Here is a 115,343-nt window from a genome sequence, read left to right on the forward strand (position 1 = left end):
AACGCATCCCTATTATTATGGATAAAATTTCCAAAATACTTAACGCATAGAGTTTTTTAGTCCATTTTGCTCCATACAATTACAAAATTTAGCTTTGCATAAATAGAAAGTCACCTATTCGGTGAGCACAAAAATGTGAAGCCCCGAAACCTCAATAAACTCGGCTACTTAAAATTTAGGTTCGAGAGTTTATACCTCATAAATGATTCTGCATTAAGAGGTTGAGTTTTGAATGTAGCTTAGGAGCTGCTAATTATAAAAGTTAATCAAAACTCCGCTGAAATTTAGGCACATCAATCAAAATCATCACAATATTTCCACCCGTTGGAGGTCTTTTTCATGGTCAAGTCAGTAATAAAGAACTCTTTGGGATCTTTTAAGGAAAAAATCGAAAATGGAGTAATGTCGGCTGCCTTGTATCTCACTTTAACCCTAGCAGAATTCTTTGAGGGTATTTCCTGAACTTCCAGAACCTCATCCACTTCATATTTAAATGCCTTGGCAATTGCAATATGTCCTGTTTCTGGTATCTGATCCATAAACTCCAATGCATCGTCGGCTAAACTCACCTTATATTCTTTTGTTCCTTTTCTCCATCCCTTTTCAATTTCCTTAAGTAACTCCATTTCAAGATATCCATCTTCTCTTAACTTCAGATATTTTTCCAACAACTCTTGGTCTTGTTCCTGTTGCCTAAAAGTGGCTTTTCCAATCCGAAAATTAGCGGTTCTTTGCTCAGGTTCTTTTTCCAAACAATGATTTAAAATCCTTTCTGCTTTGGAGTTACTTAAATTTTCGGAGCCACAGGATTGTAGAAATAATAAAACGGTTAGTAAAGAAAGGTACTTCATTTGGTTGATTTTTTAACGATTTGAACAAACCTAATCGTAACCTCAAAAATTCTTTTACGGCTTCCCGTAATTACTTGTATATCAATTTTAAATGATTGAAATTGCATTCACCACATAACACAAAAAGGTACCTTCTTAGGACTCTATAAGGACATGAAATTGAAAAAAAATCTAACCTTTATAATAATTGCTTTGGTATTACTTTTTGTCAAATACCTATTATTAAAGGAAGGTTTTTTCTCCCTTATATTATGGCTCCTGAGCGTACTTTTGGTTGGTTTTTTAAAGAAAAAGTACTTCAACAAAAAAGCAAAGACCAGTTTTGAAAACTTTCTTTTGTCAGACAACGAAAAGAAATTTTTATCTGATTCTCTTAGAAACCAGGCACTCGTAAGGAGCAATAGGAATTTACAAATTTCCAAAAACAACAACTTAGAGTACATTGAAACTCTCAATTGGCGTTCACACTCAGACCTCGGTTCTACCAAAACATTCAACCAGACATTATATAAACTGCTGTCTCGGTCACAGTTCAAACCCAAAAATAGTTTTATCATTTATGGTGAGTCTGGAGTAGGCAAAACCTATGCTGTTTTTGACTACATCAGAAAACGTATTGAGTCTGACCCAGACTTCATTCCTATTTTGATTTCCTTATCTGATTGGGCAGGTCAAAAATCATTGGAACAATGGACCATAAAGAAAGCCTCCAAAATTTACCATATAGATAGAAGAATTCTTGAAAAAGGATTACGGAGAGGACTTATATTTCCAATATATGATGGATTAGATCGAGTTAAAGAGGATAACATACTTCCCCTTTTTGATAAATTAATGAACGTTGTTACCAAAACTTCTTTAGCAGTTGTAATGAAGACTGAAACCTTTGAGAAGTTATCCTCGGAATACAGCAAAACAAATAAATCTTGGAAACTTCCATTTAATTTGTTGGAATTAAGGATTTTAAAACCAATGCAGGTTGAAACTGTATTAAAAAAAAGAGAATGCCATCAAAAACTTGAAATTTTTCAATCAAACCCTAAGTTTAAGTTTCTCTGTCGTTATCCTTTATTCTTAAACCTGCTCGTTGGAATGGATTCAAGTTTTATCAAAGATAATTTGGGTTCTGGGCATCTTTCCCACGAGCAATTTTTCAATCAAATATGGAAATGGTACGAATTGAAAATGTTGACCGATGTTAAGTTTATATCCAACCTTAAAAAGAAAAAAATAAAAATCTGGTTAAGAAAAATAGCCTTGAACTCCGGTCTCTTTTTTACTGAAGAACTACAACCTTCTTATCTTGATTTTAGATGGTCGGTCATCACATATTACTTATTATCAAGACTTTTGGGAACAACCTTAGTCTCAGCAGCTGCAGGGTTATTTCTTGCCGGTCCTTTTGACTTTTGGGATGCTGCTATAATTGGTGGTTCCATAACCGCCTCCATAGATCTTATTAAACTATACTTCAACGCCTCCTATTCTCTAGAAGAATCTCTTTTTAGAACAAAGGACCACAAACTTGTACCCCCAACTGCAAGTATTATAAAAAGAACTATTCCTTTGATATCCATACTTGGGCTTTATTATGGATTCACAACGCCAAGGTCATTCAAATATGGAGGGGAAATGCTAATGAATGGTATGTTTTCAACCACAGAGGCCCTAGTGGGCATATTGGTAGGAATTCTACTCTCCATTTTTTTTGGTATTCGAAGCACCTGGCAGCAGAACAGTTTTGACATACGTCCAGTTGAACGAATCATTGGAAGCCTAAAAAACTATTTTATTTCAGGGTTTGCAGGAGGTCTTTTACTAGCTATAATTGTAGTTCCCCTATTCTACATTTTTAATTTTCTTACAGATGATGTATCATCGGTCAATGCATGGCTCAATCAAGAACTTTATTTTCAGGATAAATACTTATTTGCGGGATTGGCCGGATTCTTTTTAGGGTATCTTTTCTTTGGGTTATTTGGTTTTTTACAGGGAAATAAAGTTATCCTAGATCGGAACGAAAAACTGGAACTCACCAGACGAAGCCCAGTAACAAAATCCTTTATGAATGCCTTAAAATCGGGGTTCATCTCGAGTTTGGTAACCGGAGCGCTTTTAGGAAGCTATATTGGGTTAACGGAAATGGAGGTTACATCGGTCTTCAAAGCCTTAAAAACCGCTTCTGGCTTTGGACTCCTTGCCTTTGCTTGGTTTGGAGGATTGGATGCCATTTGTCATTGGCTGCTAAGACTAATTTTAGCACTTGAAGAAGACTTCCCCTTGTTTATCCGATCGTTTTTACTCAAACTTTCAGGAATTGGTTTTGTTAGACCCGTAGGGTCTGGTTACGAGTTTATCCACCCATCATTACGTGACTATTACAAAAACAGTGAAGCTCCAAAAGTTAAGAAACCCTTATTTCTAATCCCAATTGGACTCGTTCTGATCTTGTCAACCCCCGTTTCCCTAAAACTGCTTAAAAGATTTCAAAATGAATCTCATTGGCAGAACGAATATGGGTTTAATGTAACCTTTGAAACTGGCCATATACAACACCACCAGGGAGCTAAAAACAAATTTGTGATCCAAGGACTGGGTTCTGAATCCAAAAAAAAGATTAGAATTAATGCCAATGGAAGGGTAAAACTGGGGTCTTTTGTTGGTTTTGTATCACCTGCCGGCACAAAATCTGGTTTTTTAGGAATGAGTTTGGGCAACACATGGAACAAACAAGAAATGGAAACGCTTAACCATGGATCTCTTTCATTTAAAAAAAACAAAGGAAATTGGATTAGTTTTCCGGAAAATGACCTTATTCAATACGGTAAAAACGAATCTTATCTGGATTTTACCGTGAAAAATGGAGATGTTTTAGAGGTTCAAGTAAATGACAAGGAATGGCAGAATAATTTGGGCGAGTTTAATATCACTTTTGAAACTATCGATAACATGAAAAAAACACCAAAAATTGTGGCACATCGCGCAGGAGCCAAATTAGCCCCAGAGAATTCGTTGGAAGCTGTAAAAAATGCTTTGCAATTGGGTGTCGATATGATTGAAATAGATGTTCGCATGACAAAAGATGGTCATTTGGTACTCATGCACGATAAGAGCATAAGCAGAACCACAAATGGGAAGGGAGCCATAAGCGATATGTATTTGGAAGAATTGCAAAAAATAAACTTGAACCATAGTCAAACCAAAGAAAGTATCCCAACCTTAAATGATGTGTTGACATTAATCGCTGACCGTAAAACCCAATTACTAATTGAAGTAAAGACAGGTAAAAACTATGGTAACCTCCTCGAAAAGCTTGCCCATACCATTAAAGAAAAAAATATGGAGAAGCAGGTATTGGTATTTTCGTTCAACAAACCCTTTTGTGAGGAATTAAAAGAGCGATTTCCTGAACTGACCGTAGGTGTGTTCACCCTTTGGCCTTCTTCCATTGCAACACTACCAAATGTGGATGCTATAGGAGTAGAATATCGCAGTCTCTTGTTATTTAGCTCCCAAATTAAAAAATTACGTGAGAAATATGGACAGGTCTACGCTTGGAACGTGAATTACAGAAGCTCAATGCAACGTTTAATAAACAAAGAAATAGATGCCATAATTACCGACGACCCAAAAAAGCTACGAACTTTGTTAAGTCAGTAAATTAGCTAGCCGCTAAATTCAGAAATGGTCTCCAATATAGATTCACCAACCTCCTCTCCATCTACCAAGGTCATTTGGTAATCTTGTACAGCGGCAAACAGATCTTCTTCAAAAAGGAATCCGTTGTCCTTGGGCAGAAGTAAAAGACTGAATGCCCCTAAGCGACCATACAGCTTTTTAGATGTAGTTAACTTGTCCTCCCAACTTTTCAATTGCTTTTGAATCAAATTCTCAAAAAATGGTTCCAATTCCTCACTTTTCCATTCTTCAAAAAGTAATTTCAATTGTTCTCTGGCTTTGGGGCCCAAAACTTTTTTAAAATCCTCCAAACTAAAATCCTCCAAGACGTCTGTGATAGCCTCTTTCTTATCTTCCATTTCTGCAATTCTCTTTGATACTGCACTTTGCTTCTTACCAAAAAGAAGATTGATCAATTGCTTGTCAAGTTTGTTATTTATGTAATGCTCCTCTATTTCTTTTTTGTAAGTAATCGCAAAATCCAAAAAGGACAAATCCGAACTATCTTCAACAAAAGCAGTCAATACATTCAATGTTTTCTTACTCGGACAACTAGGCCTCTTCCCTGACCATCCATTTTTTAATTGCTCCCTGAATTCGAAAGCCCTTTCTATGGATCTAGGCACAACCATTTCTTTGTTTTTTCCCTCAACATCCGATATAACTTTATAATTAAAATCATACCTCTCATCCTTGATGGTATCAATCAGATAAATAAAGCTAGGCAAGTGTTCCTCTGTAAGTTTAGTAAATACCATGCCCTAAATGTAAAAAAAATGCCCGGCCATTTTTCGTCGAACAGTAATTTTCGTGTCGAAACATGTCGCGACATGTCAATATAAGTCACTGAAACACAGCGTAATTAGCTCTTGTAATTCTAAAACAATTTATTATGAGAACTTTTATTTTAACACTAATTTTCGCCGTATCCCTTTGTTCAATTTCTTGCAGTAAAGAAGATATTGCAGAACAAGAGGAGCTTGTAACAGTAGCTTCTGGAACTGGAACGACGACCAGTCCCAAATCAGGTAGGGATTAAGTAAAAAGAAGGATACCTACTAATGGGTATCCTTTGTTTTATTCAGAAAAAAAGAGTTATTTAGAAACTTAAACTTGTAAATTATTATCATATGGTTTCTAAAATTATTACTGTTTTGGCGTTTTCCTTATGTTAGGCCTAGTCTCCTGTGAAGCGGATAGCGTTGCAGAACAAGAGAAGCTAGCCATCTACTCCCCGGGTGAGGGCTCTACGTCTAGTCCGAAGGATGGTAGAAACTAAGAGCAAGCGGATACATAATATTATGTATCCGCCTGCTTTGTTTATTAAAAATAGGTTATTTAGAAACCTGAAATCACAGTAATTTGCTTTCCTTCCCCAGACCATTCCCAAACTTCAACTTATGTTTTCTATGGTTTTTATAAAGTTAGGTGTTACGCGATTAGCAACAAACATTTAAAGTATAGTACACTTTTACCTAATAACCAATAATGCCGATTAAAAACCTCTTAGCCGCTTTTGTCCTTTTTACCTTGGCAAGCCAGTATACCTGCCAAACAAAAAAAACACAACTTAAAACCAATACCGGTTTCAAATTCCCGCACCATTCAATCGATACGGTTCAGAACCACGATGAATTATTAAAAATCATCGCTTCATACAGATACAAAAAGGTAGATACCACTTTGCTTAAAGCCATTTGGAAAAAAAGCGATTTGTTCAGTACCGGAAATAATTTGGATTCCCTCTTAAAATATGACCGCTTATTGTTAACCTCTGCAGTTAAAAGCAATCATCTTAATTATCAAGCTAAAGGAGAATCGAATCTGGCTTATGACTTTAGAGAACTCCAACAATTGGATAGTGCCTTTTATTACTACCAAAAGTCCAAGAACAGTTATTTAAAATTGGCAGATAGCAATCAAGTTGGCATAAAACTCTTTGAGATTGGAAAAATACAGTACCGTCAAAACGATTTTTACGGTTCCAAGGAATCCATTACGGAGGCATTAACTTTTTTTAATAACGAAAAGGATAAAACCTACCAAATCTGGTGCTGGAACGAACTAGGAAACAACTATGCCAGTTTAGATGATTTTGAAAATGCCAAAAACAACTATAAAAAAGCGATACGCTTTGAAGAAAAACTTGTTGACAAAATCAAATATGTTAACAATTTGGCGGTTCTATACTCAGACAATCAAAACTATCCAAAGGCCATTGAACTAATTGATAGTATAATTAAAAACCTTCCCAACGAATATAGTAACATAGAATATGCCAGATTAGTACACAATAAAGCAGAGGCACAATGGAGATTAGACAACAGCAACATTATAGAAGACTACGCAATAGCATTAAAAATTAGAAAAGCTGAAAATGACCAATGGGGGCTACTTTCAAGCTATAGAAGTTTGGCTGAATACTACGAAAATATTGCCCCAGAAAAGTCAATAAAATATTTAGATTCTTTACTATACATTGCTAAAAAAAACCATATATCCAAAGCGGAAATAGAGGCACTTCAAATTTTATTCCGGTTAAAACCAGATAATATTGTCTATAAAAACCGATATATCTTTTTACAGGATAGTCTACATCAACAGGAATTGAAGGTTAAAAACCAATTTGCCTATTTAAAATATCAAGATGAAGAAGAAAAATCCCGTTTATTGGCGCTAGAGACTGAAACGGCTAAACAAGAAGCGCAGTTGGCCCAAGAAGAAACTCAAAAAATACTTTTCCTCTCCACAAGTGCCTTATTATTAATGGGAGGTGTTTCGTTGTTTTTTCTATTGAAGCAACGCCACAGAAAAGAAAAATTAAAGGAGGTCTATAACACGGAGAAACGTATAAGCCAACGCCTGCATGATGGTTTGGCCAACGATATTTTCAGCTTAATGGCTAAAGTGGAAAACAAAGAGCAAGTTAAGGACACTGAATTTCTTGACCACCTTGAAACCATTTATTCCAAAACTCGTGACATCTCACACGAAAACAGTCCGGTAAAAACCCACGAACATTTTTTAGAAGAATTGGAAACGCTTATCCGGTCTTTTCATAGTAACGGCGTTAGTATCGTAACCAAAGGGCTGGGTGACATTGGCTGGGAGGACCTGAGTGAACCAAAGTGTGTAGCCTTGCACAGAACTATAAAGGAGCTTTTGGTCAATATGAAAAAACATAGTCAAGCTAGTTTGATCAGTTTGCGATTCTCATCTGACACAAAAAACATCCAAATCGATTACAAAGACAATGGTATTGGCTTTCCAACTAAAATCAATTATGGTATGGGATTGCACAATGTGGAAAACCGTATTCAAAGTTGTGGTGGTACTTTTACTTTTATCCCAAAACAGGGAAACGGAGCCGAAATTAGGGTTACCATTCCCCATAAATCCAGGGTATAAATGTTCAAGAGAGTTTTGGTCATTGAAGATTTGGACAGCATAGGTTATGGTATTGCTGTTATGCTAAAAAGTGAGTTGAATGTGGAGGAGGTAGTGCTGTCCCATTATTGCAGCGATGCCTACTTAAAATTCATGAAATCCGTGCATGAGCAAAATCCCTTTGACCTTCTTATCACCGATCTGTCATTCAATCAAGATTATAGGGAAGACAAAATTGCAAGTGGAAAGCAATTAATAAAAAAAATAAGAACCTTGGGCTTCAATACCCCAATAATAGTCTGCTCGGTAGAAGAAAAACCCACAGCAGTAAGAAAGCTTTTTGAAAATCAATCCATTTCCGGTTATGTGGTCAAAGGAAGAAGTGGGTTGAAGAATCTAATGAAAGCCGTTAAAAATGTGTACAACGGAAACACCTACCTTTCCCCCCAGATTGCCAATGTGTTACAACAAAAAGAAGTTTTTGAGGTTGAGGACTACGATATAAAACTACTGTCTCATTTGTCCAACGGGTTTACCCAAGATGAAATTGCTCGGTCCTTTAGCCAAAACCACATCTCTCCGTGTAGCTTAAGCTCAATTGAAAAAAGGTTGAACCGACTAAAGGACGAACTAAGGGCAAAGAACACCATTCAATTGGTAGCCAATGCCAAGGATTTGGGATTAATCTGACAAATCCCATACCGATGAACGGTTTTTTAAGCGCTTAGCCGATTATCCACATTATCTTTTTCGGATTACGGATTCCCGTAAGGGGAACTTAGCCATGGACACTAGGTTTGTTAGTGAGGTTATTTGATGAAATCAATGGTCAATTGTTTTTACCAAAAAATACCTCGTAAGAACCAAACCAACCACTAAAGTGAACACTATTAAAAAATACCTTAGGCTATTATCTCTTATTGTAATCAGTACACCTTGGCTGCATGGACAATCTGAACAACCTTATACAGAAGAGACCCGTTTAGAATTCAGTGAAAATGGTATGGATTGCGGACACCTGCTAGATGGCCCCTCCTACTATATTAAAAAGCTTGAGAACAAATCATTGGACAACATGTTCTCGCTCTCCAGAGCACAAAAAAAACAGATTGGAGAAGCCAATTACGAACAGATTCTCAAAAAAAATAAACTGCTTAAAGAGTATCCGAACAAAAGAAACATTCAGCACACCTTTTCCAATTTGATAAGACATGCCAACAGCTCCACAAAGTTCAAGCTTCATGTACTATCATCCTCAGACATCAATGCCTTTACCATGATCGGGGGGCATATATACCTTACAACAGGGCTATTGTCCTACATTGATTCCATGGATGAACTTGCTTTTATCCTAGGCCATGAAATCGGACACCATGAAAAACTTCACCTAGAAAGGAAAATAAAAAAAATCATGGCGACCTCAACATTTTTTGGAAAAACCGGGATAGATGAATTTACAAAGATTGCGATAGACCTTAACAACAAATTCTCCGCTCCTTTTGATCAGATAAATGAGTATGAAGCTGATAAGTATGGTTTTGAACTAGCCAAAAAAGCCGGTTACGACGTAAGCCATTTTGCTGATTTTTTTAAAAAACTGGAAAAGAACGAGCGACGTTCCATTCTTGTAAAACTGAATTCCACACACCCTTTTTCAAGTGATAGAAGAAGGTGTTTGGAGAGCTACATTTCCAACTGAACCACTATGAAAGCACAAGACCTATCCATTCAGGCCATTGGGATAACCAAAAAATATCCAAAAAATAAGATTGGTCTACAACCCATGTCCCTGGAAATAAAACCTAAAAGTTTTGTAGCCCTGATGGGGCCTTCAGGTTGTGGAAAATCTACTTTGCTCAAATGTTTGAACGGCGACAATCCAGCAACTTCTGGTGAAGTTTACATTAATGGCTTATCGCTAATTGATCACTATGATCAAGTCAAAAAAAGTATCGGATATGTTCCCCAAGATGATATTATCCATAGGGAACTGAGTGTCTATAAAACACTTTTTTATGCCGCTAAGCTTCGATTACCCGATGGAACTTCAAATGAAGAAATTGACCATCGTATCAATAAAGTCTTGAAAAGCCTGAAACTGGACCAACATGATCAAGGCAATCAAAAAGGCCAAAAAGACATCAAGTATAAAAAAGTAAAGGAATTATCAGGTGGTCAAAGAAAAAGAATCTCAATTGCCGTTGAGCTGTTAACGGAACCTTCCATACTGTTTTTGGATGAACCCACTTCTCCTTTGGATCCGGAAACCATTGATAGTTTTCTTAAAAGTTTAAGGGATTTGGCCAAAGAAGGTACCTCCATTATCATGGTAACACACAAGCCTGAGGACCTTAATTACGTAGATGAAGTAGTCTTTTTGGGTGTAAAAGGGCATTTGGTCTACAAAGGACTTCCCAATAAAATCACTGAACATTTTAATGTAGACAGTATTATTGAAGTGTACAGTAAAATGAGTGACCTTGAAGAGGTCAAAAAAAACTATCTCCCTCCCAAGGAAGGTTCTCATTTGTTGGACTTGAATCCAAAATGGAATAAAAGCAGACCGGATTCCAGTTTTCAACAATTGTACTGGTTAGCAAAAAGATACTTGAACATCAAGCTTAACGATTATAGCAATTTGTTGTTGTTGCTACTGCAACCCATAATCATAGGTGGTTTGGTCAGTCTTGTTTTTAGCGAGTTTCGAATAGGGGTTATTTTTTTAACCGCTATTTCGGCCATATGGTTTGGTGTAAGCAACTCAGCCAAGGAAATTGTAAGCGAACTTCCCATTTATAAAAGGGAACGAATGTACAATTTAAATATTAACACGTACATCATTTCAAAATTGCTCATACTGTCGCTGATTGCATTAATACAGATTTTAGTTTTTGTAGTCATTATTCACCTCAATTTTAAGGTGAATGCCATATCGGAATTTCCAGAAACCTATTTAAGGCCTTTTTGGGAAAGTGTTGGTTTCCTTTTCATGGTTTCCTGCTCGGCCACTTTAATTGGATTGTTTTTGTCTTCCTATTTCAGTACTACCGAAAAGGTCATGACCGTGGTACCCATAACGCTTATGCCCCAAATTATGCTAGCCGGGGTAATGACAAAATTGGATACTCGTCTTATTGAAATTTTAAGCTTCTTTACTTTGGGAAGATGGGGAACAGAAGGTTTTTCCAGATTACAGGACAACTATTTTGATTCTGAATCCATGGAGGTTAAAAGTGTTCTGATACCCGAATTCAATCCAGATGGATACCATAAAAATGACTGCAAGTGTGAAGCTGCAAGTGCCCTTGATCAACTAGGGCTTTATGACGACAGTCTTATTGATAAGGGCATCCTAATCGGAAAAGCTTTTAACAATTTGACCGCCAATGCGCTAGCCATACTGGTTCTAAGTGTTATTATGTATTTGCTGATTTTTATTTCACTGAATAAAAAAGATAGCATATGAAAAAGTCTATGCTCTTCATTTTCATATGCGCTCTTTTTGGCTACTCCTGTAGTGTTGCCGAACCTATTTTCATCTCTAACAGTAGCTTGGAATTTAAAGGGGTGGACAATTCCGATTTCCTTTTTACGGTTGACGCTAATGTCTATAATCCATCTGGCTATAAATACCAACTAAAAGAACTTTCCTTCTACATTACATATGACAAAGAGAAGGTTGGGAGCGGAAAACTTACCGCTCCCCAACAGGTAAATGCAAAAGATACCATTGCGCTTCCCTTTTTCTGCAATCTTGACCTTTCCCAATTGCAGAAAAAACACGAACAAATTTTATCTCAAGACACTTCTAATTTCATTTTCGTAGGCGAAGCATTTGCTGTGCATCCCCTAAAAAAAATAAGAAAGGGGTTTGAAATGAAAATTCCATACAACGCCAAAAGTTTCATTGCGGACAACATTTTAAGTCATGATTTGGTGTTAAGCCAAATGGAGGTGGAGAAAATCAATCCATTTACGTGGGGCAACCCCACAAAATCAAGCTTTCGGCTTAAGGTTCAAATCTATAATAAGCAACCTTTCGATTTTAAAATTAAGCATATTGAACTTTCATTGAAGTCCAAACAAACGGACAAAGCTGTTCTGCATGGTATTCTTGATACTATCATTGATGCTCCAAGTCATAAAACAGTCAAAATACCTCTTAATGTTGAATCAAACAATTTGAATCTGCTTCAAGATTTAGGAAATTTCTTTTGGGGTGAAAACAATACAAAATATATCGGTTCTGGATTCATAGTCATAAATATTAAAGGTTATGATTTCCAAATTCCATTTACCAAAGAATTTGATGCTCCTTTAAACTCTTTTGGCAGTACAGAAACGCTAATCAGAAGTAATAGCACTAATGGATTTTCCTATCTAGAGAATATGTCTAGGACTTTCCAGCTAAAATCAAACCACACTATTAAACCAACCAATAGCTACTAAAATGAAATCTAAAAGGAAAAGAAAAAAAAGGGTTCCTATTCTCATACTATTAAGTGTTATGCTGGTACTTATAGGGGGGTACTTCTATTTTTCCATCACTAACAGCGTAGAAGCACTTGCACTGGCACGAGAAGGCAAAAATTGGGGCTTTATTGACAAGGAAGGCCAAAAAATCATCCCTTTTAAATACGAAATGGCCTGGAAAATGTCTGAAGGCTTAGCTCTAGTAAAAAAAGATGGCAAGTGGGGGTTCATAGACAAAGCTGATGACATAAAAATCCCAATGGTATACGAAGATGCCCAACCTTTTTCTGATAGTCTGGCCGCTGTAAAGCTCAATGGTAAATGGGGATTTATAAACCATGATGCTGATATGATCATAGAAGCAACGTATGACGAGGCCATATCATTTACCGAGAAGCTAGCACCAGTGAAAAAGGGAAATAAATGGGGGTTCATCAACAAATCAGGAGAGGTCGTTATTCCATTTAAATATACCAGTGCCTACTTATTCTCCGAAAAACTTGCTCCGGTGGGTGTCAACGGGCGTGAAGGCTTTATCAATCAAGATAACATCATGGTGGTTCCTCCCCATTTTGATTTCGCCCTTCCTTTTGCCGAAGGTTTGGCTCCTGTAAATAAAGATGGAAAGTGGGGTTTTATTGCAAAAAACGGTAAAGTTATCGTTGAACCTCGATATGAACAAACCTGGGGTTTTTCTGAAGATCTGGCTCCCGTAAAAGTAGATGGCAAATGGGGTTATATAAATAGAAAAGGTGAAGAGGTTATAGCTCCAATATATGAAGATGCCTTCGTTTTTTTAAACGGATTGGCCCCTGTAAAAGTAGATGGTCAACAAGGATTTATAAATAAAGAACAAGAAATCATAATAAAGTTCAAATACGATTATGTAGATGCTTTTTATGATATCGATTAAAAAATAAACTTAGTTAAAAACCCTCCAAAAATGAAACACATGAAAATGAAAAAGTACTTGTTTGTCATCCTCTTGGCCTCATCATGGATTTATGGTCAAGAATCAACAATCGGACTTCAATCTATAACTTCTTACAATCCTACGAAAGACTATGTCGAAGCTGAATTGATTTTTCAGAAAATTAAAGAAATCCTGGTTAATTCAAGAAACTTTGAAGTCTTGGATAGAGAAAGTTTAGGTATTGTTTTAACAGAGCAAGAAATTCAAAAACAAATCACTTCCATAAATGCAAAAGTTGTAGATCAAGGTAAAATTGCCGGAGCTCAATATATTATTGGTGGTAAACTAATTGGACTGGAATATAAAAAGGCCATAAACCTTCTCCAAAAATCAAAAGTTGCGGGTCAAACACTTCAACGTGCAGTATTCAGCTTCTCAGTCGACATTCTTGATACGGAAAGTTCAAAAACCTTAGAAACCAAAACCTTCAAAGTAGGAACTCTAAACACCAAATCCATTGGTGGTTTAACAAAAATTGAAGCTTTTCAAGCGGCTTTAAAAGCTTTGACCAAAGATTTAGAAAAATTTTTGAACAAATTTATCGCAAAATCGGTCGCAATTGTTTCCATCGAAGAAGAAAAAGGTGGAGCCGCCAAGAAAATCTTACTCAATACCGGTGAAGCCAATGGCGCAAAAAAGAATGATAAACTAGGTATTTACGAATTGTCCACAGTAACCATTGGCAACAAACAAACCCAGCGTGAAAAATGGGTGGCGGATGTGAAAATTGAAGCTATAGAGGGAGAGGAATTATCCACCGCCATGGTTGTAAAGGGTGGTAAAGAACTTTTAGACAAGTTCAACTCCCAGAAAACATTAATCTGTAAATCTAAATAGGATGAAAAAACTGATTGTACTCCAATTTATGTTTTTGATGGCGTGCGGTAGTAACAAACATGCTGATTTTGACTCTGCACAAGTGAATTATGTTTCTAACGATAAGTTGGAATCTATTACTGTGAACAGCACAGATAGTGGCGAAAACCAAGAAGAAGCTATTTACAATGCAAAGAAGCTGGCTTTTCAAAATCTGTTCTTTAGGGGCATTTCCAATTCTCCATTCAACAAACCGCTAATAAGCATCAATGAACAAGCAGCTTTCAAAAAGCATAAGACTTATCTAAACGCTTTTTATTCCAAACGTATGGGAACTTTTATTACCAATTCCCATGAATCCATCTCAAAAGTCAGGGGAGGTAGAAGATTGGCCAAAGTGAACATGACCATTAACATGTTGGCATTACGAAAAGATTTAGAAGAACATCAAGTGATTAAAAAATTTGGATTATGAAACCCACCCGAATAACAATTAAAATCCTTTTATTCTGCATTGTATCATTCGCAACTACTTTGCAAATAAATGCTCAAAAAGATTGCCATGAGGTAAATACTGTGCAACCAAGCATAATGGTACTGCCTCGTACCGTAAAGGGAGAAGATTTAAGGACCATTATGGACGAACAACCTGAGATTCGCGTTGCCATTTCAAAGGTAAAACAGGCTTTTGACAATAGAGGCTACACCACTTTGGATTTTGAGACTACTTTAAAGGCTCTTATAAGAGATGAAACCGTAACAAAGGACTCCCAAACCGAATTTAAAAACAGGATTTTTAGAAACATTCCAGCAGATATTGTTGTGGAGATAGATGTGATTATCAGTAAAATTATGGTTAGGGGAAAGGAAAATCATAGAGCCACACTTATTCTGGAAGCCAACGTTACGGATAATGGAAACTCAATGGCCAGTGTTCCTATTGAAGGCAATCTATTCTATACTCCAGACAAAATTCTGTTGATAGGCTCGGCATTAAAAAAGGAAAACGACAATAATGAGCTTCTCCTAGATGAGTTCCTAAGAAAAATGAACGAAAAGTGGGCAGAAATGAGGGAAAAAGGGAAGACCGTCAAAATGGAATTCAGTCTATCTGAAGACGCAGGAATTACCATGGATGACGATGTTCCATCCAAAGGCGAAAAACTAAAATACGTTATAGAAGATTGGTTGGAAGAAACTGCTTATAAGAACTATTATGCAATCACTTTCGTTACCGCCGCCAAACTCATGGTAGAAGATTACAGGTACCCTGTTCGCGACCCTAAGAACTGTTCCAACATGACAGCCAGAAAAATCGAAAGAAAACTAGATCGTTTTTTTGACAAAATAGATATCCCGGTAAAATTTAATAACAGCCGGGGAACCATCTACATCACCATTTTATAAACAACTATTATGAAAACTAAAATATTCCTATCCGGGCTATTGATACTAACATTTTTTCATAAAATCAATGCCCACAAAAGCAGTGAAGCAGAAGATAATCTGAACATCTCAGTAGTTGTTCCGGCACAGATGGATGGACTCACCAATGGACAACTATCCAAGCTCAAAACCAAATTGCTCCGAATGGTCAGCAATTATGGTATTGCTGGCGAAGGCTTTACAGATAAATTCATTTTGTATCCAAAGTATGAAATTTATGACCATAAAGTGGTAGAGGGGCTACAAAACGTACACGTAATTGATGTAGAACTCAACCTTATTGTAAAAGAGGTCAGAACAGGAAACGTATACAGTGTTTATAGTAAAGAAATCACCGGAGATGGTTATTCCAAAAAGGAAGCAATAAACCAGAGTATTTCACAAATAAAAACCAGAGGTGAGGACATCAAAACATTTTTGCAAAATGCCAAAACCAAAATTCTGGAGTATTATCGTTCCAATTGCGATAGACTATATAACGAAGCCAGTACTATGGTCAAACAAAAGAGGTATAACGAAGCTATAGCACTTTTATATCCAGTACCCAAAGAAGTAGGAGGCGAATGCTACGAAAAAATCCAAAGAAAATTAGATGAAGCCTATGATGGCTACCTTAACAAAACTTGTGAAAAAAACTTGGTAAGAGCTAAAGCTGAAATTTCCAAAAACAATAATAAGACTGCACTTGAAATTTTAGGATCTATTGAAACTGAGTCTAATTGCCATTCTTCTGCCGTACAGTTAAAGGCAAAGATAGAGGCCAAAACAAAAAAATCACCGCAAACCAATAACACCCAGGCAGCTTCAACATCAGAAAACACTGAAAATGTGGATACTTCTGAAACAACCGGAGGCGTAACTGTAAAACACCAAGAATCTCCACCCCCAACAACTCAAAAACCAACAAAACCCGAACCGAAAAAAACCTCCAAGGCACAGCGAAGAAAGAAAATGGGAGCCATTGCGCAATCTGAATTTAAACGCACCAGGCACCAGGGCGAAATTGACAGAGCTATACAGGAGGGATGATTTCCTTCTAATCCTTAAACAAGAAAAATGTTAACATGATAAAACAAATTAAAATCATTGGCCTATTCATTTTAATGATGGCTCCCTCAATAGTTTCGAGTCAACTTAAATATATAGGGCTAGTCCCGTTCAAAGCAACAGAAATTGACAATTACGCAGAGGCCGAGGGCATTACTGACAAGGTAAAGCAATTGTTTGTTGAAAGTGATTTATTTACCATTCTAGACAGAAGTAAATACAGTCAAACAGCTATCTTTAAAGAGATAGACGTTCAAAAAAATATTGAATTCATTGAAGGATTTGTAGTAGAACAAGGAAAACAAAACGGAGCTCAGGCCATTGTGGTAGGAAATCTATCATCCCTATCCTATAGCAAAAGTAAATATGGGAGCTACGATTGCGGTTTTGTCTTTAACATTACCATCAATGATATTGAAACAGGCACTGTAATTGCCTCTAAATCTTTTAACAATCCCACAATCTGTGTTACATGCAGTGGTGACACCAAAACAAAAGCATTCAGTTCGGCACTAAACACATTAACCAAGAAAATGCGGAATTTCATTCTCGAAACTTTCCCCACTATTATCGAAATTGATAGTATCTATGAAGTCAAAGGAGGAGGTGAAGTATTGTTGGTCATTGGTGAAGAAAATGGGGTTCAAAAAAAAGATAAGTTCAAAATTTACGAAGTTATTAGTAAAAAAGGGCGGGTACGAAAGGTAGAGCTAGCCACTTTCAGTATAGATAGAATTGAGGGTGATTTTTCCGTTGGCAAGGTAAAGGGCAAACAGTTTGATGTGTTGCATGAAAAATATATGGATTCCAATACAAAGCTGGAATGCGTAACACTTCCAAAATAACAAAGCTCTTCTTTATATAAAGTCTCCATAATTTAATATCTAAAAACATTGGGGTCACTTGACCCCGATGATACTATTATCTAAAAAGTCAAGTCAAAGACATCTTACCCGTATAGTCGATAATCGGTTTTATCTGCATTTTATCCAAAATAAGGTTTCATAAAACTTGCAATATGGATACCCGTAAGGAAATCTGTTTTTGTGAAGCTAGGTTTGACCTATAAATAACAAACACAGAGAAAATGAAAAATACCATGAGAAAATTAATTGTTCTTTCAGCCTTATTATTCTTAGGAAATTTTGCAGCAAACGCACAAATGTCAGAATCTGGAAAACTTGGTGTGGGTATAGCTTGGACTTCCTTAAACTATGGTGCTTCGGCCAAATATAATTTTACAGAGAACCATACTGGGCAAGTTGTAGTTGGGTCTGCCAACTATGGTTTTAACTTCTCCGGTGCCAGCAGTTTTTCTTTAACAGGAAGGTATTCCTACAACTTTGAAGAAGGTGATATTGATTTTGCCACATGGAAGCCATATTTATATGGACAGGTAGGGTATTGGACCTATAAATATGACCTAGGAATTTTGGGAAGTTTTAACGCCAATGCAGTGGCTTTTGGAGCTGGTGGAGGAGTAGAATGGAGCTTTAACGATTTTGTAGATGGCCTTGCTTTCAGTGTTGAGCTAGGTTACACCAATATTTCCTTTGATGGGCTTGCCTCAATTGGTGGTTTCAATGGAGGGGCTGGAATTCACTACTATTTCGACCTCTAAATTTCAAATTATTATTAAAGCAGTGTTGAGTTAGTTTAGATAGTTGCGGCCGGGTGTGAATTATCCCATTTCCGGCCTTTTCCAACCCTCCACCCATGTCAAAAAATAGTATCCTTTTTATTGGACTTTTGCTCCTGGCCTTTGGCGTCAATGGTCAGAAAATAGATGATTTCCAAGAATTGTTGTCAACTGTTGAAGGGAGCAAAGCCCATTTTAGACAAAGCCTGAAAAAGCAGGATGGCAATATGTTTCAATATATCATTGTGGAGGTTGACCACAAGGGCAACGAGACTGAAGTTATCTACAAATTCAGCTTTTCTGACATAGATGAAAATACGGTAAGGTCCATCACAAAAAAAGACCTGATTATAGTACAGTTATTGGTTAGAGGTAAGCAAAAATTGATTCAGGTTATAACCAATGGAGGTGATAAGATTTCATACACGGACCAAATTCATTTTTTAGCAACAGATTCCAATAACGGAGACCAACTATCCAATACCGTAAAGGGAATCATTCCTAAAGCTGTAGCCTTTGATGAAAGTAGACTTTCACTCAATGGATACGGCGACCATATGAAGTGGCTTTTAGAGCATATATCTGATGTTGAACTACCTAAAAAACAAATCGTTCAAAAGTTAAGTTATGACCATAACGTCGCAGGAAAAATAACACTTGAACAGACCTTTAATGTCAAAAACAAATCCGAAAGTCAACTAAGAGAACTTAATCTGTTCACCTTAAACCCAAATTCCGTGGGGTATCGTATTTCTGGCGACGAATTTGTTATTTCTGCCGAAACCAGAAGGGATATTAATGGCATCAAATATGTTGAAGATGATGAACAAAAATACTATCAAAACCAGTTAAGAATTTATGCCAAGTCCGTTTCCAATGGAAAGGATATATACAATGTGCTTAAAGCCAGTATTCCATTGGCTCAGGCTAAATTCAATGAAAACCAGACCAATTTTTCTAAAGAGATAGATGCTTTGAATTTTCTGAATAAAGCAATTCAAGAAGTTTCAACCAGCAAAGAATCTCTTACACAAAACCTAAGAATCACCAAAAACAATGCTCAATTGATCTGCACGGAAACAGCTCCCGATAAGAGTACGGAGCTAGTCTATACATTCAATTTTGCAGATATCAATCCCAATACTATTGATTATGATGGGCAAAAGGATCGTCTTTTTGTAAAGTTAACCACCAAAAAATCTTTGGATTTTATTCAATTCAAAGAAAATGGAGAACTGCAAAACTACGTCCATGACACAAAGATTTTTTTCAGCACTATTGAGAATGCAATTACAGGAGTGGAAGCATTAAAGTTTTTAGCAACTTCCTACGAATCCAGAATGGACAAGAACTCTTATTTAGCCTCTACTGTTCCCAAAGCCATTGCTGATCTTAAACCATTACTATCTCAAGTTTCCATTGATGAAGACAATTTTAATCACTTTCTGGAACTTACTGATGATGACACTCGGACCATAAAAATTACAACCGTATTCTCCAACCTGAAAAAGAGCGTTGAAATAACCCAAGAATTCAGCTTAGCAGAAATCAACCCCAAAAACTGTGGCATAACTGTAAAAGGCAAACACGTCTTTGCCGAGTTGAACACCAAACATTTGGAAAAAGTTGTGAAGACCTATGTTGACGGACAGATTAAACCTTACCAATACAAAGTTTCCATTGAAGCCATAGGAATTGAAGAAGCAAGACAAATAGTTGGTATTGTACAAAGTATAACTGAAAAATTGAAGTAGCACACATAAACCTCACGAAAATGAAAAAAATTACACATTATTTATTCATCATTAGTATCGTATACTTTACTTCCTGTTCCAAGGAAGATAAAGATGTTTTTAATGGATCACAATCAAGCTTGGAAGACCTTTTTAGTGAAGAAGTAGTTCAAACTCTCAATGATCTTAACTTCACTATAAATGAAGGTGCCAATCCTCCCAATCTAGAAGGCACATTTTATGTATCGCAATTTATCCTTACAAACAGTAATGTTCCTCAAGACAACATTGGTTCCAGATTTGCCGATCAGCGCTACACCTTTTTAAATCAAAACAATAGTGACAACACCATTGATTTTAACGGAGTTCAAATTAATGTTTCCACTAAAGAGGAGTTCAGTCAATTAGACGGAAGTGGTTCCTTTATCTCAGGCGAAGGGAACAGGTTCAGCATTTTTTTAGTTGTTGAGCAAGAAAGAATCAATTCAGGAACCAAAACACTTACGGCTTTCGCGATTTCGGGTTCCATTTCTGAAGGAGGTATTGTAGAATTTGAGCAGTCTTTAGTAATGCTCGACAATTTTGGAGATCCAAAAAATGAATATATCGAAAATGGACAAGGAAGAAAGTTCATTGATCAAGATGAATTTTCTGAAATCGTAACAGAAAACAATAACGCAAACAAAAACTTCATTTCCTCTTCTATTTCAAGAGGCATCTTATCTGAATAATTAATCAAAACAAATGAACATGAAAAAAATTACTTCTTTAGTACTGATTGTATTGGGTGCCATTACCGCTGTTAAAGCTCAAAATATTATCACAGTAGATAATTCTGTTGGAAGCTCCGCCCAGTTCAGTGATTTGCAAACGGCTATATCCAATGCCAGTTCAGGAGACATCATTCAAGTCCATCCTTCGGAAACTAACTATGGTAATATTGAAGTGGACAAGCCTTTGATCTTGATCGGGTTTTCACATAATTCTCCAGACAAACAAACCTTGATCACGGATTTGACCCTAAGTGCCAATGCCTCCAACGTTACAGTAACCGGCTTTAGGGTCACAGATGATTTTTTCATCAATAATGGAACCCCTGTGACCAACATCATTTTGGAAAACAACTTTTTTAGCAGCTCCATGGTGATAAGCAATGGTGGGGTAGACAATCTAATGCTAAGGGGCAATGTCATCAACACCTTGGGAAATACAGCTTCCTCAGGTTCCAGCTTCACCAATGCTATAATTACGAACAACATCTTTTATGGAAATTTAAACGTGCGTTTGCACGAATCTGTAACCATAAAGAACAATATCTTCTTGAATTCAGAAGTTTTCAATAGCCGAGATGAAACTGGAAATGCGACCGTACAAAATTCAATATTTATTGCAAATTCAGCTGGTACAGCTGATGCCAATAATCCAGGTGTCAATTTTGAAAATAGCTTGATTTTTAATAGATCAACCGGAAATGCCAACGCCCTAGTTGGTACCAACAACATTGTAAACATAGATCCCCTGTTTGTAGAGGACAATGACAATACCATCTATGAACCCCAAATTGATGATTATCATCTTCAGGCAGGCTCACAGGCCATAAACGCAGGTGTAAATGGAGAAGATTTAGGCATTTTTGATGGAGGTAGCTTTACATTCAACAATTTTGGATTTACCAATGGTATCCCAACGGTAAATATTGATGCTATAAGCACAACCGTTGCCCCAGGCCAAAACCTAAATGTGATCATCAGTACCACAAACCATTAAGAAGATGCGGTACGTACTACTATCATGCATGTTGCTTTACATGGGTTTGGCACATGCACAGAACATAAGTTCTGCTGAGTTTTTCTTTGACAACGATCCGGGGATAGGCAATGGAACGGCTTTGAGTGTCAATGCCAATACAGGGCAACTGACCCAGACATTTTCCATTCCCACAACCGGCCTATCGGAAGGGTTCCATAGTTTTTATGTAAGAACCCAGAGCAGTAGCGGAAGTTGGGGTCTTTATGACCGAGTTTCCTTTTACATAGTTTCATTGGCCAGCTTGGACCAACCTATCAATGCCGCTGAGTACTTTTTTGATTCCGACCCAGGGGTTGGCAATGGGACCTCTTTGGCCCTTAACTCCAATTCAGGCACTTTAGAGCAATCCTTCGTTATTCCAACAACCAGTCTTTCCAATGGATTTCATGGGTTTTATATCAGGACCCGCAACACCGATGGAAATTGGAGTCTTTACGACCAAAAGGTCATCTTTGTGGATGACTTTGCCCTATTGGACGAACCCATCACCGCCGCCGAGTACTTTTATGATACAGATCCAGGCGTTGGCAATGGAACATCTTTTGACGTCCCGGACAATTCTGGAGTGCTTTCACAATCCTTTGCGTTATCAACAACAGATCTCACAGATGGGCAGCACACGGTCCACGTTAGGGTACAGCTTGAAAGTGGTAGCTGGAGCCTTTACGATAGTGCCCAGTTTACCGTTGATTCCGCAGCTTTGGACAATACGGTCACTGTAAACGAAAACACCTTGACAGCCAATTTTGATACATCTGGAGCCACCTACCAATGGTTGGACTGTGAAAACAACGCGATGCCCATAACAGGAGAAACCGAGAGATCCTTTACGGCCACACAAAGTGGTAGTTATTCCGTTCGAATTTCATTCAATGGACAGACCGTAATTTCCGATTGCGTTGTGGTTGAAGTGACCAATACCAACGACAACGATGGTGATGGAGTGGACAATGATGTGGACAATTGTCCCCAAACCGCTAACCCTAACCAAGAGGATGCCGATAATGATGGGATTGGTGATGTCTGTGATGACGATGCCGATAACGACGGGGTCACCGATGACCTAGACCAATGTCCCAATACTCCGGCCGGTGCAACTGTGGACTTTGATGGATGTCCTGTCTTTAGTTTTCCGGCAAACAATTTTACGGTACAGACCACTGGTGAGTCGTGCATTGACAATAACGATGGTTCCATCAGCATAACAGCCGTTCAAAATTTGGATTATACAGCCACCTTGGTTGGCAATGCCAACACTGTGGTGGAACAATTTACAAGTTCCGCCGACCTGACCAGCTTGGAAGCCGGTGAATATGAGCTTTGCATAAGCGTTGCCGGGCAATCCGATTATGAACTTTGCTTTGATTTGGTGATCAGTCAACCTGAAGCCTTGTCTGTTAGCTCCAAGGTTAATGTTGTGGATAAGACCTTAACTCTTGATCTTAAAGGGAGCGGCACCTATCATATTCGATTGAACAATGAAGTATTTAGAACCACTGAAAGCAAGTTAACACTCCCGCTCAACCAGATAGAAAACACCCTGTCCATTAACGGGGACTATGGCTGCCAGGGCAGTTTTGATGAGATTATTGTGGTAACGGACCAAATCAGTGCCTACCCTAACCCGTTGACCACGGAAGCCCTGGCCATTTACCTGGGATCGCCCGATGAGTTTGAAACGGTAAAAGCTTCCTTGCACAATCTGTCCGGGGCCAAAGTTATGGACTTGGAATTGGAGGTGAACAACGGATTTGCGCAAATAGATTTTGACCGATTGCCTGAAGGTGTCTACATCCTGACCCTTAAAAACAAAACGACTTTGTTCAATCATAAAATTATTAAGCGATGATAGCAAATAAACGAATCTGGGGAATCCTTCTTTTTGCCTTGCTCTTTATAGGCTGCAGTAGCGGTTCTGACGGTGGTGACGACACTCCGCCGCCCTCTGGTGGTGGCGATGACGACCCCGTGGTTGTACCCGCGCCAACAGCAGCCACGCTAGTTTTTCCAGAGGATGATACCGAATGTAATGAGGGTAACCCCATAGACGAAACCGAGAGCAATGTTACTTTTCAATGGGGAGCTTCACAAAATACGGACAGCTATTCGGTGACCCTCACCAATTTACATACAAATAGTTCTTTCAATACCATTGCCAATACCAATGAGGCCACTATTAGCATTTTAAGGGGAACTCCCTATGAATGGTACGTGACATCGAGAGCCAATGGAACCAATGAAACTGCAGAAAGTACCAAGTGGCAATTTTTCAATGAGGGCCCTGGCATAGAAAACCATGCTCCTTTTCCAGTGGAAGCTGTTTCCCCTTCTAGGGGAGAAACTTTGTCCCAAACATCAAGTGTGACCCTAACATGGTCTTCAAGTGATATTGATAACGACATTTCAAGTTATGATGTATTCTTTGGTACACAAACAGACCAAATCAATTTTTTGGGCAATACCACAGAAAACTTATTCGAGGCCACAGTGTCATCTGGAAACATTTATTACTGGCAAGTTAAAGTAATTGATAGCGAAGGTAACTCATCAACCTCGGTAATATTTGAGTTTAGAATAGACTAGACCAAAGGAGTATCATCCAAGGTTTATTTTAGGGGTCGCTTGGGGGAGCGGCCTCTTTTTTATATCTGTCCTTATACAAGAAAAATTTAGGAGGCCCACTGGTTCTCTAGGCTTCCTTAAGAGTGATTCCCAGATTAGGTTGGTGTGTAAACTAAGAATTCAATGTCAATAACAAATCAGCTTCTAGATTTTTATTTACATATATCGTAATGGTTATTATCGACTTTTCTTGAAATTGAACTTCCAGATTGGGACTACCAGATTTTCGTGTCAGTTCTTTCATTTCATTGATTGTTATTGTTTCATTATCATCATTTGCTCCATAATCAAATTTCCAGCTCATTGGGGCAATTTTAAATTCATGTGAACCTGGCTGAATTTTCATTGTCACTTGATAAACACCATCTCCCATATATTCAAATTGCGGTGTTCGTTTTTGGTCTTTACCCCATTCGTTCATGCTTCCCATTAAAAACAACACCTCTCCGGATAAAGGTTGATCATTTAGTTTATCAAGTTTTACCTTAATATCTTCCATTGCAATTTCTAGGCTTTTACCACTAGCCAAACTTTTGGCCAAATTTATAGCGACCACAGGATTAATCTCAATATCAGGTTTAACCCCAACACCTTCGATTCTTCCAGATTTAAAAGAATAATAGTCCGCAATTGGAATTCCTATTTGATAGCCAAAGGGTAAATCATACATTTTTTGGGATAGCATTTGTCCAGATGTAGTTTCCCCTATTAGCGTTATATTATCCAACTGACCCAATGCATCCGCTGTAAACTCTGCTGCGCTAGCGGTTTTAGCACTGATTAGCACAAAAACATCACCCTCAAAATAAGGCTGGAATGGTTCAAATTTTATTCTTGTGAGCGGTTGCTCTTGCACATCTTTCCAAAAGGACCGTATTGACCAACCAAACCAAGGATTTAAATTTTCTATGTTATTAATATTAGGTATTTCATCATTGTTTTTCCACCATTCTTTAGAAACAAATACTCCCGCATCCACAGAATCTTTAAGCAGATGACCGACCAATGGTACACCTGCAAAAGTTCCACCGGTATTGTTCCGCAAATCAACAATCAGAGCATTCGCTCCTTTATCGTCGATTGCCTTGTACGCTTCTGAAATTCGTTCTTTGGTGTCCACGCCTGTCATTGTATTCACAGTAAGGATGGCTGTATTATTATCCCATTCCAAAAAAGCTCCTCTTTCCCCAATGACTAACGAGTCAATAAAATGGGCAATTTCATTGGCTTTTCTTTCCATTTTATTAAGCCGAACGTGGGAAAACGGACCATTCTGCCAAAGGGTATTAAACTTATCCATAAAGTCGTCCTTGGAGCAAGCATCATTTACAAGTTGTCCCACTTTGTTGGTGATTTCCAAATATGCCGATTCTTCCAGCTCGTTTTGATTATAGTGATACTTGGAAATGAGTGTTGCTATACTATCAGCAAATACAGATAGTTCATTTATTAATTCTGGATTCCGACTTTTGCAGGGACTTGAATTGCAGGAAATTGTTAGAACAGTAATTAAGAATAGACTTAAAACTCGCATAGCTCATTCGATTTGAGCCGCAATATAAATCTGTGTTTTTCAATAAGGTTCAAGATTATAATTTCGAACTAAAATTTAATCTATTGACCTAATCTGCTTTTTGTTCCATCTCTCTAAATTGGGAAGGGGTAACCCCAGTACTTTCCCTAAAAATAGTGTTGAAACTTGACTTTGAAGAGAAGCCGGAGTCATACATTATTTCGGATATGGATTTCTGTGATTTTGAATACCTCTTCAACATTTCTTTTGCGTGGTCAACCCTAAACATGTTGATGTATGTTGAAAAGTTTACATTGAAATTGGAATTAATGGTACTTGAAAGCGCTTGGGGTGTAGTATTCAATCTATTGGCCAAATCTTCCAATGTCAAATTTGGAAGTAAGTACGATTTGCTCTCCATGAGATGGGTTCCCAGACTTTCCTTTAAATTCAAATTTGCCGAAAGGTCTTTCAAATGGTCTCTCCTATTTTCCCAACGATTTCCCTTAGTCTTCGCAAATACCGAGGAACTGGTTCTAAAAAGTTCTGGCTGATTAAATGCTCGATAAAACATCCAAGAAATCAATACAATCAAACCTACATGAACAATCGAAATCCCAAATGGGGAAAAGAAATAAAAAATCGTTTGGTCGATAAGATCAAAAAAAATCAGAGCGATAAAGAGGCCCATAAAGTACTTTAACCATTCTAATGTATCATTGGGTTTCTTCCACCTTCCGGATTTTAACATCCGGCCAAATCTTATAATAAGTTTTGCCTCAACAAAAGCGTATATTACCAAGGAGAGATACATAATTATTGCAAACACTCGAGTGCTGTCAGGAATAAAAGTCAAACCAAGGACAACCAGGATTGGAGGTAGGAAGTGAAGCATGTCCCTCACCCGTAACCTGTACCTTGAATCAACTAAGTAAATGATGTAGAAATAAATACTGGGGCCATATAAAAATCCGAATACTGTATTATACTTAATCCAATCATTGGGCAGTAATTCACTTTCAGTCAGAGCAATAAAAAAGAACTGAAACGCAATAGCCAATAAAAATACCGACAAGAAAATATTTGCAGTTAATCGGTTTCCGCCTTGAAACAAAAGTATAATTGCAAAAAGAAAGCTTAAAGCTATTATAACATTGTGCATTCTTATCGTATATATATTTTGGGAAAAATATAATTCTTTTTGCTTACCCTATCGCATTCTTTTCATCAAAAGAACTTAGTTAAAAAATTAGCCGAATCCAAATAGGGTACCTATTCGGTGAGCATAAATTTGCGAAAGGTCGAAAGACCCTTATTTATTGGGGTTTTCAGAGACAGGTTCTAGTCCCTCCGGTTCCATAATTTTTTAAAAAACAAATCTTATGTTCTTTTCAAATAGTTCTGAGGATTTATTTTGGCAATTTTATCAAACTCTTCTGTAGTAAGTTGACTTGAAGTATCGGAGACTAGACCCTTTTCTGAAGAGTGGTTTCTAACTACAAAAAAATCAGTACCAAACAGCACCTTATCACCAAGCTCAGGATTATTGATGGTCTGTCTTAACAGCGGAAATATTTCTTGGTTATGTAAAATGTAGCTAATGTCGGCATACACATTGTCATAACGAATCAGCATACTGCAGATAATGGAATACCAATCCACATATTTCCAACAGTCCTCTAATTTCTTCCAACTAAAGTTACCTGTTTTAGTATGGATGAAATCTATACCTTTCGTTGGGTTTTTGATCAATTCTTGTGCATAATCGTATCTGTCATACTCCAAATATTTTTCCCATTGATCTTCACCCCCAAAATGGGCCAAACATATTTTTAGCTGGGAAAGATCCCGTTTGAGTTTTGTTTTTCCATCGGTATAGCCAAAAAGATTTTTTGTGGTCTCTGTGCCTTGGCCAACCCAAACCCTCAACAATTCTTCTTCCAGTAGTACTAAATAATTTAGCGGATGGGTAAAATTGGTGCAAAAATCTTTATTCTTCCACTCAGGAAGTAACAAGAGGCCAGTTTCTTTGTTTTTTAGATTGATGTATTCCTTAAAAATTGGATGCTCATCCCATGCCTTTATCTTTTTGCCTCTATAAAAAATAGTCCCTACAATGCAATGCGTCATAATTGGTATCTGATGCTCAGCGGCATACAACCATAGCGGCAATAAAACCTCATCGAACGGATAGTATCCCAGTGCTGGATACATTTTGAAACCTGAGAACTTTTTATCCTCTATATATTCTTTAATGAAACAATCCTTAAGGTTTATTTTACCCGAAGCCTCTTCAAAATCATATTGAAAATGACCTTTGTCTTCAGTCATTCTTCTGGGTTCAACAAAAACGAAAGGCAAAAATGCATCTTTATTGGTACTTTCCTTTTTTATTCTAGCCAGTTCCGCCATTTGGTCTTTATACAGACTCCCTTTTTTTAAAGGCCCTGCCCCCATGTATTCCATATCCATTGGAAGTACCACAAACTTACTTCCTGGTTCATATTGTTGAATCAGCTTAGAGAATGTTGTACTCTGGTCTTCGTAAATGGCAAACCTTCCCAACAAAACATAACGACCTATTAAATCACGTGTCATTTTGCCTGGTAGCAGCGACAAAAATTTCAATGATTTTTTAGCAATAAACCAAAGTAGGTTTCTGCCAGATTTTACGAACAACACCACTATCGCCACTAAAAGTATTTGTAATGGCAGAGATTTGATATTCCATAGTAAATAGTGTTCATTAAGCCAAGTCCTAATTTGATGAATAATCTCATATTCCTCATCAACTCTAAGCCAAGCCAATACAATGAAGAGTGCATGAATGGTAATGGCAACTTTGATCGCCCCTTTAATAATCCTGAGCACAATATTCCTTTGAAAAGCAATTTTCCTTTTCACTTTGTTTCTGCGTTGCTCAACTTGTGGATCCTTAAATTCTGCCCTTTTTTTGTTGATAAACGTTTTGAAAATCCAGAGAATAAAGGGAACTGTCAAAATTCTATAGAGTGGCCACGGAATAAATGTTTTCGCTAAGTATGGAGGCACATGCTCCCCTTTAAATATATGGGTATGGCAATTGATAATTGGTCTTTCGTTGTCACTCATCTCAACTGTATTTATTTCTAACCTTCCTATTTAAAAGCCTTTATGGTGATTCGTTTTGGACTCAATCTTTTTAGAAAGCCACTAAACCGATTCTTCATTTAAATTAAAAAATGATCTGTGAAATATTGGTGATTGGATTTCTTCCTTGAACAGATGATTCATTATCTGATTGCACAAATGAGTCTGTTTCCCGTAAATCTTGAAATTGTAGATTGGTAACTGATTCCAATTCTTGCAATGAAATCTGGAAATTCCTAAAATCTCCAAATACGGTTTCTGTGATGGTATCTGAAACCTGAACAGACTGAGATGTTAAGTAGCTGCTTGAAGAAATTTTCCCATCTGGCCTCCTATAAATAACAACTTTCCAAAACTCGATTGGCACTTGTACCTGAAAACCCGTTGGGGTCATATAAATTGGATCGTCATTTTTAAAAACGGGTCCGCTCATTACAGAAATTTTCAATTTACCATTACCCGCATTATTGCCAATAAAATCTTCAATATCTCCCCAATCCCCTCCTCTATTGAATCTAAAATGTTGTAATGCCGCATTGGTATAATGAAAAGTATCATGATGTGCCTCTACCGCTTCTTCCCTTACATCTCCCCAACAAACATCTGTCCTTTTAACCAAATGCCCGCGGTCGTATGGATTATCAATCCCTTCATGCTTTCTATAAAATTCATTGTCAAGTTGTGCTTTTTCGTCAATTCTAGGATCCAGTACCCAATCATTATTAAATTCTTTATTGGTAATTGTAATCCTTTTGTTTTCGTCAATATTAACGCAGGTGAAAAAAGGCATCCTCCGTTCGGCATTCATTACAATGCTAAATTTGTCATAGGTCAGTACATGTCGTTGATCATGTGCCATTTTATTCCTTGCAACTTTTTGGTAATCTACATTGGTCAACCATGGAATGTTGACTTCTTCACCCAAAAAGTTTTTATCATAGCCTGTTCTATTTACATAATTTGAATTGGGCTTAACGCCCTCTTTATCAATGATAGTAGTATCTACACCAAAACTGTCCATCTCCGTAGGAAATATTCCTGAGGGAATTCCAACTGATAATTCCAATGGGATTGTAAGTTTTATTTGGTTGTTAACAATCCTTGAACCTAGCTGCGATATACTGGTCTGTTGTGTGGTTTTAGCTGGCGTAGCAGAGTTGATGCTTCTGGCCGAAACTTCTGCATCAACTGCTCTCCATCTGGGATGCCAAAAATTACGTTTCGAAATTTCCTTATCAAAATTAACTCCCGCATCAACCACAAAAGAGTCTGAGGCCAATTGTCTTGTAGGGACTGCAAAATTTGAATCCAAATACCTTCCGGCAAAATGCAACCCAACCGCATCACCTGTTGTTAGATCAACAAGAATTGACCCACTTGCACCGGGCATGGTAGTGGAATTATGTGCCAAAGATTGCACAACATTATCATAACTCCTGATTGTTCTTGTACCTGTAATTTTCCCTGGCAATAACCTTTTAATATTGAACACACCATTAAAAACCTTCTTAAGTTTTTCCGCAGGCACTCTGTTATCAATGCCAGGATAACCTATTACCGCTATATTTCGGTTTATAAGATTTGGGATTTCTTCGGTACTCAATCTAACTGGTTTTCTATCTCCTCTAATGCCTGCGACCTTTATTAAAGCCATGTCCCAATAAGGATGAATCATTTCAACACTTAAAAAATCTAAATAAAACTCGTTGTTGGGCTCGCTATTTTTTTCTTCCTTAAAATCAATGCCAGCAACCTGGCCTGGAATGAAGTTTAATCCTTTTATTCCCAATCCATATGAAAATAATTCAGCCACATGTCTATTGGTCATAATCAAATTTTCCCCTACGATAAATCCTGTACCCGCAAAAGCCATATTGGAAATATTGGGAACCTCAATTCTTCCAACTGATGGAATTATTGATTCAAGCATTTTTCTGTACTTTTCCTCACCCAAAAAACTCCACATACCGCTTTGAATTTCGTAGGAATCTCCTTGTATATCTATTACAGGACTGATATCGGAATTGATAATCGCTTCAATCTGAATTGTTTCCTGAGAAGTAAGCTCTGGCTGCGTTTTAGACAGTTTTCGCATGCCTGTCAATAGGTGTTTTTCTTTCCTCGAATTTAATTCTGGAAATAACTTCATTCTACAAGATTCATCATCGCAAATTTCCTCAATAGTATTCGGCAAAGCGTTTTCTATGTACGACTTAATCAATTGACTCCGTTCCGTACCTTCAATTTTTACTTTCATCGGTTTTACTTCAGTAACTTTTGATTTATTCTATCAGAGAAACTATGGTTTATAGTTAAAAAATCTAAGAAATGTTGCCAACGGCAATTCTTTAAAATTCACATCCCATATATCAAGGGATTTCTACCAAAACAAAGAGGGAATATTTTGTAAATGCTTCTGAGGCCATTAAAAATAATGAATCATGTTCTAAAGCAACTATAGATTACCCCCATAAAAACTAGGGTTTTCCTTCAAAACAGGTTAAGTTTTTGTAAAATTCCCCATTTGGTGGCCTTTTACTTTATCCCTAATTTCATGGTTCATTATTTGGAAGCGTGTATACCATTATCGACATAGAGACCACTGGGAATGGCATCAAGGGAAATAAAATTACCGAGATAGCCATTTTTAAGTGTGATGGAACACAGATTGTAGAGGAGTTTACATCTTTGGTAAATCCGCAATCCCCAATTCCGTATTTCATCACTGGTCTTACTGGTATTGATGACCAAATGGTACAAGATGCACCGCTCTTTTCTGAAATTTCGGAGCAAATATTGTCCATCACGGACAATTGTATTTTTGTGGCACATGCCGTAAATTTTGACTACGGTGTGATCAAAGAGGAGTTTCGCCAGATCGGGGTTGATTTCGTAAGGAAAAAGCTTTGCACTGTTCGGCTATCCCGAAAATTGATTCCAGGTTTACATTCCTATAGTTTGGGAAAACTATGTTCTTCGGTCAATATCCCTCTTACCGATCGCCATAGAGCCAGAGGAGATGCACACGCCACCACCCTTTTGTTTCAAAAACTGCTCAATACTCCCAATGCTGAGGAGATATTTCAAAAATTCTTGAATGCTCGTAGTCAGGAAGCTACCCTACCTCCCCATTTACCTAAAGCGGTTTTTGATGCCATTCCGCCAAAACCGGGAATCTATTACTTCAAAAACCAAAAGCGGGAAATTATTTATGTGGGCAAGGCCATCAACCTAAAAAAAAGAGTGTTGGGCCATTTTTATGACAAAAGTGTCAAGGAAATAAGGATGTGCAGTGAAACAGCGCATATCGATTTTAAACTTTCCGGTAGTGAACTGGTGGCACTGCTCATGGAATCTGCTGAAATAAAACAGCATTTTCCAATGTACAACAGTGCACAGAAAAGAACGGTGAAACAATATGCCATTTTTCAATATGAAGACAGAAACGGCATCATGCATTTAGCGTACAACACCCTAAAGGGTGCGCCCAATCCCATTAAAATCTTTTATAACCAAACGGATTGCAGAGCATACCTGGAAGAAATGTGCAAAAATTTTGCGCTATGCCCCAAATATTGTCATCTTCAACAAACCAATGGGGCTTGTTCACATCATGAAATAAAGTCCTGTGAAGGTATTTGCACAGCCACTGAATCCATAGAAAGCTATAACCAGAAAGTCGCGGAGGCCATTGCGAACATGAAACTGTTGGAATCTGAAATACGGGTTATCAAAGAAAAAGGACGAGATTTGAATGAAAGTGCTGTGGTTTTGATTGCCCAAGGCATTTACAAAGGTTATGGGTTTATTGACCATGAAACAGAAATTTCTACTTTGGAGGATATTGAAGCCCATATCATCCCTCAAAAAAACACTTTGGAAACCCAACGAATTGTGGAATCCCTATTGCCTAAACTTGAATCCTTTGTACTGCAATCTACACCGTCAGTTTCACCTTGAAAACGGCATCTGTATCGCTTAAATATTGAAATCCTTCATGAAGTTTATGTTGTTGAACAGCATAAGGATAAAACGTAATTGGCTCAATACAAACCATATTATGAACCTCTGTCCAGCACATGAATTGGCCAAAACCTTCGGTTTCTATACTAATATTCTTTTCATCTTTTAATGTTATTGCTGTACAATCGGGAACATGAAGAGCCCTACTGCCCACTTCCAAAACTTCATCCAGCGTTATTTCCTTATCATTTGCAACGATTTTAGGGGATGTAGCATGAAGTTTAAAGGCAGGATGATACCCAAGCATAAAAGGCATGTCCCTTTCGCCAGAAACCTGAAATTCAACAACCAAACTATTGCCTTGCAATTCAAATGTTTTTTGAAATCGAAACGAATAAGGCCACATTAACCATGGTTTGGTGGACTTATCAGGGAATTTTGAATTTTTTATGGGTGTACCCGCTTTATATTCCTTTTGAAATCGAGCCTTGGTTTCAGAGCTATCGATCAATGTGTACTCCAATTCACGTAACAGCCCGTGTTGGTCCTGTACGGCGGTCCCTTTAGGAACCTGCACGTTGAAACCTGCCTCATTTACAGGCCCGATAATGGGAAACATTTCCGTATCTGAACTTCTCCAGCCCGGACTACCTTTTTGATGAATGAATTCATGCCCGTCCACTTGAAAACTGACCAATTCTCCTTGATCAATTCCTACCTTTGAACTTTCATTTTTAAGCTCAACCATTATTTTGTATTGATAAGTCTATAGATTAGCAATGCATTTTGTCCCGAAATTATCAAATTTTAGTCGATAAACCCTTGCTCCCGCATCCAATCATCATTAAACATTTTACCTACATAGCGACTTCCATGATCATGAAACAACACTACAACCACATCATCCTTGGAAAAACGTTCTTTAAGCTGCAATAATCCTTTGATGGCAGCCCCAGCGGAATTCCCCAAAAACATTCCCTCCTCCTTGGCCAAACGCTGGGTGTAGACCGCTGCATCCTTATCGGTTACCTTGGTAAATCCATCTATGATATCAAAGTTGACATTTTTGGGAAGGATGTCTTCACCTATACCTTCTGTGATATAGGGATAAATTTCATTTTCGTCAAAAATTCCAGTTTCATGGTATTTTTTAAATACGGAACCATAGGTATCTATTCCCCATACTTTTATTTTGGGGTTTTGTTCTTTCAGATAGCTTCCAACCCCGGAAATGGTTCCCCCAGTGCCTACCCCAACCACAAAATGCGTGACCTTTCCATCTGTTTGTTTCCAGATTTCAGGTCCTGTGGTCAGATAATGCCCTTTGGTATTACTAGGATTGTCATATTGGTTTACATACCAGGAATTTGGAATTTCAGTAGCGAGTCTTTTTGCAGTAGAATAATAACTCCTTGGATCATCTGGAGCAACATCCGTAGGACATACATAAACCTCGCTCCCCATGGCCTTCAAAATATCTATTTTTTCCTTGGATTGTTTGTCACTTATCACGCAAATCATTCGATATCCTTTGACAACTGCTGCCAAGGCCAGTCCCATACCTGTATTGCCAGAAGTGCCTTCTATAATGGTTCCGCCTGGCTTCAAAATTCCTGAAGCTTCTGCATCTTCCACCATTTGAAGTGCCATTCTGTCTTTTACGGAGTTTCCGGGATTAAAGGTTTCATACTTTGCCAAAACCAAACAAGGTAGCTCCACGGTAAGTTTATTGAGCTTTACCAATGGCGTATTGCCGATGGTTTCCAGAATGTTTTTTGCATATTCCATAATAATGACAAAGATAATTTTTTGCTTTAGGTGATTATGTCAACAAAAAACAAAGTTCCTTTCAGTCGATACTGAAAGCCTATTCAAATTTTATCGCCTTGACAGGCGTGATTTTTGTGATGATGTAAGAGGGCAACAACAGCATCAAAAGGCAGAGCAACATCACCCCTAAATTGAGTAAAACCACAGCAGGCACATCAATATACACCGGAATGTAATCAATATAATATTCCTCAGGATTAGGAAACTTGAATACTCTATACTTGTTTTGAATAAATAGAAGTCCCAGACCAATCATATTGCCCCATAGCAAACCAATCCCAATCAAGTAAGCGGCGTTGTACAAAAAAACCTTACGAATACTCCAATTAGCAGACCCTAAGGCTTTTAATATTCCTATCATTTGGGTACGTTCCAGAATCAATACCAGCAATGCAGTGATCATATTGATGCCCCCAACAACTATCATAATCCCAATGATCAAGGCAATATTGAAATCGAAAAGACCTATCCATTCAAAAATTCGATAATATTTGGTCTTGATATTCTGGGTATCCAAACTAGAAATGGTCTTCCCGTAGATTTCATTGCTTTTCTGCTCCAACTGGTCAAAATCTTCCAAGAAAACTTCAAAATTTCCTATTTGATTCTCATCCCATTTATTCATGCGTTGTATGTGACGGATATCCACAAAAACATAAGTGGCATCAAATTCTTCAAAACCACTATCGTAAATGCCAACAATTTCAAATTTTCGGTTATTGGGCACCCTCGAAGCATCTCCCTCCTTTAAAAAAAAGGAAAAGAAGGTATCCCCTACTTTCAATTGTAGACGATTGGCCATCAATTTGGAAATCAAAACCTCGTTGTTCAGCTTTCCGCTGTAATCAGGAATCCTTCCATCAACAATATATTCTTTAAAAACAGACCAATCGTAATCTTTACCAACACCTTTGGCCAACATACCTTCAAAAGTATCCTCAGTTCTAATAATTCCACCTTTGGTGGCAACAGCTTGCACGTGTGCAATACCTTCCACATCATTGAACTTGGGATAAAAATCTTGATCACGGTCAATGGGTGAAATAGAAACCTCTGAATTGTTGTTATCGAAATTGGAAATCTGAATATGCCCATTAAAAGCAGCTACCTTTTCTCTGATTTTTTGTTTTAAGCCAACCCCAGTTGCTATGGCAATGAGCATCATGACCACTCCAATGGCAATTGCGGCAATGGCAATTTTTATAATAGGGGCGGAAATACTAATTTTATGTTCCTTCCCTGTTATCAGGCGTTTGGCAATAAACAATTCTAAATTCAACGAATGCCCATTTTTTCTATTTCCAAAAGTACAGTTTTCTTATTGTTTTTGATTTTTTCTTCTTGCAAGGGACAACAAAAGAAAGAGAAAATTCCAATTCACAGTGGTGCAAAGGATACTATCCCCAAAATACGTGTGGCTGCAAACAGAACGGAATTGCTTTTGCCTTTACTTCAAGATAAAAATGTGGCAATAGTTGCCAACCCCACCAGTGTTATTTTTCATAAAAAAGGATATACCCATTTGGTAGATTCCCTGATTTCGTTAAAGGTCAATATTGAAAAAGTATTTGCCCCAGAACACGGTTTTAGAGGTAAGGCCGATGCTGGTGAACACGTAAAGGATGGTATGGACACCAAAACAGGATTACCTATTGTCTCGTTGTATGGAAAAAATCGAAAACCTTCAGCTGCACATGTAAAAGGTCTTGATATAGTACTTTTTGATATTCAAGATGTGGGTGCTAGGTTTTACACCTACATTGCCACTTTACAATTGGTGATGGAAGCTTGTGCAGCAAATAATATTCAAGTACTTGTTTTAGATCGCCCCAATCCCAACGGTCATTATGTGGATGGCCCCACCATGAAGCAGCAACATACCGGTTTCTTGGGAATGACAACCATTCCTTTGGTGCATGGAATGACCATTGGCGAGTATGCGCAAATGTTGAACGGCGAAAAGTGGTTGGCAGATGGCATTCAGGCTAATTTAACGGTGATTCCCATGGAAAATTACACCCACGCCTCTGAATATCATTTACCCATAAGGCCTTCCCCCAACTTGCCCAATGATGTTTCGATAACTCTTTATCCAAGTTTGGGTCTTTTTGAGGGTACCAATGTGAATGCTGGTCGCGGAACCGAGTTTCAGTTTCAACGTTACGGTGCTTCCTTCATAGATAGCGCCCAATATAACTTTAGTTATATTCCCAAGCCCAATTTTGGTTCTAAACATCCTAAAGAAGAAGGTAAAATATGTTTCGGCAAGGACTTGTCTCAAACCCAACGCATGCAAGAGGTATCGTTACAATGGTTGCTAGATGCCTATCAAAACACCTTGGATAAGTCTAAATTCTTTATAACAAGTGGCTTCACCAAACATGCGGGGACCACAGTATTGCAACAACAAATTGAAGCTGGGCTTACCGAAGCTGAAATCAAAGCTACATGGCAGGAAGAACTCGAAGCCTTCAAAAAAATCAGGGAAAAATATCTAATGTATGATTAACCATCCGTAGTAGGTTTTCTGTATTTATGAAAAGGTTGTTTTAGCAACCCTTTAATACTACTGTTTTCCTTCTCATCGGGAAAAGTATCCACGCCATACACAATTTTATCGTTGTCCATCGTCATAAACGTACCGAAAATGCGATCCCATATGGCAAAAATATTTCCGTAATTGGAATCGGTGTAAGGTAATTTATAATGGTGGTGCACTTTGTGCATATCAGGACTTACAATTAACCAGCTGATAGCTGTATCTATCTTTTTGGGTAATTTAATGTTAGCATGATTGAACTGTGAAAGCACCACGGACAAACTTTGATACAGCATGATAATCCCTACCGGAGCGCCCACAACGAAAACACCTATTAAAGTGAAGGTATAACGAATAAGACTTTCCAACGGATGGTGTCTATTGGCCGTTGTAGTGTCCACATTATGATCGGAGTGGTGTACCAAGTGAACCATCCAAAGCGGTTTTACTTTGTGTTCCATCCAATGTGCTGTATATGCCCCTATTAAATCCAACAATAATACCCCAAGCAATACATATAACCAAAGTGGCATTTCTGGAAGCCAATTAATAACCCCAAACTGATTTTCAATGGTCCAATCGGATGTTTTCAACAACAAAAAAGCTAAAGGAAAATTCACCAAAATGGTAGTTAGGGTAAAGAAAAAATTGGGAACGGAATGTCTCCATTTTTTGTAGGGGACATTGAATAAGGGTACAATTCCTTCCAAAATCCAAAAAAAGGTAATCCCTCCGACCAAAATAAGACTACGATGCCACGAGGGGATGGTTTCGAAGTACGTAATTATCTGTTCCATAAGTCTAAAGATAAGAAAACCTTAAAGTTTGACCCTCTCCTTCATAGCTTCCACAATATTGAAAGCCGCAGGACATATAGTTACATTTTTTAATGTAAGATTGGCAATTTGCTGAAACTTCTTTCGGTCTGTATGAGGGAACTCCCTACATGCTTTTGGTCTAACATCATAAATAGAACAGTAATTATCCTCTCCCAAAAAAGCGCAGGGCACTTTTTGCAGTACATAATCATTGTCCTCGTCAATTCTTAAGAATTGATCTATAAATTGTGACGGTTTCAACCTAAAATGTTTGGCAATGCGCTCAACATCCATATTGGTAAAAAGCGGCCCAGTGGTCTTGCAACAATTGGCACATTTTAAGCAATCTGTGCGCTCAAATTCTGCTTCATGCAGTTCCTGCATCACGTAGTCCAAGTCCTTTGGAGGACGTTTTTTGAGTTTCCCGAAGAACTTTTTGTTCTCAGCGTGCTTTTCTTTGGCCTTTTTAGGCAATTGGCGCAATTCTTCTTCCATACGGACAAACATAAAAAAGAGATGGCAATTAAACCTTACTCTGCAATTAAAGTCACACCTTTGCACAACATTCACAAACGGCATGGCAGATGTTTTGGGCAAAGCCCTGATGGACTATCATCAAGGCAATTACACAGAAGATATCAAGACTTTTTCATCTTTGGATGAAGAAGATGTATTGCCTCTACCTTATTTGTTCCGAAATTTTGAGGAAATGCCCAAACTGGAACAAAAAGCATTGGAACTTGCTTATGGAAATGTTCTTGACGTAGGCTGCGGAGCTGGAAACCACGCCTTATATCTACAACAAAAAGGATTTGCCATCACAGCCTTGGATAATTCACAAGGGGCAATTGAAGTATGCAAAGCTAGAGGAGTACACTCAGTTTGTAGTATTCCCATTCTTGAATACAACAAAACCCAATTCGATACTATTCTCTTACTCATGAACGGCATTGGTTTGGCAGGGACTTTACCCAATCTAGATACTTTTTTAAAGCATTTGAGTACTTTGCTTCGACCAAATGGCCAAATATTATTGGATTCCAGTGACATCATCTACATGTTTGATCAGGATGAGGATGGTGGACATTGGATTCCGAATAACGGCAACTATTATGGGGAAGTAACGTTCACCATGAGCTATATGGGGCAAAACAGCATGCCATTCCCTTGGCTTTATTTAGATTATAATACTCTACAAAATGCCTGTTGGGCCAATAATTTGGAATGTGAATTGATATTAAAAGGAGAGCATTACGACTATTTGGCCAAACTTTCCTTAAAACAATAATAGAATTTGGTATAAAACGTTTTATTTAAAAATTGATCCCATTATGAGAAAGAAAAAACTATTTCCTTCATTGTTTTTAGTAATTTTTCTTTTGGGCTGTTCGTCGGATGATGGAGGATCTTTACCTCCAGGTGGTAACAATGTGGACAAATCCGCCAATCTTTTGGCCACCGGTGCTTCTGGCAACGACATTTTGTCCAACGCAAATTTTGATAAGTTACTCATTGAAATTGCCTATGTAAATGGTTTTCGGCCAACCGCAGAGACCGTGAGCAACTTTCAAGATTTTCTATTGGAGCGAACTTTTAAGCAGGATATAGAATTTAGTTATCAAGAACTTGTTTCTCCCGATGAAGAAACCCTTACCCTTGAGGAAATTGCCGACTTGGAAAGTGATAACAGAACTGCGTACAATGATGGGAGCACATTGGCTATTTATATCTATTTTGCAGATGCCCCTTCTGATACTGATGATGAAAGTGAAGGGCTTGTGACCTTGGGAGCTGTTTATCGAAATACTTCCATGATCATTTATGAACAGACTATTCGCGACTTACTTGGCAACAGTACATTCATCACATTGGCCGATGTGGAAACCGCAACCCTAAATCATGAATTTGGCCATTTATTTGGTTTGGTCGATTTAGGAACAGACATGGTCAATAATCATGAAGACCCGGAATCGGACAATCATTGTAATGTAGATGGTTGCCTAATGCGTGCCGAACTTGAATTTGGAGGTCCTATGATGAAACTGATGCAAAGTAATGCCTCAAAAGGAATTGCTGCTATTCCAGAACTTGGACCACAATGTATTTTGGACCTTCAAAATAACGGAGGCCGCTAAATTCAGGGGATATTTAAGTATTTATGGGTCTGCAAAGACACCTTCCATTTCGGATTTTGCATCACATAGTCCACAATTAAAGGAATGACCTTATCGCGAACACTCCATTCTGGCTGTAAATAGAGCACACAATTTGCATTGACCTTTGCTGCTTGTTCTTCTGCAAAAATCAAATCGTGTTTGTTGTAGACAATTACTTTGAGTTCATGTGCCTTGTCATAAACATTTCCGACAGGTAATTTATTTTTTTTGGGAGATAGACAAATCCAATCCCACGAACCTGTCAACGGGTAAGCCCCTGAAGTTTCGATATGGATTTTCAAGTTTTTGGCCTTTAAACCAGCAGTCAAAGGCCCCATATCCCAAGTTAAAGGCTCTCCTCCGGTAACCACAATGGTATCAGAATACTTGGCTGCATTATCGATTATATTGTCTATGTTCGTAGGTGGATGTTTTTCAGCATCCCAACTTTCCTTTACATCACACCAATGACATCCCACATCGCAACCGCCAACTCTAATAAAATAAGCCGCGGTGCCTTTATGGAAACCCTCCCCTTGAATGGTATAAAACTCTTCCATCAACGGAAGACTTAGCCCCTTATCCACCAAATCCATTACATTTTCTTCTACCATTCGGCAAAGATACTGTAATGGTGGAATGTTTTCTACTATTGTTTTAAGGTAAAATGCCCATTGCGGCGGTGTGCAGTTCCATCAACGTCTGTAAGTTCAAGCACAAACCAGTAATCTGAAGGCGGTAGAAGTCTCCCCCCATAAAACCCATTCCAGCCATCTTGCATGGGGTCGCGTTGGGCCAACAGTTTCCCATAACGATCATAAACGAAGAACACTCCATTTTGGTAAAATTCGCCGGATAATCCCAACACCTTGATTTCATCATTATATCCATCATTATTCGGTGTGAAAAACTTGGGAACACCAACCACACCCACCTTTATCTTATCGGAACCACATCCATTGATGTCGAAAGCGTAAATTACATGCAAACCAGGTTCTACATTGGTGAAAATCCCTTCACTTTGATAAGGGCCAAAGGGGTTGTCCAATGAAAACTCATAAGTTCCCAGTCCTAACGCTCCATTTTGATGAAGTACGGTAATGGTACCACTATCTCCACTATCTTCAACTTGGATGAACTCCACGGACAAACTTGGTGGACCAGATTCGCTTACTTCAAATGATATAGGTTGTGAAGCACAACCTTCTTCAGAAACCGCCACTGCACTGTACGAACCAGCAATCGAGATTTCAATACTGCCTTCGCTTCCAATGACCTCATTGCTTGCATTGTACCAAATATAGTCATGGTCTCCATCTGAATTGAAAGGTTCCACAGTGACTGATCCATCGGTGCAAAAAAGATAATTTTCTTGCAACTCAAATAATGGTACAGGAAATACCACAAGGGATAAATAAGAACCTACTGCATAGCAAGTTGCCGATGCTTCGTCATCAACACGTACGTAAAGTCTTTCTGAAAAAGCCTGGGTATTGGTATAGGAATCAACGTTTGTAATTTGATTTCGTCCCAAAAAAGCATCATCCTCGTTTCGATAAAAAGAAACCGATAGATTTTGCCCGTTTGGAAATTGTGCAATCATATTTGTTTCCGCATCTTCTAAATCGAAAACAGCAATACCGTCATCCGAACTATCATCACATGCCTGCAATTCATAATCATAATCTGGAGGGAACGAAGTAGTGGTCACACCTAAAAAAAGGCTGCCGACGGAGTGACAATAATCTCCACCCCCTTCTGCCCTAAAGAAGACTTCAGTGGCAATGCTATTGTTAAAAAGTGTGGCAGGCTGAACATTCATACCATTCTCCGCATCATTTTCAGTTAAATGAAAGGTAATGGTCAAATTAACAAAGTCCGACCTAATTAAATACAGATACTGTGTCAAATCAAAATTGGTAAAGCCATCTACCACGCCATCCACATCACAATTGGAAATGGTGAATCCATCATTTATAACAGGCTGCAGTTTTACAATAGCCTCTACAGGAACTCTCTCCCCAGTTAAACAGCCATTATAGGAAGCCATAGCATAAAAAATGGTGGGTTCTATATCCACTAGCCAAGGCGTATCAAATGTATTTCCAGTTCCCAATGGTGTTGTTGAAGTAGCAGAATCAAACCATAGCACATCGCCTACCGAAGCCTGTGCACTTAGGGTTACATTGCCCGGACCGCAAGTTGTCCCAGATACGGCACCCACTATTTTTGGGGTGGTTATTTTGGTACTGGCTGAAAGTGTCAATACTGGATCTCCGGGCATTCCCCCATATTCCACAATGTATCCTTTGGGTTGGTAGTCCCCAAAATCGTCACCGGCGATGGGCAAATCGTTCCATGAACCTGGGATACCAATATTGGGAGCAGTAATGTGTGCATAATCTTCATCACCTAAGTTATTTGGTTCTTGATTGTTCCAAAAGGCATAATTGGGACTACTTCCTGAAAAATTTCCATTCCAAAATATTTGTCCGGCCTCCGGTCCCGCAACCCAACGCCATACCCCTTCTGTTTCAGCATCGGAACCACCGATCCATCCAGTACCTGCTGCTTGTTCACCAGTAATTTGCGACTCGGCTTGCGAGGTCACTGTGGCCAAGTAACCCTGTAACCCAAAAAATGTACGATTCTCTGCTGCATCTCTGGCCTCGTCCCATCGAATACCTATATCTGGCACATATTCGTAATAATGTTGGGTCTCGGGCAGATAATTTGCGCTACCAATGGTCAACGAGAAGAATTTTTCAGCTGTTGGATTTGCAGAGCTGCTTTCAAAAACCACATCATTTACTGCAGCTATAAGGTCTGCATACGCTACTGGACCACCCAAAGGTCCCCGCAAAACCAATTTACCCTCGGTCACATTCCATGCAGTGGTTACTTGGGGATGATTGTTTTCCAATCGAAGTATATCCTGCCCTCGTTGATAGCCCGTTGCTATTTGAATGAAAAAGGCATCAATTTCAGAGTCATCAGGGTCAGTAATATTGAAATTGGTCGTTACCGGGATTGAAGAAAGCGGACAATATATTTGGTCACCATTGGCAGTAACGACAGGTGGCACATTGGTTTGTCCAAAAGATACTTCCATTGAAAGCAAAAAGAGAATGGACAATAGCTGTCCTATCTTACCCAAACCACGAATAATCCGACTTCCCATAAAAAATGCATCCTTTGTGCTCAATTGCAGAAGGTTACAAATTAAGGGAAAGTGTTCAATTTTACTAGTTAAGGACCTTATAATATCCGATGGAGCGCTTTACTTAACGTATTGCCGTGGCTTCAATCTCTACTTTTGCATTTCTGGCCAGACCGCTTGCGGCAAAAGTTGTACGCGCAGGTTTTTTGATAAAATGTTTGGAATAAATCTCATTAAAAGCGGCAAAATCTTTCATAGTGCTAAGGATAACGGTACACTTGACCACGTTATCCAAAGTCATTTCGTGCTGCGCTAAAACAGCTTCAATATTTTTAATGGCTTGCAATGTCTCTGCTTTGATGCCTCCTTCAACCATGGTCCGTGTGGAATGGTCCATCCCAATCTGTCCCGCCAAAAAGAAAAGGTTTCCTGCTTGCACAGCATCACTGAACGGGGCATTTTGTTTTTTCACTTCGTGGGATTTATGAAAAATGATTGGTGTCTCCTCTTGGGCATAACCCAAACAACTAGCTCCAATCAGTAAAATGAACAGCACGGCATATTGGAAAGGTTTCATAATTGCGTTTTTAGTTTTGCTTAAAATTACCCTATTTTTATCGGAAATTGAATGCCATGGACCGCAAAGAAAAATTCTTTGAACATATTGAAAAAGGCTATACCACCAAAGGTGATTACATTACAATGGGTGCTGGAATGTTGGACGGCGAGACCGTTACCAACGCTTTTGTAAAAATACCCTTGAAAACACTCAACCGGCATGGGTTGATTGCTGGCGCAACAGGTACGGGTAAAACCAAAACCCTTCAGGTGATAGCAGAAAATCTATCGGACAAAGGCATTCCCGTATTGTTGATGGACCTGAAGGGCGATTTGAGCGGAATTGCACAGCCAAGTCCAGGACATCCCAAAATTGATGAAAGACACGAAAAAATAGGGCTTCCGTTCGAAGCAAAAGGGTTTCCTGTGGAAATTTTATCCCTATCTGATCAAGATGGGGTTCGATTGCGAGCCACCGTATCTGAATTTGGTCCCGTATTGCTGTCCAGAATTTTGGACCTTACCGTAACCCAAGAAGGCATTGTTGCTGTCGTGTTCAAATATTGCGATGATAAAAAGCTCCCGCTACTGGATCTAAAGGATTTTAAAAAAGTACTGCAATACGCTACGGGAGAAGGGAAAAAAGAATTCCAAGAGGCTTACGGAAGAATCTCCACCAGTTCCACGGGTACTATTTTAAGGAAAATCATTGAATTGGAACAACAAGGCGCTGATATTTTCTTTGGTGAGAAATCTTTCGAGGTAGATGACTTGGTGCGTATTGATGAAAATGGCCGTGGCTACATCAATATTGTACGACTTACCGATATTCAAGATAGGCCAAAATTGTTTTCCACCTTTATGCTCAGTCTTTTGGCGGAAATTTATTCAACTTTTCCTGAACAAGGTGATAGCGATAGACCTGAATTGATATTCTTTATAGATGAGGCACATCTTATTTTTGATAATGCCTCCAAAGCTTTGTTGGATCAAATTGAAAGTATCGTCAAGCTGATACGTTCCAAGGGTATTGGGTTGTATTTTGTCACCCAAAACCCAACCGATGTACCAGATGATGTTTTGGCCCAACTGGGGCTTAAGGTACAGCATGCCCTAAGGGCCTTTACCGCCAAGGATAGAAAAGCCATTAAATTGACAGCTGAAAATTATCCTATTTCCGAGTTCTATGACACCAAAGAAATCTTAACCTCCCTGGGAATAGGTGAGGCATTGATTTCAGCCTTGGATGAAAAAGGAAGGCCCACACCTTTGGCCGCCACCTTGCTCAGAGCTCCCATGAGCCGTATGGATGTCTTGACGGATGCGGAACTCAAAGAAGCCATTGGCAGGTCTAAACTCATCAAAAAATATAATGATGAAGTGGATCGGGAAAGTGCTTATGAAATCTTGAACGAAAAGATTGAAAAGGCTGAAAAAGAAGCCGAAAAGACAACCAGTAGAAGAAGTACCTCAACCCGAAGAAGCACCCGTATGAATCCAGTGGTAAAAGTGCTTACCAGTGCCACTTTTATCAGGGGAGTATTGGGCGTATTGAAAAAAGTAATACGATAGACCGTTAATTCTAGTGTTTTGAAAAAGAACATTGGCAATAGTGAACATTATGTATGGGGAAACGATTGTGATGGTTGGCGGTTGGTCAATACCGACAGCTTGAGTGTGATTCAAGAAAAAATGCCTCCGAATACTTCAGAAAACATCCATTACCACAATAACAGTCAACAATTCTTCTACGTTTTGCAAGGTACAGCCTCCATGCAACTTAAAGATGAATCCATAGTATTGAACAAAGGGGATGGTTTTCATATAAAACCAGGAATTAAACATCAAATACGGAACGATTCTGATAAACCTTTGTTTTTTTTGGTAATCTCGGAACCCACAACACTATCAGATAGAATTGAAGAACCTTTTTAAAAAAACATACATGAAAAAAATAATTGCGCCCATTTCTTGCCTTTTTCTCATTTTGATGAGTTGCACCCAAACAGATGCTACTTTCCTGATAACCGAAAATAGCGTAGGTCCGCTTCTGAAAACAAGCGCTATAGCGGATTTAGAAACACTTTTTGCACAAGATTCCATTGTGAAGGACACCTCGGATCTAAAGGTTGGGAACTCGACCAAAAAAATCAAAATTTTTGAAAAAGGCGGCAAACAACTCTTGTTGCTAACTCCTAATACGGACAGTATTCCAACTACTGAAAATATAAGAATCATGGATGATCGCTATATGACATCCAAAGGAATTGGTTTGAAAAGTACTTTTCAAGAAATCCAAGATGAATACGCCATCAACAAAATTGTGACCACACTGAACAGTGTTGTAATTTTTCCGAAGGCCAGCAATTTGTATTTCACTATTGACAAGGACCAGCTTCCATCGAACTTAAAATACACTACTTCAAGTATTGAAGCTGTTCAAATACCGGGGACAGCTAAAATAAAATACTTGATGTTGGGGTGGGAATAGCCTAAATTAATCCGTATTTCTCACGATTGGCTATCACTTTGGGGCTGTTGGCCTGCATCCACTCGGTCAATTCCAAAAGTTTTTCCACATACGTTTGCCCAAAGTCAGTTAAGCTGTACTCCACTCGTATAGGGACTTCGGCATAAGCTTTTCTGGAGATATAACCGTCCGCTTCAAGCACTTTCAATCGCTGGCTCAATACTTTATTGGATATGCCATAAACGTATTTCTTCAACTTGTTGAAACGTAAAACAGGAAAGTATCCCAACCAAAGAATGATCAACGTACTCCATTGATCAGAAGCTACTGACATCACATCACGCACGGGGCAAAGTTCAGGTGGATGTTTGTAGTCTATATGGCCGAACATTTTTTCTATTTTTTTTGCCATTCTAACCTTCTGGTTTTCAGTAACAGTTTCCATATATATACTTGGTTTGGGCTTAGTGACTTCTTTTCAGTTTGAAAATGAATGTTTAATTTTAGTTTCTCTAAAAGAGTAAGTTACAAAAAGTAACCTTATGAAGAAAATCCTGACCAAAATACTTCCCCTGGCTTATGGCAAGTATTTCAATGTTTACGCTCTTTTTTCTCCCAAAAAAGCAGCACATAAGGCATTTAATTTATTCTGTACTGTACGCAAGGGAAGAGTGCTACCACAACAAAAAGATTATTTGGAAGAAGCCAAGCATTCTGTAGAAGAAATTGCAGGGCATCAAATACAATCTTACCATTGGAAAGGAAACAAAGAGACAGTCTTATTGGTACACGGTTGGGAGAGCAATACTTTCCGTTGGCGAAATCTTATCAAAAAACTTCGGGAAGCAGATTTTAACATTATAGCTTTTGATGCTCCTGCGCATGGACATTCTTCCGGAAAACTACTCTACGTACCTCTATATGAAGAGGCTGTACACTTTATGGCTCAAAAATATGACCCAAAATTTCTTGTTGGCCATTCTGTCGGCGGCATGACCTTGATGTACAATGAATATAAAAATCCAAATCCCCAGGTTGATAAAATGGTGGTAATTGGAGCCCCATCCGAGTTTTATGAGATCATGGATCATTATCAAGATCTTTTACGCTTTAACAATAGGGTAATGAAAGCTTTGGATACTTATATCCATACTAGATTTGGATTTCACATTCGGGACTTTTCTACATCAAAATTCGCACAATCCAACACAAAAAAGGGATTGCTTTTCCATGATACTTTGGATGCCATAGCTCCTTATCATGCCTCAGAAAGTGTGAGCAAGAACTGGAAAGGCAGTAAACTTATCAGCACCAAAGGTTTAGGCCATTCCATGCATCAAGAAGAAGTAAATGACCAAATTGTAGCTTTTTTGCAAGCTTAATAAAGAAGTCCTAATTTTCAAGAAAACTTGTCTTATGCAAAACATCACTCCTTTTCATGTTGCCATTCCTGTACATAATTTGGATGCCTGTAGAACTTTTTACAGAGAAGTTTTGGAATGTGAAGAAGGCCGAAGCAGCGATCATTGGGTAGATTTCAATTTATTTGGCCACCAGTTGGTCATTCATTACAAACCTAAATCCGAAGAAGAATTACACACCAATCCTGTTGATGGCAAAAACGTTCCTGTTCCCCACTATGGTGTAGTTTTACCTTGGGAAACCTTCCAATCTTTTTCCAAAAAGCTACAAGAAAAAGGAATTGAGTTTATTATTGAACCCTACATTCGGTTTCAAGGTGAGGTTGGGGAGCAAGCTACCATGTTTTTCCTGGATCCAGCTGGTAACGCACTGGAGTTTAAAGCATTCAAGGATATAGGGCAATTGTTCGCCAAATAACATCAACCCAATGTAAGTCCTTTTCTTTTTACCCAAAAGTGGGCAAAAATTACGTTGGGCACCCAGCATAACCAAGCCACAATCTTATAGGCAATGAGAAATTCTCCAAAAACCATGGTCAGCAATGGCAACCAAATACGAAGCGTAACCGCAGCAAAACATGCCGCATAACTATAGATCATCATCCCCTGATGCAAAGAAAGGTCGTTCCTTCTAATGGCAACATACGCTCTTAATGTAGTGTATAGCCAAATCAATCCCAGTAAAATAAATCCTAAGGAAGAGACTAATCCACCAGTCGCAAAGAAACCTATGTAAATACCGCAGAGACCACTGACTAATACCGCCAATACATAAACCTTGCCCAAATTGCGATGTAGTTTTAGGTTTTTGGCCCTAATCTTCTTGCTAAACTGGGACCATCCCGTCAACAATGCCAGACCTCCAAAAGAAATATGTCCGTAAAATCCAATTTGCCAAATCCTGTTGGATAGGATTTCTGAAGTTTTACTGGATAAGAGACCGAATTCAGTAGTGGTAAATAGGTATATTAAGGGATACAGACCAATACTGATGGCCAAAACAACAAACACTATCCAAACGACCATATTTCTAGTCCTAGCTGTCATTTTCAATGATTTATCGGAAGTAAGTTATCGAATATTTGGGGTAAAAAACAAGAATATGAAGGCTGAATCGTTATTTAAGATGCCAAACGGGCTTTAGTGCCTCCCAAATTGTATTATTATGAAAATTATCCTACTATTGATTACGGTGTGCTTCGCATCAATGGCCGTAACTAGTTGCACCAATGATGAGGGTGAAAATGATCTGGACTTCATTACCCCGGAAGAGGAGCAACAAATCTTGGGTGAAACCGAAAAAATGGAACGCACTTAGTTCTTGTGGCGTGCTCTCGCCAGTAAAGTATTTTTAAGCAACATGGCAATGGTCATGGGCCCAACACCTCCAGGTACTGGGGTAATATGGGATGCTTTTTGACTTACTCCGTCAAAATCCACGTCTCCTGTGATGTAATATCCTCTTTCGCGTGTCTCATCTGGAACTCTGGTTATTCCCACATCAATCACAACAACACCATCTTTTACCATATCTGCTTTTAGGAACTTTGGCACACCCAAAGCTGATACTATGATGTCGGCATTTTTGGTAAAGTATTCTATGTTTTGTGTCCTGCTATGGGTTAATGTGACCGTAGAATTCGCCGCCTTCCCTTTTTGACTCATCAAAATACTAATAGGTCGGCCTACAATATGGCTACGTCCAATAACAACGGTATGTTTACCTTCAGTATCCACATCATAACGCTTTAACAACTCCATGATTCCAAAAGGTGTAGCCGGGATGAAGGACTGCATATCCAAAGCCATTTTTCCAAAATTAGCCGGATGGAATCCGTCCACGTCTTTATCTGGGTCAACTGCCATCAATACTTTTTGCTCATTTATGTGTTTGGGCAAAGGTAATTGCACAATATAACCGTCAATATCTGAGTTTGCATTCAGGGCATCTACTTGTTGCAATAACTCCTCCTCGGTAGTTTCCTCGGGCAAATGCACCAAGGTAGATTCAAAGCCTATTTTTTTGCAGGAACGCACTTTACTGCCCACATAGGTAAGACTGGCTCCGTCATTTCCTACTAAAACAGCGGCCAAATGAGGTACTTTTTCACCTCGCTCCTTCATTTGTGCCACCTCAACGGCTATTTCTTCTTTAATTTGGTTCGATATCTTTTTTCCGTCAAGGATTTCCATTGGTAAACTAGTCTGATTGGTTGTTTTTTGGTTTTATCGCATATTCTGCATCATCTGCATCATCTTTTTGCCACCTCCACCTTGCATCATCTTCATCATTTTGCTCATTTGCTGAAACTGCTTCAATAACTGGTTCACCTCTTGGATAGAAGTACCACTACCGGCTGCAATACGCTTTTTTCTACTGGCATTCAATTTTGAAGGATTTGAACGTTCATCGGGTGTCATGGAATGGATAATGGCTTCAATGTGTTTGAAGGCATCATCATCTATATCCAAACCTTTCATGGCCTTACCAGCTCCTGGAATCATCCCAATGAGGTCCTTCATGTTCCCCATTTTCTTGATTTGTTGTATTTGGCTCAAGAAATCATCAAACCCAAAGCGATTTTTGGCAATCTTCTTTTGGATTTTTCTGGCTTGCTCTTCATCAAACTGTTCTTGGGCACGCTCCACCAAGGAAACCACATCTCCCATCCCAAGGATACGATCTGCCATCCTTGAAGGGTAGAAAACATCAATGGCCTCCATTTTTTCACCGGTACCGATGAACTTAATGGGTTTTTCCACTACAGATTTTATGGAAATAGCGGCTCCACCTCGGGTATCACCATCCAATTTGGTAAGGATTACCCCATCAAAATTCAATACATCATTGAACGCTTTTGCCGTATTCACTGCATCTTGACCTGTCATGGAATCCACCACGAACAAGGTTTCATTGGGGGTAATGGCTCTATGGATATTGGCAATTTCGGTCATCATCTGCTCATCCACAGCCAAACGACCAGCAGTATCCACAATGACCACATTGGCACCAATACTTTTTGCATGTTTTACCCCTGCTTTGGCAATGGCAACTGGGTCGTTGCTTTCACGATCAGAATAAACTTCTGCTCCTATCTGCTCTCCAACAATGTGCAATTGGTCAATCGCTGCAGGACGGTAAACATCACAAGCTACCAAAACTGCTTTCTTGCTTTTTTTACTTTGAAGGTAATTGGCCAGTTTTCCAGAGAAAGTCGTTTTACCAGAACCCTGAAGACCGGACATAAGGATAATGGATGGGTTTCCGGAAAGATCAACATCCTGCGCTTCACCTCCCATTAACTGGGTCAATTCATCCTTTACGATCTTGACCATCAATTGACCAGGCTGCAAAGTGGTCAATACATTCTGTCCCAGTGCCTTTTCCTTGACCTTATTGGTAAATTCCTTGGCTATCTTAAAGTTAACATCCGCATCCAACAAAGCTCTCCGAACTTCCTTGAGGGTTTCCGCAACATTGATTTCCGTTATCTGCCCATGTCCCTTGAGGACGTGGAATGCTTTATCCAGCTTATCACTTAAATTATCGAACATAGTCGCGCTTCACTTTTAAAAGAAGACAAATTTAAGAATAATAAAAGGAAAAGGACGGCTTTGGGGAGAGCCGTCCTTTTCATCAAAAGAATGGGGAAAAATTTATGGTTTTTCAAAAACTAGGGTTTCCATTGAACTGTCGTCGCTTTCGTCTTTTAATTCTATTCTTGAAGCCGTAACTTCCACGATCTTCCAATCGTCAGTCAGCTCGCCAAAGATGCCGTCATCTTCAAAATTGAGATAGAATTTCAACCCTTCATCATCAGAATCTCTAAGGATTCTCCAAAGTCCGGCAATTTGTGGGTCGTCATTGATAGACACTTCCACTTGGTGAAACATGGAGAAATTGAAATCCATATCGGCAAACTCTTCAGTAAGATTTTCTTGACCATCTTGGTATAGGGTCACGTTCCATGGTCCACCCATCATAATATTTCTGATTTCTGGAACATCGCCATCATTGGCGCTATCGTCACAAACTCGTAGTAAAATCAATTCGTAATCGGTTTCTTCGATTTCAAACTTCAATCTGTTATCATCGAGATCTCTCAATGGCCACTCAAAGCTTACACCTGGCTCATCACCCATGGTAATCATCAAGGAAAGCACCATGTCATTGTTAAATCCTATTTCCCAAGTACCTTCTGAGGTATTAATCCCGTTGCTCAACTTAACAACACCTTCAGCCATGAACTTGAATTCGTATCCAAGAAGTCTCTCTATTTCTTCTCCTTGGTTCTTTACTTTTTTGATGATCCATTCACATTCTTTCAAAATTTCCCTCAATGTGTCTGGGCCAGTCTCTTCATCTGGGTCTTCAATATCACATCGTTGTTTTAGAATAATCTTGTTGCCATTTTCAGCATACAACTTGATTCTATATTCAGAAATCTCGTATACCAACCATTCCAAGTTAAAGTCTACCAAGGTTTCAAACTCCAAGGTCAATAGCGGACCGTTATCTGTCTGACTTGTGCTCCAAGTACCACTCAGTAAAGCCCCGGCACGATTTTTTACTGTTACTGCTCCGTCCTCGGTAAAATTCATTATGTATTCCAAGTACTGATCAGTATTGTTCTCATTGTCCCTAATTACCTCACGAACTTCCCAAGGGCATTTCATCAAATAGGCATCTAAACGTTCTTCATCAAAATCATCGTCATTGTAATCATCATCATCATCCTCATCACATTCATCTTTTGCATTTTCCAAAGCAATGGCCAGTTCAGCGTTGGTATTCACAACAATTTCAGTACCATCATATTTTTTCAGGGTAACTGGAAAGTCTAAGCTTATTAAGTCATTGTCTTCTAAACCATCAAAGAATTTTCTCAATTGCTCATCGCTTTCCACAACAACTTCACCTGTTTGCTGATTGTTTACATCAAATGTGTAAAGAGTAATAGGGTAAACAAAATCGATACATTCAATATCATCATCTTCTCCACCTTCAAGACATTTATCTGCAAGTTCTCTTAAGTGTTCCTTGCTTTCAATAACAATCTCTGTAAAATCAGCAAGGGTAATTGTAACAGGGAATAAAATATCAAGAATATCATCATCATCATCTACTTCATCAAAAATCTCCTCTATGGCGTGGAGGTCTTCTTTTGAATCAATGGTGATTTCAATTCCGTTTACTTCGACGGTATAAGGGAATTGCACTGCAAAACAGCTGGCGCCGTCTACAATATTGTCATAAGAACCATCATTGGAAGATGTTTTCTCAATCAATGCTGCAGTGGAAGAATTGGCAGTGATGGTTTCTTGTTCTTCACCTCCGTTTACTTCCTCAAATTCTGACTGACAAGCAGTAAAACTCAAGACCAGGACAAAAAGGCTGGTGTATAACAAGTTATTCAAGAACTTTTTCATAACGAATTTGGATTTTGGGGTTAAAATTCATTTCTAAAACAATTTTCTTAAAAAAAACCCTACTTTATCTTAATTTTTTTAAAATATCTTTGAAAACTGAACAATCTTTCCCACATGAACAACGTATGCGAAGATCAGGTCTTCAGCTCCATCTTTAAAGCTAATTCCAAAATGGTATTCAATTATATATATTATAAGTTTGGCAATGAGGAGAAAGCCAATGATGCTGTACAGGAAGCTTTTGTGAAACTTTGGGAAAATTGTGCCAAGGTTACACCGGAAAAAGCAAAATCTTACGTGTACACCGTAGCCAATAATCTATACCTCAATGTTCTGAAGGCAGAAAAAGTGAGGCTAAAATATGCAAAGGCGGCCAATGACCGTTCCAGTGAGTCCCCTGAGTTCTTAATGGAGGAGAAAGAGTACCAAGAAAAACTGGACCGAGCATTGAACTCGTTACCTGAAAATCAAAGGACCACTTTTTTGCTCAATAGGATTGACGGTAAAAAGTATGCAGAAATTGCAGAAATGGAAGGTGTTAGCATTAAAGCCATTGAAAAAAGAATGCATTTGGCCTTAAAAGCGCTTCGGGAACAGATTGAGGGCATTTAAAGTTTTCAGTGAGCAGTGAGCAGTGAGCAGTGAGCAGTGAGCAGTAATAAACAATTATATATAAAACCCAACATTGCCCATTGTTGATTGTTGATTGTTGATTGTTGATTGAAAGTAGGGTTTTTTATCTCTTGATTGTTATTAAATCGTAAAGCATAGAAATCATGCAAGAAAATTACTTGGCAAAATGGCTTAGTGGAGAGTTATCTGAAAAGGAGCTTGCGGAATTTAAAAAGTCCGATGAGTATGCTTCTTATCAAAAACTCTTGGAGGTTTCAGACAGATTGAAAGCTCCTGAATTTGATGTGGACCAAGCTTTGCTTACCTTAAAAGAAAACCATATTGGCAATGCGCCAAAAGTCATTACCTTAAATCCGTTTAAAAAATTCTTGAGGGTTGCAGCGGTCATTGCCGTATTGCTTGCTGGTTCTTATTTCTATGTCAGTACTTTGGATGAATCCATAACTACTGGGCTTGCAGAACATTCTGAAGTGGTTTTGCCCGATAATTCCGAAATATTCCTCAATGCTGATTCCCAAGTATCTTTCAGCGAAAAGAATTGGAATGAAAAACGAAATGTCAACCTTAAGGGAGAAGCCTTCTTTAAAGTGGCAAAAGGTAAAAAGTTTACCGTATCCACGGAACATGGAACAGTGAGTGTTCTGGGAACACAATTCAATGTAGAAAACAGAAAAGGTATTTTTGAAGTTACTTGCTACGAGGGATTGGTTGGCGTTTCATATAATGGTAAAGAAAGTAAATTGCCTGCCGGAACTTCCTTTATGGTTATTGATGGAAGAATTATAGATACATCCAAACCAAATACATCCGAACCAACTTGGATGAACAATGAAAGTAGCTTTGAAAGCATTCCTTTGGGCTACGTCTTCTCAGAATTGGAAAGACAATACAATATTACCGTAACAACTGAAAACGTAAACACCAATTTGCTGTTTACCGGTACTTTTAGCAACACAGACTTACATATGGCGTTAAAAAGTATAAGCACCCCCTCAAAAATCCGTTATACCTTAGAGGGTGATAATGTACTTTTCTATGCTGGGAACAAAACGCAATAATTTTTTAAGCCTTTGCCTAGGTTGCTTGTTGCTGCTTTTTTGTCCCCTGAACGCCCAAGAAAGCATTGAGTCGGCTATTCCCCTTACCTCATATATCAAACAACTTGAACAAAAGTTCAACATTAAGTTTTCATATGTTAATGAGGACTTGGAGGATATCACCATTACTATTCCAAATAATTTGGTATCGTTGGATGATATTCTAACCTATATCGATTCCCAATTTCAGATTAGCGCAGCAAAACTTAACAATCGGTATTATACGCTTACCAAAAGCTCCACAGTATCTATATGTGGTAGTATTTTGGACAACTTTGCTAAAAATACGGTACCAGGCGCCACTGTTGAAGTATTGGGGACTGATCAGGCTCAAATCACAGCAACTGATGGCTCGTTTCAAATAAGAGAAGTTCCAAGAAATGCTTCTTTAAAAATCAGGTATTTGGGGTATTTGACCAAATATGTGCAGGTTGAAGATTTACTCAAACAAGGTGAATGCGCAAAAATCCTTTTAGCTCAACATTACGAACAACTGAACGAAGTAGTGGTCTACCAATTCCTGACCTCTGGAATTATCAAGGAAAAAGATGCAAGTATCAGTCTCAACCCTGCTGATTTTGGAATCCTTCCTGGACTAATTGAGCCAGACATCCTACAAACCGTACAAGCGCTTCCAGGCATCAAAAGTATAGACGAAACGGTATCCGACATCAATGTTAGAGGTGGAACCAACGACCAAAACCTTATGCTTTGGAATGGTATCAAAATGTATCAATCTGGACACTTTTTTGGTTTGATATCTGCTTTCAATCCATACCTAACCGAAAAAGTCACGGTAATTAAAAACGGAACCTCCCCTGCTTATGGTGATGGAGTAAGCAGCGTTATATTGATGGAGACCAATAACGAAATATCTGATTACTTTTCTGGAGGTGCTGGACTCAATTTAATCAGTGGTGACCTCTATGGACAAATCCCCATAACCAATAAACTTGGACTTCAGTTTTCAGCACGGCGTTCCACCACCGATTTTTTGAACACCCCAACCTACAGTAAATTTTTTGATCGTGCTTTTCAGGATAGTGAAGTAAAAAACCAGAACAATATCACAGTGGATGAAGACATCGATCGTGATGAGAACTTTTTCTTTTATGATTTCTCAGGAAAACTCTTGTACGATATTAATGATTACCACAAATTCAGGTTGAATTTCATCAACATAGCCAACAATCTGGATTATGTTGAAACCAACAATACAAATCTAGAAACTACCTATAGTATTTTGGACCAGACCAATCTTTCTGTCGGCGGACAACTGCAAAGTCAGTGGACAGATAGATTTTCATCACATCTCAATGTGTATTATTCCAGATATAATTTAGATGCCCAGAACCTATTCGGAAATCAAATTCAGTTGTTGTTCCAAAACAACGAGGTTACAGAAAATGCCCTGAAGTTGGATACTCAATATAAAATTTCCAAATCACTTGGCGTAAGGAATGGTTATCAATACATCGAAACTGGGATTACCAATACCACCTTCCTGAGCGAACCTCAATTTGATAGCGAAATAAAAGGGGTCATCCGTATTCATGCCCCATATTCTGAGATTAATTTTTGCTCTTTAGAAAATAAGCTATTTCTAAAAGCTGGCGCCCGCTTCAATTATATTGAAAATCTGAACACTTTTACAAAGTTTTTGATTGAGCCACGCATCAACCTCAACTTCAAGCTGGCCAATTACGTAAGGGCAGAAATTTTAGGAGAGTTTAAAAGTCAGACCACCAACCAAATCATAGATTTGGAACAGAATTTTCTCGGTATAGAAAAACGTCGTTGGATTCTATCTGATGACGATACCCTACCTATTACAAAAAGCAAACAGGGTTCCGTGGGAATCAATTATGAAAAAAATGAATTTTATGTTGGATTGGAAGGTTTTTACAAGCAGGTAGATGGCATAAGCACCAGCACGCAAGGTTTTCAAAACCAAAACCAGTTTGAAGGTGAAATTGGCAGCTATGATGTAAAGGGAGTTGAATTTCTCATCAATAAAAGAGGAGACAACTACAGTGCATGGTTGAGTTATGCCTATAACAAAAATGATTACAATTTCGACTCCATAGTTCCCAATAGTTTCCCCAATAATCTAGATATTCGGCACACCATTACTTTTGCCGGAACCTATACCTATAGAGATTTGAAGTTGAGTTTGGGCATCAATTATCGCACAGGCAAACCTTTTACAGAACCTCTTGATGGTGACGAAGCCTTGGACAATTCCATATTTCCACCCGGCATCAATTATAAATCTCCCAACAGCAACAGACTGCCCGAATATTTCAGGGGCGATGCCTCAGCCATTTACCAATTTGATTTGAGTAGAACCATTAAGGCCAATGCTGGGATTTCCCTGTTGAATATCACCAATCGTAGAAACATCTTGAATCGCTATTATCGTCTTAATGATGACAATGCCATTGAAACTGTAGAAAACAGGTCGCTGGGGCTTACACCCAATCTTAGCTTTAGGGTGTTCTTTTGATGTGCAATAACTGCAAAAATTTGTGGTTCACTTCATAATTATTGTAAACCCCTTGAAATAATTCAGATCCAGGACCATATGCAAAAATTGGCACCAAAGTCCCTGTGTGGTCATTGGTGGTGAAATCTCCCTCCAATTCATTTGAACCACTTGGAGCGTCAAACAATGAAAGTCCACCTGTTTCATGATCCGCTGTAATGACCACTAAAGTTTCTCCGTCTTTGTCAGCAAATTTCAATGCCTCCCCTACCATGGCATCAAAATCAAAGAGCTCCTGCAGCATGGCATCCATATCATTGGCATGGCCATAACTATCAATTTTTGCTCCTTCAATCATTATAAAAAATGGTTTTTCTTTAGCTTTCAGATAGGGCAACACTTGTTTTACCAATTCAGGCATCAAGTTGGAACGTCCATCTTTCATACGCTGAAGCCCTCCTTGGGATAAAAACAACCCAATTCGTTCTTCTGGAGCAAACGTATTGGGAATGGTATCATAAACATGGAACTGTGCTTTTAGTTTACTCATGACTTTATTGAAATCCCTTTTACCTGCACCTGCAAAAAAGTCGAGCTTACTCTCCACCATATCCTCGGTAATGGCGAAATCTTCACCTCTATCCTTCACATGGGCATAAAAAGCTGCAGGCGTAGCCCCAATTACATGGTCGGTGGTGATCAATCCAGTAGTATACCCTTTGGGTGAAAGTAATTCCGTGATGTTGGTCAATGGATTCCCTTCAATATCAGTTCCTATTGCGCGATTATTAGTTTGTTTACCAGTAGCATAAGCAGTAGCCCCAGCAGCACTATCCGTACAAAAATTATCACTGGCCTGAGTACGTACCAAACCCAAATTTTTAAGTTGGGTTATGTTCAATCCATTGCTTTGCACAACATCTCCCGAAGAAATCTGGGATAGTCCCGTGCCATCCCCAATCATAAAAATGATATTCTTCACTTTATTGGCACTCTCATTATGTCTAAAGGTAGGTTGATATACTTCATAAGGTGTGTATTCGCCCTTAAAGGTTCGCTTATCCATGCTTTGCAAATAAGGCACCGCTTTTTCCGGCACATCTGTATTGATGTAATCCACACCCATCCTACTTAAAGTTCTCCAAGCTGTTTTGGTATCAGGAGTGGCCCAAAAACGAATAGGTTTTTTATATGGTTTGGTCCTTTTTATAAAAGCTTCAACCAAGTTTTGTTCATTAGTCACCATTCTACCAAGACCGTTCCATCTTGAGAAATTTTTAAACGATACGCTGATCATGGCCACTTTATCCCACGCTTTTCCCCTGGTTTGATTGGTTTCTTGGCAATCAAAATAGATATGTTCAGGATATGTTTGATATTTTTCAGGTTTTGGTCGATGACCAGAGATAGTGACCATAACCCCTTGCTCCAAATAAGGATTACATAAATCTTTGTAAGGTTCTATTGCTTTGATGATTTCATCTAGCGTGCTTTCTGCCTCGGTCTTCACGTCTAACATCAACTGAAAATCCAATCGGGAGGTACCATAAACCTCTGCAATGTTTCGCAATGGTTTTAAGTAAAGCTCCTCAAAGGTAAAATTAGGTTTGATGGATTCTTTTTCGTGGGCCACATACAGTTCCCCATTTTGCAAAATCAAATCAACCTCAATGGAATTTACCCCAGAGGCAAAAGCTCCCCAAAAAGGTGTTTTTTGATGATAATCGTTATGGGAATGCACTTTGATGCCATTTTGGGCAGCAACAGTTAGCAATCCCAGCAAGAAGATTAAAATAGTACGGAAAAACATCATAATCATAGTATTAAAGAAGGGTACTAAAGTACCCTTCGAAAACAAAAAAACCTGGTATGAAAAAATAATAAATCGTTATGTCTTATGGTCGCTCATCAACTACTTCACGTAGTTTATGGTATATATCATTATTTTGGTAAATTCCCCTAAACTTATCAGACCCTTTACCGATAGCAAATACAGGAATCAACTCCCCACTGTGCTGGTCTGTATTAAAATAGACCTTCACCTTCTCAGGAACTTCATGTTTTTTACCCGTAGCTTGATCAACTTCATAAAATTTACCTATGCTCACACCTCCCGTTTCATGATCTGCAGTAACCACCAGTAAAGTATTGGGATTTTTTGCCACAAAATTCAAAACCACATTCAAGGTTTGGTCAAAATCCTCCACTTCCTGAATCAACATCTCCTCACTTTCTGCATGACCGGCCCAATCAATATAAGACCCCTCTACCATCATAAAAAAAGGTTCTTCCTGTTTTTTAAAATAGTCCAATGCCACTTGGGTAGCTTGGGATAAAAAATTATTTCTGCCTTCAATTTTTGAAGGCATGCTTTCATCTGCCAAGAAGTAGGCGTTACGTTTTTCATAATCGGCTGCGGAAAGCTGAACAGTATCCAATTTATAATTGGATTGCTCCAATTGTTTGAACAAATTCAAACTATCTGATCTTTTAGCAAGGAAATTACGCCCTCCTCCAGCAAGAAAATCAATATTAGCCGAGGCCAATTGTTTAGCAATCTCTTCATGCATATCCCGGTCGGGAACATGGGCGTAAAAAGCTGCTGGAGTAGCATGGGTAATAGTAGTTAAACTTATCAGCCCTGTTTTGTATCCTTTATCTTGAAGATTTTCCAATATGGTTTCTTGAGGAATGGTATCTGCTGATACCCCAAGAGCACGTTTGTATGTTTTTTGTCCGATGGAAAAAGCAGTGGCGCCAGCTGCAGAGTCTGTAATCCGGTGTGAAACATCTGAAGTTTGATGAAACCCAATATTCTTAAATTTTGAAAAATTGGATTTCCCGTCGCCAAAGTAATAAGCGGTTGATACTTGTGGTACTCCCATACCATCTCCAATCATCAAAATGATATTGGGAGATGGACTCTCCGTAGTTTCCACAATTTCTTTTTCACTTTTTGAGCCGCAGGAAGAAAATAGCCCAAAAACCACTATAAACAGCAGTATTAATTTATTACCCATCTCTATAATTTTATAAAAAAGGGCGACAACATTGCATTGCCGCCCCAAAACAAACTAACTCAAACTCACCTAATCAATAGCCTTGGTTTTGTTCCAAGAAACCATCTATACCAGAAGCTCCATCAACGGCGCTCTGTGGAATGGGGAACAAACGCTTGTTTACATCATTATCCGTCTTCTCTGTCCAAGAATCCTCGTATTTTCCAAAACGGATTTGGTTATTCCTTCTTAGACCTTCCCAATAAAACTCAAAACCAGTTTCACGATACAAAATATCTAAGTCTATTGAAGTCAATGCCTCCGGAGTCTGATCTGGGCGGGATGTTCTTGAAGTTCTTACCATATTTACATCTGCAAGGGCGCCGCTAGTATCACCATTACGTAATTTAGCCTCAGCACGCATCAAGTAAATTTCGGCCAAGCGCATCAAGACCAAATCAATGCTGCTATACCCATTAGCATTCGGTGAAGTATGGCTAAACTGGTATTTTGAAAAACGATAACCTGCATGGTGTAGGGATCCTTCGTTGGTAAAATCTATTTGTTGCGTAAGATCTACATAGGCCACATCCCTATCAGGGCCATTTCCTTTGATTTGTTTTAATGGATAAATCCTAATGGTACCATCGTCACATTTTTCAAGGTCACCATCACCAATTCTAGGACCCCATTGAATACCTCGCAAAATACCCCTATCGACTTCAAAATCCGTAGCCTCGATACAAAAATAGCTAGCATCCGTTTCCGTTGCTATCAGCTTTTCGCGACCTTCAAAATCGGTCAATTGGGCATCAGGAACAAAGGTTTGCTTCATATAGAAACGTGCATCTGCATCGGCAGGATCTACACTTCCATAGGCATCTACCCATGTTTGGTAAAAATCAGAAGTCACACCAGGGCCATCTGTACCATCGGCCTTATTATCTGGGTAGAATTCAGGTCTTCCCAACATCGACCCAGGTTGTGACCAATAGGTCCACCGACTATGTTCCCTTTTTAATATTCCCCGCTGATCCAAGGCAAAGATCAGTTCATTATTATTGGTATTGTCATCACTGAACAAATCAAAATATTCCGGGGACAAACTATAATTGCCAGAATTGATAATATTGTTGGTATAGGTAATTACCTTATCCATATCATCGCTTGTAAAACTTGGGGTGCCATAAGGATCCCTGTACACGGCAGCATTCAAATACAATCTGGCCAAGAAGCCCCAAACCGTTCCTTGGTTAATCCTGCCAGCTCTTGGGTCAGTTTGAATAACATCAACTACAGACAACAATTCGCTTTCAATATAATCGATAGCATCTTGTGTTCTTAATACTTCTGAAAGCTCATCAGAGGATTCCTTTTTAAAGACCACTCCCCAACTATCCAACATTAACATGTTCAAATAGGCCCTAAGTGCCTTCATTTCATACAATGCTCCTTCAGCTTCCGTATCCCCTTCCTCAGCAAGTGGAGTTAAAACCTCAATAGCTGAAAGGGTTCTTGAAATATTGGTTGTTACATGGGTCCATGAATCCCCGATCAAATCGTTGGTCGGCGTAAAGTTGTGCTGATGGGCAGCGATAAACTTACCTCCATCGTACCAGTCAGTACCTCCACGATAAGGCAAAATGGCCTCATCGGAAGCAACTTCTTGCAGACCAAAATAGTGGGTGTGCCTCCAAGTCCACGAAATATAACCATAAGCTGGGGCAATAGCTCCACTTATAGTTTCAGCTTCAGCTCCAAATTCGGTCTCATCAATACGATCTTCGACCAAATCGGTACAGTTAAAGTTCAAAAGGCAAAACAGTGCCGTAAATGCTAGTGCAATTTTATTTTTCATCTTTAAAACAATTTTTTTGATTAGAATGATACGTTTAGACCAAATAGAAATGTTCTAGCAGATGGGTATCTGAAACGGTCAATACCAAAGGTCTGAATCTGGTCAATTTGACTTCCTGTATTCACCTCTGGGTCAAAGCCAGAGTAATCGGTAATCACAAATAGGTTTTGCCCCGTAATGTTAAAACGAATATTGTTTACCCAATTCTCAAGACCAATGGTCGATGGGTCAAGGGTGTAACCCAATGTTGCATTGTTCAATCGAAGAAAACTACCATCTTCCAAATAACGGGTAGAAACCTCGTTTGAGTTAGTGGTACTTTCATTTTCATATGCTGCCGCAAATGCAGTAGTATTCAAATTATTGGCCAACTGCCCTTTAGTGAATAACGACATGGCCGTGTGGTTGTAGATTTTATTACCGGAAGCTCCATTAAAGTTCAATCCAAAATCAAAATTCTTGTAGTTCAGGTTCAGGTAAAAGGCATATAACACATCTGGGAGAGCACTACCTGGAACGATACGGTCATTGTCCAATGATTCACCATCTTCGACTACATCTCTAAATTCATTCAAACCATCTTCACCGATACCAATAAAGTCTTTCATGTAAAAAGCACCAATAGCCTCTCCGTTGATATAACCATTGATGGTTGCATCTGTTTGACCGGCACCTTGCGCAGCACCAGAGGTGATTACAGAATAAATAGACCCTTCAACTTCATTATTTATTTTTGAAAAATTACCTCCTACATTAAAAGTGAAATCATCACTTATTTGACCGTTATAGTCCAAGGTCAATTCAACACCTTTATTCTTGATTTCCATATCGGGGAAATTGGTCCAGTACTTCTCGGTAGGATTAATAGGGTCTGGGGTTGTAGCAAACAAAACCACATCGCTGGTCACCTTATTGAAATACTCCAAGGTACCGCTTAAACTACCATTGAACAGGCCAAAGTCCAACCCAACATTGGATTGCGTCACCACCTCCCATTTTAAATCAGGATTTGCAGTACGTACAGCTACTGTACCATAAGGATAATCATCTAACGTATTTTCGTCGCCATCTAAAGGGTAGGTATCGTTATCACTTCTTGAGTCTTCATAACTCGCCAAACTCGCCTTACTGCCAATACCATTTTGGTTACCGGTTTGACCCCAGGAGGCACGCAACTTTAAATTACTAAAACCTGAGTTGGCCATAAAGTCTTCTTTATAGATATTCCAACCCAAGCCCACTGAAGGGAAGTAACCATACTTATTGTTGGCCCCAAATCTTGAAGAACCATCGGCTCGCATTGTAGCGACCAACAAATATTTATCCGCAAAAGAATAGTTCAATCTACCAAAAAACGATTGCAATTCATCTGTATAAGCTACAGCATCCAAAGTGGTTTCTGTAACTTCAGTACTCACTTGGTCTTGGTACTTAGGTTCAATTCCATTCTCGGAAAAACCGCCTTGAAAATAGATATCCTTCTTTTCAAACTTTGTTTCTTGGTACGAATGACCAGCTAGAAAAGTTACACTATGGTCCCCTATGTTAAAATTGTAGGTTAAGGTATTTTCCACCAAAAAATTACTGTTTGAGGTAATAATGGAATTTAAGGTTCCCATTCGTTGGCCATCACCCAAAGTATAGGGTTCAGTTTGTTTATCACGGCTTGTCAATGAATAATCCACCCCAAGGTTAATCTTATAAGTAAGCCCCTTAACGATTTCCAGAGATGGAGCAATATTGGCCAAAATTCGATTGGTATAGGCCTTATCAGAATAGATTTCATTTCTAAAAAGCGGATTGATCCGTATTCCACTTGCATCTTCTATAGCAATAGCTTCACCATTGGTGTCGTAAACTGGAGTAGTAGGGTTCAATTGTAACATATCAACCACTGTTGAACCGATATTGGGCCTCTCGTTCAACACTCTTGAAGCAGTCATGTTGAAATCTAGGTTCAATTTGCCTTGAAGCGCTTTCTGGTTCAGATTCAAACGACCTGAATAGCGTTTTAAATCACTATTATAAAAAATTCCCTCCTGATCTGAAACACTTGCAGAAGCATAGTATGATGATTTTTCTGGAACTCCACCGCTCATTGATAAATCGATATTTTTAGAGATTCCTGTACGCGTCAGTTCATCTTGCCAATCGGTATTACCTCCATTATCATCCAAAGTCCCTCCTGCGGCCACAACTTGTTGTCTAAATTCATCGGCACTGAAAACATCAATCTTATTAGCCATTGAAGACATAGCTGTCGATACAGATATATTCATCTCTGATTTACCAGCTCTTCCTTTTTTTGTGGTAATCATAATGACACCATTGGCTGCACGAGCACCATATATTGCTGTTGCAGAAGCATCTTTAAGTACATCTATCGATTCGATATCCTGAGGATTGATAAAGTTCAATGGGTTGGTGTCCACTCCGGTTGCATTATTGGAGATCACAAAACCATCAATAACATAAAGGGGGGCCGTACCTGACCTAAGGCTACCTACACCACGAATGATAACATTTTGCGAAGCTCCCGGCTCACCGCTCACACTGGTAATATTAACCCCCGCAATCTTACCCTGTAATAATTGTCCAGGGTTATTGACCACCCCTTTGTTGAAGTCCTCACTTTTTACAGAGGCAATCGAACCTGTAACATCAGATTTTTTCTGTATTCCATATCCAACAACAACAACGTCTTCCAATTGCGTGGCATCTGTTATCAATTGAACGGTAATATTGGATTGGCTGCCAACCACCACTTCTTGAGTTACAAAACCCAAATAAGAAACAACCAAGGTTGCCCCTTCGATTACATCAATCGTAAAGTTTCCATCAAAGTCAGTAGTGGTACCGTTTGGGGTGCCTTTTTCAACCACAGAAGCGCCTGGCAATGGATTTCCTTCTTCATCGGTAACTTTACCTGAAATCGTCTGAGCTGGCAATTCAATAACTTTAGGAATGGCCTTAGTCACCAAATCCACAGCAATAGTATTGTTTACTCTTTTAAAGGAAAGACTGGCATCTTTTGACATCAGTTCCAGTACGGAACGCAATGAAACATTTTGATAATTGATATCATATTTATTGTGCAGCCTCTTTACTCTGCCGTCATAAACAAATTTAAATTGGGTCTGAGACTCAATTTCCCCCATCACTTCAATGACACTTGCCTTCTGAAGATTTAGGTCTACATTGTAATCATTGAGTTTTTGTCCTCTGGCGTCTGCGGCTATAATAGGATTTAGCAATGCCAAGACAATTAAGCAACAAAATGTTTGTAATGACAATTTTATAAATTGTTTTAGTGTTATGTAATTCATAATTTCACATCGTGTTTAATGGTTATAGATAATCGTTAAGCTTAGGCAGTCTGTAACCGCTCGCCAAAGTGTCGCAGACTGCTACTTTTTTTTGATTGGTGGGTTTTACTTCATTGGCTATTTTTAGTTTGTTTTTTTTTAGTTTTACGTTAGTTACACATCCCCAGTATTAAGACGGTATTATCATCCATAAACTGGTATTTCAAGCTCTTTTTTGCAAAAACAATACTTTCCAATACTGCTTTTAGATATTCGTTATCGTAAGTTCCCGTAAGCGTACATGCAGCGGCTTTTTCATTTTCGAATTCTACAGTAACCCCATACCAACGCTCCAATGCATCTGCTACTTGGCCAAGTGGGGCATCTTCGAACTTCAACACTCCATCTTTCCACAACAACACTTCACTTACATCAACTTTCTCTTTTTCAATATGTTGAGATGCTTTGTCCATCACACCTTGTTCATTGGGCAAAAGATAAACTTGCCCTAAAGAGGATTCTACACTTACCTTACCGGTAAGTACCGTAACAGCCATGGAATCAGTATGGCCATAGGCATTAATATTGAATGAAGTACCCAAAACTGTAGTTTTAAGTTCTCCGGAAGTGATAATAAAAGGTTTGTTCGGATTTTTAACTACATCGAAAAAGGCTTCTCCTTGCAGTACTACTTCCCTGGTATCTCCCTGGAAAGATTCAGGAAAGCTCAAAGTACTTCCAGAGTTCAATTTCACCGAAGTGCCATCAGGAAGAACCACATTGAGTTTTTGCCCCCATTCTGTGTGTTTTTCCAATATTTGAACTTCAGCAATTTCAGGCTGTGGTTGTTCAGGAATATTCTTATAGGCCAAATAACCCAGAGAAAACAACAAGACAACAGAAGCTGCAATTTGCAATACACGATTTTTGAAGCCTCCTTGATTTTCAAGCCTCTCAGTGCTTTCAACTAAGCGTTTTTTTGCAGTTTGGTGCTCCTCATCTAGATTGGCAAGGGTTGGAATATGCTTTTCAATGAGTTTTCCATCAAACTGCTCCAACAGTTGCTCTTCAGTTTTACTGATAGTACCGTTAAGGTATTTTTCTATCAAGTCCTTGATTTCTTTTTCAGTCATAAATGATGTGTTCTCACTTTTAAATACCATGAAGTGATACCTACGCACACACCTAAAATCAAGGTTAAGGGTTTCTTAACCCAGGCAACATTCTCTTAACATTGACTTGAAAAAAATTAAACTAAACCGCTAGAAAAGCATAAAAAATCGAACTATAGAAAGTTCTCTACGCAGTCTTCGCAAAACGGTGGAGATTTGATTTTCAACCGTTCTTTGCGAAATGTTCAGCATTTCGGCAATATCACTATTCGTAAATTCATTGATACGGCTTAAACGGAATATTTCTTGGCAACGATTGGGTAGTTTCGCCAGTATGGTATTGATTTCTGCAGTAAGGTCTACTACAGCATATTGGGCTTCCATGGAATCATCATAAACCATGGTCTCCGCAACTTCTAAATGAACATTGTTGAATTTAGTATCGCGCAACTGATTATAACACTTATAACGAACTGCTTTGTAGAGATAGGCTTTAAGATTATCCGCCTCAATTTCTTTTCTACGCTTCCAGTAGTCCATCCAGACTTCTTGAACCAAATCCTGCGCTATGGCATTGTCCTGAACCAGAGAAGCTGCATAAGCGTACATAGGCTGCCAGTACACATCAAAAAGCATTTGAAAGGCAACATGGTTTTCTGATTGATGAACCTGCTCCGCCAATTCTTTTACCTTTTGATCATTTAGTGCTTCCCTCAACATACATCACAAAGAACCAAAAAAATGACCAGCCCAATATTAGGCAAATGTAAACTTTGAATTGCCTTCTAATTATTTAACAGGTTCAGCATTCTTGATAGATAAAAATAAGATTTGGGAAAGTGCGATTTCAACCTTTCAGGACTTTCAAAAAAATTCTCAGAAAGAATGGCAAAAAATTCGAAAAAGCTAGTAGCTGCATATGCCCTCAAATAATTGGATTGTTCCAATTCTTCCTTAAAGCCAGGGGAATCATAAACGGCATTCAATTTTTTCAATCCCATCCTAAACCGTTTGGCCTCGTAGGATGATTTCTTCAACATTTCAAAAGTCAGGGCGTGGGCAACCTCATGAATCCCTAAATTAATTCCATCATTGGGAATTTGAAATCCTTTTTGCAATCCTTCAGCAGAAAACACCAAAATCTTTAATCGAGGATTATATTCTCCAATATGATGATTGTTTTTGATTTTTGAATGATAAGAACTTGGATAAACAATAATTCTGGATATGGATTTCTCAAACCTAAAATTTACCATTCCCAAAGTCATTAAAACTGCTGAAGCGGAAACATAAGCCTTGATTTCTTCTTCGTTTGCAATGGCTCCATAGAAAACAAATGGTTTTTTGGACTTAAACCACGCAAATCTTTTTAAAAAAACTCGTTTTTGTTCAGGATGTAAATCATGAAATGGCCTAACATTATTGGCAATGAACTGTCTTTCCTTTCCCGTAATTTTTTTTACTGGATGTAAAAGATTGAAAAGTGTAAATCGCTCCCCAAGAAAATATTCATAGGCAACTTTAATGAAAACAAAACACAAGCCTATCACCAATATAATGGCCGCTACTTGCTTATCTGCTTCCGAAATCTGTTCCATTAACGTGATATCATGATTTTATGAAGATGTCACTTCGAGCGCAGTTGAAAAGTCTTAAAAGTCGATATTTTTATTAGTCCTCGACTGCCCTCAACCTGACAATGCTTTTATTTAAAAAAATAGATAAATAACTTTATGAGGTCAGCCCCACATTACATTCGTTCTGGCACTTCTATGCCCAATAATTTGAAGGAAGATTGAATGACCTCACCAACCTTTTTGGATAATTGTACTCTAAATAGTTTTTTGTCCGTATCCGATTCTCCCAAAATGGAAACCTGCTGGTAAAAGGAGTTGAATTCCTTCACCAAATCATAGGTATAATTGGCAATTAAGGCCGGACTATAATTTTCTGCAGCCAATTGTACAGTCTCTGGGAACAATTGAATCAGTTTCAGTAATTCTTTCTCCTTTTCATGAAGCTCCATTGTCACATCAAACGTAGTCGAGATGTCTTCTGCCTTTCTTAAAATCGATTGGATCCTTGCATAAGTATATTGGATAAACGGCCCCGTATTTCCTTGAAAATCCACCGATTCTTCTGGATTGAAGAGAATTCGTTTTTTAGGATCCACCTTCAAAATATAATATTTTAAGGCACCCAAACCTATGGTTCTGTACAATTGCTGTTTTTCTTCTTCGGAATAGCCATCCAGTTTTCCCAATTCCTTGGAAATTTCTTCTGCGGTGTCTTCCATGCTTTTGATCAAATCATCGGCATCTACAACAGTACCTTCACGACTCTTCATCTTTCCACTTGGGAGATCTACCATGCCATAGCTCAAATGATAGAGTTGTTCCGCCCAAGTATACCCCAATTTCTTCAGGATAAGGAACAGTACTTTAAAATGATAATCTTGTTCGTTACCAACTGTATAGACCATTCCATTGATATCTGGAAAATCAGTTACCCGTTGAATGGCCGTACCAATATCTTGGGTCATGTACACCGCTGTACCATCAGAACGAAGGACAATTTTCTCATCCAAGCCTTCATCCGTAAGGTCTATCCAAACACTCCCATCTTCTTTTTTAAAGAAGATGCCTTTCTCCAAACCATCCCTGACCACATCTCGACCCAATAAATAGGTGTCACTTTCGTAGTAAAGGGTATCAAAATCAACCCCCAAGTTTTTATAGGTAGTATCAAAACCTTTATACACCCAGCCGTTCATTTTTTTCCAAAGTGCAACAGTTTCAGAATCTCCACTTTCCCATTTTCGGAGCATCACTTGCGCTTCCAACAAAATAGGTGCTTCTTTTTCTGCTTTCTCCTTCTCTACTCCATCGGCGACCAACGACGCAATCTGCTCTTTGTAGGCTTTGTCAAAAGCCACATAGTACTTTCCAACTAAATGATCTCCTTTCAGTCCAGAAGATTCTGGAGTCTCACCTTCACCAAACTTTTTCCAGGCCAGCATGCTTTTGCAAATATGGATGCCTCGGTCATTGATAATCTGGGTCTTGTACACCTTTTTTCCCGAAGCTTTTAAAATTTCGGCGACGGAATACCCCAACAAGTTGTTACGGATATGCCCCAAATGAAGCGGTTTGTTGGTATTGGGCGATGAGTATTCAACCATCACGGCATCATTGGATACCGTTTTGGCATAACCAAAATTGACCTCATCCAGAATCCCTTTGAAAAAATCCAGATAGTAGCCATCTGCAATGACCACATTCAAAAAGCCTTTCACGACATTGAATTTGGACACCTCATCCACATGCTCTTGCAAATAGGTTCCAATCTGTGTCCCGATTTCTATTGGATTACCCTTCACATAGCGCAACATGGGAAAAACCACTACGGTAATGTCTCCTTCAAAATCCTTTCGGGTAGGTTGAAATTCCACGGTTGGCAAATCAACCTGGTACAGTTCTTTTACGGCTTCAATGACTTTCTGGGTCAATTCGTTCTGCAAACTCATTTAAAAAGCGTTTCAGCCCGCAAAACTACATATTTTTTGCCCTATCATAACATAATTTCCAAAGGACCAGCTCTTAAATGCCCTCTATTTTGAGTATTTTTAAAGATGCTACTGAATGTCTCCTATTCCAATAAGAACATCACCAAAAAAATAGATGATGCCGTCGGCAAGCCCTTCACCCTCAAAGAACGATGGGCCATGGGTGGCATTGGCTCTCCAAAATTGCACATTACCGATGTTTCTATAGAGATTCAGAATCTGCTGATTTTAGATAACAATCTCAACACTTGTAATATTGAAATGCGCCCCAAGGGCATCATTATTCGATTTCGTTCACTACTGGAAACTTATGGCTTGATCATCCCCTATTATAAGCTTACCATTTACAAGGGTGATTTAGCACAATACGCCTTATATAGGGATCACTATTTCATCAAAGTAAAGTCCGATACTAAAGCTGTACAGAAATATTTTAAAAAGTTATTGGATTATAAAGCGGACAACGCACCTACATCCATTGAAGATCTATGAAAATTCTCCTCACCGGAGCCAACGGTTATATCGGCATGCGTTTATTGCCCCAGCTTTTGGAGCTGGGCCATGAGGTGATATGTGCTGTTCGGGATGAAAAACGGTTGTCAGTGGATGCTCAAACCCGTTCCAAAATTGAAGTGGTGGAAGTTGATTTTTTGGAAGAAGTGCAAAACACCAATATCCCAACAGATATTGATGCTGCCTACTACCTCATCCATTCCATGACCACTTCCATTGGGGACTTTGATGAAAAAGAGGCCCAAGCGGCTCAAAACTTCAACAAATTACTCTCCAAAACCCAAGTACAACAGGTTATTTACCTCAGTGGCATTGTGAACGATGAAAAATTGTCCAAACACTTGAGTTCCAGAAAAAATGTAGAAGAAATACTCTACCAAGGCTCTTTTCAATTGACTGTTTTAAGGGCGGGAATCATTGTAGGTTCTGGCAGTTCTTCTTTTGAAATTATTCGCGACCTGTGCGAAAAGCTACCTGTGATGATCACCCCTAAATGGGTCCTCACCAAAACCCAGCCCATTGCCATCAGAGATGTTATTGGCTTTCTTACCGGTGTGTTGGGCAATTCAAGAACCTATAATCAGTCCTTCGATATTGGTGGGCCTGATGTACTCACCTATAAAGGCATGCTTCATGGTTATGCAAAAGTTCGTGGCTTCAAAAATTGGATTTTTACCGTCCCTGTCATGACGCCAAAACTATCTTCCTACTGGTTATATTTTGTTACTTCCACCTCCTATAAATTGGCCGTGAATTTGGTGGATAGTATGAAAATGGAAGTGGTGGCGAAAGACAATCGACTGCAACAACTTTTGAAGATTCAACCACTCACCTATGAAGAAGCCATTGCCCGTGCTTTTAAGAAAATTGAACAAAACCTGGTGGTGAGCAGTTGGAAAGACAGCATTGCCAGCGGACAGATTCATGAAGATCTGGAAAAATATATTCAAGTGCCCAAATATGGAGTGTTGACAGACGTACAGACCCAACCCATACAAAACGAAGCCGCTGTTTTGGACAAAATCTGGCGCATTGGGGGCGAATCAGGTTGGTATTATGCCAATTGGTTGTGGAAAATTCGTGGTTTTTTAGATAAAGTCAATGGTGGTCCTGGCCTAAGGCGTGGTCGTACCCATCCCGATAAAATCTTTCCTGGGGATGCGCTTGACTTTTGGCGGGTGCTCTTGGCCGACAAGAAAGGGAAAAGGCTATTGCTTTTTGCCGAAATGCGTACACCGGGTGAAGCTTGGCTAGAGTTCAGAATTGATGAACAAAACCAATTGCACCAAACCGCTACTTTTAGGCCACGTGGACTCTGGGGTCGACTGTATTGGTACAGCGTCCTCCCCTTTCATTATTTTATTTTTGGTGGATTGATTAAAAAATTGGCCAAAGCCTAATGATAGAATTCGTCATTCTGTGCTTGACACTGAATCTCAACTTCTACCTTATAACAATAGAGATTTTATGCTGTGAGACTTGGGTCCTCCGACTAGTCCAAAAAGAAAAAACCATCAATACACGAGGGCCATTTCGAAATGAGAAGCGAAGCATTGATTGAGAAATCTCTTCTCCCAACTAACAACAAAGGCATTCGTATCAAAACCCCTAAGAAGAGACTTTTCAAAGCAACTTTATTTTATTCATGGAATAATTCTTGTTACAAATTCCCTTGAAATTCGTCCTAAACACATGCAACCCTTTTAGGGTTGAGTTGTCTTTTAGTCAACTGCCTCGCATACGAGGCACTCGAAAAACGAAACTATGACCACAATCAAAACACTGATTATCTATTGTTTTTTGTTTCTTTTTACCACCCCTTTTCTGGCCCAGACCATCAATTCCAGATTGGCAGATGCCAAAACCCAAAAGGGCATTCCCTACGCCACCATTCAATACGGCGAACAACAAGGAGTAATTTCCAACGAAGAAGGCCGCTTTGGTTTTACTTTGGAAGAACATACCACCCTCTTGGATTCCGTTTATATTTCATCCATGGGCTATACCAAAAAAGGGTTCACTTTGGAGCAATTGCAAGACAGTGTACTCCTATTACAACCCAAAGCTATTGAACTCACCGGGGTATATGTCTTTGATAAAGAAATGAGCGTAGATGAGATTATTGCAAAAATGAAGGAACGTCTGCCGCAAAACATCAACAATGAACCGGTAAAACAACGGTACTTTTTGCGCCAATCCCAAATAGGTAACATTCAAAAGGTGGATTTGGGCTTTGAAAAATCCAGTATTGAGGAATTGGACAAGGAATTGATCGATAGCATTGCCAGAGCAGTTCCCAGAAACTCCTACCACTATACCGAAACCTTAGGTGATTTTTATAAAAACAACAATGACTACAAATTCAATATTCTAAAGGCCGCAGAATTGTACGACAAAAAGGATATTGGCTCTTTTGAAGACCTGGGAAGTCGTATGGAAGCAATTTTCAAGAAAAACATCAAACCAGACTCTTACCTCAAGATCAAATCGGGAATTTTTAGCCAGAAGGTACAGGTGGATGAGATGCTAGACGAAATGGAAGCGGATGCGGATGCTAGTGAAGATGCTGAAGCCCTACAAAAGGAAATACAAAAAGATACCGCCTCTGGTTTGGTAGATGGGCAAAAGCATATTTTTAAAGAACTACTTAAAGAAATCTATCATCAAGAGGACAGCAAGCTCAATCTTATTGACAAAACCCGTAAGTATGAGTTTGAACTGGTGGGTTATACCGACATTGAAGATGCAGGGGTCTATGTGATTGACTTTATCCCCAAAGGGAGTGCCGATTTCAAGGGTCGCCTATATATTAATATTGAAGATTATGCTGTAATGCGCATAGAATTTGAAAACGTAAAGAACCTACGCAATTTTAGATTACTGGGCATTTACTACCGTGAAACTGTTTACAGAGGCAGTATGCAGTTCTCCCAGCTGCCCAACGGCCGTTACGAGCTCAAATTTGTGGACTTGAGTTTAGGCAAATGGTTTCGGATGGATAGACCTTTGGATGTGATTGAAAAGAACAAACACGTAAAAGGCCGAAGAAAGCAGAACGAGCTACGCTTGAACATAGATTTTAGAATGGCCCATACTGATAAATGGGAACTGGTGGTTTTTGAAAATAACCTGATTGATCACAACCAATTTAACGCGCATACCGAGGACAAAAGCGTAAAAGCAACCTATATGCCGCGTTATAACCCAGAGTTTTGGCAAGGCTATACCATTATGGAACCCAACCAAGCCATACGGGAGTTTACGGTTGCGGAGGAGTAAAATTCATCAGGTGTCTGGTCGAGCGTTACCCTGAGCGCAGTCGAAGGGCGAGACCTATTTTTGAAAATATACTTATAAGACTTCTCGACTGCGCTCGAAGTGACATATCTATTTTTTTAACAACTTGTCATATATGGCATGAGATATCTAACCTAAATACTTTTTCTTGCTCCTGATTTGAAAGCAGAAGATTTATTGGAATGGATTGAAGACACCTACGGTTCTAAAGAAGAACTGGCCAAAGTTTTGGATTTTGGAATAGAAATGCTCTTTTATTTAGAGGAAGACTCTTTTAACAGGAAAGAAGTACAACAGGTAGTCAGTGCATTACGTGGATTGGTGGTTGGGTTGAGAAACCAATATTAGATTTTCAGATTTTTATAACTGTTTAACCTTTGGCCAAGTTATCCAAGTTATCTGGATCAATAAATCCTTTTTTAATCTGAAACATCATAAACTCTCTTTCACTTTTGCTTTTATTAAAAAAATCCAACCTTGCTTGGGTCAAATTAGAAAATGCTGCACGAAGTGAGTCCAGCTCGGATTGATTCATTCCAGCCTCCAAATCTTCAAAGGACTCTACCGGAATCGAATCATAAATACCTTCTATCTTCTGAATCAGTGTTTTATCAAGTTTCAAAATAAGCTCTTTCTCATCCCTTGTTGCTATCCTAACAACCGCTTGGGTGCAATAATCAAAGCATTCATCAGGGAATGGAACTTTGGTGCAGTGTTCTTTAAAATCACATTTCATATATATTAATTTATAATATTCAACATCCATTTAGGAAAATCCACCATATGAGATACACCACAAGCCATATCCCAAAAGTCAAAAGAGCCAAATTGAAGAACATTAATTGACGTTTATATTGATTGTTACATTTTCTAAAAATTGGCATGAGCAAATCTTTTCTTCCTTTAAACAAATCCGCAGCTATGGATCTACCTAAAATTTCCTTTGCATTATATAGTGAGAAAGCCAAAAAAATCCAACCAAAAAAGAAAAGCAAATAGGGAAGTTTTAATAACCCATTGTCCGGGTGTATGTACGATTCACTTAAAAGAGTTAGAATAGATCCCCCAACTACACTTAAAGACCATGAGGATATTTTATTGGCCCCAGATTCAATAGATTTTATACAATTAAAAATTTGGTCAGCCGCTATATTCTCTTGAGCTGATTCGAATTTTTCAATTTGTAGTCTGAAGAATTTGCTAGATAATCTCTTCATTTTAAGTCTCCATAGTTTTTTATACGATACAAGCACGTAACATCCAATCTTGTTAAAGAGGATTCGTATATCAAAAATGCTAAAGGGGAAACTTTCTATATAGCAATACAATATTACAATTATGTCATAATACCCTACAAACCTATTCAGTAAAACTTTCTAGAAATACAATCGATAATTGATAATTATCAAGAAACCGTAAACAATTGACACCAAATAATGTGCAATGTTTCATTGTCATTTCTAAATGAGTCCGCGCATGACGGATGATTGAGAAATCTCGCCCGATTACAGATTTCTCACATTCATTCGAAATGACAAAAGGTAGGTTTCGTGCTGTCAGACTGAGCACAGTCGAAGTCCAAACAAGAATATAATGCCTAAAAACTTTGATTTCTCACAGCTCCTTCATTTCATTCAAGACAAGGCCCTAAATGACAAAGATATTCGGGTCAATTGGTGAAATTCGTGTCAAAACCCTTAAAAAGAAAGACCCTTAAATAAGTCTATCCGGCAGATGGCAGGTTCACGGTGATGGGTTATGCCTTTGGTAAGAACACCTCTGCCATCATACAACGAGCTGAGCCGCCGCCACTGGCCTCAATGGTATCCAAAGGACTGTGAATAATGTCACAATGCTTTTCAATGGCCGCAATTTGGTCCGGTCGCAAACTATTATAGGCCGCAGAGCTCATCACCATGTAGCGTTGGTCATTGGCACCAATTACTTGCAACATATTCCCTGCAAAGTGATACATCTGCTCTTCGGTAATGTCCAGCACTTCTTTACCATCTTTCTTGATATGCTCCACTACATATTTCCGTTCCTTTTTGTCGTCAATGGTATCCAAACAGATAACCACAAAATTTTCGGCCATTGCCATCATCACATTAGTGTGGTAAATGGGCAGTCGCTCTCCATCAACGGTCTGGTTGGCATGGAAAATAACAGGAAAGCAATCAAAATCCTCACAGAACTCAATAAACAACTCCTCATGGGCACGCTCGGAGAGGGCGCAATAAGCCTTTTGATTGACCCTATCCTTTAGGATACTACCGGTACCCTCTAAAAACACACCTTCTTCCTCAGCAGCGGTGTAATCCATAATATTATTGATTACAAAACCTTCCTGCTCCAGGACACTAAAGATATCCTCTCGACGTTCTTTACGCCGGTTTTCGGCAAACATAGGATACACACAAACCGTTCCGCTATAATGGAAAGAGACCCAATTATTTGGAAAAATGGAATCTGGAGTATCCTGTTCTTCATTATCGTCCACAACAACCACATGAACCCCATGCTCACGGAGTATGTTTACAAATTGGTCAAATTCCTGTTGTGCCTTTTGGTTCAAATCTGCCTGCTTCAGGTGCAAATCTTCTTGAAAGTAATTGTTAACCGCAGTCTGCTCGTTCATCCTAAAGTTCACTGGACGAACCATCAAAATGGTGTTGGTAATCTGTCTTCTCAAGTTTGTTCAGTTTTTGCATTCCTGTGGCAGCAGGAAATATGAGGTTTCTATTTTTATTCTCGAATCAAGGGCATGGTACTGCACCTTAATAATCCTTCTTGTTTAGCAATTTCAGCATAAGGGACCTCCTCTACGGTAAAACCTTGGTCTCTCAACCAGTTGTTCAGTCGGGTGAATCCCTTTTCAGACACCACCACTTCAGGTGAGATGGAAAACACATTGCTGAACATTTGGTACATCTCGTCCTTGGTAATCTCAAAAACATTTTCTTTTCCGAAATAATCCACCAACCATTGGTATTCCTCTTCAATTAAAAACCCGTTTTTGTGCAAAATGGCCTTGTCCTTCCCAACAGGTTGAAAGCAACAGTCCAAATGCAGTGCATTTTCTTTTGGTTTGGTATTGGATTTCCGAAGCTCAAAAGCTTTCACGGTTTTATGTGGAAACATTTCGCGAAGGTATTCCACCGCTTCTTTGTTGGTTCGGGCGGTGATGAAATCTGGGTAATCCTCGCCTGTGTAGGTGCCCACAAAAATATAGTCGTTCCAAGGCATTACATCCCCACCTTCAATATGTACCTCTTCAGGCGGTCTGATAATATTTTTTGGGTCAATTTGATCCAACACCTCATGGATGGCCGTAAATTCTCGTTCCCGATCCGGTAAAATATTGGCATGGAACAGCTTGTCCTCAATGACAAAAGCAATGTCCCGCGCAAAAATTTGATTACAGTCCTCTAAAACCTCAGGTCTATATACTCGTACTCCATGTTTCTCAAAAACTTGGGCAAAAGCATCCATTTCCTTGATCATATCTTCCTCTTGGGGATAGGTTCCCGCCAAGATATGTTCCAAAGATTTAGGATCATAGGCTTCTTCTGGACTTGGCGTTGGCCCGCAGCTCTGCGCTGTTCCCAAAATCACCGCTTTTAGGGGTGATGTTTCGTCAATTATGTGTAATTGCATCATACCAAAAACATCAAGGGTTATTCCCAAAAATTAGAAGCAAATCTAGTGTTTTGCGCACGATTTTCAATGCCTGTAAAAAGAAAAAAGAGGAAGGTGGGAGATGCCTTACAGGTATAAAAAAGGGCGATTTAAAATCGCCCTGAAGTTTGTGTCATTATCTTTTGTCAACTGGGACAAAAGGCCTATGGGTTTCTCCAATATAAATCTGTCTTGGCCTACCAATAGGTTCTTTTCTAAGCCGCATTTCGCGCCATTGTGCAATCCATCCGGGCAGCCTTCCCAAAGCGAACATTACCGTAAACATTTCAGTAGGTATTCCCAAAGCCCTATAGATTATTCCTGAATAGAAATCCACATTGGGATATAATTTTCTCTTTACGAAGTATTCGTCTTCCAAGGCTTCTTTTTCCAATCCTTTAGCAATATCCAAAATAGGATCTTCTATTCCTAAGCTGCCCAATACTTCATCTGCAGATTTTTTGATGATTCTGGCACGTGGATCAAAGTTTTTGTAGACACGGTGTCCAAAGCCCATCAATCTGAATGGGTCTGACTTATCTTTGGCCTTGCCCATGTATTTTTTAGTATCGCCCCCATCTTCCTGAATGCCCTGCAACATTTCCAACACTGCTTGGTTGGCACCTCCGTGCAATGGCCCCCATAATGCAGAGATTCCTGCGGAAAGCGAAGCGAACAGTCCGGCGTGGGATGACCCTACAATTCTTACTGTGGATGTGGAACAGTTTTGTTCGTGATCGGCATGAAGGATCAAAAGTTTATCCAAAGCATCAATGGCAATGGAATCCTTTTTATATTCTTGATTGGGTTTTTTGAACATCATTTTGTGAATGTTCTCCACATAACCCAAAGTATCATCACCATAATCTAAAGGAAGTCCCTTCTTTTTACGCTGTGTCCAAGCTACTAGCACTGGAAATTTAGCCAAAATGCGGACAATGGAATTGTACATGGCCTCTTCTGAAGAAACATCCACAGAAACTGGGTTAAAGGCCACCAAAGCACTCGTCAACGAAGAAAGCACCCCCATAGGGTGGGCAGATTTTGGAAAGGCATCCAAAATTTTCTTCATTTCTTCATCCACATGAGATTCTTCCTTTATATCGGCATGAAATTTAGCAAGTTGCTCTTTATTAGGAAGTTCCCCAAAAATTAGGAGATAAGCTACTTCCAAAAAGTCAGCTTTTTCAGCAAGATCCTCGATGGAATATCCACGGTATCTCAGAATTCCTTTCTCTCCATCAAGAAAGGTAATGGCACTTTCGCAGGAACCTGTGTTTTTATAACCCGGGTCTATGGTCACTATTCCCGAAGTCCCTCTAAGCGTTTTGATATCTACGGCCAATTCATCTTCTGTACCTTTGATTATAGGGAATTCGTATCGTTCCCCTCCATATTCAAGTATCGCTTTATCCGACATATTATGTTTTATAGATTAATAAAAATAGGGTGCTAAAATTACGAAAAAGCACATCTATTAACAATTCTTGGGGGTCATTTCTAACATCAATAGGGCAAATAGTTACACCTTTATCCCAACATCTCATTTCCCGTTCAATTGATAGAGGTGTTTGTAATAATTATCCACTGATTTTTTCCAGGTAAAACGCTTCTTTTTGGCTGCAGCCTGAATTTTTTTCCACGTGGGTTTGTCGTTTTGATACACATCCAAGGCTTCATCAAAAACCTTTAGCATGTTCGTGATTTTTTCATCGTAATTGTCCCCATCAAAACTAAAACCGGTTTTCATGTGTGAAACTGTATCTATTAATCCTCCCGTGTGATGTGCCAAACAGGGATTCCCATTGCGCATAGCCAACATTTGACTGATACCACAAGGTTCAAAAAGGCTGGGCATAAAATATAGATCAGATTCTAAATAGATGGAATCAATAAGACTTTCGGACTGCCCATTGGTAAAAATGAAGTTCTTATGTTCGTAGCTCATCTTTCTGAAGAGTTCCTCGTATTCTGGAGCACCGGTACCCAACAACATAAAAATACCTCCTACTTCATCCAGTTTTCTCAAGATTTCCACAAAGGCTTCAGGAGAGCGTTTGAAAAAATAGAACTTTTGCTCTGTCAGCCTAGCTACACTGGATACAATAAACTTGGGTCTATTGCCCACATAATCCATAATTTTCTCCCCTGTATGGGCCAAAAAGTCAGCTTTGTACTTTTTGGATTCTTCCTGCAACCATCTAAAAAGTGCTTTTACGGTGTTTCTATAAATATGGCCTTTTGCCTCCGTATTGATGTTTTTGTAATTGCAACCATTTAAGATGCCAAAAAGTCGACCTTCCTTATCTGCTTCCTGCAAATCTTTTTCCAGTCCCTCTCCTCCAATAAATTCTGGTGGGGAGCTGGGCAGCAATACATCTTTTTTGTAGGACGGCGAAACCGTATGTACAGCATCTGCAAAGCGTATGCCCACAGCCATGAGGTTGATACAATCCTGATAGCGATAGTCCATCAAGGCCCTGTGATCATAAATTACATCTGGGAACCAATTGCGTACCGAAGAATAGTTATCGGCAAAAGGACGAATACCTTGAATGGCCAAATTATGAATACTGTACACAATTCGGATATCCTTTAGATTGGAATAATCATCGTGATACTCCCTAAGGAATAGTAAGAGACTGGAGTGCCAGTCGTGCAAATGGATGATATCCACATCACCAAAGGCTCCTTTTTTGATGGCTTCAGCCACAGCAATCCCAAATATGAAATATTTGATGGCATCCGTATAGAAAGGTTCTTCTGGATCATTATGATAAATATGGGCGATATCACCGGCCTCAATCTCCGGATGATGGATAACATAATGAACAATGTTGGGAAAATCCTTCTTTGGTTTTACCTCGTACAGTTCTGCCGTATATGACAAACCACGTAGGTTAAAATTTAAATTTGTTTTAAAAAGTCCGCCTTGGTGCAACCGACCATAGGAAGGCACCACTACATGGACCTTATCTCCTCGTTCGGAGATTTGTCTGGGAACATCGCGGACCACATCCCCCATTCCTCCAGCCTTACAATTGGCAAGTGCATCGTTTTCGGCTGCGGCAAAAACAAAATTGTTCATTATGCAAGCATGTTAGTTAATTTGGTTCAATACTTCAATTTAGACAAAGTTTATTATCGAGGCAAAAAAAAGCCTTTCCGGATTAGGAAAGGCTTTAGGTATGCTAAATAATCATTATGAATTAATTTATCTTAAAGGCCTTTTCTTGAGGGTAGTAGGCTGTACTCCCCAACTCTTCCTCAATACGCAACAATTGATTATACTTGGCCATACGATCACTCCTTGATGCAGATCCTGTTTTAATCTGACCTGTGTTCAATGCTACTGCCAAATCTGCAATCGTGTTATCCTCAGTTTCTCCAGAACGGTGAGACATTACAGAAGTATATCCTGCATTTTTTGCCATGTTCACGGCTGCAATTGTTTCAGTTAATGTACCGATTTGGTTTACTTTGATCAAGATGGAATTGGCAATACCATTTTCAATCCCTCTGGACAAACGTTCAACATTGGTCACAAATAAATCATCTCCTACCAATTGAACTTTATCGCCAACTTTGTCTGTTAGCATTTTCCAGCCATCCCAGTCATTTTCATCCATTCCATCTTCAATGGAGATGATAGGATATTTTTCACATAAATCGGCCAAATATTGTGCCTGCTCTTCCGATGTTCTCATAACACCTTTATCTCCTTCAAACTTGGTGTAATCGTATTTGCCATCCACATAAAACTCAGCGGAAGCACAATCCAAAGCAATCATTACATCATCCCCAAGGGAATATCCTGCTTTTTCAACAGCTTTGGCAATTGTATCCAAAGCATCTTCGGTACCACCTTCCAAAGTAGGAGCAAATCCACCTTCATCACCTACAGCAGTACTTAAATTACGGTCGTGCAATACTTTTTTAAGGTTATGGAAAATTTCAGTCCCCATTTGCATAGAGTGACTAAAATCTTTGGCCTTGACCGGCATGATCATAAACTCTTGGAAAGCAATAGGAGCATCTGAGTGTGAACCTCCGTTGATAATGTTCATCATTGGAACTGGCAATGTGTTGGCACTTACCCCACCTACATATCTGTACAAAGGCATTCCCAATTCATTGGCCGCTGCTTTGGCAACTGCTAGCGAAACACCTAAAATGGCATTGGCTCCCAATTTGGATTTGTTTGGCGTACCGTCCAAATCAATCATGGTTTGGTCAATGTGGTTTTGCTCAAAAACTGATGTTCCCACCAATTCTTCTGCTATAGTGGTATTCACATTGTTTACCGCTTTTCCTACTCCTTTGCCCATAAACGAATCAGCACCGTCGCGCAGCTCAACTGCTTCATGCTCTCCTGTGGAGGCACCGGATGGTACAGCCGCCCTTCCCAAAATTCCGTTTTCGGTAACCACGTCCACCTCTACTGTGGGGTTACCCCTTGAATCTAAAATCTGTCTTGCATGAATGTTAATGATAATGCTCATTGTAAACTAAAGTTTATGGTTGAAATTAATTCGGTAAAGATACAAAAGAGACTACTTTTAGCTTCATGATAAGTCTCATAAAACCCTGATAATAACCTAAAAATAAACTAAAACGTTTTAGTTCCTTCCTGTCTTGATGGCTTCAAAAAATTGGTCGAACAAGTATTCAGCATCATGTGGTCCAGGACTGGCTTCTGGGTGATACTGTACAGAAAACACATCTTTGTCCTTCATTTTTATTCCGGCAACCGTTTGGTCATTCAAATGGGTATGGGTAATCTCTAAATCCGGATTAGTTTCCGTCTCCTCCCTATTGATTGCAAAACCATGATTTTGTGATGTGATTTCTCCTTTCCCTGTAACCAAATTTAGAATAGGATGGTTGATTCCCCTGTGTCCGTTGTGCATTTTATAGGTTGAGATCCCATTGGCCAATGCCAATACTTGGTGTCCCAAACATATTCCAAACAAAGGTTTGTCTGAAGCTATCATTTCTTTGGCTGTGGATATAGCCTCTGTTAATGGCTCCGGGTCACCAGGACCATTTGAAATGAAATAGCCATCTGGATTCCACTTTTGCATTTCTTCGAAAGGGGTGTTGTACGGAAACACTTTAATATAGGCTCCTCTTTGTGCCAAATTTCTCAAAATGTTCTTTTTGATACCAATATCCAATGCGGAGATTTTAAATTCCGAATTTTCATCTCCGTAAAAATAAGGTTCTGTTGTGGAGACCTTAGAGGACAATTCCAAACCTTCCATGCTGGGCACCTGGCTCAATTCTTCCTTCAAGGCATCAATTTCATTAACCCTTGTTGAAATTAGGGCATTCATGGCACCATTATCTCTAATGTAGCTAACCAAAGCTCGGGTGTCTACATCAGAAATGGCAAAAAGGCTATTGTCTTCCAAAAATTCCAACAGGCTTTTGTTGGCGCTTGGTCTTGAATATTCGTAACTGAAGTTTTTGCAAATCAGCCCCGCAATTTTAATGGAATCCGATTCTATTTCATCGGCATGCGTACCGTAATTACCAATATGGGCATTGGTAGTTACCATAAGTTGCCCATAGTAGGAGGGATCGGTAAAGATTTCTTGGTAACCGGTCATACCTGTGTTGAAACATACTTCTCCCACAGCGGTACCTTCTTTGTTTCCAATGGCCTTTCCATAAAAAATGGTTCCATCGGCCAATAATACTAGTGCTTTTTTCCTTGCTTGATACTTCATGCGATCTTTAATTTCAGTTTGACAAAAAAACATAAAAAAAGGATAAGTTTTCACTTATCCTTTTTCCACTAATACAATAGTTAATAACATGTATTCTATTCTTCAGAGTCGTCAGTTTGTGTTTCCGCAACCGGAGCGGCGGCTTCAACTTTTTTAGCTCCTCCTCTTCTACTTCTTCTTGTTGATTTCTTTTTCGGTTTATCTGCGTTGTAAACTTCGTTGAAATCTACCAATTCTATCATGGCCATATCCGCGTTGTCCCCAAGACGGTTACCCATCTTGATGATTCTGGTGTAACCACCTGGCCTATCTCCAACCTTTTCAGCTACGTTTCCGAAAAGCTCGGTAACTGCTTGTTTGCTTCTAAGGTTACTGAAAACAATCCTTCTGTTGTGCGTACCTTTCTCGGTAGTCTGGTTGTTCTCTGTTTTGGATTTAGTGATCAATGGCTCAATAAACTGTTTCAAAGCTTTTGCCTTTGCAACAGTAGTATTGATTCTTTTATGTTCTATTAAAGAACATGCCATATTGGCCAACATGGCCTTTCTATGGGAAGCGGTTCTTCCTAAATGATTAAATTTCTTTCCGTGTCTCATGTCATTTATTTATCATCTTGCTACCAAACTCGCATTGAACGAGGAGCAAAATATGATTATTAATCTTTGTCCAATTTATATTTGGAAAGGTCCATACCAAATTGAAGTCCTTTGTTGATTACCAACTCTTCCAATTCAGTCAATGATTTTTTACCAAAGTTTCTGAACTTCATCAAATCGTTTTTGTTGAAGGAAACCAAATCTCCCAAAGTATCCACTTCAGCGGCTTTCAAACAGTTCAATGCTCTTACGGACAAGTCCATGTCCACCAATTTGGTCTTCAACAACTGACGCATGTGCAAAGACTCCTCATCATAAGTTTCTGTCTGTGCAATCTCATCAGCTTCCAAAGTAATGCGCTCATCAGAGAACAACATAAAGTGGTGAATCAATACTTTAGCTGCCTCGGTCAAAGCATCTTTAGGATGAATGGAACCATCAGTAACGATTTCAAAAACCAATTTTTCATAATCGGTCTTCTGCTCTACCCTAAAGTTCTCAATGCTGTATTTTACATTTTTAACCGGAGTATATACAGAATCCATAGCTATGCTGCCCAAAGGCGCATTGGATTTTTTGTTTTCCTCAGCTGGAACGTATCCACGTCCTTTTTCTATAATGACCTCCAAGTTGATGTTCACTTTGGGATCCATGTTGCAGATTACCAAATCTGGGTTCAACACTTGGTATCCTGAAATGAACTTTTGGAAATCTCCTGCTGTCAGTTGTTCCTTTCCACTTACAGAAACGGAAACGGTCTCGCTCTCAACATCATCAATCTGTCTCTTAAAACGAACCTGTTTTAGGTTCAATATCATTTCGGTGACATCTTCAACAACGCCAGGGATAACAGAAAACTCATGTTCAACTCCATCTATGCGCACAGAAGTGATGGCAAAACCTTCCAAAGAGGAAAGCAAAACCCTTCTCAGCGCGTTCCCAACTGTTAATCCATAACCAGGTTCCAAAGGGCGGAATTCAAATTTCCCTTCGAAATCTGTTGAATCAATCATTATAACTTTATCGGGCTTCTGAAAATTAAGTAATGCCATAATTTGGATTAATGTTGATTTTTATTTAGAGTATAATTCTACGATCAATTGTTCCTTGATGTTCTCAGGAATTTGAAGTCTTTCAGGAATGGTAACATAGGTACCTTCCTTTTTTTCTGAATTCCAAGTGATCCATTCGTAAACACTGCTATTGGCAGCCAAAGAATCCAAAATGGATTGAACGGATTTTGATTTTTCCCTTACTCCAACCACGTCTCCGGGTTTTAATGAATAAGATGGAACATTCACTACATCACCATTAACGGTAATGTGTCTGTGGGAAACTAATTGACGAGCTCCTCTTCTTGATGGGGCAATGCCCATTCTATAAACCACGTTGTCCAAACGAGACTCACACAATTGAAGTAGCACCTCACCGGTTACTCCTTTGCTGCGATTCGCCTTGTCAAACAGGTTTCTAAATTGTCTTTCCAAAATACCATAGGTATATTTGGCTTTTTGCTTTTCCATCAATTGGATAGCATATTCTGATTTTTTGCCACGGCGTCTGTTGTTACCGTGTTGTCCTGGAGGGTAATTTTTCTTTTCGAAAGATTTGTCATCTCCGAAAATCGCTTCTCCAAATTTTCTAGCGATTTTTGTTTTTGGTCCTGTGTATCTTGCCATCTTCTTTTAATTTGAAAGTGCGATTATGAATTAAGGCTTATCCTTCGATAATCTCCATGCACTTTCGTGAAGACCCTAAATGGGCCGTGATTATAATTGATTATTAAACTCTTCTTCTTTTGGGAGGTCTACAACCGTTATGTGGAAGCGGGGTAACATCGATGATTTCAGTAACTTCGATTCCTGCATTGTGGATGGAACGAATAGCAGATTCTCTACCATTTCCAGGTCCCTTCACATAAACCTTTACTTTTCTCAATCCTGCTTCATGGGCAACCTTAGCGCAATCTTCCGCTGCAACCTGAGCAGCATAAGGTGTGTTCTTTTTAGAACCACGGAATCCCATTTTACCAGCAGACGACCAAGAAATCACATCACCCTTTTTATTGGTAAGGGAAATGATAATGTTGTTGAAAGATGCAACAATATGTGCCTCACCTGTAGACTCAACGATTACTTTACGCTTCTTTGCTGTTTTTGTATTTGCTTTTGCCATATTTTTTAGTTCCTTGCTGTTAGTTCTTTGTTATTGGAATCCTAGACTTTTACATTTCAAACAGATTCTTCTAACGCCTGAACACTAATGACCGCTATTATTATTTAGTTGCTTTCTTTTTGTTGGCAACTGTTTTACGTTTTCCTTTTCTTGTCCTAGAGTTGTTCTTGGTACGCTGACCTCTTAAAGGCAATCCAGCTCTGTGACGAATTCCACGGAAACAACCAATATCCATCAAACGCTTAATATTCAATTGGGTCTCTGAGCGAAGTTCCCCTTCAATAGTATATTCGGATACAGCTTCCCTAATTCTTCCAATTTCATCATCGTTCCAATCGGAAACTTTGGTATCCTCGCTTACTTGGGCTTTGCTCAAAATATCTTGAGCTCTACTTTTACCAATACCGTAAATGTAGGTAAGTGAAATAACGCCTCGCTTTTGTTTAGGTATATCAACCCCTGCAATTCTAGCCATAATTACCCTTGTCTTTGTTTAAATCTAGGATTCTTTTTGTTGATTACGTATAATCTGCCTTTTCTGCGAACAATCTTGCAGTCGGCACTTCTTTTCTTTATTGATGCTCTTACTTTCATCGCGCTTAGTATCTGTAAGTAATTCTTGCTTTTGTTAAATCATATGGACTCATTTCCAGCTTAACTTTATCCCCGGGAAGCAATTTTATATAGTGCATTCTCATTTTCCCAGAAATGTGAGCTGTTACCACATGCCCATTTTCCAATTCCACCCTGAACATTGCATTTGATAATGCTTCAATGATGGTACCGTCTTGTTCTATTGCTGGCTGTTTTGCCATATTATCTAGTTGTTTGTTGTTCGTTGTTCGTTGTTGGTTTCACCTTCAACTATCAACCATTAACTAACTATGCTACTTTTCTATTTTTCCCGGTTTTCATCAAACCGTCATAATGCCTATTCAATAAATAGGAATTCACCTGCTGAACAGTATCTATGGCAACACCTACCATGATCAATAGTGATGTTCCTCCATAAAACAGCGCCCATCCAGCTTGCACATCCATCAACTTGACCACTATTGCCGGCAATACCGCCAAAAGTGCCAAGAAAACAGATCCTGGCAAAGTGATCAATGACATGATTTTGTCCAAATAATCACCCGTTTCTTTTCCAGGACGAATACCAGGTATAAAACCACCACTTCTTTTCAAATCATCTGCCATTTTGTTGGTAGGCACCGTGATTGCTGTATAGAAGTAGGTAAATATGATTATCAATACCGCAAAAAGGATATTGTAAGCCAATCCGAAGATATCAGCAAACTGAACCTCCATCCATTGTCCCACAGCAGTATCATTAAATGTTCTTCCCAACAAACTTGGAGCAAACATTATTGCTTGGGCAAAGATGATGGGCATTACTCCAGATGCATTCAATTTCAAAGGAATGTACTGTCTGGCCCCCATCACATTTTTCTCATATCCCCCAGAAGCCGTTCTTCTTGCGTATTGTACAGGAATCTGGCGTACCGCCATGACCAATAGTACACTGGCCAAGATGACCAAGAACCAGATAATCACCTCAATCAAAATGAACATGATTCCTCCTGTGTTGTTCGTAGTTCTTGAAATGAACTCTTGAACAAAGGCTTGCGGCATGGTTGCTATGATACCGATCATGATCAATAATGAAATACCATTACCGATACCTTTATCCGTAATTTTTTCTCCCAACCACATGGCAAACACACATCCAGTCACCAAAATGATAACTGCAGGAATTATAAAATCCAATCCTTTACCCAAAACAAAGGCACTGTCAGGTACTCCAAGCGCTCCAAGACCAAACAAATATGCTGGAGCTTGAACAATACAGATTCCGATGGTCAACCAACGTGTAATCTGGTTTATGGTCTTACGACCACTTTCCCCTTCTTTTTGTAGTTTTTGAAGATACGGAATTGCTATTCCCATCAACTGAACCACAATGGAAGCGGAGATATAGGGCATGATTCCCAATGCAAATACCGATGCATTGGCAAAAGCACCCCCTGTAAAAGCATTAAGAATTCCCAAGATACCTTGCTCGGTATTTGAGGTCAATTGTGCCAATTGGGTTGTATCAATACCAGGAAGAACGATTTGAGCTCCAAAACGGTATACCAACAGCAGCCCAAGGGTTACGATGATACGTTGTCTTAGTTCTTCAATCTTCCAGATATTGGATATGGTCTCAATAAATTTCTTCATGCTTCTTTATCTTATAAACTTATTGCCTCACCTCCTGCAGCTTCTATGGCCGCTTTAGCGGAAGCAGTAAATTTATGCACTGATATTTTGAGGGCGGCTTTCAATTCGCCATTACCCAAAATCTTCACCAAATCATTTTTATGTGCCAATCGGTTCTCGATCAATATGTCCAAGGTCACTTCCTTTTCAATGACACCTTTGTCCACCAACTCCTGCAATTTAGCAAGGTTGATCCCCTTGTATTCTTTTCTGTTAATGTTTTTGAATCCAAACTTGGGAACACGTCTCTGCAAAGGCATCTGTCCACCTTCAAATCCAATTTTCTTGGAATATCCAGATCTAGACTTGGCTCCTTTGTGTCCACGGGTAGCAGTACCTCCCTTTCCGGAACCTTCTCCTCTACCTACACGTTTTCCTTCTTTATGTACGGACCCTTTGGCCGGTTTAAGACTATGTAAATCCATGTCCTTTATATTTTTAAGCTTCCTCTGTGGAAACCAAGTGTTTTACCTTATTAATCATTCCAAGGATACTAGGTGTTGTATCGTGTTCAACAACGTGTCCTATTTTACGCAATCCAAGTGCTTCCAAGGTTCTTTTCTGATCCTGTGGTCTTTTGATGGCGCTTTTTACTTGTTTTACCTTAATCTTTGACATAATATCCTTTTTATCCCTTAAAGACTTTTTCTAAAGAAATACCTCTTTGTTTGGCTACGGTATCAGCACTTCTCAATTGCAATAAGGCATCAAAAGTAGCTTTTACCACATTGTGCGGGTTGGAAGACCCCTGTGATTTTGACAATACATCATGAACTCCCACAGCCTCCAATACGGCTCTTACTGCTCCACCTGCAATAACTCCGGTACCGTGTGATGCTGGCTGAATATAAACTCGTGCACCACCATACTTTCCTTTTTGCTCATGAGGAAGAGTTCCTTTGTTCAAAGGGATTCTTACCAAATTTTTCTTGGCATCTTCAATAGCTTTGGCAATAGCAGTTGCAACTTCTTTGGATTTTCCCAAACCATGTCCAACAACACCATTTTCGTCACCAACAACAACAATTGCTGAAAAACCAAATGCTCTACCACCTTTAGTTACCTTGGTAACCCTTTGAACTCCCACCAAACGGTCTTTCAACTCTAGTCCACCCGGCTTAACTGTTTCTACGTTCTTGTAATTCTGGTACATAGTTTATTAGAATTTTAATCCTGCTTCCCTTGCTCCTTCAGCCAATGATTTTATTCTTCCGTGATAAAGGTTTCCACCTCTATCGAAAGCTACAATCTCAACACCCAGTTTCAATGCCTTCTCAGCAATTGATTTACCTACTGCATTGGCAACTTCAATTTTGGTTCCTTTTGCATCAACACCTTTATCTCTAGAGGATGCTGAAGCCAAAGTGACCCCTTTATTGTCATCAATCAATTGAGCGTATATCTCTTTATTGCTCCTGAACACGGAAAGTCTTGGTCTTGCTTCTGTACCAAAAGATACTTTTCGTATTCTTCTTCTGATGCGTAATTTTCTTTCAGTCTTAGATAATCCCATAGTACTGCTAATTATGCTGATTTACCTGCTTTTCTTCTTAGTTGCTCACCAACAAACTTGATTCCTTTTCCTTTGTAAGGTTCTGGCTTACGGAAAGATCTGATTTTGGCAGCTACCTGACCCACCAATTGTTTATCGTGGGACGTTAATTTTACAATAGGGTTTTTCCCTTTTTCGGAAACGGTCTCTATTTTCACCTCTGGAGCAATATCCATAACTATGTTATGCGAAAACCCTAGAGCTAAATCTAACTTTTGACCTTGGTTACTGGCTCTATAACCAACTCCTACAAGTTCCAGTTCTTTGGTCCAACCTTTAGAAACACCATCTATCATGTTAGCGACAAGAGCACGGTACAACCCGTGTTTTGCTTTATGTTCTTTGGAATCGGAAGGTCTTTCCAATAGTACACGTCCATCTTCAACCTTTACGGCAACTCCAGCAAAATTCTGGGAAAGTTCCCCCAACTTACCTTTTACGGTAATCACATTGTCATTCACTTCTACGGTGACTCCTTCTGGAATTGTAATGGGATTGTTACCTATTCTTGACATTTTTTTTCTCTTTACTCAATTAATAAACGTAGCACAATACTTCGCCACCTACGTTTTCTTGTTTAGCTTGTTTACTGGTCATAACTCCGTGGGAAGTTGACACTATAGCAATACCCAAACCGTTAAGTACTCTTGGCAATTCTTCAGAACCAGCATACTTACGCAATCCTGGTTTACTTACTCTTTGCAATTTTTTGATAACCGGCTCTTTGGTAAACTTATCGTACTTCAATGCAATCTTGATGTTCCCTTGTACCTTGTCTTCTTCAAACTTATAACTCAAAATATAACCTTGATCGAACAATATTTTAGTTATCTGTTTTTTAAGATTGGAAGCGGGAATATCCACTACTCTATGACCTGCCCTACTGGCATTTCTAATTCTGGTCAAATAATCTGAAATTGGATCTGTAAGCATTTCTTTTCTTTATCTATTTACCAACTTGCCTTTTTAACTCCTGGAATCAAGCCTTTATTGGCCATTTCCCTAAAAGTAACCCTTGAAATACCGAAGGTTCTCATGTAACCTCTTGGCCTTCCGGTCAATTTACAACGGTTGCGCATACGCACCGGAGATGCATTTTTCGGTAGCTTTTGAAGCGCCTCGTAATCCCCAGCTTCTTTCAAAGCCTTTCTCTTCTCGGCATATTTTGCAACCATTTTTGCCCTTTTTCTTTCGCGGGCTTTCATTGATTCCTTGGCCATACTAGTTCTTTTTAAAGGGTACTCCCAATTCGGTTAACAATGATTTTGCTTCTTTATCTGTTTCAGCAGAAGTAACAAAGGTGATATCCATACCGTTAATTCTGTTGATTCTGTCAATATTTATTTCTGGAAAAATGATTTGCTCCGTAATTCCGAGGTTATAATTTCCTCTACCATCAAAACCAGTAGCTTTTACACCTTGAAAATCTCTTACCCTTGGAAGGGCAGTGGTAATCAATCTATCCAAAAACTCATACATACGCTCTCCTCTAAGGGTCACTTTTGCACCAATGGGCATTCCTTTTCTAAGTTTAAAGGAAGCAACATCCTTTTTGGATAATGTGGCAACTGCTTTTTGACCAGTAATATTGCTTAGCTCATCTACAGCATGGTCAATAAGCTTTTTGTCAGAAACAGCAGCTCCAACCCCTCGGCTAACCACAATTTTCTCCAATTTGGGTACCTGCATTATATTTTTGTACCCAAATTCATCAGAAAGCGCCTTAACTATACGCTCTTTGTATTCTTTCTTTAATCTTGGAATATAACTCATGACTAAACTACTTCGTTGGATTTTTTGGCAATCCTTACTTTTTTACCATCTCTTACTTCATATCCGACACGTGTTGTCTCACCAGACTTTGGGTCAATCAATGAAAGGTTGGAAATATGGATTGGCGCTTCTTTTTGCGTTATACCACCTTGAGGGTTGTTCGCACTTGGTTTCTCATGCTTGGAAACCATATTGATGCCTTCCACAACAGCTTTATTCTTCTCACGGTCAACCTTAACCACTTTGCCTTCACTGCCTTTATGGTCACCTGCTACAACTCTAACTGTATCCCCTGTTTTTATTTTCAACTTCATCTCTGTATTATTTTACAGCACTTCAGGTGCCAATGAAACAATCTTCATGAACTGTCTGTCCCTAAGCTCCCTTGCAACTGGACCAAAGACACGGGTTCCTCTCATCTCTCCTGCAGGGTTCAACAACACACAAGCATTGTCATCAAAACGGATGTAAGAGCCATCAGGTCTTCTTACTTCTTTCTTTGTTCTAACAACTACCGCCGTAGACACAGAACCTTTTTTTACAGTACCATTTGGAGTAGCTTCTTTGACAGTAACCACTATCTTATCGCCTAGAGAAGCATATCTTCTCTTTGTTCCTCCAAGTACACGGATGGTCAAAACTTCTTTTGCACCTGTATTGTCCGCAACCTTTAATCTTGATTCTTGCTGTACCATAATTATTTAGCTCTTTCAAGGATTTCAACCAACCTCCAGCATTTTGTCTTACTCAATGGTCTGGTTTCCATTATTTTAACAGTGTCACCTTCGTTGCAATCATTTTTTTCGTCATGGGCAACATACTTCTTGGTCTTCAAAACGAACTTCCCATACATAGGGTGCTTTACTCGTTTTACCTCAGAAACCACAATTGATTTCTCCATTTTGTTGCTGGTAACAACGCCTATTCTTTCTTTTCTTAAATTTCTGTTTTCCATAAGGCAGAACCAATTATTGTAATTCCCTTTTAGTTAATTCAGTTGCAAGTCTAGCCACTGTCCTTCTAGTTTTTCTTATCTGCAATGGATTTTCCAAAGGTGTAACGGCATGTGCCATCTTAAGATCAGCGTGCTGTTTTTTGAACTCGGCCAATCTTTCCTTTAGTTCTTCAATTGAAAGTTCTTTTATTTCTGATTGTCTCATCTTCTTCTCAATTAAAAATTAAGCGGAATAATCCCTAGCTACGATAAATTTGGTCTTTACTGGCAATTTCTGAGCAGCAAGCCTAAGGGCTTCCTTAGCAACTTCCATTGGGACACCTGCAACCTCGAACATAATTCTTCCAGGCTTTACAACGGCAACCCAATATTCTGGCGCACCCTTACCTTTACCCATACGTACCTCAAGAGGCTTTTTAGTAATGGGCTTGTCCGGAAATATTTTAATCCAAAGCTGACCTTGTCTTTTCATGTACCTTGTCGCAGCAATACGCGCAGCCTCAATTTGGCGGGAAGTAATGAAGTGGGAATCCAAGGATTTAATACCGAACATTCCATTGGAAAGTTGGTGCCCCCTTTGGGAATTTCCCTTCATACGCCCCTTCTGGGCTTTACGAAACTTTGTTCTTTTTGGCTGTAACATTTTACCTTTACTTTATCTTATTACTTTCTGCGGCGTTGTGGTTTCTTACCATCTTGTTTGCCACCTTTTGACTGACCCTTAGACAACCCTACCAATGGAGAAAGTTCTCTTTTACCATAAACCTCCCCTTTCATGATCCAAACCTTGATCCCCAATCTACCATAGGTAGTGTGGGCTTCGTGCAAGGCATAATCAACATCAGCACGGAAAGTAGACAAAGGAATTCTTCCTTCTTTGTAGGATTCTGAACGAGCCATCTCCGCACCGTTCAAACGTCCTGAAATCTGTATTTTAATTCCTTCAGCATTCATACGAATGGCAGCAGCGATAGCCATTTTAATAGCTCTCCTATAGGAAATTCTGCTTTCAATCTGTCTAGCAACACTAGCCGCTACCAAATTGGCATCCAACTCAGGTCGCTTTATTTCATGAATGTTGATCTGAACCTCTTTGTTGGTAATCTTCTTAAGCTCTTCCTTAAGCTTGTCTACCTCTTGACCTCCTTTACCAATGATAATACCAGGTCTAGCCGTAGTAATTGTAATGGTGATAAGTTTTAAGGTTCTTTCAATGATCACACGTGAAACGCTAGCCTTAGCCAAACGCGCATGAACGTATTTTCTAATTTTATCATCCTCAGCCAGCTTGTCGCCGTAATCGTTTCCTCCATACCAGTTGGATTCCCATCCTCTGATAATTCCTAAGCGATTTCCTATTGGATTGGTCTTTTGTCCCATATTGTAACTCTAGCTTTGAACGTTGTTATTGGATTCCAAAATCATAGTAACATGATTGGAACGCTTTCTAATTCTATGTGCTCTACCTTGTGGTGCAGGGCGAAGTCTTTTCAACATTGTACCACTGTCCACACGAATTTCCTTAATAATAAGGTCAGCATCCTCAATACTGGCGTCCTCATTTTTGGCTTCCCAGTTAGCTATGGCGGAAAGCAACAGCTTTTCCAGCTTTCTTGAAGCTTCTTTTGGATTAAATCTCAAAATAGCTAACGCCATTTCAATTTGCTTACCTCTTACCAAGTCAGCCACTAAACGCATCTTTCTTGGAGAAGTAGGGCAATTGTTAAGCTTTGCAATAGCAAGCTGCTTCTTTTCTTCTTTTAACCTTTCGGCCATTTGTCTTTTACGAACTCCCATAGCTTACTTACTTTTTACCTTTGTTTTTAGCTCCTGCATGACCTCTAAAGGATCGTGTAGGTGAAAATTCTCCAAGTTTATGACCTACCATGTTCTCCGTAACATACACAGGAACAAATTGTCTCCCGTTATGCACTGCTATGGTCTGTCCTACAAAATCTGGTGTTATCATAGAGGCTCTTGACCATGTTTTGATAACCGATTTTTTACCTGAATCTATATTGGCCTGAACTTTTTTCTCCAGACTATGATGAACGTAAGGTCCTTTTTTTAATGAACGTGCCATTTACTCTGTCTTTTATTTCTTTCTACGTTCTATGATATATCTATTGGTGTCTTTTGTCTTAGAACGAGTTCTAAATCCTTTAGCAGGAATACCGTTCTTAGATCTTGGGTGACCTCCAGAAGCCCGTCCTTCACCACCACCCATTGGGTGATCAACTGGGTTCATTGCTACAGGTCTTGTTCTAGGTCTTCTACCCAACCATCTGCTTCTACCTGCTTTACCTGAAACAAGTAATTGATGATCAGAGTTGGATACCGCTCCGATGGTAGCCGTACATGTGGCCAAAATCATGCGAGTTTCACCCGAAGGCAATTTGATGGTCACAAATTTTCCATCCTTTGCCATCAATTGAGCAAATGTACCAGCACTACGCGCCATAACAGCTCCTTGACCAGGTCTTAGTTCAATACAGGAAATGATAGTCCCCAAAGGAATTTCACTTAATGGAAGCGCATTTCCAATTTCAGGGGCAGACTTGGAACCAGAAGAAATTTTCTGACCTACCTGCAAACCATTTTGGGCAATTACATACCTTTTTTCACCATCCTTGTACTCTACCAAGGCAATAAATGCAGTTCTGTTGGGATCGTACTGAATTGAAACCACTGTGGCCTCAACACCTTGCTTATCCCTCTTGAAATCGATGATTCGATATCTTCTTTTATGACCGCCACCTCTATGGCGCATGGTCATTTTACCTTGACTGTTCCTACCACCCGACTTTTTTAACGGAGCAAGCAAGCTTTTCTCCGGCTTATCAGTAGTAATCGCGTCAAATCCGTTTACTACTCTAAAACGCTGACCAGGGGTTATCGGTTTTAATTTTCTAACTGACATTTCTAGTCTTTATAGATTACTGTAAAAATCAATAATATCACCTTCAGCAACATCTACAATAGCTTTTTTCAAAGCATTTGTCTTACCATGCTGAATTCCTGTTTTGGTATAGCGACTCTTACGATTTGGACCATAGTTCATGGTTCTCACCTTTTCCACAGAAACACCATAGGTAGCCTCCACCGCTTCTTTGATTTCCAACTTGTTGGCACTAGGGTCAACATAGAAACCATAACGATTGAAAAGCTCGCTATCAGCAGTCATTTTTTCCGTAATGATCGGTCTTATCAACACACTCATGATACTTCTATTTCTTTAGGTTCGATTCAATCCCTTCCAAAGCACTCTCAGTAAATATCACATTATTTGCATTGACAATTTTGTAAGTATTTAATTCTGAGCTTGTTACAACTTCGGAGCGCTCCAAATTGCGCGACGACAAATATACATTATTATTTGAATCGCCCAACACGATAAGAGACTTTTTATTTTCAATTCCAAGAGAGGTTAAAAAAGCAACAAAATCTTTTGTCTTTGGCGTTTCAAAACTGAAATCTTCAACAATAGTGATTGCCTTCTCTTTGGTCTTTAATGCTAAAGCAGATTTTCTAGCCAATCGCTTCACATTTTTGTTCAATTTTTGACTGTAATCCTTAGGTCTTGGACCAAAGATTCTACCTCCACCCCTAAAAACAGGAGATTTGATACTACCCGCCCTTGCGGTACCTGTACCTTTTTGCTTCTTGATTTTCCTGGTACTTCCAGCAATCTCAGCTCTTTCCTTGGATTTATGGGTACCTTGTCTTTGATGGGCCAAATACTGCTTTACATCCAAATAGATGGCATGCTCATTGGGCTCTATACCGAAAACATCATCAGAAAGATCTACCTTTCTTCCTGTTTCCTTTCCTTTAATATCTAAAACTGCTACCTTCATTACTTCTCAATTGTTACGTAAGCATTTTTATGACCAGGAACACAACCTTTAACTACAATAAGGTTTTTCTCTGGAACCACTTTCAACACTCTCAAGTTTTGAACTGTAACTCTTTCACCACCCATTCTTCCTGCCATTTTCATTCCTTTGAAAACACGAGCAGGGTATGAAGCAGCACCGATGGAACCAGGAGCCCTCAATCTATTATGCTGACCATGGGTCGCTTGTCCTACACCTCCAAAACCATGTCTTTTAACAACACCTTGAAAGCCTTTTCCTTTTGATGTACCAATGACATCAACAAATTCTCCTTCTGCAAAAAGATCAACACCTACGGTATCTCCCAATTTGTATTCTCCTTCAAAATCACGGAACTCAACGACTTTCTTCTTTGGAGAAGCACCTGCCTTTTTTACATGGCCGATTTCAGCCTTGCTTGCACGTTTTTCTGCCTTGTCATCGAAACCGAGCTGAAGGGCACTGTACCCGTCTACCTCTTCGGTTCTGACTTGGGTAACCACACATGGCCCAGCCTCAAGAACGGTACATGGAACATTCTTTCCATTCTCGTCGAAGATGCTGGTCATGCCGATTTTTCTTCCTATTAACCCAGACATATTTATTAATTATTAATTGTTTACTTTTTATCATGCCGATCCGATTTATCGGCAAAAAAATTGGGTCAAGAAAACACTCTGCTCTGACCCAGATTTTTTTCTTTCTCCGTTTTTCTCGAACCATCGTCCGAGACATGTCCTCCATCCCTGGGGATGAAATCTACTTAAACTTTTATCTCAACCTCTACACCACTAGGAAGCTCAAGCTTCATAAGGGCATCAATAGTTTTTGACGAAGAGCTATAAATATCCAAAAGTCTCTTGTAAGAACTCAACTGGAACTGCTCTCTCGATTTTTTATTCACGTGAGGCGAACGCAAAACCGTAAATATTTTTTTGTGCGTTGGCAATGGAATAGGTCCCGTAACCACAGCACCGGTAGTTTTTACCGTTTTCACAATCTTTTCAGCAGATTTGTCCACCAAATTATGATCGTAAGATTTCAATTTTATTCTAATTTTTTGACTCATCTTGCTGAAATTAAGCGGTTACTCCTTTAGCTGCCTTGATTACTTCTTCCGCAATATTGGAAGGTGTTTCGGCATAGTGTGAAAACTCCATAGTGGAAGTAGCTCTACCCGAAGACAACGTCCTCAAGGAAGTCACATATCCAAACATCTCGGATAGTGGAACTTCAGCTTTAACAACTTTAGAACCAGCTCTATCATCCATGTTATTCACCTGACCTCTTCTACGATTCAAGTCACCTACTATATCACCCATGTTTTCTTCTGGAGTTAAAACCTCCAATTTCATGATGGGCTCCATCAAAACAGCACGTGCTTTTTTAGCTGCTTCTTTATAACCAAGCTTTGCAGCCAATTCAAAGGACAATGAATCAGAATCCACAGGGTGGAAAGAACCATCCTTAAGAGTAATCTTCATACTGTCCATTTCAAAACCAGCCAACGGACCATTCCTCATAGCTTCTTTGAAACCTTTCTCTACAGATGGGATATATTCTTTAGGAATGTTACCACCTTTGATTTCATTGACAAACTCCAATCCCGCTATGGTCTCATCACCAACAGGCTCCATAGTAAACACGATATCAGCGAATTTACCACGACCACCTGTTTGCTTCTTATATGTTTCTCTATGATCTGCAGTGGCAGTAAGAGCTTCTTTGTACTCAACTTGAGGTTGACCTTGGTTCACCTCAACCTTGAACTCACGCTTCAAACGATCTACAATGATATCCAAGTGAAGCTCACCCATACCAGAAATAATGGTCTGGCCAGAAGCTTCATCTGTCTTAACCTGGAATGTTGGATCCTCTTCAGCCAATTTAGCCAAAGCCATACCCAATTTATCCACATCAGCCTTGGTTTTCGGTTCAACCGCAATACCAATTACTGGATCAGGGAAGTCCATACTTTCCAAAACAATAGGATGTTTCTCTGCGGACATGGTATCTCCAGTCTTAATATCTTTAAATCCTACTGCAGCACCAATATCTCCTGCCTCAATATATTCAATGGCATTTTGCTTATTGGAGTGCATCTGATAGATTCGAGAAATACGTTCTTTTTTACCTGAGCGATTGTTCAAAATATATGAACCCGCATCCAAACGACCAGAATACGCTCTAAAGAATGCCAAGCGACCTACAAATGGATCCGTGGCAATTTTAAATGCCAAAGCAGAAAATGGTTCTTTTGGATCTGGCTTTCTAGTAATCTCAGCTCCGGTATCAGGATCCGTACCCACGATATCATCCTTATCCAATGGAGAAGGCAAATAGCGACACACAGCATCCAACAAGAACTGAACCCCTTTGTTTTTAAAGGAAGAACCACACACCATAGGAATGATGGCCCTATCCATAACTGCAGCCCTTAACGCAGCATGCACCTCTTCTTCTGTAATGGAATCTTCATCTTCGAAGAATTTTTCCATCAACTCCTCATCATATTCTGCAACCGCCTCAATCAAAGCTGCACGGTATTCCTTAACCTCATCTTGCATCTCTGCAGGAATATCGATGACATCAAAAGTGGAACCGAAATTCTCATCATGCCAAACAATGGCCCTGTTCTTTGCCAAGTCAACAATACCTCTAAAATCAGCTTCATCACCAATCGGCAATACAATCGGCACCGCATTGGACCCCAACATTTCACGAACTTGCTTGCACACGTTCAAAAAGTTAGATCCTTGGCGGTCCATTTTGTTAACGAAACCAATCCTAGGCACTTTGTAGTTATCGGCCAATCTCCAGTTTGTTTCGGATTGAGGCTCCACACCATCAACCGCACTGAACAAAAAGACCAAACCATCCAAAACACGCAACGAACGGTTTACCTCAACGGTAAAGTCAACGTGTCCGGGAGTATCAATAATATTAAAGTGGTATCCTTTGGCATCTGCCGTAGGCTTTCCATTTTCTGTTGGAAACTGCCATGTACAGGTTGTTGCAGCAGAGGTAATGGTAATTCCACGCTCCTGCTCTTGCTCCATCCAGTCCATGGTGGCAGCACCATCGTGCACCTCACCAATCTTATGGCTCACACCTGTATAAAAAAGAATACGTTCTGTAGTGGTTGTTTTTCCAGCATCAATGTGAGCTGCAATACCTATATTCCTTGTATATTTTAAATCTCTTCCCATTTTATGAACTAGAATCTAAAGTGTGAGAATGCTTTATTGGCCTCCGCCATTTTATGTGTATCTACTCTTTTCTTAACCGCAGCACCTTCTTCTTTTGCCGCAGCCAATATCTCTGAAGCTAATTTCTGGGCCATGGATTTTTCATTACGCTTTCTTGCATAACTGATCAACCACTTCATTGCAGTTGATATCTTTCTGTCTGGACGAATTTGCATTGGAATTTGGAATGTTGCACCACCCACTCTTCTACTTCTCACCTCTACGTGTGGCATTACATTGGAAAGAGCATCTTTCCACAATTCCAAACCAGTTTTTTCCTCGTCATTGTTTTTTTCATCGACAATATCAATTGCGTCGTAGAAAATCTTAAATGCAATTGATTTTTTACCATCCCACATCATCATGTTCACAAAACGCGTGACCAATTGATCATTAAATCGCGGATCCGGTAATAATGGTCTTTTCTTTGCCTGCTTTTTTCTCATTGCTTCTGCTTAAAAGTTTGTTTACTTTTTAGGACGCTTAGCACCATACTTTGATCTTCGCTGCGTTCTTCCCGCCACTCCGGCAGTATCCAACGCACCACGAACAATGTGGTATCGCACACCAGGCAAATCCTTTACTCTTCCACCTCTTACCAATACTATCGAGTGCTCTTGGAGATTATGTCCTTCGCCAGGGATATATGCGTTCACTTCCTTACCATTGGTCAACCTAACCCTTGCAACTTTTCGCATTGCAGAGTTTGGTTTCTTTGGCGTGGTCGTATAAACACGCGTACAAACCCCCCTTCTTTGAGGACACGAATCCAAAGCAGCCGATTTACTCTTCTTGGTAATTGTGACTCTTCCTTTTCGTACTAATTGTGAAATTGTTGGCATTAAATTTCCTTTAAAAACTAAATAACCCTCATTTTGAGGGCTGCAAATGTAGTGATATTTCCCAATAATTCAAATACCCAATGATTTTTTACTCAAATATTTTTTGAGGCTTTACCCAAGTTTAACACAAGAAAGTAGATTTACAATTATAGACAGGCGATTAATTTTCAGAAAAATCATTAATTCAACCTGAATCCAATAAAAACAAAAACTTTTACCAGCGATATTTATTATATAATATATTAAGGTATAAAACTACTTTCTTAAAAAACCACTCTCCTTCTTATATTAATCTTGATGACAGCAAAAACATCAACCAAAAATTTCATCTTAAAAAACACGTTTCGCTCCACGAGCAACATCCACCCCAATCCTTTCCGCCTAACCTTACCACACACAAAACAAAATCTAATTCACATTTCAAAAACGATTGATTTTTCAGGCCTGATCATTTAAAAGCTCTCATTTTTATGGCATTCATAAATTTTAACATTGCCAATTATCGCTCATGCAATTGCAGGGGACTTCTTAAAATTTTAGTAAAATTAGTTTGGATTATTAACATGAAATTATGATTTTAGCGGCTAGCTAATTCAAATAATTTTAAAATGAGAACAAAACTTAATGGATTGTTAACGCTGTTATTGGCGTTTGTTGTGCATATATCCTTTGCACAAGACAAGTCGATTACAGGTACTGTTACGGATGCTGATGGGCTTCCGTTACCTGGGGTCAACATTGTCGTAGAAGGGACCACCAATGGTACCCAAACAGATTTTGATGGAAACTACGCCATCAATGCTAGTGAAGGCCAAGCGCTACTTTTCACTTACATCGGGCAAAGACCTGCGAGAAGGGTTGTTGGTGCTGCGAGCGTAATCAACGTTCAAATGGAGGAAGACGCACAAGCCTTGGAAGAAGTAGTGGTTACAGCTCTTGGTATTAAGAGGGAGAAACAAGCATTGGGTTATGCAGTTACCGAAGTGGGTAGTGAAGATCTTGAATCTCGCCCAGAAGGTGATGTTGCCAGAGTACTCCAAGGTAAAGCAGCTGGTGTTCAGATTACCAACCAAAGTGGTCTTTCTGGTTCTGGTACAAATGTGATCATTAGGGGTATTTCTACTTTTAGTGGTAGCAACCAGGCTCTTTTCATTGTTGATGGTGTGCCTTTTAGTTCTGACACCAACTCTGTTGGTAGGCAAGGGGACAGACAGGACTTTGTCAACGGTAACAATGGTTCCAGTCGTTTCTTAGACTTAGACCCAAATAGTATAGAAAGTGTAAACGTTTTGAGAGGTTTGGCAGCTGCCACACTTTACGGTTCTCAAGGGCGTAACGGTGTAGTCTTGATTACAACCAAAGGAGGCTCAGCAGGTACATCCGGTCCAAAAAAGACTGAGATTACCGTAAACTCTTCTATCTTCTTTAATGAAATAGCTTCACTTCCAGACTACCAAAACGAATATGGAAATGGTTTTGACCAAGCTTTTGGTTGGTTTTTCTCAAACTGGGGACCAAGCTTTGACAGAGAGGGACCTTCAGGCTGGGCAAATCAAAATGCTATAAATGGTACACTTTCTGGTACTGCTGGATTCTTAAGACACCCCTACTCAACTTCTACCAGTGCCATCCAAGCGGCATTTCCAGAATTCCAAGGAGCTTTGTATGAGTGGAAACCTTATGACAGTGTTGGGAAATTCTTTAAAACAGGAACTGTGGCCAATACCTCTATCAATGTTAGAGGAGCCTCTGATGATGGAAAAATTGGTTACAACCTCAACTACGGTTACCTAAAAGATAATGGTTTTACTCCCAACAACAGTGTAACTCGTAACACATTATCTGTAGGTGGTAGAGCTATTCTCTCCAACAAGTTTACCGTTAATGGCACCTTGAATTATGCAAGAACTAAATTTGTTTCACCGCCAGTTGCATTAAGTCAGGGTAACGGTTCTACGGGTACAGGCTCTTCTGTATTTGGTCACCTTTGGTTTACACCTCGTAGTATTGACGTACAAGGCCTCCCTTTTGAAGACCCAATTACTGGTGGAAGTGTTTACTACCGTCAAAACAACTCCATACAGCACCCACTTTGGACTGTGGCTAACTCTGAAACTAGTCAGGAGACCAATAGGATATTTGGACAAGCTGCCATTCAATATGATTTAAGTGACAACTTGAACTTGATTTACCGTGCTGGTATCGATGTGTACAGTGAAAACAATACAAACTACCAAAATAAAGGTGGTATCGGTGGTGGTGCTAGAACCGTTAGTGGTTTCTATGAAACTTGGAACAATACCAATACCATCTGGGACCATAACCTTGTATTAAACGGGGACTATGATATCACTGAAAAAATTGGAACTACATTTAACGTTGGTGCAACTACAAGAAGAAACGTTTTCGATCAAAATGGTGTGGCCAGTGACGGACAACAAGTATTTGGTGTATTGAGACACTTCAACTTCTTAAATCAAAATGAGATTCAAACGTTTACTGAGCTCAACATCGCAGGGGTCTATGCCCAAGCGGATTTTGATTATGACAATATGCTTTACTTGACGTTGGCAGGAAGAAACGATTGGGTATCCAACTTCTCCAAAGACAATAGAACCCAGTTCTATCCCAGTGCTAGTTTATCTTTTATTCCAACCGCAGCTTTTGATGGTTTGAAATCTGAAAACGTTTTGAACTACTTGAAAATTAGGGGTGGTTTAGGAGTATCCGCAAACTTTGATGCTGGTGTTACCAACTATCCTGTAGCAAGCACACTATTCTTGGACACTCAAGATTTCCAAGATGGAACAGGAACCAATGTGGTTACCAACACTACAGGTATTCGTCTAGGAAACGAAAATCTTCAACCTGAAACGTTGGAAGAGGTAGAACTAGGTATCGAATCCAGATGGTGGAACAACAGAATTACTTTTGATGCTTCTGTATATCAACGTAAAACCAATGACTTGATTTTGGATAGACCACTTGACCCAGCTACTGGATTTACGGTTACCGCCACTAATATTGGTGAGATTGAATCCGAAGGTGTTGAGGCAGATTTAGGAGTTGAATGGTTTAGAGCTAGTGAAGAAGGTGGTTTTAGCTGGAGAACAAATTTGAATTTTACAGCTTATGAAACTACAGTTACCGATTTAGGACTTGATACTGACCAAGTAATCTACTCTGGTTTCTCTAACCTTGGTAATGCCGCAATACAAGATGAGCCACTAGGTGTATTCTTCGGAAGCCGTATCCTTAGAGATGACAATGGAGATTTTGTAGTAGGAGCTGATGGTAATTATGTTCAAGATCCTACGGATGGAATTATTGGTGACCCTAATCCAGATTGGGTAGCTAACATCAGCAATTCTATTTCTTACAAAAACTTCACTTTAGGGTTCCAGTGGAACTATACTCAGGGAGGTGATGTTTATTCATCGACAGTTTCAACTTTGTTGGGTAGAGGTTTGATTACCGAAACTGTAGATAGAGAAGACACGTATATACTGCCAGGTGTTGATGCTAATGGCAATACGAACAACTTACAGATTAACAACTCTACTTACTGGTTCAGCAACATTCTTTTTGGACCAAGCGAGTTACAAGTATATGACGCTACTACACTTAGGTTGCAAGAAGCTTCTTTGAGCTATTCGCTACCAGGCAAGTTCTTGGATAAGACGCCATTTGGAGGCTTGACCTTTACAGTTTCAGGCCAAAACCTATGGTTCAGAGCTTTCAACACACCTAAAGGAGCCAATTTCGATCCCAATACTGCCGGTCTTGGGGTATCCAATGGTCAAGGCTTTGACTTCATCAACGGTCCAAGTTCCAGAAGATATGGGTTGAGTGTAAAAGCAACATTCTAAGACTAAAAAAACTATGAGAATAATGAGAAATATTAATAAATATATAGCAACAGCGGTTCTTGGAACCATGTTGGCAATGGTTTCATGTGAGACTACTGAATTGGATCTCACGCAAAACCCCAACGCACTTACCCCAGACCAAGCTAGTGCGGACTTCTTTTTGAATTCCATTCAAGAAGATTTTATAAGACAATTTGAGGGCGATGCAGATAACGACCCAAATGACAACTGGGCATCTGGTGGTAATACCACTGGTGATGGCTTCTTCGAAATAGGAATGGAACTTACCAGAATTGTTAACATGGGTGGTAGAAACTACTTAAGCGTCTACCAAGGTTCTGATATGTCTGATGAGTGGACCAATGCCTACCGAGGTATTTTGGCTGACTTAAGAAAAATGGAGCCTCTTGCAGAGGAAGCAGGACTTACACATCACCTTGCAATCGGTCAGTTTATTGAAGCCTTTTTAATGGTTTCTATGGTAGATTTCTTTGGAGATGTTCCCTACACTGAAGCAATTTCTGCTGAAGGAGAAGCGAATTTTAATCCTGCAGTGGACTCTGGAGCCAGTATCTATGATGCCAGCCTTGCCCTATTGGACCTAGCAATTGCTAATTTCAACAGTACTGCATCTGCAGAACCTCCAACAGATTTTTATTATGGTGGTGATTATGAGCTATGGGTAAAGGCAGCAAACACCTTGAAAATGAAAATTTACATGCAACGTAGATTGGTAGATGGTAGTGCTTTGGCAAGTTTCAACTCTATTGTTTCTAGTGGAAACTATATAGCTGATACCTCTGAAGATTTAATTTGGTCTTGGCCTGGCACCAATGCAGCACAACCAGATACCAGACACCCAAGATATGGTCTTCAATATACTGCAGAAGGTGGCGGCGACTACATGTCAAATTGGTTGATGGGCACTATGGACGAACTAGAAGACCCAAGGATTAGATACTATTTCTACCGTCAGAGTCCTGGTGTTCCCGGTGCTGCTGGAGTTGATCCAAATGAGGAAACTTTGGTCTGTTCCTTAACTACACCTCCACAGCATTATGTTGATGGTGGATTTAGTTACTGCTGGTTGGACAATGGATACTGGGGTAGAGATCATGGTAATGCAGAAGGTACTCCACCAGATGGATTGTTAAGAACTTGTTTTGGTGTATATCCAGTAGGTGGTTTGTTTGACGATGATAGTTTTTCCGAAATCGGTTTAGGTGCTGGGGCCGGCGGTGATGGTATAAGTAACCTTCTGACCGCTTTTGGAGTTGACTTTATGCTTGCAGAAGCAGCAATGGTATCTGGAAATACAGCTGACGCTAGAACAGCTATGTTGAGTGCTATTACTAAATCAATTGCAAAGGTTCAAGCTTTTTCTGCTAGCCGTTTGGGTAGTGCAGATGCTTCCTTTGCGCCAACTGAAGGAGAAATTACAGCTTATGTAAATGCCATAGGTATTGCATTTGATGAAGCTGATACCGATGGTAAATGGGATATTTTGGGAGAGCAATACTTAATTGCGCATTTCGGAAATGGTGTAGAGCCATACAACTTCTACAGAAGAACCAATTTCCCTACCACATTGCAGCCCAATTTGGAACCTAACCCAGATGTGTTTATTCAATCCATGTATTACCCTACAAATGCTGTGAATAACAACTCAAACATCTCTCAAAAAGCAAACCAGCAACAAACTGTTTTCTGGGATGATAATGGAGTACCTCCAGCTAACTAAAAAAATTGTAATGAACATAAAATTAAAATTCATGAAAAATTTAAAAATCTATATACTGCTAGCTCTAGGGGTTTTCGTAGCCTCTTGTAGCGAAGATGACAAGGTGACTGTACTTATACAGGATACCACTACGTCCGGTGCAGTCTTAAGGACATTGGCTTCCTCAGGATCACTAGACATGTTCGACACGGCCAGTGTAATGTCCTGGACTATCCAGGAGCAGGATGCAGAAGGCGGTGCGCTTACAGACAGAATAGAAATTACCGCTAGCTTTGTGGACAACAACGGAACAGATCAGTCAGTTTCTGGTTCAGCCTTGGCCACAATTACTGAGTTTGGAGAGACTGATGGTCTTCCATCTTTTGACTATAGCATAACGCTTGACGATGTGCTAACGGCTACAGGAATCTCCTTGGACGATATACTTCCGGGAGACCAGTTTATAATTGACATGGAACTATTTTTGACCGACGGACGTTCTTTCAAGAATTCCGATACCACGGGTAACGTAAGTGGCGGTTCATTCTTTAGCTCTCCATACCAATACACTTTTACTGTTGATGATGGTATTGAATTTGAATACGAGGATGTGAATAAAAATGAAATTTCACTTACCAATCCAAATGAGGATTATGCCATTGACATTACTATCGACTCTCTTGGTGTTACGAATATATCTACCTTGAATGTCTACAGAGAATTTGTTGATAGAAGTATTGAAGAAGATGGTGTTGTACGCTCAGAGGAAGAAGCTGAATTCGAAACCTTTTCCATCCAAGATGATTTTACCATTGATGCAGAAACTGGAATTGCCTCTTTGTCTTATGTGATTCCGTTAGATGATTTGTATGGCGATAATCTTACTTACGATGATTTAGGTCTAAATGATGGCTTCAATTTACGATATGAAATTATTACTAATGATGGAAGAATCGTAACCACGGATGAAAGCGGTACCGAATATTATGATACCGTAATTGTTACAGAATGTATCCAGCTGAATGCTGATGCTCCGTTCCCAGGTGAATATACCATTGAAATGGTTGATGACTATGGAGATGGTTGGAATGGGGCTAGTTTGGAAGTACAAATAGACGGAGGTGAAGTGGAAAGTTTCTTGGTTGAAACTGGAGATGAAGCCACTGGCACATTCACTGTACCTGAAGGAGCAACCACTTTGGTTATAACCTTTATTTCTGGTGATTGGGATGGAGAGATTTCATACAAGATTCTTGACCCTAATGGCAACACAGCTGCTGCAGTAGCACTTGGATCTGCCGCTGCCGGAGAAATTGAACTACTTGTTTGTGAATAAACATTATCAAGTAGATTAATAATACTTGCAAAAGGGGCGCCTATGGCGCCCCTTTTTTCTATTTATACCCATAATTATTAAATTACACCAATAGAAAAATCAATACCATCGCCAATTATCAAAACTTGATGACTTGGTTAAATTTTGATTAAATTTGAAGCAAAAGATGCTATGAAAACTTCCTATATCTTCGCTGCTCTATTTGCAGTGACTTTACTTCTACACTCCTGTGCCGATGATGGCAATACTGTTGCTCCAATGGATGATGACAATTCCTCTTCAGAAAACCCGACTGATGACTCTGCTACAGATGATGACTCTGCAGATGACGATTCCGATGATGATGATGATGATGACTCCGACCCATCTTCAGAGGTCGGAAAAAATGCGGGTGATGTGGAAGTATTCAACAGCGATTTAATATATGATGGATATGTTTTAATAAACGATGCAGGAAATGACCGGGTATACCTTATGGACAAAAAATCCACTATTCTTTATGAATGGGACATCCCCTCAGGAATTGGAAACGATGTAGAATTATTGCCTGATGGACGCCTTGTGGGAATCATGAAAGCTGACGACCCAAAAATTGAATATGGAGGACAAGGTGGTAAACTACAATTTGTGAATCCAGATAGCTCTATTGAATGGAACTTTGATTATTCCTCAGAAGATTATATAACTCACCACGATGTTGAGTTACTGCCCAACGGTAATTTAATTACCATAGTCTGGGAGAAAAAAACAATGGAAGAAGCAGAACTTGCAGGCTCAAGCCTTGGAATTGATGTTTTTCCAGAAGCCATAATTGAGGTAGACCCAACTACTGATGAAATTGTTTGGGAATGGCATTCTTGGGATCACCTTATACAAGACTTTGACAATACAAAAGAAAATTACGGAACAGTCACAGAAAATCCCCAATTGATCAACCTAAACTATGTAACGGATGCAGAAGGAGACATTATGCATGCAAATGGCATTGAATACGACGAAGTAAATGACCTGATTTACCTAAGCATAAACTTTTTTCATGAAGTTTGGGTTATTGACCATAGTACTTCTAGCGAACAAGCGGCCTCTCACGAAGGTGGGAATTTTGGTAAAGGAGGTGATTTAATCTACAGATTTGGTAACCCTGAAGCTTATGGCAATACTATGGGGGAAAGGCTCTTCCGAAACAATCACCATCCAAGACTTTTAGATGGAGTGGATTTAGGCAAAATTTCAATTTTTACCAATGGAAATGGAGCTGACCCGCAGCAGTCCACTGTTTATGAACTGCAACTGCCCAATCCCTTAAATCTATCACCCAATACCAATAACGAACCCAGTGTGGCATGGAGCTTTACTAATGCTGACCTTTATTCTCCAAAAGTATCCGGTATGGTAAGATTGCCTAATAGCAACAGACTAATAACTGAAGGAGATTTTGGCGCATGGGAAGTTACAGAAAGTGGTGAAGTTGTTTGGAAGTTCATCGGACAAGGATTTTTCTGGAGAGCATATCACTACGCAAAGGACGATGCCGCTATAATTGCATTGGGCCTTTAATTGCTTAAAACAATTGTAAATACCATTTTGTGATTTTGTAAAGTGACACTTCTATGAGCAATTTTCTTCGGGTATTGATTTTATTGACATTAGTGGTAAGTTGTGTTTCCTCAGAAAAAGATAACGCTCATTATACAACTGAAACAAACCCTCCCAGTAAAAAACATGTATTTACAAAAATAGAAAGTGCACAAAGCGGTATAACCTTTTCCAATACCATAGAGCATGATGTCTCAACCATGCACAATTTATTCGACTATGATTACTTCTACAATGGTGCAGGTGTAGGCCTTGAAGATCTTAACAATGATGGACTGCTAGATGTTTTCTTCTGTGGCAACCAAGTAGCCAATAGATTATATCTCAACCAAGGTGAATTACAGTTTAAGGATATTACCAATACTGCCAATATCAATACAGGAAAATATTGGTCCAATGGCATCTCTTTTGTAGATATCAATAAAGATGGGTGGATGGATATTTATGTGTCGCAAGGCGGTCCACATCTTCGTGAAAACAGGAAAAACTTGCTGCTCATCAATCAAAAAGATGGGACTTTTTTGGAAAAAGCTGAAGATTACGGTTTAGCGGATGCTGGCATTAGTACTCAATCCGTCTTTTTTGATTTTGACAAGGATGGCGACTTGGATTGTCTGGTCATGAATGAGAACGAACTTTATGGGATGGACCCTATTTCATTCAACAAATACCTAGAAGCAAATCAAGAAGCTATTTATTATAATTCTTCCCATCTGTACCGGAATGATGGTGGTTCATTTGCCGACATTACCAAAAGTGCTGGTTTGGAAAAACCCATTTTTGGCCTTGGTTTGGTTGTTTCTGATATTGATGAGGATGGTTGGCTGGATATTTATATGGCCAGCGATTACTATCTTCCGGATGTACTATACATTAATAATCAAAACGGAACCTTCTCCAATAAGATAAAAGAATCTACCAATCAGATTTCCTTTTATGGTATGGGTATAGACATTGCCGACCTTGACAACGACAATCTTCAGGATATTTTTGTACTGGATATGGCCGCCAACGATCATGTGCGATCTAAAACGTTAATGGCCTCCATGAATACCAAACGCTTTGATTACTTGGTGAACAAGGCTGGATTCCATTATCAGTACATGTACAATTCCCTACAAAAAAATCTTGGTGGAGCCAAATTCAACAATATTTCCCAATTGTCTGGTGTTGCCAATACCGATTGGAGCTGGTCCGTGCTTATGAACGATTTTGACCTTGACGGCCATAAGGAAATCCATGTGACCAATGGCTACCGGCGGTATGCATTGGACAATGACCTTCAACGTAGGGTCTTTGCAGCCAAACAAAAATATAGAGGTCAAGTACCCTTAGAAGTAAAAAAGCAATTGTACGAATCCATGCCTTCGGAAAAGTTACCGAATATCTTGTACAAAAGAACGGCAGACCTTACTTATAAAAATCTTTCCAAAGACTGGGGACTTGATGATTTCTCCTTTAGCAATGGAGCCGCTTCTGGAGATTTGGACAATGATGGTGATTTAGATCTCGTCATTAACAATATGGATGATGAGGCTTTTGTATATCAAAATCTTTCCATTGAAGAAAACAAAGGCAATTATTTAAAGGTAATTGCTCAGGGGGACTCTTCTGAGGAATTTGCCAAGGTAAAAATAACCGCCGGTGGAAATTCCCAACTCATTGAAATAAAACGAATACGAGGTTATAGATCTTCGCAAGAAAACACTGCTTTATTTGGTCTAGGGGGAAACACTGTTGTGGACACCATAAGTGTATTCTGGAACTCTGGAAAGATGGAACAAAAATTTGATATTCCCGCTAACTCCACAATTACATTTGAAGAAAGTGAAGCAATAACCGCTATCAAAAAATCCGCTACTAAAGCCCATTATTTTTCCAAAGCAAATGCGTCAAAACTTGGATTGGATTTTGCCCATAGTGAAAACGCTTATGATGATTTTGAGAAAGAAATACTACTTCCCTACAAACAATCCACTCTAGGGCCTTTTATCACCAAAGGTGATATCAATGGTGATGGACTGGAAGATATGCATGTAGGAGGCGCTTCAGGACAGGCGGGGCAACTTTTTCTGCAATCCCCCAAAGGATTTACTCCAATCACCTCCCCTGCTCTATTAACAGATGCGCAATTTGAGGACATGGAATCTATATTTTTTGATTTTGATGGAGATTCTGACCTTGACCTTTATGTAGTCAGTGGAGGAAACGAGTTTGCAGAACATTCATCATATCATACAGATAGAATTTATATCAATGATGGAAAGGGCCAATTCAGCAAACACATTGAAACCACTCTAACCAATTATCCGAAAAATGGAAAAACAGTATCCATTATTGATTACGACAAGGATGGAGACCATGACATTTTAGTAGGGAACAGGGTTGTTCCCCAGAAATATCCTAACCATCAATCTTCTACCCTATATGAGAACATGGAGGGTAAACTAGTCGACGTCACTCAAAAAATAGCTCCAGAACTACTTGATTTTGGTATAGTAAACGATATACAAACCACAGATATCAACAATGATGGATGGATGGATTTCATAGCTGTGGGCGAATGGACCGGAATAGGAATATTCATCAATCAACAGGGCTCCTTTAAAAGTTTAGAAAAAGAAAATACGGCTCTAAATGAAAAAGGATGGTGGTTTTCAGTTCATGAAACTGATGTCAACAATGATGGCCTTAAAGACTATATAATAGGAAATGTGGGTTTAAACATCAAATTCAAGGCCTCCGTAGAAAAACCATTCAAAATTTACGCAACAGATTTTGATGACAATGGCACCAACGACATTGTTCTGAGCAAAAAATATAACGGCACCTACGTTCCAGTTCGCGGCAGGGAATGTTCTTCACAACAAATGCCTTTTATCAAAGAGAAATTTGAAACTTACTCAGAATTTGCAAATGCCTCCTTGGTGGACATTTATGGTGAAAAATTGAGTTCCTCATACGAGAATAGCGTTACCGAATTTAAATCCATAGTATTGATCAATAAAGGTGATTTAAATTTTGAAAAACAAGCACTCCCCATTGATGCGCAAGCTTTCCCGTTATTAAATGGTGTTTTGGTCGATGTAAATAAAGACGGCTATGAAGATGTGATTACTGTAGGAAATATATTTGGCACTGAGGTAGAAACCCCAAGGCTTGATGCACTATCGGGAGTAATACTACTATCTAATGGAAAGGATGGATATATTAGCGTACATTCGCAAGATTCAGGATTGTTGCTACAGGGCAATGTGAAAGATGTTGAACTTATCTCAACTTCTAAAAATGAGCGATATTTGATCAATACGGTCAACAATGGTCCTTTGGGAATTCATAAAATCTCATCATAAAGGCGATTGATGAAACCTTTTTATTTAACCTTTACCAATGAGTGAACAGATATACGGAATTAGGGCAGTTCTTGAAGCAATTGACGCCAACCAACCCATCAATAAAATATTCCTCCAAAAGGGCTTAAAGGGCGAGCTTTTTAAAGAATTGGAGACATCCATTCGAAAAAATGGCATCAGTAGCTCTTATGTCCCTATTGAAAAACTCAATCGGTTGACAAGGAACAACCACCAAGGGGCGGTCGCTCAAATTTCTCCGGTACAGTTCCAAGACTTTGAAGTCATGGTGGAACAAGTAGCCCAAAAAGAGGAAAAACCTTTTTTTCTGCTTCTAGATCAAGTATCCGATGTGAGAAATTTTGGAGCTATCATCAGAACAGCCGAATGTAGTGGAGTCCATGGCATCATTGTTCCTAAAACTGGAGCTGCTCCCATAACTGATGATACGGTAAAAACATCTGCTGGAGCTGTTTTTAATGTTCCCATTGCCAAAGTGGACCATCTTAAGGATGCTATTTTCTATTTACAATCCATGGATATCAATATTGTGGCAGCCACTGAAAAGACCGAAAATGAAATTTACGAAGTAGACTTCAATAAAGCTTGCGCAATAATCATGGGAGCCGAAGGCAAGGGCATTTCACCTTCCATACTCAGTATTGTAGACCACAAGGCCAAACTCCCGTTAATGGGAAAAATAGAGTCCTTAAATGTTTCCGTAGCCTGTGGTGTGTTTTTATATGAAGTAGTCCGGCAACGAAAAGGCTAGGTGTCACCTTTCTTTTTATACTCATAGTTGATTTTGACAGCCTCTTCTTCAGTATCATGCGGATTACCTTCAATAAAGTTTCCATTTTCATCAAAATGCTTTAAAAAAGGGTCATTTTCCTCATCATAATCCTCTTTCTCCCAATCGTATTTACGTTCAGCAGGAACTTTCACTTTAATCAATAAGGCCAGCAACAAACCAGTTATAAAGCCTGAAAGATGTCCTTCCCAAGAGATACCATCCTTTACGGGAAAAATGTACCAGATCATACTTCCATAGATAAAAACCACCACCAATGAAAGCGCTACCAATCTATAGTATTTTGCAAAAATTCCTTTAAAGAAAATAAAGCTGGCCAAAACATAAATAACACCACTGGCCCCAATATGGTAGGAAGGTCTAGCTATCAACCAGGTCATTAATCCAGAAAGAAGAATGCCCCACAACAAGATTTTAGTTGCCGATTGACCATAGAAATAATACAAAAAAGCGGTCAAAACAACCAAAGGCAAAGTATTATTATAGAGATGTTCCAAAGAGCCATGAATAAATGGACTAAAAAGGACTCCTCTTAAACCTGATAATCGTCTGGGGTATATCCCATAATCATTAAAATTGACCCCAAAACGTACTTCTATCCAGAATACAGTCCAGATAAGGAGTACTGCCAGTAAAGGAGCAAATAGAACTCCATTGGAAAATTTAAAATGACTTTTCTCTTCCACGCTGATTCAACTTCAATTATCTGACCATACCCTTGAATTTACACAAATTGTCATGTTCTTCCATAAAACCGTTGATAAGTTGGACGTATATGACCTCTAAAATTGTCTTATTTTTATCGTTATGAATGAACCTTTGGCAGAGCGTATTCGGCCTAAAACATTGGAAGACTATGTTAGTCAAAACCACTTGGTAGGCCAAGATGGCGCCCTAACACATCAGATTAAAAATGGAATAGTCCCTTCATTGATATTTTGGGGACCGCCCGGGACGGGAAAGACCACATTGGCCAATATTATCGCCAATGAAAGTCAACGCCCATTTTATACCCTAAGTGCCATAAGTAGTGGCGTAAAAGATGTGAGGGAAGTCATTGAAAAGGCCAAACAAAGTGGAGGCCTGTTTACTTCCAAAAATCCAATTTTGTTCATAGATGAAATTCATCGTTTTAGCAAATCCCAACAAGATTCGCTATTGGGCGCCGTGGAGAAAGGTTGGGTAACGCTTATTGGTGCCACTACCGAAAATCCAAGTTTTGAAGTTATTCCCGCATTACTTTCCAGATGTCAGGTCTATATTCTGAATCCTTTTAGTAAAGAAGACTTAGAAGCACTTTTACAAAGGGCTCTTGATACGGATGAAGTACTAAAATCAAAAAAAATAGCTCTAAAAGAAACCGAAGCTTTGCTTAGGCTATCGGGAGGCGATGGCAGAAAGTTGTTGAACATCTTTGAATTGATTGTCAATTCAGAAATCAACGAAAAAATAACCCTCACAAATGAACTGGTCCTCAACAAAGTACAAAAGAACACCGTATTATATGATAAAACGGGAGAGCAGCACTATGACATTATATCGGCCTTTATTAAGTCCATTAGGGGCAGCGACCCTAACGCAGCAGTATATTGGCTGGCAAGAATGATAGAAGGTGGTGAGGATGTAAAGTTCATAGCTCGAAGAA

111 protein-coding genes (1 of these 111 running past the window's edge) are annotated in these 115,343 nt (G+C 39.2%); 43 read left to right on the forward strand and 68 right to left on the reverse strand.

Going from position 1 to position 115,343, the window contains the following annotated elements; translation table 11 throughout:
- Positions 1-293: 293 nt before the first annotated feature.
- Entirely contained in the window at positions 294-851 is a 558-nt protein-coding gene (locus HJC33_RS15840) for a hypothetical protein (RefSeq protein WP_171659827.1), read from the reverse strand.
- Between the two features lie 159 nt (positions 852-1,010).
- Between HJC33_RS15840 and HJC33_RS15845 the strand changes: the two genes are divergently transcribed.
- Positions 1,011-4,511 (forward strand): glycerophosphodiester phosphodiesterase family protein, encoded by a 3,501-nt coding sequence (locus HJC33_RS15845; RefSeq protein WP_171659828.1) that lies wholly within the window; start codon positions 1,011-1,013, stop codon positions 4,509-4,511.
- 5 nt (positions 4,512-4,516) lie between these two features.
- Here HJC33_RS15845 and HJC33_RS15850 read toward each other — a convergent pair whose 3' ends face one another.
- Complete coding sequence (locus HJC33_RS15850; protein ID WP_171659829.1) at positions 4,517-5,287, reverse strand: hypothetical protein; 771 nt, start codon at positions 5,285-5,287, stop codon at positions 4,517-4,519.
- A 134-nt stretch (positions 5,288-5,421) separates the two neighbouring features.
- Here HJC33_RS15850 and HJC33_RS15855 point away from each other — a divergent pair, with 134 nt between their 5' ends.
- The 18 genes from HJC33_RS15855 (at position 5,422) to HJC33_RS15940 (ending at position 24,435) form a co-directional block, all read left to right on the forward strand.
- Complete coding sequence (locus HJC33_RS15855; protein WP_171659830.1) at positions 5,422-5,568, forward strand: hypothetical protein; 147 nt, start codon at positions 5,422-5,424, stop codon at positions 5,566-5,568.
- 449 nt (positions 5,569-6,017) lie between these two features.
- Positions 6,018-7,937 (forward strand): tetratricopeptide repeat-containing sensor histidine kinase, encoded by a 1,920-nt coding sequence (locus HJC33_RS15860; RefSeq protein WP_171659831.1) that lies wholly within the window; start codon positions 6,018-6,020, stop codon positions 7,935-7,937.
- Positions 7,938-8,606: a helix-turn-helix domain-containing protein gene (locus tag HJC33_RS15865; RefSeq protein ID WP_171659832.1), complete on the forward strand. Its 669-nt coding sequence runs from the start codon at positions 7,938-7,940 to the stop codon at positions 8,604-8,606.
- 190 nt (positions 8,607-8,796) lie between these two features.
- Positions 8,797-9,615 (forward strand): M48 family metallopeptidase, encoded by an 819-nt coding sequence (locus HJC33_RS15870; protein ID WP_171659833.1) that lies wholly within the window; start codon positions 8,797-8,799, stop codon positions 9,613-9,615.
- Positions 9,616-9,621: 6 nt separating this feature from the next.
- Entirely contained in the window at positions 9,622-11,382 is a 1,761-nt protein-coding gene (locus HJC33_RS15875) for an ABC transporter ATP-binding protein/permease (RefSeq protein WP_171659834.1), read from the forward strand.
- Entirely contained in the window at positions 11,379-12,365 is a 987-nt protein-coding gene (locus HJC33_RS15880; RefSeq protein WP_171659835.1) for a hypothetical protein, read from the forward strand. The genes HJC33_RS15875 and HJC33_RS15880 overlap by 4 nt, the downstream gene beginning before the upstream one ends.
- A 58-nt stretch (positions 12,366-12,423) precedes the next feature.
- Positions 12,424-13,302: a WG repeat-containing protein gene (locus HJC33_RS15885; RefSeq protein ID WP_171659836.1), complete on the forward strand. Its 879-nt coding sequence runs from the start codon at positions 12,424-12,426 to the stop codon at positions 13,300-13,302.
- 39 nt (positions 13,303-13,341) lie between these two features.
- Positions 13,342-14,199 (forward strand): CsgG/HfaB family protein, encoded by an 858-nt coding sequence (locus HJC33_RS15890; protein WP_171659837.1) that lies wholly within the window; start codon positions 13,342-13,344, stop codon positions 14,197-14,199.
- Position 14,200: 1 nt separating this feature from the next.
- Positions 14,201-14,653: a hypothetical protein gene (locus HJC33_RS15895; RefSeq protein WP_171659838.1), complete on the forward strand. Its 453-nt coding sequence runs from the start codon at positions 14,201-14,203 to the stop codon at positions 14,651-14,653.
- Complete coding sequence (locus tag HJC33_RS15900) at positions 14,650-15,585, forward strand: DUF6175 family protein (RefSeq protein ID WP_171659839.1); 936 nt, start codon at positions 14,650-14,652, stop codon at positions 15,583-15,585. Before HJC33_RS15895 ends, HJC33_RS15900 begins: the two co-directional genes overlap by 4 nt.
- 9 nt (positions 15,586-15,594) lie before the next feature.
- Complete coding sequence (locus HJC33_RS15905; protein ID WP_171659840.1) at positions 15,595-16,653, forward strand: hypothetical protein; 1,059 nt, start codon at positions 15,595-15,597, stop codon at positions 16,651-16,653.
- Positions 16,654-16,688: 35 nt separating this feature from the next.
- Positions 16,689-17,516 (forward strand): hypothetical protein, encoded by an 828-nt coding sequence (locus tag HJC33_RS15910; RefSeq protein WP_171659841.1) that lies wholly within the window; start codon positions 16,689-16,691, stop codon positions 17,514-17,516.
- Between the two features lie 254 nt (positions 17,517-17,770).
- Positions 17,771-18,292, forward strand: coding sequence for a hypothetical protein (locus HJC33_RS15915; protein WP_171659842.1), 522 nt, complete (start codon positions 17,771-17,773; stop codon positions 18,290-18,292).
- A 95-nt stretch (positions 18,293-18,387) separates the two neighbouring features.
- Entirely contained in the window at positions 18,388-20,064 is a 1,677-nt protein-coding gene (locus HJC33_RS15920; protein WP_171659843.1) for a hypothetical protein, read from the forward strand.
- A 20-nt stretch (positions 20,065-20,084) separates the two neighbouring features.
- Entirely contained in the window at positions 20,085-20,774 is a 690-nt protein-coding gene (locus HJC33_RS15925) for a hypothetical protein (protein WP_171659844.1), read from the forward strand.
- A 19-nt stretch (positions 20,775-20,793) separates the two neighbouring features.
- Positions 20,794-21,810, forward strand: a complete 1,017-nt coding sequence (locus HJC33_RS15930; protein WP_171659845.1) for a right-handed parallel beta-helix repeat-containing protein — start codon at positions 20,794-20,796, stop codon at positions 21,808-21,810.
- 4 nt (positions 21,811-21,814) lie between these two features.
- The gene (locus tag HJC33_RS17485; protein ID WP_171659846.1) at positions 21,815-23,701 is read left to right on the forward strand and encodes a T9SS type A sorting domain-containing protein; all 1,887 of its coding nucleotides are present in this window, start codon (positions 21,815-21,817) and stop codon (positions 23,699-23,701) included.
- Complete coding sequence (locus HJC33_RS15940) at positions 23,698-24,435, forward strand: hypothetical protein (RefSeq protein ID WP_171659847.1); 738 nt, start codon at positions 23,698-23,700, stop codon at positions 24,433-24,435. Before HJC33_RS17485 ends, HJC33_RS15940 begins: the two co-directional genes overlap by 4 nt.
- Before the next feature lie 151 nt (positions 24,436-24,586).
- On the opposite strand, the gene HJC33_RS15945 is transcribed toward HJC33_RS15940, so the two are convergent.
- The 4 genes from HJC33_RS15945 to HJC33_RS15960 form a co-directional block, all read right to left on the reverse strand.
- Entirely contained in the window at positions 24,587-26,008 is a 1,422-nt protein-coding gene (locus HJC33_RS15945) for a S41 family peptidase (protein WP_171659848.1), read from the reverse strand.
- Between the two features lie 88 nt (positions 26,009-26,096).
- Positions 26,097-27,149, reverse strand: coding sequence for a helix-turn-helix domain-containing protein (locus HJC33_RS15950; protein ID WP_171659849.1), 1,053 nt, complete (start codon positions 27,147-27,149; stop codon positions 26,097-26,099).
- Positions 27,150-27,367: 218 nt separating this feature from the next.
- Entirely contained in the window at positions 27,368-29,098 is a 1,731-nt protein-coding gene (locus tag HJC33_RS15955) for an amidohydrolase family protein (RefSeq protein WP_171659850.1), read from the reverse strand.
- 103 nt (positions 29,099-29,201) lie between these two features.
- Positions 29,202-31,373 (reverse strand): DNA/RNA non-specific endonuclease, encoded by a 2,172-nt coding sequence (locus tag HJC33_RS15960; RefSeq protein ID WP_171659851.1) that lies wholly within the window; start codon positions 31,371-31,373, stop codon positions 29,202-29,204.
- A 317-nt stretch (positions 31,374-31,690) separates the two neighbouring features.
- Between HJC33_RS15960 and HJC33_RS15965 the strand changes: the two genes are divergently transcribed.
- Entirely contained in the window at positions 31,691-33,076 is a 1,386-nt protein-coding gene (locus HJC33_RS15965; protein WP_171659852.1) for an exonuclease domain-containing protein, read from the forward strand.
- Here HJC33_RS15965 and HJC33_RS15970 read toward each other — a convergent pair.
- From HJC33_RS15970 to HJC33_RS15980, 3 genes are all read right to left on the reverse strand, one after another.
- Positions 33,054-33,827, reverse strand: a complete 774-nt coding sequence (locus HJC33_RS15970) for an aldose 1-epimerase (RefSeq protein ID WP_171659853.1) — start codon at positions 33,825-33,827, stop codon at positions 33,054-33,056. The genes HJC33_RS15965 and HJC33_RS15970 overlap by 23 nt on opposite strands.
- A 59-nt stretch (positions 33,828-33,886) precedes the next feature.
- Positions 33,887-34,867, reverse strand: coding sequence for a PLP-dependent cysteine synthase family protein (locus HJC33_RS15975; RefSeq protein ID WP_171659854.1), 981 nt, complete (start codon positions 34,865-34,867; stop codon positions 33,887-33,889).
- Positions 34,868-34,946: 79 nt separating this feature from the next.
- On the reverse strand, positions 34,947-36,188 hold the full coding sequence (locus HJC33_RS15980; protein WP_171659855.1) for an ABC transporter permease: 1,242 nt from the start codon (positions 36,186-36,188) through the stop codon (positions 34,947-34,949).
- Positions 36,189-36,191: 3 nt separating this feature from the next.
- Here HJC33_RS15980 and HJC33_RS15985 point away from each other — a divergent pair, with 3 nt between their 5' ends.
- Entirely contained in the window at positions 36,192-37,418 is a 1,227-nt protein-coding gene (locus HJC33_RS15985) for an exo-beta-N-acetylmuramidase NamZ family protein (protein ID WP_171659856.1), read from the forward strand.
- Here HJC33_RS15985 and HJC33_RS15990 read toward each other — a convergent pair.
- A complete protein-coding gene (locus HJC33_RS15990) occupies positions 37,415-38,245 on the reverse strand; it encodes a sterol desaturase family protein (protein WP_171659857.1) in 831 nt (276 codons plus the stop codon). The genes HJC33_RS15985 and HJC33_RS15990 overlap by 4 nt on opposite strands.
- A 21-nt stretch (positions 38,246-38,266) precedes the next feature.
- A complete protein-coding gene (locus HJC33_RS15995; protein ID WP_171659955.1) occupies positions 38,267-38,761 on the reverse strand; it encodes a YkgJ family cysteine cluster protein in 495 nt (164 codons plus the stop codon).
- 82 nt (positions 38,762-38,843) lie between these two features.
- Between HJC33_RS15995 and HJC33_RS16000 the strand changes: the two genes are divergently transcribed.
- Together HJC33_RS16000 and HJC33_RS16005 are read left to right on the forward strand one after the other, a co-directional pair.
- Complete coding sequence (locus tag HJC33_RS16000; RefSeq protein WP_171659858.1) at positions 38,844-39,554, forward strand: class I SAM-dependent methyltransferase; 711 nt, start codon at positions 38,844-38,846, stop codon at positions 39,552-39,554.
- A 43-nt stretch (positions 39,555-39,597) separates the two neighbouring features.
- Complete coding sequence (locus HJC33_RS16005) at positions 39,598-40,401, forward strand: hypothetical protein (RefSeq protein ID WP_171659859.1); 804 nt, start codon at positions 39,598-39,600, stop codon at positions 40,399-40,401.
- 2 nt (positions 40,402-40,403) lie between these two features.
- Here the strand turns inward: HJC33_RS16005 and HJC33_RS16010 are convergent, their stop codons facing one another.
- From HJC33_RS16010 to HJC33_RS16020, 3 genes are all read right to left on the reverse strand, one after another.
- Positions 40,404-41,036, reverse strand: a complete 633-nt coding sequence (locus tag HJC33_RS16010) for a 7-carboxy-7-deazaguanine synthase QueE (RefSeq protein WP_171659860.1) — start codon at positions 41,034-41,036, stop codon at positions 40,404-40,406.
- A 35-nt stretch (positions 41,037-41,071) separates the two neighbouring features.
- Positions 41,072-43,627 carry a T9SS type B sorting domain-containing protein gene (locus HJC33_RS16015; RefSeq protein ID WP_171659861.1) on the reverse strand — a complete coding sequence of 852 codons (2,556 nt, stop codon included), beginning with the start codon at positions 43,625-43,627 and terminating at the stop codon, positions 41,072-41,074.
- 79 nt (positions 43,628-43,706) lie between these two features.
- Complete coding sequence (locus HJC33_RS16020) at positions 43,707-44,159, reverse strand: RidA family protein (RefSeq protein ID WP_171659862.1); 453 nt, start codon at positions 44,157-44,159, stop codon at positions 43,707-43,709.
- Between the two features lie 56 nt (positions 44,160-44,215).
- Here HJC33_RS16020 and HJC33_RS16025 point away from each other — a divergent pair, with 56 nt between their 5' ends.
- From HJC33_RS16025 to HJC33_RS16035, 3 genes are read left to right on the forward strand one after another with little or no spacing between them, the layout of a single operon-like run.
- A complete protein-coding gene (locus HJC33_RS16025; protein ID WP_171659863.1) occupies positions 44,216-45,712 on the forward strand; it encodes a helicase HerA-like domain-containing protein in 1,497 nt (498 codons plus the stop codon).
- 18 nt (positions 45,713-45,730) lie between these two features.
- Positions 45,731-46,075: a cupin domain-containing protein gene (locus HJC33_RS16030; protein ID WP_171659864.1), complete on the forward strand. Its 345-nt coding sequence runs from the start codon at positions 45,731-45,733 to the stop codon at positions 46,073-46,075.
- A 10-nt stretch (positions 46,076-46,085) separates the two neighbouring features.
- The gene (locus HJC33_RS16035) at positions 46,086-46,631 is read left to right on the forward strand and encodes a hypothetical protein (RefSeq protein ID WP_171659865.1); all 546 of its coding nucleotides are present in this window, start codon (positions 46,086-46,088) and stop codon (positions 46,629-46,631) included.
- 1 nt (position 46,632) lies between these two features.
- Here the strand turns inward: HJC33_RS16035 and HJC33_RS16040 are convergent, their stop codons facing one another.
- On the reverse strand, positions 46,633-47,055 hold the full coding sequence (locus tag HJC33_RS16040) for a winged helix-turn-helix transcriptional regulator (protein ID WP_171659866.1): 423 nt from the start codon (positions 47,053-47,055) through the stop codon (positions 46,633-46,635).
- 97 nt (positions 47,056-47,152) lie between these two features.
- Here HJC33_RS16040 and HJC33_RS16045 point away from each other — a divergent pair, with 97 nt between their 5' ends.
- Together HJC33_RS16045 and HJC33_RS16050 are read left to right on the forward strand one after the other, a co-directional pair.
- Positions 47,153-47,992 (forward strand): alpha/beta hydrolase, encoded by an 840-nt coding sequence (locus HJC33_RS16045; RefSeq protein WP_171659867.1) that lies wholly within the window; start codon positions 47,153-47,155, stop codon positions 47,990-47,992.
- A 34-nt stretch (positions 47,993-48,026) separates the two neighbouring features.
- Positions 48,027-48,449, forward strand: a complete 423-nt coding sequence (locus tag HJC33_RS16050; RefSeq protein WP_171659868.1) for a VOC family protein — start codon at positions 48,027-48,029, stop codon at positions 48,447-48,449.
- A gap of 2 nt (positions 48,450-48,451) precedes the next feature.
- Here HJC33_RS16050 and HJC33_RS16055 read toward each other — a convergent pair whose 3' ends face one another.
- Positions 48,452-49,078 (reverse strand): DUF2306 domain-containing protein, encoded by a 627-nt coding sequence (locus HJC33_RS16055; protein ID WP_216366722.1) that lies wholly within the window; start codon positions 49,076-49,078, stop codon positions 48,452-48,454.
- 118 nt (positions 49,079-49,196) lie between these two features.
- On the opposite strand from HJC33_RS16055, the gene HJC33_RS16060 reads away from it, so the two are divergent.
- Positions 49,197-49,349 (forward strand): hypothetical protein, encoded by a 153-nt coding sequence (locus HJC33_RS16060; RefSeq protein WP_171659869.1) that lies wholly within the window; start codon positions 49,197-49,199, stop codon positions 49,347-49,349.
- On the opposite strand, the gene HJC33_RS16065 is transcribed toward HJC33_RS16060, so the two are convergent.
- From HJC33_RS16065 to HJC33_RS16075, 3 genes are all read right to left on the reverse strand, one after another.
- Positions 49,346-50,224, reverse strand: a complete 879-nt coding sequence (locus HJC33_RS16065; RefSeq protein ID WP_171659870.1) for a bifunctional 5,10-methylenetetrahydrofolate dehydrogenase/5,10-methenyltetrahydrofolate cyclohydrolase — start codon at positions 50,222-50,224, stop codon at positions 49,346-49,348. The two genes, HJC33_RS16060 and HJC33_RS16065, sit on opposite strands and share 4 nt — an antisense overlap.
- A gap of 33 nt (positions 50,225-50,257) precedes the next feature.
- Positions 50,258-51,586, reverse strand: a complete 1,329-nt coding sequence (gene ffh / locus HJC33_RS16070) for a signal recognition particle protein (RefSeq protein WP_171659871.1) — start codon at positions 51,584-51,586, stop codon at positions 50,258-50,260.
- Positions 51,587-51,688: 102 nt separating this feature from the next.
- On the reverse strand, positions 51,689-53,461 hold the full coding sequence (locus HJC33_RS16075) for a hypothetical protein (protein WP_171659872.1): 1,773 nt from the start codon (positions 53,459-53,461) through the stop codon (positions 51,689-51,691).
- A 114-nt stretch (positions 53,462-53,575) separates the two neighbouring features.
- Between HJC33_RS16075 and HJC33_RS16080 the strand changes: the two genes are divergently transcribed.
- The 3 genes from HJC33_RS16080 (at position 53,576) to HJC33_RS16090 (ending at position 57,697) form a co-directional block, all read left to right on the forward strand.
- Entirely contained in the window at positions 53,576-54,073 is a 498-nt protein-coding gene (locus tag HJC33_RS16080; RefSeq protein WP_171659873.1) for an RNA polymerase sigma factor, read from the forward strand.
- Between the two features lie 164 nt (positions 54,074-54,237).
- Positions 54,238-55,152 carry a FecR family protein gene (locus HJC33_RS16085; protein ID WP_171659874.1) on the forward strand — a complete coding sequence of 305 codons (915 nt, stop codon included), beginning with the start codon at positions 54,238-54,240 and terminating at the stop codon, positions 55,150-55,152.
- Positions 55,130-57,697, forward strand: a complete 2,568-nt coding sequence (locus HJC33_RS16090) for a TonB-dependent receptor (protein WP_171659875.1) — start codon at positions 55,130-55,132, stop codon at positions 57,695-57,697. Before HJC33_RS16085 ends, HJC33_RS16090 begins: the two co-directional genes overlap by 23 nt.
- Here HJC33_RS16090 and HJC33_RS16095 read toward each other — a convergent pair.
- The 8 genes from HJC33_RS16095 to argS all read right to left on the reverse strand — a co-directional run bounded on the left by HJC33_RS16095 (position 57,681) and on the right by argS (position 70,476).
- Positions 57,681-59,489: an alkaline phosphatase gene (locus tag HJC33_RS16095; RefSeq protein ID WP_171659876.1), complete on the reverse strand. Its 1,809-nt coding sequence runs from the start codon at positions 59,487-59,489 to the stop codon at positions 57,681-57,683. The genes HJC33_RS16090 and HJC33_RS16095 overlap by 17 nt on opposite strands.
- Before the next feature lie 82 nt (positions 59,490-59,571).
- Positions 59,572-60,696, reverse strand: coding sequence for an alkaline phosphatase (locus HJC33_RS16100; RefSeq protein ID WP_171659877.1), 1,125 nt, complete (start codon positions 60,694-60,696; stop codon positions 59,572-59,574).
- A 73-nt stretch (positions 60,697-60,769) separates the two neighbouring features.
- Positions 60,770-62,533 (reverse strand): RagB/SusD family nutrient uptake outer membrane protein, encoded by a 1,764-nt coding sequence (locus tag HJC33_RS16105; RefSeq protein WP_171659878.1) that lies wholly within the window; start codon positions 62,531-62,533, stop codon positions 60,770-60,772.
- Positions 62,534-62,553: 20 nt separating this feature from the next.
- Entirely contained in the window at positions 62,554-65,787 is a 3,234-nt protein-coding gene (locus HJC33_RS16110; RefSeq protein ID WP_246245585.1) for a SusC/RagA family TonB-linked outer membrane protein, read from the reverse strand.
- A 221-nt stretch (positions 65,788-66,008) separates the two neighbouring features.
- A complete protein-coding gene (locus HJC33_RS16115) occupies positions 66,009-66,971 on the reverse strand; it encodes a FecR family protein (RefSeq protein ID WP_171659880.1) in 963 nt (320 codons plus the stop codon).
- 129 nt (positions 66,972-67,100) lie between these two features.
- A complete protein-coding gene (locus tag HJC33_RS16120) occupies positions 67,101-67,670 on the reverse strand; it encodes an RNA polymerase sigma-70 factor (protein WP_171659881.1) in 570 nt (189 codons plus the stop codon).
- 65 nt (positions 67,671-67,735) lie between these two features.
- Positions 67,736-68,548, reverse strand: a complete 813-nt coding sequence (locus HJC33_RS16125; RefSeq protein WP_171659882.1) for a zinc-dependent peptidase — start codon at positions 68,546-68,548, stop codon at positions 67,736-67,738.
- Positions 68,549-68,700: 152 nt separating this feature from the next.
- Complete coding sequence (gene argS, locus HJC33_RS16130) at positions 68,701-70,476, reverse strand: arginine--tRNA ligase (RefSeq protein WP_171659883.1); 1,776 nt, start codon at positions 70,474-70,476, stop codon at positions 68,701-68,703.
- 105 nt (positions 70,477-70,581) lie between these two features.
- Here argS and HJC33_RS16135 point away from each other — a divergent pair, with 105 nt between their 5' ends.
- From HJC33_RS16135 to HJC33_RS16150, 4 genes are all read left to right on the forward strand, one after another.
- Positions 70,582-71,007: a hypothetical protein gene (locus HJC33_RS16135; protein WP_171659884.1), complete on the forward strand. Its 426-nt coding sequence runs from the start codon at positions 70,582-70,584 to the stop codon at positions 71,005-71,007.
- Entirely contained in the window at positions 71,004-72,428 is a 1,425-nt protein-coding gene (locus HJC33_RS16140) for an SDR family oxidoreductase (RefSeq protein WP_171659885.1), read from the forward strand. The genes HJC33_RS16135 and HJC33_RS16140 overlap by 4 nt, the downstream gene beginning before the upstream one ends.
- Positions 72,429-72,792: 364 nt before the next feature.
- The gene (locus HJC33_RS16145; RefSeq protein ID WP_171659887.1) at positions 72,793-74,307 is read left to right on the forward strand and encodes a peptidase associated/transthyretin-like domain-containing protein; all 1,515 of its coding nucleotides are present in this window, start codon (positions 72,793-72,795) and stop codon (positions 74,305-74,307) included.
- 177 nt (positions 74,308-74,484) lie between these two features.
- Positions 74,485-74,673, forward strand: coding sequence for a hypothetical protein (locus HJC33_RS16150; RefSeq protein WP_171659826.1), 189 nt, complete (start codon positions 74,485-74,487; stop codon positions 74,671-74,673).
- A 22-nt stretch (positions 74,674-74,695) separates the two neighbouring features.
- Here the strand turns inward: HJC33_RS16150 and HJC33_RS16155 are convergent, their stop codons facing one another.
- The 40 genes from HJC33_RS16155 to rpsL all read right to left on the reverse strand — a co-directional run bounded on the left by HJC33_RS16155 (position 74,696) and on the right by rpsL (position 101,016).
- Positions 74,696-75,061 (reverse strand): hypothetical protein, encoded by a 366-nt coding sequence (locus HJC33_RS16155; RefSeq protein ID WP_171659888.1) that lies wholly within the window; start codon positions 75,059-75,061, stop codon positions 74,696-74,698.
- Between the two features lie 19 nt (positions 75,062-75,080).
- Entirely contained in the window at positions 75,081-75,542 is a 462-nt protein-coding gene (locus HJC33_RS16160) for a hypothetical protein (RefSeq protein WP_171659889.1), read from the reverse strand.
- A 539-nt stretch (positions 75,543-76,081) separates the two neighbouring features.
- A complete protein-coding gene (ctlX, locus tag HJC33_RS16165; protein ID WP_171659957.1) occupies positions 76,082-76,987 on the reverse strand; it encodes a citrulline utilization hydrolase CtlX in 906 nt (301 codons plus the stop codon).
- Between the two features lie 83 nt (positions 76,988-77,070).
- Complete coding sequence (locus tag HJC33_RS16170; protein WP_171659958.1) at positions 77,071-77,985, reverse strand: dimethylarginine dimethylaminohydrolase family protein; 915 nt, start codon at positions 77,983-77,985, stop codon at positions 77,071-77,073.
- 154 nt (positions 77,986-78,139) lie between these two features.
- A complete protein-coding gene (locus HJC33_RS16175; RefSeq protein WP_171659890.1) occupies positions 78,140-79,423 on the reverse strand; it encodes a citrate synthase in 1,284 nt (427 codons plus the stop codon).
- Between the two features lie 123 nt (positions 79,424-79,546).
- Positions 79,547-81,091, reverse strand: coding sequence for a glycogen synthase (locus HJC33_RS16180; protein ID WP_171659892.1), 1,545 nt, complete (start codon positions 81,089-81,091; stop codon positions 79,547-79,549).
- 121 nt (positions 81,092-81,212) lie between these two features.
- The gene (gene eno / locus HJC33_RS16185; protein WP_171659893.1) at positions 81,213-82,505 is read right to left on the reverse strand and encodes a phosphopyruvate hydratase; all 1,293 of its coding nucleotides are present in this window, start codon (positions 82,503-82,505) and stop codon (positions 81,213-81,215) included.
- A gap of 117 nt (positions 82,506-82,622) precedes the next feature.
- Positions 82,623-83,735 (reverse strand): glutamine-hydrolyzing carbamoyl-phosphate synthase small subunit, encoded by a 1,113-nt coding sequence (gene carA, locus HJC33_RS16190; protein ID WP_171659894.1) that lies wholly within the window; start codon positions 83,733-83,735, stop codon positions 82,623-82,625.
- Between the two features lie 95 nt (positions 83,736-83,830).
- The gene (rplQ, locus tag HJC33_RS16195; protein ID WP_171659895.1) at positions 83,831-84,331 is read right to left on the reverse strand and encodes a 50S ribosomal protein L17; all 501 of its coding nucleotides are present in this window, start codon (positions 84,329-84,331) and stop codon (positions 83,831-83,833) included.
- Between the two features lie 59 nt (positions 84,332-84,390).
- Positions 84,391-85,383: a DNA-directed RNA polymerase subunit alpha gene (locus HJC33_RS16200; RefSeq protein WP_171659896.1), complete on the reverse strand. Its 993-nt coding sequence runs from the start codon at positions 85,381-85,383 to the stop codon at positions 84,391-84,393.
- 21 nt (positions 85,384-85,404) lie between these two features.
- Positions 85,405-86,010, reverse strand: coding sequence for a 30S ribosomal protein S4 (rpsD, locus tag HJC33_RS16205; protein WP_171659897.1), 606 nt, complete (start codon positions 86,008-86,010; stop codon positions 85,405-85,407).
- Between the two features lie 103 nt (positions 86,011-86,113).
- Positions 86,114-86,506, reverse strand: coding sequence for a 30S ribosomal protein S11 (gene rpsK / locus HJC33_RS16210; protein WP_171659898.1), 393 nt, complete (start codon positions 86,504-86,506; stop codon positions 86,114-86,116).
- Positions 86,507-86,606: 100 nt separating this feature from the next.
- On the reverse strand, positions 86,607-86,981 hold the full coding sequence (rpsM, locus tag HJC33_RS16215; RefSeq protein ID WP_171659899.1) for a 30S ribosomal protein S13: 375 nt from the start codon (positions 86,979-86,981) through the stop codon (positions 86,607-86,609).
- A gap of 2 nt (positions 86,982-86,983) precedes the next feature.
- Positions 86,984-87,100, reverse strand: a complete 117-nt coding sequence (gene ykgO / locus HJC33_RS16220) for a type B 50S ribosomal protein L36 (RefSeq protein ID WP_010519235.1) — start codon at positions 87,098-87,100, stop codon at positions 86,984-86,986.
- Positions 87,101-87,105: 5 nt separating this feature from the next.
- Complete coding sequence (infA, locus tag HJC33_RS16225; protein ID WP_014031991.1) at positions 87,106-87,321, reverse strand: translation initiation factor IF-1; 216 nt, start codon at positions 87,319-87,321, stop codon at positions 87,106-87,108.
- Between the two features lie 67 nt (positions 87,322-87,388).
- Positions 87,389-88,732 carry a preprotein translocase subunit SecY gene (secY, locus tag HJC33_RS16230; protein WP_171659900.1) on the reverse strand — a complete coding sequence of 448 codons (1,344 nt, stop codon included), beginning with the start codon at positions 88,730-88,732 and terminating at the stop codon, positions 87,389-87,391.
- A gap of 11 nt (positions 88,733-88,743) precedes the next feature.
- On the reverse strand, positions 88,744-89,196 hold the full coding sequence (gene rplO / locus HJC33_RS16235) for a 50S ribosomal protein L15 (protein ID WP_171659901.1): 453 nt from the start codon (positions 89,194-89,196) through the stop codon (positions 88,744-88,746).
- 13 nt (positions 89,197-89,209) lie between these two features.
- Positions 89,210-89,389, reverse strand: a complete 180-nt coding sequence (gene rpmD / locus HJC33_RS16240; protein WP_116182591.1) for a 50S ribosomal protein L30 — start codon at positions 89,387-89,389, stop codon at positions 89,210-89,212.
- A gap of 10 nt (positions 89,390-89,399) precedes the next feature.
- Positions 89,400-89,924 carry a 30S ribosomal protein S5 gene (rpsE, locus tag HJC33_RS16245; RefSeq protein ID WP_171659902.1) on the reverse strand — a complete coding sequence of 175 codons (525 nt, stop codon included), beginning with the start codon at positions 89,922-89,924 and terminating at the stop codon, positions 89,400-89,402.
- Between the two features lie 6 nt (positions 89,925-89,930).
- Positions 89,931-90,284 carry a 50S ribosomal protein L18 gene (gene rplR, locus HJC33_RS16250; protein WP_171659903.1) on the reverse strand — a complete coding sequence of 118 codons (354 nt, stop codon included), beginning with the start codon at positions 90,282-90,284 and terminating at the stop codon, positions 89,931-89,933.
- Between the two features lie 11 nt (positions 90,285-90,295).
- Positions 90,296-90,838 carry a 50S ribosomal protein L6 gene (rplF, locus tag HJC33_RS16255; RefSeq protein ID WP_171659904.1) on the reverse strand — a complete coding sequence of 181 codons (543 nt, stop codon included), beginning with the start codon at positions 90,836-90,838 and terminating at the stop codon, positions 90,296-90,298.
- Positions 90,839-90,857: 19 nt separating this feature from the next.
- A complete protein-coding gene (rpsH, locus tag HJC33_RS16260; protein WP_171659905.1) occupies positions 90,858-91,256 on the reverse strand; it encodes a 30S ribosomal protein S8 in 399 nt (132 codons plus the stop codon).
- Between the two features lie 17 nt (positions 91,257-91,273).
- Complete coding sequence (rpsN, locus tag HJC33_RS16265) at positions 91,274-91,543, reverse strand: 30S ribosomal protein S14 (protein ID WP_116182586.1); 270 nt, start codon at positions 91,541-91,543, stop codon at positions 91,274-91,276.
- 1 nt (position 91,544) lies between these two features.
- Entirely contained in the window at positions 91,545-92,096 is a 552-nt protein-coding gene (gene rplE, locus HJC33_RS16270) for a 50S ribosomal protein L5 (RefSeq protein ID WP_171659906.1), read from the reverse strand.
- Positions 92,097-92,098: 2 nt separating this feature from the next.
- A complete protein-coding gene (gene rplX / locus HJC33_RS16275) occupies positions 92,099-92,410 on the reverse strand; it encodes a 50S ribosomal protein L24 (RefSeq protein ID WP_216366723.1) in 312 nt (103 codons plus the stop codon).
- A 12-nt stretch (positions 92,411-92,422) separates the two neighbouring features.
- Complete coding sequence (rplN, locus tag HJC33_RS16280; RefSeq protein ID WP_090293760.1) at positions 92,423-92,791, reverse strand: 50S ribosomal protein L14; 369 nt, start codon at positions 92,789-92,791, stop codon at positions 92,423-92,425.
- Between the two features lie 2 nt (positions 92,792-92,793).
- The gene (rpsQ, locus tag HJC33_RS16285; protein ID WP_014032003.1) at positions 92,794-93,051 is read right to left on the reverse strand and encodes a 30S ribosomal protein S17; all 258 of its coding nucleotides are present in this window, start codon (positions 93,049-93,051) and stop codon (positions 92,794-92,796) included.
- 13 nt (positions 93,052-93,064) lie between these two features.
- Positions 93,065-93,256, reverse strand: coding sequence for a 50S ribosomal protein L29 (gene rpmC, locus HJC33_RS16290; RefSeq protein ID WP_014032004.1), 192 nt, complete (start codon positions 93,254-93,256; stop codon positions 93,065-93,067).
- A gap of 18 nt (positions 93,257-93,274) precedes the next feature.
- Positions 93,275-93,694, reverse strand: coding sequence for a 50S ribosomal protein L16 (gene rplP, locus HJC33_RS16295; RefSeq protein WP_171659907.1), 420 nt, complete (start codon positions 93,692-93,694; stop codon positions 93,275-93,277).
- 20 nt (positions 93,695-93,714) lie between these two features.
- Positions 93,715-94,431 (reverse strand): 30S ribosomal protein S3, encoded by a 717-nt coding sequence (gene rpsC, locus HJC33_RS16300; RefSeq protein ID WP_171659908.1) that lies wholly within the window; start codon positions 94,429-94,431, stop codon positions 93,715-93,717.
- Between the two features lie 9 nt (positions 94,432-94,440).
- Positions 94,441-94,848 (reverse strand): 50S ribosomal protein L22, encoded by a 408-nt coding sequence (gene rplV / locus HJC33_RS16305; RefSeq protein WP_171659909.1) that lies wholly within the window; start codon positions 94,846-94,848, stop codon positions 94,441-94,443.
- Between the two features lie 7 nt (positions 94,849-94,855).
- Positions 94,856-95,134 (reverse strand): 30S ribosomal protein S19, encoded by a 279-nt coding sequence (gene rpsS / locus HJC33_RS16310; RefSeq protein ID WP_171659910.1) that lies wholly within the window; start codon positions 95,132-95,134, stop codon positions 94,856-94,858.
- Between the two features lie 12 nt (positions 95,135-95,146).
- Positions 95,147-95,971: a 50S ribosomal protein L2 gene (gene rplB / locus HJC33_RS16315; RefSeq protein WP_171659911.1), complete on the reverse strand. Its 825-nt coding sequence runs from the start codon at positions 95,969-95,971 to the stop codon at positions 95,147-95,149.
- 9 nt (positions 95,972-95,980) lie between these two features.
- Positions 95,981-96,271 (reverse strand): 50S ribosomal protein L23, encoded by a 291-nt coding sequence (rplW, locus tag HJC33_RS16320; RefSeq protein ID WP_171659912.1) that lies wholly within the window; start codon positions 96,269-96,271, stop codon positions 95,981-95,983.
- A 7-nt stretch (positions 96,272-96,278) separates the two neighbouring features.
- Positions 96,279-96,908, reverse strand: coding sequence for a 50S ribosomal protein L4 (gene rplD, locus HJC33_RS16325; protein ID WP_171659913.1), 630 nt, complete (start codon positions 96,906-96,908; stop codon positions 96,279-96,281).
- A complete protein-coding gene (gene rplC / locus HJC33_RS16330; protein WP_171659914.1) occupies positions 96,908-97,525 on the reverse strand; it encodes a 50S ribosomal protein L3 in 618 nt (205 codons plus the stop codon). The genes rplD and rplC overlap by 1 nt, the downstream gene beginning before the upstream one ends.
- Positions 97,526-97,689: 164 nt before the next feature.
- Positions 97,690-97,995: a 30S ribosomal protein S10 gene (gene rpsJ, locus HJC33_RS16335; protein ID WP_007094989.1), complete on the reverse strand. Its 306-nt coding sequence runs from the start codon at positions 97,993-97,995 to the stop codon at positions 97,690-97,692.
- Between the two features lie 10 nt (positions 97,996-98,005).
- Positions 98,006-100,135, reverse strand: coding sequence for an elongation factor G (fusA, locus tag HJC33_RS16340; RefSeq protein ID WP_171659915.1), 2,130 nt, complete (start codon positions 100,133-100,135; stop codon positions 98,006-98,008).
- An 8-nt stretch (positions 100,136-100,143) separates the two neighbouring features.
- Entirely contained in the window at positions 100,144-100,620 is a 477-nt protein-coding gene (rpsG, locus tag HJC33_RS16345) for a 30S ribosomal protein S7 (protein ID WP_171659916.1), read from the reverse strand.
- 21 nt (positions 100,621-100,641) lie between these two features.
- A complete protein-coding gene (rpsL, locus tag HJC33_RS16350) occupies positions 100,642-101,016 on the reverse strand; it encodes a 30S ribosomal protein S12 (RefSeq protein WP_031445118.1) in 375 nt (124 codons plus the stop codon).
- Between the two features lie 608 nt (positions 101,017-101,624).
- On the opposite strand from rpsL, the gene HJC33_RS16355 reads away from it, so the two are divergent.
- The 6 genes from HJC33_RS16355 to rlmB all read left to right on the forward strand — a co-directional run bounded on the left by HJC33_RS16355 (position 101,625) and on the right by rlmB (position 113,659).
- Positions 101,625-104,885 (forward strand): SusC/RagA family TonB-linked outer membrane protein, encoded by a 3,261-nt coding sequence (locus tag HJC33_RS16355; RefSeq protein WP_171659917.1) that lies wholly within the window; start codon positions 101,625-101,627, stop codon positions 104,883-104,885.
- A gap of 22 nt (positions 104,886-104,907) precedes the next feature.
- Positions 104,908-106,626: a SusD/RagB family nutrient-binding outer membrane lipoprotein gene (locus tag HJC33_RS16360; RefSeq protein ID WP_171659918.1), complete on the forward strand. Its 1,719-nt coding sequence runs from the start codon at positions 104,908-104,910 to the stop codon at positions 106,624-106,626.
- A gap of 31 nt (positions 106,627-106,657) precedes the next feature.
- Positions 106,658-107,941: a hypothetical protein gene (locus HJC33_RS16365; protein ID WP_171659919.1), complete on the forward strand. Its 1,284-nt coding sequence runs from the start codon at positions 106,658-106,660 to the stop codon at positions 107,939-107,941.
- Between the two features lie 171 nt (positions 107,942-108,112).
- Positions 108,113-109,498 carry an arylsulfotransferase family protein gene (locus tag HJC33_RS16370; RefSeq protein WP_171659920.1) on the forward strand — a complete coding sequence of 462 codons (1,386 nt, stop codon included), beginning with the start codon at positions 108,113-108,115 and terminating at the stop codon, positions 109,496-109,498.
- A gap of 53 nt (positions 109,499-109,551) precedes the next feature.
- Positions 109,552-112,890, forward strand: coding sequence for a VCBS repeat-containing protein (locus HJC33_RS16375; RefSeq protein ID WP_171659921.1), 3,339 nt, complete (start codon positions 109,552-109,554; stop codon positions 112,888-112,890).
- Positions 112,891-112,927: 37 nt separating this feature from the next.
- The gene (rlmB, locus tag HJC33_RS16380; protein WP_171659922.1) at positions 112,928-113,659 is read left to right on the forward strand and encodes a 23S rRNA (guanosine(2251)-2'-O)-methyltransferase RlmB; all 732 of its coding nucleotides are present in this window, start codon (positions 112,928-112,930) and stop codon (positions 113,657-113,659) included.
- Here the strand turns inward: rlmB and HJC33_RS16385 are convergent.
- Positions 113,656-114,384 (reverse strand): rhomboid family intramembrane serine protease, encoded by a 729-nt coding sequence (locus HJC33_RS16385; RefSeq protein WP_171659923.1) that lies wholly within the window; start codon positions 114,382-114,384, stop codon positions 113,656-113,658. The genes rlmB and HJC33_RS16385 overlap by 4 nt on opposite strands.
- A gap of 121 nt (positions 114,385-114,505) precedes the next feature.
- On the opposite strand from HJC33_RS16385, the gene HJC33_RS16390 reads away from it, so the two are divergent.
- Positions 114,506-115,343, forward strand: partial view of a replication-associated recombination protein A gene (locus HJC33_RS16390; RefSeq protein WP_171659924.1) — the 5' portion only. The gene runs 440 nt beyond the window's last position; the window shows 838 of its 1,278 coding nt (coding positions 1-838); the start codon lies at positions 114,506-114,508; its stop codon lies off the right edge, out of view.

It is taken from the genome of Flagellimonas amphidinii, assembly GCF_013090115.1.
GTDB lineage: Bacteria > Bacteroidota > Bacteroidia > Flavobacteriales > Flavobacteriaceae > Flagellimonas > Flagellimonas amphidinii.

What these genes read in the sequence shown, in the direction of transcription:
- HJC33_RS15875 (WP_171659834.1), top strand. Translation starts at nt 9,622, where the DNA reads ATGAAAGCACAAGACCTATCCATTCAGGCCATTGGGATAACCAAAAAA.
- HJC33_RS16025 (WP_171659863.1), top strand. Translation starts at nt 44,216, where the DNA reads ATGGACCGCAAAGAAAAATTCTTTGAACATATTGAAAAAGGCTATACC.
- eno (WP_171659893.1), bottom strand. Translation starts at nt 82,505, where the DNA reads ATGAGCATTATCATTAACATTCATGCAAGACAGATTTTAGATTCAAGG.
- HJC33_RS16360 (WP_171659918.1), top strand. Translation starts at nt 104,908, where the DNA reads ATGAGAAATATTAATAAATATATAGCAACAGCGGTTCTTGGAACCATG.
- HJC33_RS15960 (WP_171659851.1), bottom strand. Translation starts at nt 31,373, where the DNA reads ATGAAAGTAAAAATTGAAGGTACGGAACGGAGTCAATTGATTAAGTCG.
- rpsC (WP_171659908.1), bottom strand. Translation starts at nt 94,431, where the DNA reads ATGGGACAAAAGACCAATCCAATAGGAAATCGCTTAGGAATTATCAGA.
- rpsH (WP_171659905.1), bottom strand. Translation starts at nt 91,256, where the DNA reads ATGCTTACAGATCCAATTTCAGATTATTTGACCAGAATTAGAAATGCC.
- HJC33_RS16175 (WP_171659890.1), bottom strand. Translation starts at nt 79,423, where the DNA reads ATGTCGGATAAAGCGATACTTGAATATGGAGGGGAACGATACGAATTC.
- HJC33_RS15840 (WP_171659827.1), bottom strand. Translation starts at nt 851, where the DNA reads ATGAAGTACCTTTCTTTACTAACCGTTTTATTATTTCTACAATCCTGT.
- HJC33_RS15975 (WP_171659854.1), bottom strand. Translation starts at nt 34,867, where the DNA reads ATGGAATATGCAAAAAACATTCTGGAAACCATCGGCAATACGCCATTG.
- HJC33_RS16355 (WP_171659917.1), top strand. Translation starts at nt 101,625, where the DNA reads ATGAGAACAAAACTTAATGGATTGTTAACGCTGTTATTGGCGTTTGTT.
- HJC33_RS16120 (WP_171659881.1), bottom strand. Translation starts at nt 67,670, where the DNA reads ATGTTGAGGGAAGCACTAAATGATCAAAAGGTAAAAGAATTGGCGGAG.
- HJC33_RS15925 (WP_171659844.1), top strand. Translation starts at nt 20,085, where the DNA reads ATGAAAAAAATTACACATTATTTATTCATCATTAGTATCGTATACTTT.
- HJC33_RS15920 (WP_171659843.1), top strand. Translation starts at nt 18,388, where the DNA reads ATGTCAAAAAATAGTATCCTTTTTATTGGACTTTTGCTCCTGGCCTTT.
- HJC33_RS16080 (WP_171659873.1), top strand. Translation starts at nt 53,576, where the DNA reads ATGAACAACGTATGCGAAGATCAGGTCTTCAGCTCCATCTTTAAAGCT.
- HJC33_RS16135 (WP_171659884.1), top strand. Translation starts at nt 70,582, where the DNA reads ATGCTACTGAATGTCTCCTATTCCAATAAGAACATCACCAAAAAAATA.
- rplX (WP_216366723.1), bottom strand. Translation starts at nt 92,410, where the DNA reads ATGAAGTTGAAAATAAAAACAGGGGATACAGTTAGAGTTGTAGCAGGT.
- rpsQ (WP_014032003.1), bottom strand. Translation starts at nt 93,051, where the DNA reads ATGGAAAACAGAAATTTAAGAAAAGAAAGAATAGGCGTTGTTACCAGC.
- rpsJ (WP_007094989.1), bottom strand. Translation starts at nt 97,995, where the DNA reads ATGAGTCAAAAAATTAGAATAAAATTGAAATCTTACGATCATAATTTG.
- HJC33_RS15910 (WP_171659841.1), top strand. Translation starts at nt 16,689, where the DNA reads ATGATAAAACAAATTAAAATCATTGGCCTATTCATTTTAATGATGGCT.
- HJC33_RS16060 (WP_171659869.1), top strand. Translation starts at nt 49,197, where the DNA reads ATGAAAATTATCCTACTATTGATTACGGTGTGCTTCGCATCAATGGCC.
- rplQ (WP_171659895.1), bottom strand. Translation starts at nt 84,331, where the DNA reads ATGAGACACGGAAAGAAATTTAATCATTTAGGAAGAACCGCTTCCCAT.
- HJC33_RS16160 (WP_171659889.1), bottom strand. Translation starts at nt 75,542, where the DNA reads ATGAAGAGATTATCTAGCAAATTCTTCAGACTACAAATTGAAAAATTC.
- HJC33_RS16095 (WP_171659876.1), bottom strand. Translation starts at nt 59,489, where the DNA reads ATGATGTTTTTCCGTACTATTTTAATCTTCTTGCTGGGATTGCTAACT.
- argS (WP_171659883.1), bottom strand. Translation starts at nt 70,476, where the DNA reads ATGAGTTTGCAGAACGAATTGACCCAGAAAGTCATTGAAGCCGTAAAA.
- HJC33_RS15930 (WP_171659845.1), top strand. Translation starts at nt 20,794, where the DNA reads ATGAAAAAAATTACTTCTTTAGTACTGATTGTATTGGGTGCCATTACC.
- HJC33_RS15970 (WP_171659853.1), bottom strand. Translation starts at nt 33,827, where the DNA reads ATGGTTGAGCTTAAAAATGAAAGTTCAAAGGTAGGAATTGATCAAGGA.
- rpsS (WP_171659910.1), bottom strand. Translation starts at nt 95,134, where the DNA reads ATGGCACGTTCATTAAAAAAAGGACCTTACGTTCATCATAGTCTGGAG.
- rpsG (WP_171659916.1), bottom strand. Translation starts at nt 100,620, where the DNA reads ATGAGAAAAAAGCAGGCAAAGAAAAGACCATTATTACCGGATCCGCGA.
- HJC33_RS15950 (WP_171659849.1), bottom strand. Translation starts at nt 27,149, where the DNA reads ATGCACAATGTTATAATAGCTTTAAGCTTTCTTTTTGCAATTATACTT.
- HJC33_RS16100 (WP_171659877.1), bottom strand. Translation starts at nt 60,696, where the DNA reads ATGGGTAATAAATTAATACTGCTGTTTATAGTGGTTTTTGGGCTATTT.
- HJC33_RS16075 (WP_171659872.1), bottom strand. Translation starts at nt 53,461, where the DNA reads ATGAAAAAGTTCTTGAATAACTTGTTATACACCAGCCTTTTTGTCCTG.
- rplP (WP_171659907.1), bottom strand. Translation starts at nt 93,694, where the DNA reads ATGTTACAGCCAAAAAGAACAAAGTTTCGTAAAGCCCAGAAGGGGCGT.
- HJC33_RS16140 (WP_171659885.1), top strand. Translation starts at nt 71,004, where the DNA reads ATGAAAATTCTCCTCACCGGAGCCAACGGTTATATCGGCATGCGTTTA.
- HJC33_RS16375 (WP_171659921.1), top strand. Translation starts at nt 109,552, where the DNA reads ATGAGCAATTTTCTTCGGGTATTGATTTTATTGACATTAGTGGTAAGT.
- ctlX (WP_171659957.1), bottom strand. Translation starts at nt 76,987, where the DNA reads ATGGTTCGTCCAGTGAACTTTAGGATGAACGAGCAGACTGCGGTTAAC.
- HJC33_RS16010 (WP_171659860.1), bottom strand. Translation starts at nt 41,036, where the DNA reads ATGGTAGAAGAAAATGTAATGGATTTGGTGGATAAGGGGCTAAGTCTT.
- rpsL (WP_031445118.1), bottom strand. Translation starts at nt 101,016, where the DNA reads ATGCCAACAATTTCACAATTAGTACGAAAAGGAAGAGTCACAATTACC.
- HJC33_RS16105 (WP_171659878.1), bottom strand. Translation starts at nt 62,533, where the DNA reads ATGAAAAATAAAATTGCACTAGCATTTACGGCACTGTTTTGCCTTTTG.
- HJC33_RS15945 (WP_171659848.1), bottom strand. Translation starts at nt 26,008, where the DNA reads ATGCGAGTTTTAAGTCTATTCTTAATTACTGTTCTAACAATTTCCTGC.
- rplV (WP_171659909.1), bottom strand. Translation starts at nt 94,848, where the DNA reads ATGGGAGTTCGTAAAAGACAAATGGCCGAAAGGTTAAAAGAAGAAAAG.
- HJC33_RS16005 (WP_171659859.1), top strand. Translation starts at nt 39,598, where the DNA reads ATGAGAAAGAAAAAACTATTTCCTTCATTGTTTTTAGTAATTTTTCTT.
- infA (WP_014031991.1), bottom strand. Translation starts at nt 87,321, where the DNA reads ATGGCAAAACAGCCAGCAATAGAACAAGACGGTACCATCATTGAAGCA.
- HJC33_RS16085 (WP_171659874.1), top strand. Translation starts at nt 54,238, where the DNA reads ATGCAAGAAAATTACTTGGCAAAATGGCTTAGTGGAGAGTTATCTGAA.
- HJC33_RS16035 (WP_171659865.1), top strand. Translation starts at nt 46,086, where the DNA reads ATGAAAAAAATAATTGCGCCCATTTCTTGCCTTTTTCTCATTTTGATG.
- rpsE (WP_171659902.1), bottom strand. Translation starts at nt 89,924, where the DNA reads ATGTACCAGAATTACAAGAACGTAGAAACAGTTAAGCCGGGTGGACTA.
- rpsM (WP_171659899.1), bottom strand. Translation starts at nt 86,981, where the DNA reads ATGGCTAGAATTGCAGGGGTTGATATACCTAAACAAAAGCGAGGCGTT.
- HJC33_RS16045 (WP_171659867.1), top strand. Translation starts at nt 47,153, where the DNA reads ATGAAGAAAATCCTGACCAAAATACTTCCCCTGGCTTATGGCAAGTAT.
- rplN (WP_090293760.1), bottom strand. Translation starts at nt 92,791, where the DNA reads ATGGTACAGCAAGAATCAAGATTAAAGGTTGCGGACAATACAGGTGCA.
- HJC33_RS16020 (WP_171659862.1), bottom strand. Translation starts at nt 44,159, where the DNA reads ATGAAACCTTTCCAATATGCCGTGCTGTTCATTTTACTGATTGGAGCT.
- ykgO (WP_010519235.1), bottom strand. Translation starts at nt 87,100, where the DNA reads ATGAAAGTAAGAGCATCAATAAAGAAAAGAAGTGCCGACTGCAAGATT.
- rplF (WP_171659904.1), bottom strand. Translation starts at nt 90,838, where the DNA reads ATGTCAAGAATAGGTAACAATCCCATTACAATTCCAGAAGGAGTCACC.
- HJC33_RS15955 (WP_171659850.1), bottom strand. Translation starts at nt 29,098, where the DNA reads ATGAGTGACAACGAAAGACCAATTATCAATTGCCATACCCATATATTT.
- HJC33_RS16145 (WP_171659887.1), top strand. Translation starts at nt 72,793, where the DNA reads ATGACCACAATCAAAACACTGATTATCTATTGTTTTTTGTTTCTTTTT.
- rplR (WP_171659903.1), bottom strand. Translation starts at nt 90,284, where the DNA reads ATGGGATTATCTAAGACTGAAAGAAAATTACGCATCAGAAGAAGAATA.
- HJC33_RS15900 (WP_171659839.1), top strand. Translation starts at nt 14,650, where the DNA reads ATGAAACCCACCCGAATAACAATTAAAATCCTTTTATTCTGCATTGTA.
- rplO (WP_171659901.1), bottom strand. Translation starts at nt 89,196, where the DNA reads ATGGATTTACATAGTCTTAAACCGGCCAAAGGGTCCGTACATAAAGAA.
- rlmB (WP_171659922.1), top strand. Translation starts at nt 112,928, where the DNA reads ATGAGTGAACAGATATACGGAATTAGGGCAGTTCTTGAAGCAATTGAC.
- HJC33_RS16200 (WP_171659896.1), bottom strand. Translation starts at nt 85,383, where the DNA reads ATGGCATTACTTAATTTTCAGAAGCCCGATAAAGTTATAATGATTGAT.
- ffh (WP_171659871.1), bottom strand. Translation starts at nt 51,586, where the DNA reads ATGTTCGATAATTTAAGTGATAAGCTGGATAAAGCATTCCACGTCCTC.
- HJC33_RS16055 (WP_216366722.1), bottom strand. Translation starts at nt 49,078, where the DNA reads ATGACAGCTAGGACTAGAAATATGGTCGTTTGGATAGTGTTTGTTGTT.
- HJC33_RS15905 (WP_171659840.1), top strand. Translation starts at nt 15,595, where the DNA reads ATGAAAACTAAAATATTCCTATCCGGGCTATTGATACTAACATTTTTT.
- HJC33_RS15850 (WP_171659829.1), bottom strand. Translation starts at nt 5,287, where the DNA reads ATGGTATTTACTAAACTTACAGAGGAACACTTGCCTAGCTTTATTTAT.
- carA (WP_171659894.1), bottom strand. Translation starts at nt 83,735, where the DNA reads ATGAAGTATCAAGCAAGGAAAAAAGCACTAGTATTATTGGCCGATGGA.
- rplE (WP_171659906.1), bottom strand. Translation starts at nt 92,096, where the DNA reads ATGAGTTATATTCCAAGATTAAAGAAAGAATACAAAGAGCGTATAGTT.
- HJC33_RS15940 (WP_171659847.1), top strand. Translation starts at nt 23,698, where the DNA reads ATGATAGCAAATAAACGAATCTGGGGAATCCTTCTTTTTGCCTTGCTC.
- HJC33_RS16090 (WP_171659875.1), top strand. Translation starts at nt 55,130, where the DNA reads ATGCTGGGAACAAAACGCAATAATTTTTTAAGCCTTTGCCTAGGTTGC.
- rpmD (WP_116182591.1), bottom strand. Translation starts at nt 89,389, where the DNA reads ATGTCAAAGATTAAGGTAAAACAAGTAAAAAGCGCCATCAAAAGACCA.
- HJC33_RS16115 (WP_171659880.1), bottom strand. Translation starts at nt 66,971, where the DNA reads ATGACTGAAAAAGAAATCAAGGACTTGATAGAAAAATACCTTAACGGT.
- rpsN (WP_116182586.1), bottom strand. Translation starts at nt 91,543, where the DNA reads ATGGCCAAGGAATCAATGAAAGCCCGCGAAAGAAAAAGGGCAAAAATG.
- HJC33_RS17485 (WP_171659846.1), top strand. Translation starts at nt 21,815, where the DNA reads ATGCGGTACGTACTACTATCATGCATGTTGCTTTACATGGGTTTGGCA.
- HJC33_RS16370 (WP_171659920.1), top strand. Translation starts at nt 108,113, where the DNA reads ATGAAAACTTCCTATATCTTCGCTGCTCTATTTGCAGTGACTTTACTT.
- HJC33_RS16040 (WP_171659866.1), bottom strand. Translation starts at nt 47,055, where the DNA reads ATGGAAACTGTTACTGAAAACCAGAAGGTTAGAATGGCAAAAAAAATA.
- HJC33_RS15855 (WP_171659830.1), top strand. Translation starts at nt 5,422, where the DNA reads ATGAGAACTTTTATTTTAACACTAATTTTCGCCGTATCCCTTTGTTCA.
- HJC33_RS15885 (WP_171659836.1), top strand. Translation starts at nt 12,424, where the DNA reads ATGCTGGTACTTATAGGGGGGTACTTCTATTTTTCCATCACTAACAGC.
- HJC33_RS15860 (WP_171659831.1), top strand. Translation starts at nt 6,018, where the DNA reads ATGCCGATTAAAAACCTCTTAGCCGCTTTTGTCCTTTTTACCTTGGCA.
- HJC33_RS16000 (WP_171659858.1), top strand. Translation starts at nt 38,844, where the DNA reads ATGGCAGATGTTTTGGGCAAAGCCCTGATGGACTATCATCAAGGCAAT.
- HJC33_RS16365 (WP_171659919.1), top strand. Translation starts at nt 106,658, where the DNA reads ATGAAAAATTTAAAAATCTATATACTGCTAGCTCTAGGGGTTTTCGTA.
- HJC33_RS16125 (WP_171659882.1), bottom strand. Translation starts at nt 68,548, where the DNA reads ATGGAACAGATTTCGGAAGCAGATAAGCAAGTAGCGGCCATTATATTG.
- HJC33_RS16180 (WP_171659892.1), bottom strand. Translation starts at nt 81,091, where the DNA reads ATGAACAATTTTGTTTTTGCCGCAGCCGAAAACGATGCACTTGCCAAT.
- rplW (WP_171659912.1), bottom strand. Translation starts at nt 96,271, where the DNA reads ATGAGTGTGTTGATAAGACCGATCATTACGGAAAAAATGACTGCTGAT.
- rpsK (WP_171659898.1), bottom strand. Translation starts at nt 86,506, where the DNA reads ATGGCAAAAGCAAATACAAAAACAGCAAAGAAGCGTAAAGTAATCGTT.
- HJC33_RS16170 (WP_171659958.1), bottom strand. Translation starts at nt 77,985, where the DNA reads ATGATGCAATTACACATAATTGACGAAACATCACCCCTAAAAGCGGTG.
- HJC33_RS15880 (WP_171659835.1), top strand. Translation starts at nt 11,379, where the DNA reads ATGAAAAAGTCTATGCTCTTCATTTTCATATGCGCTCTTTTTGGCTAC.
- rplB (WP_171659911.1), bottom strand. Translation starts at nt 95,971, where the DNA reads ATGTCAGTTAGAAAATTAAAACCGATAACCCCTGGTCAGCGTTTTAGA.
- HJC33_RS15890 (WP_171659837.1), top strand. Translation starts at nt 13,342, where the DNA reads ATGAAAATGAAAAAGTACTTGTTTGTCATCCTCTTGGCCTCATCATGG.
- HJC33_RS15865 (WP_171659832.1), top strand. Translation starts at nt 7,938, where the DNA reads ATGTTCAAGAGAGTTTTGGTCATTGAAGATTTGGACAGCATAGGTTAT.
- secY (WP_171659900.1), bottom strand. Translation starts at nt 88,732, where the DNA reads ATGAAGAAATTTATTGAGACCATATCCAATATCTGGAAGATTGAAGAA.
- HJC33_RS16155 (WP_171659888.1), bottom strand. Translation starts at nt 75,061, where the DNA reads ATGAAATGTGATTTTAAAGAACACTGCACCAAAGTTCCATTCCCTGAT.
- rplD (WP_171659913.1), bottom strand. Translation starts at nt 96,908, where the DNA reads ATGAAGGTAGCAGTTTTAGATATTAAAGGAAAGGAAACAGGAAGAAAG.
- HJC33_RS15985 (WP_171659856.1), top strand. Translation starts at nt 36,192, where the DNA reads ATGCCCATTTTTTCTATTTCCAAAAGTACAGTTTTCTTATTGTTTTTG.
- HJC33_RS15990 (WP_171659857.1), bottom strand. Translation starts at nt 38,245, where the DNA reads ATGGAACAGATAATTACGTACTTCGAAACCATCCCCTCGTGGCATCGT.
- HJC33_RS15995 (WP_171659955.1), bottom strand. Translation starts at nt 38,761, where the DNA reads ATGGAAGAAGAATTGCGCCAATTGCCTAAAAAGGCCAAAGAAAAGCAC.
- HJC33_RS16065 (WP_171659870.1), bottom strand. Translation starts at nt 50,224, where the DNA reads ATGGAAATCCTTGACGGAAAAAAGATATCGAACCAAATTAAAGAAGAA.
- HJC33_RS15915 (WP_171659842.1), top strand. Translation starts at nt 17,771, where the DNA reads ATGAGAAAATTAATTGTTCTTTCAGCCTTATTATTCTTAGGAAATTTT.
- rplC (WP_171659914.1), bottom strand. Translation starts at nt 97,525, where the DNA reads ATGTCTGGGTTAATAGGAAGAAAAATCGGCATGACCAGCATCTTCGAC.
- rpsD (WP_171659897.1), bottom strand. Translation starts at nt 86,010, where the DNA reads ATGGCAAGATACACAGGACCAAAAACAAAAATCGCTAGAAAATTTGGA.
- HJC33_RS16050 (WP_171659868.1), top strand. Translation starts at nt 48,027, where the DNA reads ATGCAAAACATCACTCCTTTTCATGTTGCCATTCCTGTACATAATTTG.
- rpmC (WP_014032004.1), bottom strand. Translation starts at nt 93,256, where the DNA reads ATGAGACAATCAGAAATAAAAGAACTTTCAATTGAAGAACTAAAGGAA.
- HJC33_RS15895 (WP_171659838.1), top strand. Translation starts at nt 14,201, where the DNA reads ATGAAAAAACTGATTGTACTCCAATTTATGTTTTTGATGGCGTGCGGT.
- fusA (WP_171659915.1), bottom strand. Translation starts at nt 100,135, where the DNA reads ATGGGAAGAGATTTAAAATATACAAGGAATATAGGTATTGCAGCTCAC.